A 112,398-nucleotide genomic window follows, 5' to 3' on the forward strand; every position below is an offset into this window, starting at 1 on the left:
CCTGGCCTACTTCGACACCGGCCGGGCCAGCAACGGCGGCACCGAAGCCGTAAACGGCCTCATCGAGCTCCACCGCCGCATCGCCCGCGGCTTCCGCAACCGCGACAACTACCGCCTACGCATGCTCCTGATCGCCGGCGGACTGACCAGCCCCCACCTCAAGTAAGAAGAGCCATCATTCCTTCGGACACCATACTGGAGTCGTCGAGTTGTAGGCCTTGTGAAACTGGGTATCTGCCCATCTGGCGCAGATGAAGACGGCTGACGCCGTAGTCGGCGGCAAGTTGCGCGGTCATGGCGGCACTCCAAAGCCGCGCGTAAGCGACATCTTCTACCGTCCAGCGCTCGGTCGAATCCTTCAATCGCGCCCGGAACTCCTTCAGGACGGCGTCGTTCAGCCCGTAGCTCGCGGTCTGCTCTCGCCACCAGGCGACGGGATTGTCAATTGACGAAAGTAGATCAGAACGGTCTGTAACGTGGGCGGAGATGTCGGCCGTCGAGAAGACGATCCAACTGGCCGCGGCTTGTAGTGCAAGCGTCGTAACGTCCGGCTCGAGGCCAGCCAGGTTCCGAAGGACGCCAAGCGCAGCGTCTCTTGCATCGTCAGTTCCACCTACTTCAACGAGTAAGCCTGCCAAGTGGGAGGAGATCCACGCGCTATCAGCGGGAGCTAATTGATCTCCGTCCAATGCTGCCATGGCGATGGCTATGGCTTCATCCCACTGCTCGTCGGCGGCGAACTGGCAGATTAGTAGCGCCGTGGCGGCTGCGTGGTCCGCACTCCCGATCGAACAGTCGCTCAGAAGTGATCGAGTCATTTCAAGCGCATCATCGGCCTCTTCAGCGATCGCCCAAAGGCAGGCTAGGAACCGCCAACGTAATTCCTGATGGTGTCGGGCTGCGGTAGTGTCCGGTGTCATCTCGTCCGCGGTGGCGAGCTGTTGGAAGTCGCTGAAGCGCCCGAGCGCGACCATGGCGATAGCCTCTTCGGGCTCCAGTGTTCCTTGAGGCCTGGCATTCCGATGCGGTGCCACCAAGCGCGGTGCCAGGAGCGCGTGTCGCAGTCGCTTCCCTGGGCCAAGCTCGCTTACGCCAGCCCGCCAGGACGAGCCGGCAAGTTCGAAGCCTTTTCGTTGGGTTGCAGCAACCTGAATAAGCGCTGGAAGGTTCGCCAAGTCGATCTTCTGCTCCGACGGGATAGCGATCTTGAAGCCCTGGCCGGTGTTCTTCAAGCGGTCTGGCGTGACGTGCGCCCAATAGCTTATGCGAGTTGCCTCGTCGTTCAATACGACAAAGTGGGGCAGGGTGTGACTGGTCCAGTATTCGAAGTGTCTTGGCTCACTCTCGTAGTACCACCATCCCGTGACATTGCCAGCCTCATCCCTGATCTTGTCATCAAACCAACTGTCGCCCGACTTGACCTGAATGCCAACAAACAAGCCGAGATCAAAGCGTCGCTCATCGCGCACCTGGCAGAAGATGTCCGTGCCAAGGTCGTGCCTTGTGTTCTCCACTGGCCCCCAGTTGATGCGTTGAAGGTTGCTCATTACATCGCTGGCCCCAGAGGTCCCTATGCGTTCCTGATGACTGGCACGCATCTGGGCACTTAGAGCCCTTTTGGGCTTCGTGGGCTTCAATGTTCCTCGCTAGCCTTCCGCGCGGAGATTCAGCCCTAATCCACCGGTGATCTTGTTCGCTGAGCGGGTCGAGAGATGAGAAGTGCCCCTCTGGGCAGGCAGGATGTCGATTGCGACGTCTCCAGCCGGCCGTCCCGAGAGGGGCACTTCGTAAGTGAAAGCCTGCCACAGGGTCCGCCCTGTTTTCGATGACCCGAATCTGGTGTCGACCGCGGGGCTGGTGCCGGTGTTGCGGCTGGCCGAGACCGCGGGTCTGCACGAGGAGCTGGCGGGCCTGACGGTGCCTAGTCCCAACGCAGCTGCCAAGACCGTCTGCGTGATCGGCGGGATGCTGGCCGGCGCGGACTCCATCGACGGCCTGGACGTGCTCCGTCACGGCGGGATGCCTCGGTTGTTCTCCGGGGTGCGCGCTCCCTCGACGCTGGGCACGCACCTGCGCGCGTTCACCCACGGACACGTTCAGCAACTCGACCGCGCCGCCTCGGTGACCCTGGCCGGGTTGGCGGGCCGGGTGCCGGGGCTACTGGCCGGCGGCGGCGCAGGCGGGATGGTGTTGCTCGACATCGACGACACCGTGCGCGAGGTGCACGGCTACGCCAAGCAGGCCGCTGCGTTCGGCTACACCGGAGTCCGCGGGCTGAACGCGATCGTGGCCACCACCTCGACTCCGATTGCGGCGCCGGTGATCACCGCCGCACGGCTGCGGCGTGGTAACAGCGCCTCGGCGGCCGGAGTGGGCCAGTTGGCCGCCCGGGCGATCGGCGCCACCCGCCGAGCCGGCGCGCTCGGGCAACTGCTGGTTCGGGCGGACTCGGCGTTCTACGGCCACGCCCTGATCGGCGCCGTGCTGGCGGCCAGGAGCTGGTTTTCGGTGACCGCCCGGATGGACCCCAAGGTTCGGGCGGCGATCAGCGGCATCGCCGCCGACGCCTGGACACCGATCCGTTACCGGCAGGCGGTCTTCGACGAGCAGACCGGGCAGTGGATCTCTGATGCCGAGGTCGCCGAGGTCGACTTCGTCGCCTTCACCGGCCGGCGCAAGGCCGACCACGTGCCCTGCCGGCTGGTGGTGCGCCGGGTCGCCCGGCTCAACCCCGCCTCGGTGCCCGCCGGGCAAGGCGAGCTGTTCACCGCCTGGCGGTATCACGCCTTCATCACCAACTCGACGCTGAGCACCATCGACGCCGATGTGACCCACCGCGGGCACGCGATCGTCGAGCAGGTCATCGCCGAGCTCAAGGCCGGCCCGCTGGCGCACCTGCCCTCGGGCTCCTACGCCGCGAACGCCGCCTGGCTGGCCTGCGCGGTGCTCGCGTTCAACCTCGCCCGCGCCGCCGCGGTGGCCGCCGGGATAACCACCGCCCGCTGGGCCACCCTGCGCACCAAGATCATCGCGGTGGCCGCGCGGATCGCCGCTACCGGCCGCCGACTGGTGATCCACCTACCCCGGGACTGGCCCTGGGCCCAGGCATGGCGACTGCTGTTCGACACCGCGACCAGCCCACCAGCCGCGACGACCCCGTGACCACCGCCGCACCCGCCGGCACGACCGGAGACCTGCAGTGGAGAAGCCGGAGAACGAACCGGCCGACCACCCACGCCCATCTCCGATCGAACATCAACAAACACCAGAAACCGGGGACCCACAGCTGGACCGGTGGATCAGGGTTCAGCTGGAGGCGATGCGGTCCAGGATCGCGACGGCCAGCTGCTCCGGCGCCTGCTCCGGGATCCAATGCGTGATGCCCGGCAGGGTGACGAACCGGTAGTCGCCGCTGACGAACTGCTCGCACGCCTCGGCGGCGGTCCGGCCGATGGCGACGTCGGCATCGCTCCACACGAACGTCGTCGGCACCTCGACCTTGTCCACGCGGGTGTCGGAGCTCATCGCCCGGTACCAGTTGAGTGCGGCGGTGAGCGCACCCGGCGCCGACAGCACCGCCACGTACTCGTCGACCGTCTCGGGGGAGATGCCGCTGGTCTCGACGTCGTACATCCGGCGCAGGCGGCGCGCGTCGTCGGCGAGCAGCACCTCCTCGGCCTTGCCCTGCTGCCAGAACAGCCGGATGTAGGCCGAGCGCTCCTTCTGCTCCGGGTCGACGCGGAAGGCAGCGGTGTAGGCGGCCGGGTGCGGCACCGACACCGCGGTCAGCGAGCGCACGCGGTCGGAGTGCCAGCCGGCCAGCGCCCAGGCGACGTTGGCGCCCCAGTCGTGGCCGACGACGTCGGCGACCGGGATCTCCAGCGCGGTCATCAGGTCCGCGGTGACCTGCGCCAGGTTCTGCAGCGCGTAGGAGTCCACGCCGTCGGGCCGCGCACCGGGGGAGTAGCCCAGCTGGTCGGGGGCGTAGGTGCGCAGTCCCGCCTCGGTGAGCAGCGGGGTGACCGCCGCCCAGCACGCGGAGGTCTCCGGGAAGCCGTGCAGCAGCAGCACCGGCCGCCCGTCCTCCGGTCCGTCGACGCGCACGTCGAAGGTGAGGTCGCCGACGTCGGTGCGCAGCAGTTCTCCGGCCATGCCCCGGACGCTAGCCGGGAGCTCGCCCCGGTGCGCGCGGCGCTACCGTCGGCAGCCGTGACCAGCAGCCCGGAGCGCGAGTTCGTCTCCGCCCACATCGACGACCTGCACGCCGACCTCGACGCGTGGCTGCGCATCCCGTCGATCTCGGCGGACCCGGCGCACGCCGCCGACGTCGCGGCCAGCGCCGAGTGGCTGGCCGACGCGCTGCGCCGCACCGGCCTCCCGACGGTGGAGATCTGGCCGACGCCGGGCGCGCCCGCCGTCTACGCGGAGTGGCCCAGCGCCGACCCCGACGCCCCGGTGGCGCTGGTCTACGGGCACCACGACGTCCAGCCGGTGGACCCGCCGGAGCTGTGGGAGCACCCCCCGTTCGAGCCCACCCGCGTCGACGGTCCGGACGGCCCCGAGCTGCACGCCCGCGGTGCCAGCGACGACAAGGGCGTGTTCGTCGTCCACCTGCTCGGGCTGCGGGCCCACCTCGCGGCCACCGGCCGCGACACCCCCGCCGTCACCGTCAAGGTGCTCGTCGAGGGCGAGGAGGAGTCCGGCTCGCCGCACTTCGCCGCGCTGCTGCGCGAGCGCCGCGACCGGCTCGACTGCGACGTCGTCGTGGTCAGCGACACCGGCATGGCCGCCCCCGACGTGCCCAGCGCGGTCACCGCCATGCGCGGGCTGGCCGACGCCGAGATCACGCTTCGCGGGCCGGCGGTCGACCTGCACTCCGGCTCGTTCGGCGGCGCGGTGCCCAACCCGCTGCACGCGCTGGCCGGTCTGCTCGCGACGCTGCACGACGACCAGGGCCGGGTCACCCTGCCCGGCTTCTACGACGCGGTCCGCCCGCTGTCCGACCGCGAGCGGGACCTCCTGGGCCGGGTGCCCTTCGACGAGCAGGCCTGGCTCGCCGGCCCCGCGGCCTCCCGCGCCACCGCCGGCGAGGCCGGCTACAGCACCCTGGAGCGCACCGGTGCCCGGCCCACCGCCGAGGTCAACGGCATGTGGGGCGGCTACACCGGCCCCGGGCACAAGACGATCATCCCGGCCGAGGCGCACGCCAAGATCACCTTCCGGCTGGTGTCCGACCAGCGTCCGGAGCAGATCGGCGCCATGGTGCAGGCCTGGGTCGACGCGCACCTCCCCGAGGGCATCGTCGCCGAGGTGCACACCCCGCCCGGCGGCGTCGCCCCATGCGCCAGCGACCTGGACTCCCCGGCGATGGAGGCGCTGCTGCGCGCCATCGGCCAGGCGTTCGACACCGCGCCCGACGACGTGCTGCTGACCCGCGAGGGCGGCAGCGGCCCCGAGGCGGACCTCGCCGGCGAGCTGGGCGCGCCCCTGGTGTTCCTCGGCAGCGGCCTCCCGACCGACCGCATCCACTCGCCCAACGAGCGGGTGCTGCTGCGCATGCTCGAGCGCGGCGCCGAGGCCGCCGCGCACCTGTGGCGGGAACTCGCGACGCTGCCGCGCGGCTAGCGCCGGCCGCTGACGACGGTCGCTCCGCGCTCGTCGTCGGTGTCCACCGCCGGAACCAGCCCGGCGGCGGCGACCGCGGCGACGGCGGCCGGCACCTGCGCCGCGCTCGCCTCGAACAGCACCGTGCCGCCGGGGGCGAGCCAGGCCGGTGCGCCGGCCACCACCCGCCGGGCCACGGCCAGCCCGTCGTGCCCGCCGTCGAGTGCCAGCCGGGGTTCGTGGTCGCGCGCCTCCGACGGCATCAGCGCGATCGCCGACGTCGGGACGTAGGGCACGTTCGACACGAGGACGTCGACGCGCCCGCGCAGCGCCGTCGGCAGGGCATCGAACAGGTCGCCCTCGTGCACGCCGGCGGCGGGCAGGTTCTGCCGCGCGCAGGCCACCGCGGCGGGGTCCAGGTCGGCGGCGTGCAGCTCGATCCCCGGCACCCGGGCCGCCACGGCCGCGCCCAGCGCGCCCGAGCCGCAGCACAGGTCGAGCACGACCGACCCCGGCCGGGCAGCCGCCGCGGCCCGCTCGGCCAGGTACTCCGAGCGCACGCGGGGCACGAACACCCCGGGGAGCAGCGCGATCCGCAGCCCGTCGAACGCCGCCCACCCCAGCAGCTGCTCCAGCGGCTCGCCGGCGACGCGGCGGGCGACCAGGGCCGCCAGGTCGCCGTCGTCCGCCGCGGCTGCCACCAGCAGCGCGGCCTCGTCCTCGGCGAAGACGCAGCCGGCCGCGCGCAGCCGGTCGACCACGGCGGGCGCGACGTCCACGGTGTGCCTCCCTCGACGGCTCCCGGCACGGTACGCGCGCGGCTTAGGCTGGGGCCGTGACCTCGTCCGGGCAGCCCGCGCCGCCGCCGGGCTGGTACCCCGACCCCGACGGCACGCCGCGCATGGTGCGCTGGTGGAGCGGGTCGGCGTGGTCCGACGTCGCCACGCCGGCCGGTCCGGGCGTCGCCGTCCAGCAGTCCCCGGTGCTGGCCCCCCAGCGGCCGGCCGAGCCCCGGCCGGCGCCGTGGGCCGACGAGCCCGCACCCCGCCCGGCCCGCCGCGGGCGCGCCGCCTGGATCGTCGCCGGGGTGCTCGGCGTGGTCATCGCCGTGGTGCTGGCGCTCGTCGTCGGCAACCGGGGTGGCGACGACGCCGTCGCCACGGTGGAGCGGCCCACCGCGAGTCAGCCGCCGTCGAGCTCCGCGTTCCCACCCGGCACCGTGCGGATCATCGACCAGTCGGCGGGGATCGCCTACCCCTACCTGGGCACCGGCTGGTCGGAGTTCGACTCCTTCGGCATGGTCGAGACCGCCACCGTCGCCGGGCAGTACTTCACCACCCAGGAGGTCACCCCGGACGGCACCCGCTTCATCGCCCAGGTGACCTCCGGCCCCGTGGTCGAGGGCTTCGGGTGGAGCGGCCCGGGCAGCTTGCAGGCGACGACGACGGCGCTGGCCGACAGCGTGCGGCTCAACTACTACCCGGAGCCCAACGAGCGCCGGATCATGCGGGACGAGGCGCTGACCGTTGACGGCCGCGCGGCCCACCTCCTCGAGTTCCAGCTCTCCTGGGACGTCGAGGGCTACGACGCCTCCGGCGAGCGGGCCGCCCTGCTGCTCGTCGACGTCGGCCGCCCCAACCCGGCGCTGCTGTACATCTCCATCCCGAACACCCACGCCGAGCTCTACGGGGTCATCGACCAGCTCATCGAGGCCGTCGACGTGCTGTGACATCGGTCGGCTCCGGCCGACACCGCGGCCACGTGCCGTTCCCCGGGTGCGCTGAGCGCGTCCTCGCGTGCCGGTCGGGAGCCCTCCGGGCCCCGCGACCGGTCCGCACGGCCGCACCGTCGTAGGGTCGGGCCCGTGACAGCAGCCGGAACCGCACTGACCCTGAGGCACCCGGTCGAGCGGTTCACGCTGGACAACGGGCTGCGCGTCGTCCTCGCCCCGGACCGCAGCGTGCCCGTCGTGGCGGTGAGCGTCTTCTACGACGTCGGGATGCGCAACGAGCCGGAGGGCCGCACCGGCTTCGCCCACCTCTTCGAGCACATGATGTTCCAGGGGTCGGCGCACGTGCCGAAGATGGAGCACGCCCGTCTCGTGCAGGCCGCGGGCGGCACGTTTAACGGCTCGACCCACCAGGACTACACGAACTACTTCGAGGCGCTGCCGGCCGAGGCGCTCGAGCGCGCCCTCTTCCTCGAGGCCGACCGCATGGCGGCGCCGGCCATCACCGAGGAGAACCTCCGCAACCAGATCGACGTGGTCAAGGAGGAGATCCGGGTCAACGTGCTCAACCGGCCCTACGGCGCCTTCCCGTGGCTGCAGCTGCCGCCCGTCGCCTTCGCGAGCTTCGCCAACACCCACGACGGCTACGGCTCCTTCGTCGACCTCGAGTCCTCGACCGTCGACGACGCCACCGACTTCTTCTCGCGCTACTACGCCCCGGGGAACGCCGTCCTGTGCATCGGCGGTGACCTCGACGTCGCCGAGACCGAGCGGCTCGTGCAGCGCTGGTTCGGGCCCGTCGCCGCCCGGGAGGTGCCGCCCACCCCGCGCACCGGCGAGCCCCTGCCGACGTCGGTGCGCTCGGCGGTCGTCGAGGATCGGCTGGCCACCGCACCGGCCGTGGCCCTCGGCTGGCGGATGCCCGACCCGGTCGCGCAGTTCGACGAGTACCTGGGCACGGTGCTGCTGGCCGAGCTGCTCAGCGAGGGCGACGCGTCCCGCCTGGAGCGCCGGCTGATCCACGACGACCGCACCGCCATCGCGCAGAGCAGCTACGTCGGGCTGTTCGGCGACCCCTTCGACGTCCGGGACGCCACCCTGCTCACCACCCAGGTGCACCATCCCGCCGGCGTCCCGGTCGAGCGGGTCACCGCCGCCGTGCACGAGGAGATCGCCCGCATCGGCACCGACGGCGTCCCCGCCGACGAGCTGCGCCGGGTGCAGGCGCGCACCGAGGCCCAGCTGCTGCGCCAGGCCGACTCGGTCCTGGGCCGCACGCTCGCCTTCGCCGCCGCCGAGCTGGTGCACGGGCGGGCCGAGCTGGCCGGCGAGCTCGCCGCCCGGCTGGCCGCGGTCACCCCCGAGCAGGTGCAGGCCGCGGCCCGGGCGCTGGATCCGGGCACCGTCGCCCAGCTCGAGCTGCGCCCGGCGGGAGGCCGGGCATGAGCGCCGCGCTGGACCTCTCCCTGATCCCGCCGCTGGGCGAGCCCCGCCCGCAGCCGGTCCCGGCCGCCTCGGAGACCACCCTCGACAACGGGCTGCGCGTCGTGGTCGTGCCGCGGCCGGGCGTGCCGCTGATCGAGCTGCGGTTGCGCGTGCCGTTCGCCGCCCCGAGCGCGGCCGCCGCCGAGGCGCACAGCGCCGCGGCGTCGGTCCTCGCCGGCGCGGTGCTGCTCGGCACCGCCTCCCACGACCAGACCGGCATCGCGCAGCTGCTCCAGGGCCACGGCGCGGAGCTGTCCGTGTCGTCGGACAGCGACCGGCTGCTGTTCGGCACGACGCTGCTGCCCGGCGGCCTGCGCCCGGTGCTCGGCGTGCTGGCCGAGCTGCTCACCTCCGCCACGTACCCGGCCGACGGCGTCGAGGGCGAGCGGGACCGGCTGGCGGAGCGGATCACCATCGCGCTGTCGCAGCCGTCGGTCCTGGCCCGAGCGGCGCTCAGCGCCCGCCGCTTCGCCGGGCACCCGTACGCGGTCTCGCTCCCGGACCCCGCGCTGGTCACGGCGATCGGCGCGGACGACCTGCGCCGGCTGCACGCCGAACGGGTGCTGCCCGCCGGCAGCACGCTGGTCCTGGTCGGCGAGCTGGACCCGGCCGCCGCCACCGACGCCGTCGCCGAGGCGCTGGCCGGCTGGACCGGGACCGGCACCGCCCAGGAGTCCGCCCCGGCGACCACGCTGCACTCCTCGGTCCCCGAGCTGGTCGACCGTCCCGGCGCCGTGCAGTCCAACATCCGGCTCGGCGGCCCCGCGCCCACCCGCACCGATCCCGACCTGGCCGCGGTCCGGCTGGCCGCGATGGTCTTCGGTGGCTACTTCTCCTCCCGCCTGGTCGAGAACATCCGGGAGCGGCGCGGCTACAGCTACAGCCCGCGCAGCTCCGTGGAGCACCAGACCGGCGCGGCGTCGTTCCTCGTCGAGGCCGACGTCGCCACCGAGGTGACCGGCCCGGCGCTCATGGAGACGGTCTACGAGCTCGGCCGGATGGCGCTGACCCCGGTCACCGAGGCGGAGCTGGACGCCGCCCGCCGCTACGTGCTGGGCAGCATGGCGCTGTCGACGGCGACCCACGCCGGGCTGGCGAGCACGCTGTCCGCCCTGGTCGGAGCGGGCCTCCCGGTCAGGTGGCTGGCCGAGCACCAGCAGGCGCTGGAGGCGGTGACCGTCGACCAGGTCCAGGAGGTCTCCCGCCGCCACCTCGCCCCGGGCGCCCTCACCGCCGTCGTGGTCGGCGACGCCGAGGTGGCCGAGGCGCAGCTGGCCGCGCTCGGGCCGCTCACCGTCCGACGGGCCGGCGGCGCGTGACCGTCCCCGCCGCCGGCGGCAGCACCCCCGCGGACAACCCGGACCGCATGACGGCACCGGCGTCGTCGTGGCCGGACGGCACGACGCCGTCGTCCGGGGGCGTGCCCGTCCTGTCCCGCGTCGCCCACGACCGGGCACACCTCGCCCGCGCGCTGCCCGACCCGACCCGCGGCCGCCCGGTCCGGGTGCTCACCGTCGACGTCCAGCGCACCGTGCCGGTCCGCGAGACCCCCGACGGTCCGGAGCTGCTGTGGGAGGAACGGCCCGAGCTGCCCGCGGGCGCGATCTTCCTGGGCGAGGCCGACGGCGTCCCCTACGCGGCGGTCCGCGGCGAGCGGGCGCTCACCGTGGGCGGGCAGCCGGTGGACGCCTGGTCCGGGCTGCGCGACCTGGGCACCGTGCTGGGCGACCGCGACGCCGGGCTGCTCGTGCAGGCCATCGGCATCATCGAGTGGCACGAGCGCAACCGCTTCAGCCCGCTGACCGGAGCGCCGACCACCGTCGAGCGGGCCGGCTGGGTGCAGCGGGACAGCTCGACGGGGATGGACATCTTCCCCCGCACCGACCCCGCCGTGATCATGCTCGTCCACGACGGGGCGGGGCGCCTGGTGCTGGGCCGGCAGGCGATCTGGCCGCCCGGGCGGTACTCGATCCTCGCCGGCTTCGTGGAGCCCGGGGAGTCCGCGGAAGCCGCCGTCGTCCGCGAGGTCGAGGAGGAGGTGGGGCTGCGCGTCACCGACGTCCGCTACGTGGGCAGCCAGCCCTGGCCGTTCCCGCAGTCGCTGATGCTGGGGTTCGTGGCCCGCGCGGAGTCCGCGGGTGAGCTCGTCCTCGACCCGGACGAGATCGAGGAGGCGCACTGGTTCTCCCGCGAGCAGCTGCTCGCCGGAGAGGGGCTGTCGGCCCTGCCCCCGGCGGTCTCGATCGCCCGGAACATCATCGACCGCTGGCTGGCCGGCGAGTTCGACAGCTAGGCGAACCGGCCGCCGAGCACGAGGGCCGGGCGGTCGGCGTGGTCGGCCAGCACCACGGCGTCGGCGAGGGCCACGGGGTCCACCTCGTCGTCGTAGCGGTCGAAGGCCGGCAGCGCCCACGCCTGGTCCGCCGGCGTGCGACGGCGGCGCGCGGCCGGAGCCACCCGCAGGTGGACCACGACGTCGAAGGGCAGCCCGATGCCCTGCAGCAGCGCTCCGGCGACCAGCAGGACACCGCCGGCCGGCCCGGGCTGCCGGGGAGCGCGGACGGCGCGGTCGCGGTCCAGGTCCCACAGCTGCGGCAGGTAGTGGCCCGACCCGCCCGGCCCGAGCGGAGCGAGCACCTCGCGGGTGAGGGCGCCGGCGTCCAGCCAGTCGGTGTAGCGGGCGTCGGGATCGGTCCGGCCGTGCTCCAGCCGCAGCGACGCCGGGCGGTAGAAGCCGTCGGCGCGGACGACCGCGGCGCTGCGCCCGCGGGCGGGCAGGCGCTCGGCGACCTCCTCGGCCAGCCTCTCCGGCGCGGCGAGCTCGGGGCCGTCGACGGCGACGCGCAGCGCAGTGGCGCCCGGTTCCGGGGGCAGGTCGGCCAGCAGCGCGGCGAGACGATCGGCCAGCGCAGCGGGGGAGAGCGGAACGGGAGAGGTCAGGACCGGCCGTCCGCCACGACCACCGGGCAGGGGGGATCGGCGGCCGGCGGGGCGTCTGCCGCCAGGCCGTCCAGGACCTCCCGGGCCAGCTCCGCGACGGGCCGGCCCTGCGAGCGCGCGTTCCGGCGCAGCTCCTCGAAGGCGGCGCGGGCGCTGAGCGCGTGCCGCTCGGCCAGCACCCCGATGGCACGCTCGGTGGCCACCCGCGCGGCCAGGGCGTGCTCCAGCTGGGACACCGTGCGCTCCAGCGCGGCGATCCGCAGCGCCGCCTCGTCCACCACGGCGGCGCCGGCCGAAACCGCCGTCCCGCGGGCGGACCGGCGGGCGGAGCGGTCGGGCTCGGGCAGCGCGCCGAACTCCTCGGCGACCAGGTCGGCCAGCGACATCCCCTCGACGAGGTCCCCGACGGGCTCGCTGCCGTCCGCCGACCGGACGGCCCAGCCCCCGGGCGTACGGGTCAGCGCCACCGGCGCGTGGACGGTGTCGGTGTCCGGGTCCTCCGGGTCACCCGCCGCGACCGAGCGTGACTGCCCGTTCCAGGGGCGGGGACCGGGGATCACGGGAGCGTCATGCCTCCGCGGCCGCGGCGAGCTGCGCCTTGACCTGGTCGATGCTCGGATTGGTCAGTGCGGTGCCGTCGGCGAAGATCAGCGTCGGCACAGTGCGGTTGCCACCGTTGGCGTTCATCACCAGGTCGGCGGCCTTCTCGTCGGCCTCGATGTCGACCTCGGCGAAGTCGATGCCCTCGATCTGCATGAGCTTCTTCAGCCGGACGCAGTAGCCGCACCACGTGGTGGTGTACATCGTCACGCCGGTGGCGGGGGTGGTGGTCATCGAGGTGGAGTCTCCCTGCTGGTTCGTCATGGGTCCACCCCCCCGGGAGGGCGTACCGCACGGTGTTCCCAGGTGAACGCGGCCGTCCTGGGGATGCTTCCCCATGACGTCGGTGCCGGCTGGGAGGATCGCTACGTGACACGGACGAGGACCCGATGAGTGCGGCCATCCGATCGGGGTCCCGCGCGGAGGACGTCCTCGCCGGGCTCGACGAGGAGCAGCGCGCAGCGGCGCAGGCCGTCACCGGACCGGTCTGCATCCTGGCCGGCGCGGGCACCGGCAAGACGCGCACGATCACCCACCGCATCGCCTACGGCGTGCACACCGGCGTCTTCGTCCCCGAGCAGGTCCTCGCGGTCACCTTCACCGCCCGCGCCGCCGGCGAGCTCCGCACCCGTCTCCAGGCCCTCGACGTCGGCGGGGTGCAGGCGCGCACCTTCCACGCCGCCGCCATGCGGCAGCTGCGCTACTTCGCGCCGCGCGTGCTCGGCGGGCCGATGCCGCCGCTGATCGAGAACAAGCTCCGCGTCGTGGCGACGGCGGCCGCGCGCCACCGGCTCACCACCGACCGCACGAGCCTGCGCGACCTGGCCAGCGAGATCGAGTGGGCCAAGACCACGCTGGCCACGCCGGAGGACTACCCGGCCCGCGCGAAGACCGCCGGCCGCGAGCCCCCGTTCGAGGCCGCCGCGGTCGCCGCCGTCTACGCCAGCTACGAGCAGGCCAAGGAGCGCGACGGCGCCCTGGACTTCGAGGACCTGCTGCTGGTCACCGCCTACGCGCTCGAGGGGCACCCCGACGTCGCCCGGGCGGTCCGTGACCAGTACAAGCACTTCGTCGTCGACGAGTACCAGGACGTCAACCCGCTGCAGCAGCGGCTGCTCGACGCGTGGCTGGGCGGCCGGGCCGAGGTCTGCGTCGTGGGCGACCCGAACCAGACCATCTACTCCTTCACCGGCGCCGACCCCGACTACCTGCTGGGCTTCGCCGACCGCTATCCCGACGCCGAGGTGGTCAAGCTCGAGCGGGACTACCGCTCCACGCCGCAGGTGGTCGGCCTGGCCAACCGGCTGATCGGCATGGCTCCGCGGCGCAAGGGCCTGCCGGGGCTGCGCCTGCTCGGCCAGCGGGCCGACGCGGTGGAACCCTCGTTCGTCGAGCACCCCGACGAGCCGGCCGAGGCCGACGCCGTCGCCGCCCGCTGCAAGGCGCTGATCGACGAGGGCATGCCGGCGTCGGAGATCGCCGTGCTGTTCCGCATCAACGCCCAGTCCCAGGTCTACGAGAACGCGCTGGCCGCCGTCGGCGTCCCGTACGTGCTCAAGGGCGGCGAGCGGTTCTTCGAGCGGCCGGAGGTGCGCGAGGCCGTGCTGCTCCTGCGCGGAGCGGCCGCCGGAGGCAGCGAGCCGGGCATGCTCGTGCCCGCGGTGCGCGACGTCCTGGCCTCCACCGGCTGGGTCGAGCACCGTCCTCCGGCCGGGGGAGCGGCGCGTGACCGCTGGCAGTCGCTGGCGGCGCTGGTCGACCTCGCCGTCGACCTGGTCGCGGAGAACCCGTCGCTGGACCTGCCCGGCTTCGTCACCCACCTGGCCCAGCGCGCCGACGCCCAGCACGCGCCCACCGTGCAGGGGGTCACCCTGGCCTCGATGCACGCGGCCAAGGGCCTGGAGTGGGACGCCGTCTTCGTCGTCGGACTGGTCGACGGTGTCGTGCCCATCGCCCAGTCGCTGGCGCGCCCCGACGCGGTGGAGGAGGAGCGGCGGCTGCTCTACGTGGCGGTGACCCGCGCCCGGGAGCAGCTGGTCCTGTCCTGGTCGCTGTCCCGCAACCCCGGAGGCAAGCGGGCGCGACCGCGCAGCCGGTTCCTCACCGGCCTGGCGCCGGACTCCGGGCCCACCGCGCCGCCGGCCCGCAAGGCCGGCAAGCGGCCCAAGGTGGTGCTCGAGGGGCAGGCCGGGGAGCTGTTCGAGCGGCTGAGGGCGTGGCGCAGCCAGGCCGCGCAGGCGCAGTCCGTCCCCGCCTACGTCGTGTTCACCGACGCCACCCTGCAGGCCATCGCCGAGACCCGGCCGGCCACCCTGCGGGAGCTTTCGGGGCTGCCGGGCATCGGCGCCCGCAAGCTCGAGCTCTACGGCGAGGACGTCCTCGCCGCCGTCACCGGTTGAGGCCCCCAACGCCTCGCCGGGGTGGGCCGACCGGCGCCGTCACACGGTTCGGGACGTCGTCGTTAATTCGTTTGACCGCGTCCGAACCGCCCGCCTAGTGTCCTGAACCACACGAGCTGCACCCAGCCCGAGCACGGCTGTCCGGCCGAGTTCGCGACCCGGAAGGAGGGGTGGACGTGATCAGCACGACGTGGACCGATGCCCCCGCCGGGTTCTCCGGCCCGGGCCGCACCGGCATGTCCCCGTACGCCTGCTCCTCCGTCGTCGACGGCGGCGTCGCCCGGACCGTCATGGCGCCCGCCGCGGCTCCGCTCTGGGGGACGGGTGTGCCCGTGGCAGCTCGCCTGCGCCCGATCGAGAAGCGCGGCATCGCCCACGAGTCCTTCCTCCAGGCACTCGTCGTCGCCACCCCGCTGATCGCCAGCACCGACACGACCGACATCCACCCCAACGCCACCACCCTCGGGATCCACCCCCCGGGGAGACCGCAGAGCTAACCGCTCGCCGGTCCTCCTCGAGGCCGCGGAACCCGAACCGGGATCCGCGGCCTCTTCGTTTCTCCGCGGCACCCGGCCCCGACTTCGGTCGGCGGGCCACCGCCGGCCGTCAGACGACGAGCACGAGGAGGAGCGGCCGTGCCGCACACGATCGAGCGCGCGACGACCCACTGCCGCACCGGCCAGCCCGGGGCCGGTGGCGGAACGCCGCCGTACGGGCCCCATCCGCCCCGCAGGTGGCCGCAGCCAGCACTGCCCCCGGCACCTGTCCGGCGCCCCGTGCCCTGCCGCGAGGAGGACCCCGAGCTCTGGTTCGCCGAGAGCCCGACCGTCCTCGAGCAGGCCAAGGCGCTGTGCACCACCTGCCCGCTCCGGGACGCCTGCCTGGCCGGTGCCCTGGACCGCGGCGAGCCGTGGGGCGTCTGGGGAGGGGAGATCTTCGACCGCGGGGTGGTCATTGCCCGCAAGCGCCCCCGTGGCCGTCCCCGGAAGGTGACCGCCGCGTGAGCACCGCAGAGCAGTCCGCCCTCGCCCGCCCGGCGGGGGCGTCCACACCAGCCACGAGAACCGAGGGAACGATCATGTACGCGTACGAGCACGCACTGGCGCACAGCCGGATGCGCGAGCTGCAGGAGGAGGCGCAGGCGGCCTCCCGCGCCCACCGGCTCTACCGGGCACGCAAGGCGGCCCGACGCGCGGAGCGGGCGGTGCGTCGCGCCGCGCGCCTCAGCGCGTCGGTCTACTGAAAGAGGACCCCGTCCTCCTCACCCCTCGCTCCGCTCGGGGCGAGCCTCTGGACGGGGCCGGTCGGGCCGGGTCGGACGCTCACGATGCGTCCGGCTCGGCTCAGCCCTTGAAGCCCGGGAGCCACTCCTCCAGGACGCCGCGGAAGCCGCCTTCGGCGTCGAGCTGGCACAGCACCCCGATGGACCCGATCGTCACCCGGTGGATGAGCAGGTAGGCCGGCGGGAGGTTGAGCTGCCGACCCAGCCGGCTGGCCTCCAGGCGCGGGTCGGCGATGCGGGCGGCCTGCTCCTGCATCCAGGCGCGGGTGAAGTGGAACTGCGGCTCCGCGATCGGGTCGAGCATCGGCCGCAGGAAGTCGTGCACGCCCTGGGCGTCGATCTGGGCGGTCGGCAGCACGAAGCCCTCGCTGCGCAGGTCGGCCAGCACCTCCTCGGCCCTGCCTTCCAGGGCCCAGCGCAGCAGCCGGCCGATCGGCTCGGGGTGGCCGTCGGGCAGCCGCGCCGTCGCCCCGAAGTCGATGACCCCGAGGCGGCCGTCGGCCATTAGCCGGAAGTTGCCCGGGTGCGGATCGGCGTGCAGCAGCCCGGCCCGCTCGGGCGCGGAGAAGTGCAGCACCGCCATGAGCAGGCCCGCGCGGTCGCGCTGCTCGCGCGTGCCGCTGGCGATGATCCGCGACAGCGGGGTGCCCTCGAGCCACTCCGAGACGATGACCTTGGGTGCGCTGGCGACCACCCGGGGGACGACGATCTGCGGGTCGTCGGCGAATGCGGCCGAGAAGCCGCGCTGCGCGTCGGCCTCGAGGCTGTAGTCGAGCTCCTCGACCACCCGCGCCTTGAGCTCGGCGATCAGCGGCTTGACGTCCATCCCCGGGAAGAGGACGGCGAACAGGCGCGCGAAGCGGCTGAGCTGGTTCAGGTCGGCCATGAGCGCGGTGGCCGCACCCGGGTACTGGATCTTCACCGCGACGTCCCGGCCGTCCCGCCACGTCGCGCGGTGCACCTGGCCGATGCTGGCCGCGGCCGCCGGCTGGTCGTCGAACTCCGCGAACCGCTGCCGCCACGTGCCACCGAGCTGCTGGGCGAGCACCGCGTGGACGGTGCGCACCGGCATCGGCGGCGCCTCCTCCTGGAGCTTCACCAGCGCCTGGCGGTAGGGGGCGCTCATCTCCTCGGGCACCGCGGCCTCGAAGACCGAGAGCGTCTGCCCGAGCTTCATCGCGCCGCCCTTGAGCTGCCCGAGGACGGCGAACAGCTGCTCGGCGGTGCGCTGCTGCAGCTCCGCGGACACCGCGTCCGCGGACTGACCGGACAACCGCTTGCCCAACCCCAGCGTGGCGCGGCCCGCGGCCCCCAGGGGAAGGGAGGCCAGCCGCGCGGTGCGGGACACCGAGCCCCGCGGCATCACCGGTCGGTCGTCGCCCACGTGTCCTCCTCGTCAGCGCCGTGCCCGGCCCCGCGGTAGCGGAGGCGGCTCGGGCGAACCCGCGAGCGCGCTCACGGGCCATTGTCCCCTGCCGCACGCTGCTTTCGCTGGGCGCAGCCGCACTCGGGGTGCGGAGACCAGTGGCGTACCCGGGGGAGCAGGTCGGGCGGGGACAGCTCCAGGGTCGCATCCAGCGTGACCGGGGCGGCGTTCCCGTCCAGGTAGGCGAGCACCTGCACGGCGGCGGTCACGGCGGTGAGCAGGCAGGTCACCGTCGCGCCGCTGGGCGGTGGCTCGCCGGCCGTGAGCTGCGCGGCCAGCCGCGGCCAGCGTGGATCCGCGTCGCGCCGGTGCAGGTCGGCGCAGCGCAGGCAGCTGGTGACGCCCGGCACCACGAGCGGCCCCACCACACCGGTGGCACCCCGCACGGTGGCGACCAGGTGCGGCACCCCCGCGCGCGACCAGCCGGCCACCGTGGGGTCCGACGCCGCCCACGGGCGGGCGAGCACGACCAGGTCGGGCAGCGCGCCCCCGGTCACCGGGCGCAGGTCGGTGAGCGGGCTGGCCCGCCGGACCGCGTCGGCCGCGGCCACCGACCGCGGCCGTCCCTCGTCCGCGGCGGTCGCCCCGCCGACGACGGCGTCGCCCGCGGCCACCAGCCCGCTGTCCCGGACGCTCACCCGGCCGACGCCGCTGGCCGCGAGGACCGCCGCGAGCGGGGTGCCGACGCGCGTGGCGCCGTCGACCACGACGACGGCGGCCCGCCGGGCGCGCCAGCCCTCGGCCGACGGGCTCTCCGCGGCCTGGCGAGCGGCGGCGGCCGGGCCGGCGTCGGTGGCCAGCAGGTCGGCGGCGTCGACGTCGACCAGGAGGTGGGCGGCGCGCAGGCCGTCGAGGACGGCGGTCACCGCACCGGCGTCCAGACCTTCGCGGACGGCGTCGGCGACCACGGCCCGCTGCACCCGGCGCCCGTCCAGGCCGCGCAGCAGGGCGGCCAGCCCGTGCGGGAGCGGGCTCACCAGCAGGCCGTCACCGGTGTCCACGCCGCCGATCTGCAGGGTGTCCGCGTCCCCGCGCAGCAGCGGGACCGCGGCGGGCAGCAGGGGACGGGCCGAGTCGCTCACCGGAGGAGCGTGACAGCGCCGGCGGGTGCGGCGGGCCTCCGTCCACAGGCCCGGGGACGACGACGGCGGCGCCCCGAACGGGGTCGCCGCCGTCGACGCGACTGGGAGGCCGGTGGTTCAGGCCTTGCCGAGGATCCGGTTCATCTTGGTGCCGCAGACCGGGCAGGTGCCTTGCGCCATGCGACGTCCGGACTCGCTGACCTTGACCTCGCCGTCGAAGTCGCGCTTCTCCTTGCACTTCACGCAGTAGCCGTTGTAGCTCTCAGCCACGGGATCTCCTCGTCTCGGGGGCGCTCCGGCATGCAGGCCGGGCGTCGTTGCGCGGGAACGCTACCCGCGCCGGTGCGCCCCGATACGGCCGATGGCGGTTCGGTCAGCGGCTGGTTCCCACAGCCTGTGGACAACCCTGTGGAGCACGTGGGGACCCGTCGGCGTGTCCCTGTGCGCGGACGGGGGGTGGAGCCGGGGACAACGCTCGCGGACCTGCCCGCGCACCCCGTCCCACCTGCACGGACGGCTCGCGGCGGGTTGTGGAACCTAGCGGTCGGTGGTGGGGAACGCCGGGCGGGGCGGCCTCGTGTCCACCGTCCGTGCGACCTGTACCCGAGAGGGTGTCTCCGGGCGGGCGCGGCCACGGGGGAGTGGCTTACGGTTCCCCCGTGCACGGACCGCCCCCCGACGCCTCCGCACGCCCCGAGCCCTCCGGCGTCCCGCCGGAATCTCTGGGTGCGGGTCGTGCCGTGCCCATGGCGCGGCGCAGGTCCGGTGGGGACGACGCCGCGCAGCCGCTGCCCGGGGACGCCGAGTCGCTCGTCGAGGTCCGCCGCAGCGCCCGGCGCCGGCGCACTGTCACCGCCTACCGCGAGAGCGGCCGCACCGTGGTGCTGATCCCGGCGGCGTTCAGCCCCGCCGAGGAGCGCCGCTGGGTCGAGCAGATGGTCGCCAAGCTGCAGACCCGCGAGGAGCGGCGCCGTCGGTCCCTGGGTGGTGACGACGAGCTGATGATCCGGGCGCGGGCCCTGTCCGCCGCGCACCTGGACGGCCTGGCCGAGCCGGCGTCCGTGCGGTGGGTGGACAACCAGCAGCGCCGGTGGGGCTCCTGCACGCCGGCCGACCGCAGCATCCGGTTGTCCAGCCGGCTGCGCTCGATGCCCGACTACGTCGTCGACTACGTGCTGGTCCACGAGCTGGTGCACCTGCTCGAGCCCGGCCACGACGAGCGGTTCTGGGCGCTCGTGGCGCGCTACCCGCGCGCGGAGCGGGCCCGCGGCTTCCTCGAGGGCGTGGAGCTGGCCAACACCGCCGGAGCGGCCGGCGCCGCGGCCGGGCCCGACGCCGACCTCGTCGACTGAAGGCCCCGTCCGGAGGCTCGCCACGAGCCTGCGAGTGGTGAGAGGGACGGGGTCCTTCTTCAGCCTTGGTCGGGCCCGTCGTCCCCGGGCTTCTCGGCGTCGCCGTCGGTGAGGGCCTGGAGCTCGTCGTCGAGGCCCTGGCGGGTGACGAAGTCCATCGGCTCGTCCAGGTCGTCCGACGTCGGCAGCAGGTCCGGGTGGTTCCACAGCCGGTCGCGGTCCGCGCCGCCGTGCTGCTGCGTCATCGCCGCCCACACCGTGGCGGCGTCCCGGAGCCGGCGCGGCCGCAGCTGCAGGCCCACGAGGGTGGCGAAGGTCTGCTCGGCCGGGCCACCGGAGGCGCGGCGACGGCGCATCGTCTCGGCCAGCGCGGAGTGGCCGGGCAGCCGGTCCTTCGCGGCCGCGGCGACGACGGTGTCGATCCATCCCTCGACCAGCGCGAGCAGGGTCTCCAGGCGGCGCAGCGCCATCGCCTGCTCGGGGGTCTCCTCCGGTTCGAGCACCCCGCTGCCCAGCAGCCGCTGGATGCTCTCCGGGTCGCTGGGGTTTAGCCCCTCCATGCCGCCGCCGGACATGGCCTCGGAGATGCCGCGCTCGATGGCGTCGCGGTCGATGGTGATGCCGCGGGCGTAGGCGTGGACGGCGTCCTGCAGCTGCTGGCGCAGCCACGGGACGTGCGCGAACAGCCGCTGGGCGGCGGCCTCGCGCAGCGCGAGGAACAGGCGCACCTCGTCGGCGGGCCGGTCGAGCCCGTCGGCGAAGGCGGCGACGTTCTGCGGCACCAGCACACCGGTGCCGGCGGGGGCCAGCGGCAGGCCGACGTCGGTGCTGGTGACGACCTCGTCGGCGAGCTTGCCCAGCGCCGACCCGACCTGGGCGCCGAACATGACGCCGCCCATGCGGCCCATGATCCCGGCGATCGGGCCGAAGCCCATCGCAGCCTCCTGCGGCAGCGCGCTGGTCATCGCGGCGACGACCTTCTCCGCGAGGGGGTCGATCAGCGCGCCCCAGGCCGGCAGGGTCTGCTCCACCCACTCGACCCGCGACCAGGCGGCGGTGCGCTCGATGCCCGAGGGCAGCTCGGTCACCTGGTCGAGCCACAGGTCGGCCAGCCGCAGCGCCTCGGCCACCGCGGTGCGCTCGGCGTCGGACACCGGCTGGTGACCCGCGGCGAGCTGGCTGATGGCGCTCTGCTTGGCGAGGTCCCAGTTGACCGGCCCGCCGGACCAGTTCATCAGCCGCTGCAGCTCGGCGAACAGCGGCATCTTGCCCAGGACGTCCTCGGGTGAGCCGCCGCCGGCCATGCCGCCGAACAGCGCACCCAGGCCGAACGGGTCACCGCCGCCCGGGGTGCCACCGCCGCCCTCGCGGCGTTCGGGATCGCGGTCGCCGGGGAGGCCGAAGCCGAACGGGACGTCACTCATGCGTCCACGGTAGACGCCCCCGTCAGCGCTGGTAGGCGCGTTCGCCGGGAGCTCAAGGCCTGCTGCAGGGGCCTGCCGCGAGCATGCGAGCGGTGGGGGGCGACAGGTCCTTCGCCTACTCTCGCCGGTCGTGACCCGTCGCATCGCCGTCCTGACCACCGGTGGCGTCCTGCTGGTGCTGTTCGGCGTGCTCGGCACGACGCTGCCGGTGCCCTACGTCGCCCAGGTGCCCGGACCCACCTACAACACGCTGGGCGACATCGACGGCGAGCCGATCATCTCCGTCGAGGGCCGCGAGCCCAACGAGGTCGAGGGCAACCTCAACCTGACCACCGTGGGTGTGAGCCGCGACCGGCTGAGCCTGGTGCAGGCCGTGCGCGGCTGGTTCGACGACGAGGTGGCGGTCGTCCCCGAGGAGTCGGTGTACCCGGCCGACCGGACCGTCGAGGAGACCCGCCAGGCCAACCGCCGCGCGTTCGTCACCTCCGAGCAGGCCGCGGAGAGCGTCGCGCTGGGACACCTGGGCTACCCGGAGAAGGTCGTGGTGCGCGGGCTCCCCGAGGACTCGCCGTCCGAGGGCCGGCTCCAGGAGGGCGACGCCCTCGAGTCGGTCGACGGGCGGCCGACGCCGGACCTCGCCGCGCTCGAGTCGGTGCTCGGCTCGATCCCGCCCGGCACGGACGTGCCCGTCGCCTACACGCGACTGGGCGACCCCGGCAGCACGACGGTGACCACGGGACCCGCCGAGGAGGGCGACGGGTCCGTCCTCGGCGTCAGCGTGCTGCAGCAGCCGGCCGCACCCTTCGACGTCGACATCCAGGTGGAGGACGTCGGCGGCCCGTCGGCCGGTCTGATGCTGACGCTCGGCATCCTCGACCTGGTGGGCGCGGACGACCTCACCGGCGGTGCGCTGGTCGCGGGCACCGGGACCATCGACGTCGACGGCGAGGTCGGCCCCATCGGCGGCATCCCGCTGAAGATGGTCGCCGCCCGCGAGATCGGTGCCGACCTGTTCCTCGTGCCCGAGGACAACTGCGAGGAGGCGCTGGCCGCCGAGGACCCGGGCTTCCCGCTGGCCAAGGTCGCGACCCTGGACGACGCCCTCGAGGCCCTCGCCGACCTGCGGGCGGGGCGCACGCCGGCCGCCTGCTGAGGCCCGGCCGCGCCGACCGGAACACCCGGGAACCCCGCCGCCGCTGGCGCGTTGTGCTGGGATGAGCGGAGGACCGCGCCCAGGGTCGGGCGCTCCTCCTCGTCGGTGGTGCGGCCGTGGCCGAGCTACCGGATCCGCACCTACGACCCGTCAATGTGAGGAGACCGCTCGTGGCCATGCGGCCCCCCGTGCCGGTGCCGACGCTGTCGCGCCGCGCGAAGCTGGTCCTCGGCGCCATCGCCGTGCTGCTCGTGCTGTTCACCGTGGTCGGCTCGCTGACCAACGTCTACGTCGACTACCTGTGGTTCGCCGAGACCGACTACACCGAGGTCTTCTGGACCGAGCTGCAGAGCCGCGCCCTGCTGTTCGCCGTGGCTGGGGTCGCGACCGGTGGCCTGACCGCCCTGGCGATCTACCTGGCCTACCGGTTCCGCCCCACGTTCCGGCCGATGTCGCTGGAGCAGCAGAACCTGGAGCGCTACCGGCAGTCGCTGGAGCCGCGGGCGGGCCTGGTGCTCACCGCCGTCGCCGTCGTCCTGGGGCTGTTCGCGGGCTTCGCCGCGCAGGGCAGCTGGGAGACCTGGCTGACCTTCCGCAACGGCACCGACTTCGGCCAGACCGACCCGCAGTTCGGGCTGGACCTCTCCTTCTTCGTCTTCGACTACCCCTTCTACCGGCTGGTCCTGGGCTTCGGGTTCGCCATCGCGGTCCTGGCGCTGATCGGCTCGCTGGTCACCCACTACGTGTTCGGCGGGCTGCGGCTGCAGACGCCGGGCCAGAAGCTCACCGCCGCGGCGCGCGTGCAGGTCTCGGTGCTGCTGGGCGTCTTCGTCGCGCTGAAGGCGGTCGCCTACTGGCTGGACCGCTACGGGCTGGTCTACTCCGACCGCGGTGACGTGTTCACCGGCGCCAGCTACACCGACATCAACGCGCTGCTGGTGCCCAAGACGATCCTGGTGTTCGTGGCGGCGGTCTGCGCCATCGCGTTCTTCGCCAACATCGTCGTCCGCAACTTCCTGCTCCCGGCCGCCGCGCTGGTGCTGCTGCTGGCCTCCAGCCTGGTCATCGGCGTGGCCTACCCGGCGATCGTGCAGCAGTTCGTGGTCAAGCCCAGCGCCAACGAGCGCGAGGCGCCCTACATCGAGCGGGCCATCGAGATGACCCGCCAGGCCTACGGCCTCGACCAGGTCGAGTACGTGGACTACGCGCAGGAGACCGAGGCCACCGACGGCGAGGGCGACGTCGTCGACCCGGAGGTGGCGCTGGCCGAGCTCCGCAACGACACCGAGACCATCCCCAACGCCCGGCTGCTGGACCCGAACGTGCTGACCGAGACGTTCACGGCGCGCCAGCAGATCCGCAACTGGTACGGCTTCCCGGAGAAGCTCGACGTCGACCGCTACACCGTGGACGGCGAGGAGCGCGACTACGTCGTGGCGGTGCGCGAGCTGGACAGCACCGGGCTGTCGGAGAACCAGAGCACCTGGATCAACCGGCACACCGTCTACACCCACGGGCACGGTTTCGTCGCCGCGCCGGCGAACGAGGTCGTGGCCGGCTCCGACGGCGGCGAGCCCAACTTCACCACCGGGGATCTGCCCGTCCGCGGCGACATCCCGGTCGACCAGAGCCGCATCTACTACGGCGAGCTCATCGACGACTACTCCGTCGTCGGTGCTCCCGACGGGGCCACCCCGCGCGAGTCCGACCTGCCCGAGGGCGGGTCGGACGACCGGCAGATCAACAACACCTACGACGGCGAGGGCGGGGTGTCGGTCGGCAGCTTCTTCCGTCAGCTGACCTTCGCCGTGTACTTCCGGGAGCGGAACTTCCTGCTCTCCAGCGCGGTCAACGACGAGTCGAAGGTCCTCTACGTGCGCGACCCCCGCGACCGGGTGGAGAAGGCGGCGCCCTTCCTCGAGGTCGACGGCGACCCGTACCCCGCGGTGATCGACGGCCGGGTCACCTGGATCCTCGACGGCTACACGACGTCGGACTCCTACCCCTACTCCGAGCAGATGGAGCTGGGCGAGGCCGCCGCGGACTCGCTGACCGGCACCGGCACCACGGCGCTGCCGGACGAGACCTTCAACTACATCCGCAACTCGGTGAAGGCGACCGTCGACGCCTACGACGGCACGGTCACCCTCTACGCGTGGGACGAGGAGGACCCGGTCCTCCAGACCTACATGAAGGCCTTCCCTGGCGTCATCCAGCCCAAGAGCGAGGTGTCCGACGAGCTGGAGGGCCACCTCCGGTACCCCGAGGACCTGTTCAAGGTGCAGCGGGACATCTTGACGCGGTACCACGTTGAGGACCCGATCGCGTTCTACGAGGGCAGCGACCGCTGGCAGGTGCCGGACGACCCGACCGTGGGGGGCAACGTCCAGGAGGACCAGCCGCCGTACTACATCCTCGCCCAGCGGCCGGGTGACGACGAGGCCAGCTTCCAGCTGACCAGCGCGCTCAACGCCTTCCAGCGGGAGAACCTGTCGGCGTTCATCTCGGCGTCCAGCGATCCGGACACCTACGGCGCCATCCAGGTGCTCCAGCTGCCCGGCAACACGCCGTTCCGCGGGCCGGGGCAGGTGCAGAACGCGTTCACCGCGAACGAGGACATCCGGCCCGACCTTACGCTGTTCGACAGCGAGAGCTCGAACGCCGTGTTCGGCAACCTGCTCACCCTGCCGATCGGGGACGCCGGCCTGCTGTACGTCGAACCCCTCTACGTCGAGGGGACCGGTCAGGGCGGCTTCCCGCTGCTGCAGCGCGTGCTGGTCAACTTCGGTGGCCGGATCGGCTACTCGAACACCCTCGCCGGTGCGCTGGACGAGGTGTTCGGGTCCGGCGCCGGCGAGGTCGCCACCGACAGCGGTGAGGAGACGACGCCGAGCCCGAGCCCCAGCCCGTCGCCGTCGCCGTCCCCGTCGCCGGACGGGGACGCCGGTACCGATCCCGACGTGGACGCGGCGCTCGCCGACGTCGACGCCGCCCTCGACGCGTTCGCCGACGCCCAGCAGAGCCGCGACTTTGCGGCCCAGGGCCAGGCGTTGGCCGACCTCGACGCCGCGGTCCAGGCCTACCGGGACGCGCAGGCGGCCGCGGACGGCGCAGCGACGCCCGGCGGCTGAGCGGCCGGAGGAGGGGACGGCGCACCCGCGTCGCCCCCTCCTCCCCGCCTGGGGTACGGTGGTCGTACCGACGCGGGGTGGAGCAGCTCGGTAGCTCGCTGGGCTCATAACCCAGAGGTCGCAGGTTCGAATCCTGCCCCCGCTACTCACGCACAGGGCCCGGTCACCTCGGTGACCGGGCCCTGTGCCGTTCGCGGCCAGGCGCGGTCACGGGCATTGTCCCGCCGGACCACGTGCCGCAGTCTGTGCGGCGTGGACGGGGACCAGCTGCCCTGGCAGATCAACCGGCCGGGCGCGATCACGGTGCAGGACGCCGACGACGGGCACGTGCTGCACATGAGCGGCGACGTGGTGGACGTGGTCGTCGAGCACCTCATGGCCACCCGCCCGGTGGACCTCTCGCGCGTCGTGGCCGTCGACGTCGGCGACGTGACCTACATCGACTCCACGGGACTGTCGTTGCTAGCCCGCTGGGCGCAGGCAGCCGCCGCCGGGGGACGACCGGCCGAGATCCGCCGCCACACCACCCGGTTCGGCCGCGTCCTCGAGGTGGCCGGACTCACCACCCTGTTCGTGTACGCGTGAGCACGGCAGGGGGCCCGGCCACCTCGGTGACCGGGCCCCGTGCCGTGCTCCCGGCTCACGGGCCGGCGAAGACCCCGTCGCCGTTGGACTGCGAGCGACCCGGGGCCGGCTCGCTGTACTGACCGGCCTCGTGGCGGGCGACGACGAAGTGGTGCACCTCGTCCGGCCCGTCGGCCAGGCGGAGCGTGCGCTGGCTGGCGTACATGCCGGCCAGGGGCGTCCACTGCGAGACGCCGGTGGCGCCGTGGATCTGGATGGCCTGGTCGATGATCTGGCAGACCTTCTCCGGCACCATCGCCTTGACCGCGGAGACGTAGACGCGGGCCTGGGCGTTGCCGAGCACGTCCATCGCCTTGGCGGCCTTGAGCACCATGAGCTTGCAGGCGTCGAGCTCGATGCGGGCCCGCGAGACGGTCTCCATGTTCTTGCCGAGGTTCAGGATCGGCTTGCCGAACGCCTCGCGGAACTTGCCGCGGCGGACCATCAGCTCCAGCGCCTTCTCGCCCTGGCCGATCGCGCGCATGCAGTGGTGGATGCGGCCCGGACCCAGCCGCACCTGGCTGATCTCGAAGCCCCGGCCCTCGCCGAGCAGCATGTTCGAGGCCGGCACGCGCACGTCGGTGAAGCGGATGCGCATGTGGCCGTGCGGGGCGTCGTCGCGGCCGAAGACCTCCATCGGCTCCATCACCTGGACGCCCGGGGTGTCCATCGGCACCAGGATCTGCGACTGCTGCTGGTGCACCGGCGCGTCCGGGTTGGTCTGGCACATGACGATCATGATCTTGCAGCGCGGGTCGCCGGCCCCGGAGATGTAGTACTTCTCGCCGTTGAGGACGTAGTCGTCGCCGTCGCGCAGGGCCTGGAGTCGGACGTTCTTGGCGTCCGAGCTGGCGACGTCGGGCTCGGTCATGGCGAAGGCGGAGCGGATCTCGCCGTTGAGCAGGGGCTCCAGCCACTGCGCCTTCTGCTCCGGGGTGCCGACGCGCTCGAGCACCTCCATGTTGCCGGTGTCCGGGGCCGAGCAGTTGAGCGACTCCGAGCCGAGCGGGTACTTGCCGAGCTCGACGGCGATGTAGGCGTAGTCGAGGTTGCTCAGCCCACCGACCTCGGAGTTGGGCAGGAAGAAGTTCCACAGGCCGGCCGCCTTGGCCTTGTCCTTGGCTCCCTCCAGCGCCTCGAGCTGGCCCGGCGCGTAGGACCACCGGTCCGCGCGGCCCTCGCCGAGCCGGAAGAACTCCTCCTGCATCGGCGCGACCACGTCCTCGAGGAACCGGACCACCCGGTCGTAGAGCGGCCGGGCCTCCTCGCTCATGCGCAGGTCGAACAGTTCCGTTGGCTCGGCGGTCCGCATCGGTGTCCCTCTCAGATGGATCGTTCGGCACCCCGAGCGTGGCACAGCGAGCGGTCGGGCGGGTGACCCGGGCCACGATCCCGGCGTCGGGCGGCTGCGGTCTCCGGCCGGGACCGAGGTCAGGGCCCTGCTACGTTCCGCTGGCCGGCCCGCGCGGACGTCGTCCGCGTGCGACCGGACGACCCGGGAGGCGCAGTGGTGCTGACGCGTGAGGCAACGGTTGAGGAGGCCTGCGCGGCCGTCGACCGCGACGGCTACGTCATCATCGAACGGCTCATGGACCCGGAGTGGGTCGCGGCTGCCAAGGCCGACCTGCAGCGGGTGCTCGCCGACACGTCCACGGGGCGCAACGCCTTCGAGGGCTTCTCCACCCAGCGCGTCTACGCGCTGTTCGCCAAGACGCGGTACTTCGACGGGCCGGGCACCCACCCGCTCATGCTCGGCGTCCTCGACCACGTGCTCGGCCACTACCAGTTCAGCGCGCCGGTGGGGATCCAGATCGGGCCGGGGGAGAAGGCCCAGGTGCTGCACCGCGACGACGACGTGTACCCGCTGCCGCGCACCGGCACGGACGTCGTCGTCAACACGATGTGGCCGCTCGACGACTTCACCGTCGAGAACGGCGCGACCCGGTTCGTGCCCGGGAGCCACCGCTGGGAGGCCGGGCGCACCGCCACGGAGGAGGAGACGACGGCCGCCGTCATGCCGGCCGGGTCGGTGCTGATCTACGTCGGCAACCTCGTCCACGGGGGCGGGGCGAACACGACCGACCGGCCGCGCCTCGGCGTCATCCTCGAGTACGCCGCGTCCTGGCTCCGGCCCCAGGAGAACCACGTGCTCGCCGTGCCGCAGGAGATCGTCCGGACACTGCCGGAGCGGCTGCAGGAGCTGCTGGGCTACAACATCCACCCGCCGTTCCTCGGCTACGTCGACGGCCGTCACCCCCGGAGGGTTCTGCGGTGACCGGGATCAGCGAGACACGGATCGAGGCCGGTGGGCTCTCCTTCGGAGCGCTCGTCGCCGGGCCGGAGGACGGCCCCCTGGCGTTGTGCCTGCACGGCTTCCCGGACACCGCGCACACCTACCGCCACCTGCTGCCGGAGCTCGCGGCCGCGGGTTTCCGGGCGGTGGCCCCGTTCTCGCGCGGCTACGCGCCGACCGACGTCCCCGCCGACGGCCGGTACCAGACCGGCGCGCTGGTCCGGGACGCGAACGCCCTCCACGACGCCCTGGGCGGCGACGAGCGCGCGGTGGTCGTCGGGCACGACTGGGGTGCGCAGGCGACCTACGGCGCCGCGGTCGGTGCGCCGGACCGCTGGCGGAAGGTGGTGGCCATGGCGGTGCCGGTGGGTCCGGCGCTGGCCGGCTCGTTCTTCACCTACGACCAGATCAAGCGGTCGTTCTACATGTACTTCTTCCAGAACCTGCTGGCCGACGTGCTCGTCGCGGCCAACGACCAGGCCTTTCTCGCCCGGCTGTGGGCCGACTGGTCACCCGGCTACGACGCGACCGAGGACCTCGCCCTCGTCCGTGCCGCCCTCGGGACGCCGGAGAACCTGGCCGCGGCGCTGGGCTACTACCGCGCGCTGTTCGACCCGGCCCGGCAGTCGCCGGAGCTGGCCGCCGAGCAGCTGGCCGTCAGCGGGGTGCCGCCGCAGCCGACGCTCTACCTGCACGGCGCCCAGGACGGCTGCATGGGTGCCGACGTCGTCGGTGCGGTGCGGGACGCCCTCGTCCCCGGCTCGGAGGCCGTCGTCGTCGAGGGCGCGGGGCACTTCCTGCACCTCGAGCGGCCGGCCGAGGTGAACGCCCGCATCGTGGGCTTCCTGACCTCGTAGGCCCGGGCTCAGACGCGAGTGAGCTCGTCGCTCCGGCGACGCCGGTTGGGATTCGCCACCGGGGCGGTGCGGCCGACCGTCGCCCGCGGCACGACGGGCTCCCGCCGCTCGTGCACCACCGGTGGGGTGTGCGCGTGCTCCGGCTTCTGCGGGCGCGAGCGGGACCCCGCCAGCAGGGCGTGCGGGCGGGTCGCGTCGTCGTCGTCCTGCCCGGGATCCCCGACGAGGCCCAGCTGACGGGCCGCGGGGGCCGACGGGAACGTCTCGCACCGGGGCGGGCGCTTCGGGTCGGGCAGGCGGAGCTCGGCGAGGTCCTTCCAGGTGGAGTGCCGCAGGCCGTCGACGACGCAGCGGACCCGGGCCAGGACGCGACCCTCCTGGGTCGTCCAGCCCAGCAGCTCACCGGAGAACCAGATGCCACGGTGGTGGATCTCCACGGGCTGCGGGTCGCCCGCGAAGAGGCTCACCACCGGATTCCCGCTCACCCGGCGGACTGTAGGTCCGGGGGACGATCCGGTACGGAAGGCGCGCGTGCTTGTCGCGCGCCACGGAACAGGTCCGTCCCACCACTCACTCCGGTGCCTGCCGCAACCCCCGGCGGACGGCCGGTCCACACCGGTGTACAGTGGGTTCTACCGACGCGGGGTGGAGCAGCTCGGTAGCTCGCTGGGCTCATAACCCAGAGGTCACAGGTTCGAATCCTGTCCCCGCTACCACGTGGAACGGCCCTCACAGTCGCACTGTGAGGGCCGTTTCTCATCCGCCGACGTCGGCACCGCTCCGGCGACTGCGCCCGCTCCGGGCGCCGCGCCGAGGCGAGCGTGCCCGGCAGCTCGAGGAGGAGCAGTGGCTCGACGAGGCCAGCCCCAGACGGGGGCTCGCCGTACCGCCCCGCGGAACCAGCGCCGTGCCCGCGGGCCGGAGGACGTGATCTCCGTCCTCGCCCGCGCCGTGCGCGAGGTCGAGGGCGCCGTCCAGCGCGGCTCGGTCACCGCCTCGGTGCGCACGAAGTTCCAGGCCATCGCCCTGGTTGCGCGGGAGGAGCGCGCCCGGGTGCGGGCCGACGAGGAGAGCAGCCAGAGCCACAAGGCCGAGCAGCTCAAGCGCCTGGACGGCATCGCGACCATCCTGGCCAGGACGGCGGTCCGCGACTCCGGCCTGCTGGCCCTGCTCGGTGAGGACGCCGTCGTCTCCGGGTCGGCCCGCGCGCTCAGTGCCGAGATGCTGCGCGCCGCCGGCATCGAGCCGACTCCGGTCGAGCCCGCGCCGGTCGAGGTCGCGGAGGCGCCCGCGAGCGAGCGCCGCGTCGTCCCGCAGTCGGTGGTCTCGCGGCAGCTGGCCAACCCCTTCCTGGCCCCGGACTTCGAGGCGGCGCGCCAGGTCACCAGCCGGCCGCGCCGGCTGGCCGGCTGGGAGCTGCTCCAGCCGCTGTTCAACTCCTTCGAGCGGGCCGGCGGCGGCGCCCCGGCGTGCATGCCGCTGCCGTTCCCCACGGACCGGTTCACCCCGCCGGGCCTCCAGCTCATGCCGCACCAGGGGCAGCTCGTCGCCGCGGCCGCGGCGGGGCACCGCACCTTCCTGCTGGCCGACGAGCCCGGTCTGGGCAAGACCGCGCAGGCGCTGCTCGCGGCGGAGGCGTCGGACGCCTACCCCCTGCTGGTCGTGGTGCCGAACGTGGTGAAGACCAACTGGGCCCGCGAGGCCGGCCGCTGGACGCCGCACCGCAAGGCCACCGTCGTCCAGGGCGACGGCGAGACGGTCGACGGCTTCGCCGACATCGTCGTCGTCAACTACGAGGTGCTCGACCGCCACGTCGGCTGGCTCGGCGAGTTCGGCTTCCGCGGCATGGTCGTGGACGAGGCGCACTTCATCAAGAACAAGACCTCGCAGCGGTCGCAGAACGTGCTGCAGCTGTCCGAGCGCATCCGGCTGCGCACCGCGCGCCCGCTCCTGATGGCGCTGACCGGCACCCCGCTGATCAACGACATCGACGACTTCCGCGCCATCTGGCAGTTCCTCGGCTGGATCGACGACAGCAAGCCGCTCGGCGAGCTGATGGACTGTCTCGAGGCGACCGGCCTGACGCCCGCGGACCCCGGCTTCTACCCCGCGGCCCGGAAGTGCGTGATCGACCTCGGCATCGTCCGCCGGCGCAAGGTCGACGTCGCCGCGGACATCCCCGCGCGCCGCATCGCCGACCTGCCCGTCGAGCTCGACGACAAGGCCGGCCGCTCCATCCGCGCCGCCGAGCGCGAGCTCGCCCGCCGGCTGGTCAAGCGCTACGAGAGCGCGCTGGCCGCGCGCGAGTCGGCCACCGTCGTCGAGGGCATCGACGCCGACCTGGTGCGCAAGGTCGCCGGGTGGGAGCTCAAGGACGCCGGCTCGTCGACCACCGGCGAGAACGTGTTCGGCATGATGCGGCGCATCGGTCAGGCGAAGGCCCCGTTGGCTGCCGACTACGCGGCCCAGCTCGCCCGCAGCGCCGGCAAGGTGGTGTTCTTCGCCAAGCACGTCGACGTCATGGACGTGGCCGAGGAGTCCTTCGAGCGGCAGGGGATCGCCTACGCCTCGATCCGCGGTGACCAGACGCCGTCGGCGCGGCAGCGCAACATCGACGCCTTCGTCAACGACCCCGAGGTCGCCGTGGCGGTCTGCTCCCTGACGGCGGCGGGGGTGGGGCTCAACCTGCAGGTGGCCTCGAACATCGTGCTGGCCGAGCTGTCCTGGACCGACGCCGAGCAGACGCAGGCGATCGACCGCAGCCACCGCATCGGCCAGACCATGCCCGTCACCGCCTGGCGGATCATCGCCGCGCAGACCATCGACGCCCGCATCGCCGAGCTCATCGACAGCAAGGCGGGCCTGGCCGCGCGGGCGCTGGACGGGTCGGACGAGGTGTTCTCCTCCACCGACGTGCAGCTCGAGGCGCTCGTCGCGCTGCTCACCGCCGAGCTGTCGGCGTAGCCGGACACCTCCACAGGTTCCGGCGGGGCGCAAAGACGTCCGCGCGTAGTCGGACTCTGCCCCGCGGGTGTGGGCAGAGCCCGACTGTGTGGGGGAGCGGTCGCCGGCGGGGCCCTCCCTGCGTCTCCTGACGGGCGGGAGCTCATCGCTCTCGACTTCGACGCCGTCGGCGCACGGCGACGTGCCGTCGAGTGTTGTGCGCCACCCTTCCGCTCTCTACCGTCAGCGCTGACCGTTTGTCTTCCGACAGTGAGGCGCGCCCGTGTCCGTGAACACCCCCGTCGATCCCGCGCAGTTCGACATCGAGGCGATCGATCTGTCCGACCGCGACTTCTGGGCGGAGCCGCCGGCGGTACGGCACGCGGTCTTCGACAAGCTGCGGGCCGAGCGTCCGTTCGCCTTCTTCGACGAGCCGACCATGGAGGGCATGGAGCCGGGCCCCGGGTACTGGGCCGTCACCCGGCTCGCCGACCTCGACGCGATCAGCGCCCAGCCGGCCGTCTTCTGCTCGGGCCAGGGCGCGGTCTCGATCCAGGACATCCCGGCCGACCTCAGCGAGTTCTACGGCTCCATGATCAGCATGGACGACCCCCGGCACGCCCGGATCCGGCGGATCGTCGCCAAGACGTTCACCCCGCGGATGCTCGAGCAGGTCGTCGACTCCGTGGTCGGCATCGTGGACGACGTGCTGGCCGAGGCGCGGGCCAAGGCGGAGGCGGGGGACGGGTCCCTGGACGTCGTCGCCGACATCGCCGCGCCCATCCCGCTGCGGATCATCTGCGACATGATGGGCGTCCCCGAGCAGGACCGGGAGCTGGTCCTGAACGCCTCGAACACCATCCTCTCCGGCGGCGACCCCGAGCTCACCGACGAGGCGGACCCGCTCACCGCGCTGATCGAGGCCGGCATGAACATGGCCGCGTTGATGGAGCGGCTCGCCGCGGAGCGGATCGAGAACCCCACCGACGATCTGACGACGGCGCTGGTGAACAGCGAGGTCGACGGCGAGAAGCTCACCCACCAGGAGATCGCCTCGTTCTTCATCCTGCTGCTCGTCGCCGGCAACGAGACCACCCGGACGGCCATCGCGCAGGGCCTGCTCGCGCTGTCGGAGAACCCGGAGCAGCGGGCCCGCTGGATGGCCGACCCGTCGATGGACAAGGCCGCGGTCGAGGAGGTCGTCCGCTACGTCAGCCCCGTGACCTGGATGCGCCGCACCGCGACCCAGGACGGCGAGCTCAACGGGCACTCGTTCAAGGAAGGCGACAAGTTCCTGCTGTTCTACGCCGCGGCGAACCGCGACCCGGAGTCGTTCGAGAACCCGCACGCCCTGGACCTGGGCCGCAGTCCGAACAACCACGTCGGCTTCGGCGGGCACGGGCCGCACTTCTGCCTGGGCGCCCACCTGGCGCGGCGCGAGCTCGCGGTGACCTTCCGCCGGCTGTTCGAGGTCTGCCCCGACCTGGAGATCACCGGCGAGCCCGCCCGGCTGCGCTCCTCGTTCGTCAACGGCCTCAAGCGGCTGCCGGCGCGCCTCACGGGGCAGCGATGAGCCGGGTGCAGGTCGACCGGGAGCGCTGCGTCGGCTCGGGCGTGTGCGAGTCGATCGTCCCGGAGGTCTTCGAGATCGACGACGACGGCGTCCTCCAGGTGCTCCGCCAGGAGCCTCCCGCCGACGACCTGGACGGGGTCCGGGACGCCGTCCAGTCCTGCCCCGCGCGGGCGCTCGTGCTGGCGGAATGATCGAAGCGGCCGCTCGCGGGTAGGAGCCGACCATGGAACCCACGGTCACGAACGCCCCGGACGCCGGCCGCTACGAGATCCGCGACGGCGACCGGCTGCTGGGCCACGCCGACTACCGCCGGGAGGGGTCCACCTTCGTGTTCACGCACACGGAGGTGGACCCCGACGCCGGGCACTCCGGCCTCGGCAGCACCCTCGTCCGCGCCGCGCTCGACGACGTCCGGGCCCAGGGCGGGTCGGTCGTCCCGCAGTGCTCGTTCGTGCGCGGCTGGATCGGCAAGCATCAGGACTACGCCGACCTGGTGGCCGGGTCGGAGAGCTGACGCCTCCGTCGGGCGGGAACGGGGCCGGGCCGCGCACTCCGTAGGCTCGGGCCGTGACCTTGGAGCGACCGTGATCGAGCTGCGCACCCCCGGCGAGCTGGATGCGATGCGCGCGGCCGGAGCGGTGGTCGCCGACATGCACGCCGCCGTCCGGGCCCTGGCCGCACCCGGGGTCCGGCTGACCCAGCTGGACGCCGTCGCCCGGGACGTCCTCTCCGACGCCGGTGCGACTTCGCCGTTCCTCGGGTACGCGCCGCTGTCGACCACCCCGCCGTTCCCGGGCGTCGTCTGCCTGTCGGTCAACGACGTCGCCCTGCACGGCATCCCCACGCCCGAGGTCCTCGACGACGGCGACCTGCTCAGCGTCGACGCCGGCGCGGTGCTCGACGGCTGGGTGGGCGATGCCGCGATCACCTTCCCGATCGGCACCCCGCGGCCCGAGGACCTGACGCTGATCGAGACCACCGAGCGGGCGCTGGCGGCCGGCATCGCCGCGGCCGTCGTCGGCAACCGGATCGGCGACATCTCCGCCGCGATCGGTGCGGTCGGCCGGGCCGGCGGGTGTGGCATCAACACCGACCAGGGCGGCCACGGGGTCGGGCGGCAGATGCACGAGCCGCCGTCGGTGCCGAACGAGGGCCGGCCCGGCCGTGGGGTGAAGCTCCGGGCGGGGCTGGTCATCGCCATCGAGCCGTGGTTCCTGGCCGGCGGCAGCGACGACTACACCGTGGACGCCGACGGGTGGACGCTGCGCAGCGCCGACGGGAGCCGTGCCGCCCACGTCGAGCACACCGTCGCCGTCACCGACGACGGGCCCCGCATCCTCACGCTGCCCCGATGACGGGACCGGGCCGGTGCGCGAGGCGCTGATCATCGACCTGGACGGCGTCCTCCGCAGCTGGGCCGGGCAGCGGACCGCCGCCATCGAACGGCGGTACGGCCTGCCCGCCGGGTCGCTCACCGCCGTCGCCTTCGCCCCCGACCGACTGGTTCCTGCGGTCACGGGCCGGACCACCGATGCCGCCTGGCGTGCCGGTGTCGCGGAGGAGCTGACCAGGCGGCACGGTGCCCGAGGCGAGGACGCGGTGCGCGAGTGGTCCGCGCCGGTGGGTGAGGTGGACGACGACGTGCTCGCGGTCGTGCGGGCGCAGCGCACCGTGCGCACGGTCGCGCTGCTGAGCAACGCCACCGATCGGTTGCGGTCCGACCTGCGGGCGCTGTCCCTGGTCGAGGAGTTCGACGCCGTCTTCAGCAGCGCCGAGCTCGGGGTCGCGAAACCCGACCCGGAGGTGTTCGTACGGGTCTGTGCGGCGCTCGGCCGCGCGCCGGAGCAGTGCCTGTTCGTGGATGACTCCGCCGAGCACGTGGCCGCCGCCGCGGCGCTGGGTCTGCGTGCGCACCACTACCGCTCCGTCGCGGGCCTCAGCGACTTCCTCGATCGCTGGAGCTGAGCGGGCGGGCCAGCTCGACCTCCGGCCCGATGCTGCCCGTGAACCGGACACCGGTGTCCCGGAAGCCGGCCTTCTCGTAGAAGCGCCGGGCGCGGGCGTTGTCCGCGTGCACGTTCAGCCGCACGCGGGGGAGCTGCTGGGCGCCCAGCCAGTCCGTGACCGCCTCGAACAGCCGGTCCATCACCTGCCGGCCGCGGTGGTCGGGGTGCAGGTAGACCCCCACGACGTGCCCACCCGACTCCTCGACGACCGATCCGCCGACGTCCACGGCGCCGGCCCGCTCGACCAGCGCGACGGCGGTGCCGACCCAGGTGCCGTCGTCGGCGATCGCGACGAACTGGCGGGCGACCGCGTCCGGGCCGGCGTCGACGGCCGACCCGCGGGCCCGGTCGCGCCAGAACTCCTCGGGTCGGGCGGCGGCCTGCTCGTAGGTCTCCAGGAACGCCTGGGGCGCGGCGGGGTCGCACAGCGCCTCCAGCCGCAGCGCCCGGATCTCGCGCCACTCGTGCGCCCGCACCGGCCGGACGGTGTACGGCGCGGTCATGAGCCCAGTGCCTGCTCGAGGTCTCCGATCAGGTCGTCGACGTCCTCGATGCCGACCGACAGGCGGACCAGGTCGGCGGGCACCTCCAGCGGCGAGCCGGCGGCGCTGGCGTGGGTCATGCGGCCGGGGTGCTCGATCAGCGACTCGACGCCGCCGAGCGATTCGGCCAGCGTGAACAGCTGCGTCCGCTCGCACACGCGGAGCGCGGCCTCCTCGCCGTCCCGGAGCCGGAAGGAGACCATCCCGCCGAAGCCGGACATCTGCCTGGCGGCGGTGGCGTGGCCAGGGTGGTCGGGCAGGCCGGGGTAGAGCACCGCCGACACGTCGGACCGGGCGGCCAGGAACTCGGCGACCCGGGCGGCGTTGGTGCAGTGCCGGTCCATCCGCACCCCGAGGGTCTTGAGGCTGCGCAGCACCATCCACGCGTCGAACGGGCCGGCCACCGCGCCCATCGCGTTGTGGTTGTAGGCCAGCTGCGCGCCCAGCTCGGCGTCGCGGGTCACCAGCGCACCGCCGACGACGTCGGAGTGGCCGCCCAGGTACTTCGTCGTCGAGTGCACGACGACGTCGGCGCCCAGCGTCAGCGGCCGCTGCAGGTAGGGCGAGGCGAAGGTGTTGTCGACGACGAGCAGCGCCCCGGCCTCGTGCGCGACGGCCGCCGTCGCCTCGATGTCGGTGATGTTCAGCAGCGGGTTGCTGGGGGTCTCGCACCAGACGACGCGGGTGGTGGGCCGGATCGCGGCGCGGAGCGCGTCGGGGTCGTCCAGGTGGACCGGCGTGTGCTCCAGCCCCCACTCCGACAGCACGCGGGAGATCAGCCGGAAGGTGCCGCCGTAGGCGTCCCCGCCCAGGACGACGTGGTCACCGGCCCGGCAGACGGTGCGCAGCAGGGTGTCCTCGGCGGCGAGGCCCGAGGCGAACGCCAGCGCGGTCGTGCCCTCCTCGAGGGCGGCCAGCGCGGCGTGCAGGGTGTCGCGGGTCGGGTTGCCGCTGCGGCTGTACTCGTAGCCGCCGCGCAGCCCGCCGACGCCGTCCTGCTTGTAGGTCGTCGTGAGGTGCAGCGGCGGGATGACCGCACCGGTCGCCGGGTCGGGGTCCTGGCCCGCGTGGATCGCGCGGGTGTTGAAGCCGGTCATGAGCCGACCGTAGGCGCGAGCCCGGCGATGTGTCCGAGCACGTCCTGGCGGGTGACGACGCCGGCCGGCTTGCCGTCGACGTGCACCAGCAGGGCGTCCGCGCCGCCGAGCTGGGCCACCGCCGCGCTGACCGCCTCACCCGAGCCGACGATCGGCAGGGGCGGCGACATGTGCTTCTCGACGCGGTCGGCCAGCGTCGCCTTCCCGGCGAACAGCGCGTCGAGCAGCGTCTTCTCGTCGATGGACCCGACCACCTCGCCGGCGGTGACCGGCGGCTCGGCGCGCACGACGGGCAGCTGGCTGACGCCGTACTCGCGGAGGATGTCGATGGCGTCGCGGACGGTCTCGTTCGGGTGCGTGTGCACCAGCGTCGGGGTGCTGCCGCCCTTGGCCTCGAGCAGCTCGCCGATGGTCTCGCCGCCGGCGGCCTCGAGGAAGCCGTAGTCGGCCATCCAGGTGTCGTTGAAGATCTTGTTCAGGTAGCCGCGGCCGCCGTCGGGCAGGAGCACCACGAGGACGTCGTCCTTGGTCAGCCGCTCGGCCACCCGGAGCGCGGCGACGACGGCCATGCCGCACGAGCCGCCGACGAGCAGCCCCTCCTCGCGGGCCAGCCGGCGCGTCATCGCGAAGGAGTCGCCGTCGGAGACGGCGATGATCTCGTCGGCGACGTCCTGGTCGTAGGTGCTCGGCCAGAAGTCCTCGCCGACGCCCTCCACGAGGTACGGACGGCCGGTGCCGCCGGAGTAGACCGAGCCCTCCGGATCGGCGCCGATGACCTGCACCCGTCCGCCGGAGGACTCCTTGAGGTAGCGGCCGACGCCGCTGATGGTGCCGCCGGTGCCCGCCCCCGTGACGAAGTAGGTGATCCGGCCGTCGGTCTGCGCCCACAGCTCGGGGCCGGTCGTCTCGTAGTGCGAGCGCGGGTTGTTCGGGTTGGAGTACTGGTCGGGCTTCCAGGCGCCGGGCGTCTCGCGGCTGAGCCGGTCGGAGACCGAGTAGTACGACCGCGGGTCGGCCGGGTCGACGGCGGTGGGGCAGACGACCACCTCGGCGCCGTAGGCCTTGAGCACGTTGATCTTCTCCTGCCCGACCTTGTCGGGGCAGACGAAGATGCAGCGGTAGCCGCGCTGCTGGGCGACCAGGGCCAGGCCGATGCCGGTGTTGCCGCTGGTCGGCTCTACGATCGTGCCGCCGGGCTTCAGCTCGCCGCTGGCCTCGGCGGCGTCGACCATGCGGACCGCGATCCGGTCCTTCACCGAGCCGCCGGGGTTGAGGTACTCGACCTTGGCCAGCACCAGCGGGGCGTCGGGACCCAGGTCGCGGGTGACCGAGGACAGCCGCACCAGCGGGGTGTTGCCGACCAGGTGGACGACGGACTCGGCGTACTGCACGGTGGGCCTCCTCGGGGGTCCCGGCCACCGGAACCCGATCGTCACCATCCCACCAGAGGTGCCCATACCGGTCACCTGGGACCAGGATGCGGGCATGACGCTTCCAGTACCCACCCGCACCCTCGGCGGCCTCACTGTCTCCGCACTCGGTCTCGGCTGCATGGGCATGAGCCAGAGCTACGGCGCGGCCGACCGCTCCGAGTCCCTCGCGACGATCCACCGGGCGCTCGACCTCGGCATCACCTTCCTCGACACCTCCGACGTCTACGGCGACGGGCACAACGAGGAGCTCGTCGGCGAGGCGATCGCCGGCCGCCGCGACGAGGTGCAGCTGGCCACGAAGTTCTCCATCTCCCGGGACGAGCGCGGCCGGATGCGCATCGACGGCCGGCCGGAGAACGTGCGGGCCTGCGCCGAGGCCAGCCTGCGGCGGCTCGGCGTCGACGTCATCGACCTCTACTACCAGCACCGGGTCGACTCGAAGGTCCCGATCGAGGACACCGTCGGCGCCATGGCCGAGCTCGTGCAGGAGGGCAAGGTCCGCCACCTCGGGCTGTCGGAGGCCAGCGCCGCCTCCATCCGCCGCGCCGTCGCCGTGCACCCCATCGCGGCGCTGCAGAGCGAGTGGTCGCTGTGGACCCGTGACCTGGAGGCGGAGGTCCTGGGCGTCGCCCGCGAGCACGGCATCGGCATCGTCCCGTTCAGCCCGCTGGGGCGCGGCTTCCTCACCGGCGCGATCACCAGCCCGGACGACTTCGGCGACGACGACTTCCGCAAGAACCAGCCCCGCTTCCAGGGCGAGGCGTTCCAGGCCAACCTGCGCCTGGTCGACGCCGTCCGCGAGATGGCCGCCGAGAAGGGCGTCTCGGCCGGGCAGCTGGCCCTGGCCTGGGTGCTGGCCCAGGGCGACGACGTCGTGCCCATCCCCGGCACGAAGCGGCGCAGCTACCTGGAGGAGAACGCCGGCGCCCTGGCCGTGCAGCTCTCCGCCGAGGACCTGGCGCGCCTCGAGGCGATCGCGCCGCCCGGTGCGGCGTCGGGCACCCGGTACCCCGACAGCGGCTACGCCTACGGCGACAGCCCGGAGCGCGCCGCGTGACGGCTGCGGTGCCCGCACCGGTGACCACCCGCGTGCGCGGCCGGGACGGGGTCGAGGTGGCGGTGCACCGCTGGGGTGGCCCGGGGGAGCGTCCGCTGGTCGTCCTGCAGCACGGGTTCGCCGCGGACAGCGTCCGCAACTGGGGAACGAGCGGCATCGTCGCGGCGCTGCTGGCCGACGGCCGGGAGGTGGCGGCCGTCGACGCCCGGGGGCACGGCGCCTCGGACAAGCCGCACGACCCCGAGCGCTACGGGGAGCGCACGATGGCGGCGGACCTGTCGGAGGTCGCCGACGCCCTGGACCTGGACGTGTTCGACGTCGCCGGCTACTCGATGGGCGGCATCGTCGCCCTGGTGCTGGCCGGGACCGACCAGCGGGTGCGCCGGCTGGTGGTCGGCGGCATCGGGGCCGGCGTGGTGGAGCGGGGTGGCCTGGACACTCGGGCCGTCCGCACCACCGCGCTGGCGGCCGCGCTCGAGACCGACGACCCGGACTCGATCGCCGACCCGATGGCGGCCGCCTTCCGCACCTTCGCCGACAGCACCGGCGCGGACCGGCTGGCGCTCGCCGCGCACGTCCGGGCAGTGAACGCGGACCCGTTGCCGCTGGAGGAGATCGCGGCGCCGACGCTCGTGGTCGCCGGTGAGACCGATCCGCTCGCCGCCCGGCCGCAGGTGCTCGCCGACGCGATCTCCGGGGCGCGGCTGGTCATGGTGCCCGGCGACCACCTCGGCGCGGTGTGGGCTCCGGAGTTCGCCGCCGCGCTGGTCGGCTTCCTGGGGGACGACGGCGGCTCGTGACCGACGGGGTGTTCCTCGGCGCCGACCTCGGCACCAGCGGGCTGAAGCTGGTCGCCCTGGACGGCGCCGGCGCCGTCGTGGCCGAGGCGGAACGGGGCTACGCCTACGACCGTCCGGCGCCTGGGCGGGCGGAGATCGACGTGCGCGTGTGGCGGACGGCGTTCGATGACGCGGCCGGTGAGCTGCACGCGGCGCTGGCCGGCCGGCAGGTGCGGGCGCTGGGCCTGGCGGGTCAGATGCACGGCGCCGTGCTGGTCGACGCGGCGGGCCGGCCGGTGCGGCCGGCGCTGCTGTGGCCCGACGCCCGGGCCGCAGGCGAGCTGGCCCGCTGGCGGCAGCTGGGGCATGCCGACCGCGCGGCGTTGGCCAATCCGCTGGTCGCCGGCATGACCGGGCCGATGCTGGCCTGGCTGGCCGTCCACGAGCCGGCGGCCGTGGCCGGGGCGGCGGCGGTGCTCCTGCCCAAGGACGCCCTGCGGGCCGCGCTCGTCCCGGGGGCCGACGCGGCGGTCACCGACCGCAGCGACGCCTCGGCGACGCTGCTGTGGGACGTCGTCGGCGACGGCTGGTCGTCCGCGGCCACCGCGGCGGCCGGCGTGCCGGCGGAGCTGCTGCCGGCCGTGCGGGGGAGCGCGGAGGTGGTCGGGACGACGTCGCTCGTCGGCGCCGACGTGCCGGTGGTGGTCGGCGGTGCGGACACGCCGCTGGCCCTGCTCGCGGCCGGCACCGCGGACGGCCTGCAGGTCAACCTGGGCACCGGCGCGCAGGTCCTGCGACCGGGCTGGACCCCGCCGCCGGCCGACGACCCGGCCACCCACGGCTACGCCGACGTGTCCGGGGGCTGGTACGCGATGGCGGCCCTGCAGAACGGCGGCTCGGCCTGGGACTGGGTGGGCGAGGTGCTCGGCATGGGGTGGGCGGAGCTGGTGGCCGCCGTGCGGAACGCCGTCCCGGGTGCCGGTGGCGCGCTGTTCCGGCCCTTCCTCGCAGGTGAGCGCGGCGGGGTCGCGGGGCCGGACGACCGGGGCGGCTGGACCGGGTTGTCCGCGGCCACGACGCGCGCGGACCTCGCGCGCGCGGCGGTCGAGGGGGTGGCGTTCGCGATCGCGGAGGCGGCGCGGTCGCTCGGCGGAGCGGATGCGGCCCCCGTCGTCCTCACCGGGGGAGCCGCACGGGCGCCGGAGGTCCAGCAGGTGCTAGCCGACGTCCTCGACCGGCCGGTCCGGCACCTGCGTCTGCGCAGCGCCTCGGCGATCGGTGCTGCGGTACTCGCCGCCCGAGGCGTGGGGGTGGAGCTGGAGCCGCAGCGCCGTCCCGGGCCGCTGGTGGAGCCGCGGCCGGATCCGCGGCTGGCCGACGCCGCCCGGCGGTGGGCGATGGGGCGCTGACCGGCGGAACGGAGCCCGTGCTGCGACCGTTGGTGCAGGAGACGGGGCCGACCGGTCCCGCGCGGACGGAAGGGAGGCGTGCCGACATGGCATCGCTGTTCAACAAGGTCGTCCAGCTGGCCAACAGCCCCAAGGGCAAGCAGGCGATCCGCCAGGCCACGGAGAAGGCCCAGCAGCTGGCGAAGGACCCGAAGACCAAGGCGAAGATCGAGGACGCCCGCCGTCGGTTCCAGGGCGGCGGCAAGGGGGGCACGGGCACCGGGTCCGGCCACTGACCACGTCCGACCGCCTGCCCTGCGGCCCCCGGCCTAGGGGGTCGCGGGGCGCAGGTGCCGCAGGGCGGCGTCGTGCAGGGCACCGTTGGTGGCCAGCGCGCTGCCCCCGGCCGGCCCCGGGGTGCCGTTCAGGTCGGTGAACCGGCCGCCCGCCTCGCGGACGATGACGTCGAGCGCGGCCAGGTCCCACAGCGACACCTCCGGCTCGCAGGCGATGTCGACGGCGCCCTCGGCCAGCAGCACGTAGTTCCAGAAGTCGCCGTACCCGCGGGTCCGCCACACCGCTCGGGTGAGGTCCAGGAAGCCGTCGAGGACGCCCCGCTCCTCCCAGCCGGACAGGCTGGAGTAGGACAGGCTCGCGTCGCCGAGGTCGTGCACCTTGGAGACGGTGCAGCGGACGGCGTTCTCCAGCCGGCGGCCGGTCCAGGCGCCGACGTCCTTGGCCGCCCACCAGCGGCGGTTCAGCGCGGGCGCCGACACCAAGCCGACGACGGCCTCGTCGCCGTCCATGAGGGCGATCAGCGTCGCCCAGACCGGTACGCCGCGGACGAAGTTCTTCGTCCCGTCGATCGGGTCCAGCACCCACTTGCGGGAGCCGTGCCCGGTCGTGCCGAACTCCTCGCCCATGACCGCGTCGCGGGTGCGGGCGCGGCTCAGGGTGAAGCGCAGCTGCTCCTCGACCGCGCGGTCGGCGTCGGTCACCGGCGTGAGGTCGGGCTTGGTCTCGACGGTCAGGTCCTGCGCCTTGAAGCGCTCCATGCTGATCGAGTCGGCCTGGTCGGCCAGCACGTGTGCCAGCCGCATGTCCTCTGAGAAGCCCCGACCCGATGTCATGGGCACCGAACCTAGTCGGGGCTCAGTCGAAGACCGCTGAACTGACCCCGCTCGGCCCTTCGTAGGTTCGGTCCTCGATGCCGCGGAGAGCGTTGAGGACGTCGTCCCCGGCCTTGTTCCGTTCCGCGTGGGACACGATGTCGTCCTTCCCCGCCGGGTAGTCCATCCCCGACAGGGCCTTCTGGATGTCGATGGGGCTGACCATGCCGGCCCGGTACCCACGACGGCGCCCGGGATGCCTCGTTACGGTCGGGACGTGGACGCAGCGACGATCACCGGGCTGCTGGCCGACCCCGTCCGGCTCAAGGTCGTGGCCGCCCTGGCGCTGGGCGCCGGCACGATCGAGGAGGTCGCCGAGGCCTCCGGGCTGTCGCTCAAGGAGGTCGCCCTGGCGGCCCGCCGGCTCGGACGCGCGGGTCTGGTGGTCCGCGACCGGCACGACCTGTCGCTGCGCACCGAGCTCTTCGGCGCGGCGGCGCGGGCGGCGGCCGAGGCGGCGCCACCCCCGGAGCCGCTGTCGGAAGACCCCGCGCAGGACGCCGTCCTGTCGGCGTTCGTGCGCGACGGGCGGCTGACGTCGATCCCGGCGCACCGGAGCAAGCGGCTGGTGGTGCTCGACCACCTGGTCCGCGTCTTCGAGCCCGGCGTCCGGTATCCCGAGCGCGAGGTCAACGTGCTGCTGGCCGTCTGGCATCCCGACGTCGCCGCGCTGCGCCGCTACCTGGTGGACGAGGGCCTGCTCACCCGTGAGGCGGGCGTCTACTGGCGCAGCGGCGGCTACGTCGAGGTGTGAGGCCGCGCGAAATCCCCGCGCTGTCGTGCTCGCGAGCGGCCAGACTGCCGTCGTGCCCACGCCGTCGCCCGACTCCTTCGCCGCCCTCGCGCGCTCCTCGCCGTGGCGGTGGTCGACGCTGCGCTTCACGGTGCGCTGGCCGGGCGACCCGTGGACGAACGGGGCCGTGCGCGCCTGGCTCCGCCGGCCCGACTCGCTGCGCGTGGAGTCCCTCGACGGTGCGCTGCTGCGCGCCGAGCGGACGCCACCGCCGACCGTCGGGATCCTCGGTCTCGGCGGGGGGACGACGCGGCAGGCGCGGTGGGCCTCGCAGGCGGTTCGTCCACCGCTGCGGCCGGACGGGCTGGTCGCCGAGCGGCCGTCCGACCCGCTCCTCACCTACGACGACCCGATGCACGACAGCTACCACTGGGTCGCGATGCTGGATCCGGCCGAACTGGCCGACGGCGTCGACCGGCGCGACCGGTCATGGGCGCCGGCGCTGCGGACGGGGACGGTGACGGCGGTCGAGCACGCCGGCCGGGCCGCCTGGGAGGCCGTGGTGGTCCCCGAGGACACCTACGAGCCGCGCTGCGGGTGCTGCCCGCTGCTGCGGACCCGGGCGGTGGACCTCCTCGAGTTCGAGGGCCGGCCGGAGGCGCTCCTCGAGGCGTACCCCGACGCCTTCCGGGTGCGGCTGGACGTGCAGACCGGCGTCTGCGTGCTCACCCAGGAGATCGGCGGGCTCCGTCCCGGGAAGGGGCACGACCTGCGCATCGAGGCCGTCGACGAGCCGATGGACGACGCGCTCTTCACGCAGCGCCGCCGGACCTGACGCCTTGCGGTCAGTCGAACGGGTTGGTGAGGACGGGGCGGGCCTGGAGGACGTCGAAGGTGACCGGTGGTCCGTCGGTGGTGGTGCTGCCGGGGACGGGGACGGTGAGGCCGCCGTCGATGGTGAAGGTGGCGGTCCAGGTGGTGGTGAGGGAGGCGGTGTAGCTGCCGCTGGCGTAGTCGTGGGTGATGGTGTGGTCGGGGTAGGGGGCGCCGGGGTCGGTGGTGGTGAGGTCGGTGCCGTCGCCGGTGTGCCAGGTGAAGGTGGTGGCGGTGGCGGTGATGTCGACGGTGAAGCCGCGGATGTCGAGGGTGAAGGTCTGGGTGGTGGGTCCGTCGGTGAAGAAGATGACGGGGAGTCCGACGAGTCCGTCGCCGGGTGGTTGCTGTTTGGTGGGTAGCTGGGGGAGCGGGAGGGTCTGGAAGTAGCGGAACACCTCGGCCGGAGACGGCGGCGGGTTCAACGCGGTGATGTCGATGCAGGCTCGATCGCCCTGCTCCCACGGCCCGACGGGGGAGCCGACCGGTACGTCGTCCGCCGGGAAGCCGTCGATGGTTCGGGGCCTCGCCACTTCGCCCGGGGGCTCGCCCGGGAGGACCAAGCGGCGGCGCTCGGGGATCAGGTCCTCCACGACGCGACCCGGCGCAGCGGGGCACTCCTGGTAGTCGCTCGCCCGACAAGCACCGCTCTCTCGATCGTCGACGACGCACGGATGCGACAACTGGTAGATGTACGGGTGGTTCTCCGGGGCAGAGTTCGATGCGATCCACCCGCCTCCGGGCGTCCGCTCCATGTACCTCGCGGTCAGCGATCCATCGCCTGTCCCGACATCGGGACATTCCCCGCGACGGCATCCAGCTCCCGGAGCGGCCGAGGCGGCTTCGAGCGCCCACGTGCCCAGGATCGCGGCCACTAACAGCGCCAGGGCAAGGAGCCGCGGGGCCTTCGTCACCCGAGCGTCAGTTCCGTGAGAGTCCAGGACTGCAGGGACGCGTCCCAGACCGTGATCGTCCCGGACGAGAGGGCGTTCTCCCCATCGAAGACCAGTCCAGGAACCGGGTTCCCGCCACGGTCGAGAACCGTCATCGGCGCCTGTACCGCGGTGAAGGCGGACTGAGCCTCGCTTGCTCCAGTGACGATCACCGACATCTCGCCCGAGACGGTCAGTTCGCCGCCGCGGTACCTGTATCCCTGCGCCGCATCATCTTCGGTCTTCCGAGCGACTCGCTCGCAGACGTCGCATCCGTCCTCCGCGAACTGCCGCAGATACTGCACATCCATGTCCGTCAGCGACCGGTTCAGCAGCTGGAAGTAGTAGCGGACGAAGGCCTCGGCGCCGGCGGCGTCCTGGGTGCGCGCCTCGTCGGGCAGCGGCAGGTCTTCGGGCCCCAGCGGCGGCAGGGCCTCCTCGGTGGGCTCGGCGCTGCTCGTCGTCGGCAGGCTCTCGCTGGCCTCCTGCTTCTCCGAGCAACCCGTCAGCACGGCGCCGCCGGCCAGGAAGCAGGCCGTCAGGCGCAGCGCCCAGCCTCGCGTCACGTCGTCCTCCGCGTGTGATCACCGGTCGCCGGAGACTACGCAGGCCGGCGACCGGCCCGCACCTCCCGCTGTGGACAACCACCCGATCGCTCTGCGGGTCGATCTCGCGCTCGTGCGGTCCTGCAGCACCCCAGGAGCGCGAAGAACACCCGACGACCGGTCAGTAGCCGGGGCCGACCTGGCCGACCGCGGCCAGCAGCACGCGCAGCGCCGCCAGCTGGTCCCGGCGCTCCGGGGGACCGGCGTCGGCCCACGCGTCCAGCGCGCAGTCCGGGTCGGCGGCGGTGTGCCCGCAGCCGGGCGGGCAGTCCGCGGCGACCTCCGCCATCTCGGGGAATGCGGCCAGCACGTCGTCGGCGCTGACGTGCGCCAGCCCGAAAGAGCGGATGCCGGGGGTGTCGATGACCGTCCCGCCGCCCGGCAGCTCGAAGAGCACCGCCGAGGACGACGTGTGCCGGCCCTTCCCGATCTTGCTGACGTCGCCGGTGGCCCGCAGCGCATCGGGCACCAGCCGGTTCACCAGGGTGGACTTGCCGACCCCCGACTGGCCGACGAAGACGCTCGTCCGGTCGCGGAGGTGGCCCAGCAGTTCGTCGAGCGGCTGCTCCCGCGACATCGGCACGGCGTCCAGACGCAGGCCGGCGTACCGGTCGAGCAGCGGCTGCGCGGACGCCAGGTCGGTCTTGGTCAGGCACAGCAGCGGTTCCAGCCCGCCGGCGTAGGCGGCCACCAGGCACCGGTCGAGGAACCCCAGCGCGGGCTCGGGGTCGGTCACCGACGTGACGATCACCAGCAGGTCGGCGTTGGCGACGACGACCCGCTCCGTGGGGTCGGTGTCGTCGGCGGTGCGGCGCAGCGACGTCGTCCGCTCCTGGATGGTCACGATCCGCGCCAGGCTGTCGATGCGGCCGCTGGTGTCGCCGACTACCCGCACGCGGTCGCCGACGACGACGCCGTGCTTGCCGAGCTCCCGCGCGCGCATGGTGGTCACGTCGACGGGGCCCTCGGGGCCCTCCACCCGCACGGTCATCCGGCCGCGGTCGACGGCGATGACCAGCCCGTGGACGGCGTCCTCGTGCGCGGGCCGGATGCGGGTGCGGGGTCGGGAACCCCGGCGGCCGGGCCGGACGCGGACGTCGTCCTCGTCCATGCGCCGCGCATCGCGGTGGTGGGCGCTCAGCGGGGCGCTCCGACCGGCTCGCCGAGCAAGCGCGCCCACCGCTCGCGGAAGTCGGGAAGGGTCTTGGTGACCGCGCCGGGGTCGCGCACCTCGACACCGTCGATGGCCAGCCCGAGGACGGCGGCGGCCATGACCATGCGGTGGTCGGCGTAGGAGTCCAGCTGAGCGGGCCGGCGCGGTCCGGGCTCGATCTCCAGCCCGTCGGGGAGCTGCCGAACGCGAGCACCCACGGCGGTGAGCACCTCGTCCAGCGCCTGCAGCCGATCGGTCTCGTGCCCGCGCATGTGGGTGATGCCGGTGAAGCGCGACGGACCGTCGGCGAATGCGGCGAGGGCAGCGAGCACAGGCACGAGCTCGGTCACCTCCCCGAGGTCGGCAACCAGGGCGCGGATCTCCCCGGTGCCGGTCACCTGCAAGCCCTCGGTAGAGCGCGTGACCTCGCCGCCCATGGCTGTGAGGAGCTCGACCAGCTGGGCGCCGGCCTGGGTGGTGGTCTCGGGCCAGTCGGGGACCGTGACGCGCCCGGCAGTCACCAGCGCGGACGCCAGGAAGGGGGCCGCGTTGGACAGATCCGGTTCGACGACGACGTCGCGGGCGGCGATCGCGCCTGGGCTGACCTGCCACCCCCGGTCGGTGGCGGTCACCTGCACGCCGTGCTCGCGCAGAGCTGTCACGGTCATGTCGACGTGCGGCATCGACGGCACGCCGCCGATCAGGGAGAGCTCGATGCCTTCGTCGAAGCGGGCGGCGGCCAGCAGCAACCCGGAGACGATCTGCGACGAGGCGCTGGCGTCCACCTCGACCGAGCCACCACGCACCCGGCCGTGGCCGTGCACCGTGAACGGCGCCCGCCCACGGCCGCCGTCGTCGATGTCTGCGCCGGCCGCGCGCAGGCCGGTCAGCAGGCCGGCGTTGGGTCGGTCGCGAAGGCGCGCGTCGCCATCGAGCCGCACCGGCCCGACGGCGAGGGCAGCGACTGGAGGCAGGAACCGCAGCACCGTGCCGGAGAGCCCGGCGTCGACATCTGCCGGGCCGCGGAGTGGCCGCGGCACCACCAGCCAGTCGGCACCGTCGTCGTCGATCTGGGCACCCATGGCGCGGAGGCCGGCCGCCATCAGGTCGGTGTCGCGGGCCCGGAGCGGCCGTACCAGCCGGCTCGGACCGTCGGCGATCGCGGCAAGGATCAACTCACGAGCCGTGATCGACTTGGACCCCGGCAGGGCGGCGACGGCGTCGACCGGAGCAGGGTGGTGCGGCGCGGACCAGACGTCTCTCACGAGTTCAGTCTGCCCGCCCGCACCGCACCACCGCGCACCTCGTCAGCCTGCCTGCGGCTTCTCGGCCTTCTTGACCGGGACCGTACGCAGCAGACGCCGGTTGGCGAACTCGAACATCGCCAGCTCGGACAGCTCGCGGCCGTAGCCCGACCGCTTGATGCCACCGAAGGGCAGCTCGGGGGAGGAGCCGGTGGGCTGGTTGATCCAGACCATGCCGGCCTCCAGCTGGTCGGCCACCTCACGTGCCCGGTCGACGTCGCTGCTCATGACGGTGGCGCCGAGGCCGAAGTCGCTGTCGTTGGCCAGGGCGACCGCCGCGGCGGCGTCCTTGACCTTGTAGACGACGGCCGCGGGACCGAAGAGCTCCTCGCGGTAGGCGCGCATCTCGGGGGTGACGTCGGTGAGGATCGTCGCCTCCACGAACGCGCCGGCGTGCTCGGGGCGCTTGCCGCCGGCGACGACGGTGGCGCCCTTGTCGATCGCGTCCTGGATCTGCGCGTGCAGGTCCGAGGCCGCCCGCTCGCTGGACAGCGGGGCCAGCGACGTCGTCGGGTCGGACGGGTCGCCGGGGGCGAAGGTGCCGAAGGCCTGCTTGAGGCCCTGGACGAACGGCTCGTAGACGTCCTCGGTGACGATCAGCCGCTTGGAGGCCGTGCAGGCCTGGCCGGTGTTCTGCATGCGGCCCGCGGTGGCCGCCTTGACGGTGGCCTCCATGTCCTCGGCGTCGAGCACGATGAACGGGTCGCTGCCGCCGAGCTCGAGCACGGACTTCTTGAGGTGCTTGCCGGCGAGCGCGGCGACCGAGGAGCCGGCCCGCTCGCTGCCGGTCAGCGTCACGCCCTGGATGCGGGGGTCGGCGATGACCTGCTCGACGTCGGAGATGCGCAGGAACACGTTGGTGTAGACCCCGGCCGGAGCGCCGGCGTCGGCGAACAGCTGCTCGATGGCCTCCGCGCACTGCGGGGTGATCTCCGAGTGCTTGATGATCACGGTGTTGCCGAGGACCAGGTTCGGGCCGGCGACGCGGACCACCTGGTAGAAGGGGTAGTTCCAGGGCTCGATGCCCAGCAGCGCGCCGACCGGGCGGGTCTCGATGACCGCCTCGCCGCCGCCCATCATCGGCTCGATCGACGTGGGCTCGAGGAACTTCGGGCCGTTGGCGGCGTAGTACTTCAGGATCATCGAGCAGAGGAAGAGCTCGCCGACGGCCTCGTCACGGCGCTTGCCCATCTCCTTGGTGATGAGGGCGGCGTAGTCCATGATCCGCTCGTCGAGCAGCTCGGCGGCCTTCTGGACGACGGCCGCGCGCTCCTCGACCGAGCGCTCGCGCCACTCGAGGTAGGCGGAGTGGGCCCGGCCGATGATGCCGTCGATCTCGGAGGTCTCGGTGAACGGGTACTCCTTCTCCGTCTCGCCGGTGAAGGGGTTGACGGTCGCGTAGCGCTTCTCGGCGCTCGCGGTGGTGGGTGCGTTCTGCGTAGCGGTCACGCGGGTGATCCTCGTCTCTGGTCGGCTGTCGGACTAGGCCTACCCCACCGGCGGCCGGGTGTCACGGGCGGCCCCGCTGTCAGTGGGCGCACCTAGAGTGCGAACGGTCAGCCGAACACGTGCCAGGAGGCGCCCATGTGCGGTCGCTACGCCGCCAGCCGCAAGCCGGAGGATCTGGCGCTGGAGTTCGAGGCCGTGCCGGTCGCCGGCCAGGAGCCGGTGGCGGCCGACTACAACGTCGCCCCGACGAAGGACGTGCAGGTCGTCCGCTGGAAGAAGGAGCGCGACGCCGAGGGTGCGCTGACCGGCGGCGGGCACCGCGAGCTCCGTGCGGTGCGCTGGGGCCTGGTGCCCTCCTGGGCCAAGGACGTCTCCATCGGCAACCGCATGATCAACGCCCGGGTCGAGTCCCTGACCGACAAGCCGGCATTCCGGACGGCGGCGCGCACTCGCCGCTGCCTCGTCCCGGCCGACGGTTGGTACGAGTGGGCCAAGCGGCTGGACGGCCCGACCAAGCAGCCGTACTTCATCACCCCGCAGGACGGGTCGGTGCTGGCGCTCGCCGGGCTCTGGGAGGTGTGGGGCCGAGGCGAGGACCGCCTCTACACCTGCACCGTCGTCACCTCCCCGGCCGTCGGGGCGCTGCAGGAGATCCACGACCGGATGCCGCTGGTCCTCCCGCGCGAGCGCTGGGCCGACTGGCTGGACCCCGCCCGAGAGGACGTCGAGCAGCTGACCGAGCCGACGTCGCCGGAGGTCGTGGAGACCCTCGAACTGCGGCCGGTGAGCACCGCGGTGAACAACGTCGCCAACAACGGGCGGCAGCTGACCGAGCGTGCCGAAACCGTGGCGGAGCCGGCCGACCAGCCGGCGCTCTTCTGACGTGGCCGGAGCCGCCGCCACGTCCGAGCCCGCCGCCGACGCGGGCATCCCGGGCGCCCCGCTGCCCGGCTGGGTCGCCGCCGTCGTCACCTTCCTGAGCTCGGGCGCGGTCCTGGTGATGGAGATCGTGGGGCTGCGGCTGATCGCGCCCTACGTCGGCGTCACCCTGCAGACCAGCACCTCCGTCATCGGCTTCGCCCTGGCGGCCATCGCGCTCGGGGCGTGGACCGGCGGCGCGATGGCCGACCGCGTCGACCCCCGGCGGCTCCTCGCCCCGCTGATGGTCGCCGGGGGCGCGCTGGTCATCGCCGTTCTCCCGCTCGTGCGCTTCACCGGTGACCTGGTGAGCGGTGCTGACGCCGGTGCGGTGCTGCTGCTGGCCGCCGTCGCCGTCGTGGTGCCCGCCGCGCTGCTCTCCGCCGTTCCGCCGATGGTCGTGAAGCTGCAGCTGTCCAGCCTGGCCGAGACCGGCGCCGTCGTCGGCAAGCTCTCCGGCATCGGCACCCTCGGCGCGATCGCGGCCACTTTTGTCACCGGGTTCCTGCTGATCGCGGTGCTCCCGAGCAGCGTGATCCTGGTCGGCACCGGCGTGGTCACCGTCCTCGTGGGGCTTGCCCTGGGCGTGCTGCTGCAGCGCGGGTCCGGCGTCCGCCGGCGGGTGCCGGTGGCCCTGGTGCTGCTCGCGGTGGCCGGGTCGCTGCTCGCGGTGGTCGCACCCACGCCCTGCGAGGAGGAGACCGCCTACCACTGCGCCCGCGTCGTGGCCGACCCCGAGCGCGAGTCCGGCCGGGTGCTGATGCTGGACACGCTCCGGCACTCCTACGTCGACGTCGACGACCCCACGCACCTGGAGTTCGAGTACGTGCGGGCGATTGCCTCGGTCGCGGACGCGTCGTTCCCGGCGGAGCGGCCGCTGACCGCGCTGCACATCGGCGGCGGGGGCCTGACGCTGCCGCGGTACCTGGCCGAGGTGCGCCCCGGCACCGCGAGCCGCGTGGTCGAGGTCGATCCCGGGGTGGTCGACATCGACCGCGAGCAGCTGGGCCTGGAGACCTCCGACGCGCTGCGCGTCGACGTGGCCGACGGCCGCGTGGGGCTGGCGGAGGAGCCGGCGGGGGAGCGGGACCTCGTCGTGGGGGATGCCTTCGGCGGGCTGTCCGTGCCGTGGCAGCTGACCACCCGCGAGGCGCTGGAGCTGGTGGACCGGGCGCTCGCGGACGACGGCGTCTACGCGGTCAACCTCATCGACAACCCGCCCCTGGGCTTCGTGCGGGCGGAGCTCGCCACGCTGCGCGACGTGTTCGACCACGTGGCCCTGCTCGCCCGCGTGCCCGTGCTCACCGGTGAGGACGGCGGCAACGTCATCGCGGTCGCCTCGCAGCAGCCGCTGGACGCCGACGGGATCGCTGCCGCCATGACCGACAAGGACCTCGCCTGGCGGGTGGCAGAGGGCGCCGACCTGGAGGCGTTCGTGGGGAACGCCGAGGTGCTCACCGACGACCACGCCCCCGTCGACCAGCTGCTCACCCCGTACGGACGCCCCTGACCCGGGGCACGAGGTCGTTCAGCCGCGGCCGATCGGGGCGGTGCGGGCGCGGGTCAGTCGGACGAGGTCGGCCGGTGGCAATTCGACCTGGAGACCGCGCTTCCCGGCGCTCACCAGGACCGTCGGGAACTCCAGCGCGGACTCGTCGACGACGGTCGGCAGCGCCTTCTTCTGCCCGAGCGGACTGATCCCGCCCAGTACGTAGCCCGTGGCCCGTTCCGCGTCGACGGGATCGGCCATGACCGCCTTCCGGCCCCCCGCAGCGGCCGCGAGCCCCTTCAGGTCGAGCGTGCCGCTCACGGGGACGACGGCCACGGTGAGGGCACCGTCGACCCGGGTGAGCAGCGTCTTGAACACCTGGCGGGGATCGGCGCCGAGCGCGGCGACCGCTGCCTCCCCGTGGCCCAGGTCCGACGGGTGCTCGGGGTCGTAGGGGTGGAGGGTGTGGGCGACCTCCGCCCGCTCGAGTACCCGCACCGCCGGTGTCGCCGCCACGGCGCGGGAGCGTAGCCACGGGCGCCGTCCGGGGAATGCGGCAGGGAGCCGGCACCGTTGGACCGGCCGTGAGCAGCACCCTCTCCAGCACCCGCCCGCGGGTCGCCCCCAAGCGGCCGCCCGGCCGTCCCGATGCCGCGCGACTAGCATCGACCGATGTGGTGCCCCGTGTCAGGGGCGCGCAGAGAGGACGGTCGGTGCCCGAGGAGCCCACGATCGACAACCCCGGTCAGACGCCCGTCGGAGCGCCGGTCGAGGTTCCCGAGGCGCGCGAGGGCGGCAGCCGCACGGAGATCGCCGAGACCCGCGCCGAGCGGGACGCCCGCTTCGAGCGTGACGCCCTGCCTTTTCTCGACCAGCTCTACCCGGCGGCGCTGCGGATGACCCGCAACCCCGCCGACGCCGAGGACCTGGTCCAGGAGACGTTCGTGAAGGCCTACTCGGCCTTCCACCAGTTCGCCGAAGGCACGAACCTCAAGGCCTGGCTGTACCGGATCCTGACCAACACCTACATCAACAGCTACCGCAAGAAGCAGCGGCAGCCGCAGCAGTACCCCACCGAGGAGATCCAGGACTGGCAGCTCTACGCCGCCGAGGAGCACAGCTCCAGCGGTCTGCGCTCCGCCGAGATCGAGGCCTTGGACCACCTGCCGGACTCCGACATCAAGGAGGCCCTGCAGCAGCTGCCCGAGGACTTCCGGCTGGCCGTCTACCTGGCCGACGTCGAGGGCTTCGCCTACAAGGAGATCGCCGAGATCATGGGCACGCCCATCGGCACGGTGATGTCCCGTCTGCACCGCGGTCGCCGCGGCCTGCAGAAGCTGCTGGCCGACTATGCCCGCGAGCGCGGTTTCGTCCGCGCCGGAGCCGGTGAGGAGGCGAGCTCCTGATGGCCGACGACGCCCCTCAGGGTGACGAGCCGATCGAGATCCACTCCTGCGACGACGTGCTCACCCACGTCTTCGAGTTCCTCGACCACGAGACGAGCGACGCCCGCCGGGGCGTGATCGCCGAGCACCTCGAGGACTGTGCCTCGTGCCTGCGCGAGTTCGGCATCGAGCAGGAGTTCAAGGCGCTGGTCCGCCGCCGCTGCGGTGGGGACGTACCCCCGCCGTCGCTGCGCGAGCGGATCAAGATGCAGCTGACCAGCGTCTCCTTCGAGGAGGACGGCACGCAGGTCACCGTGGAGCGGATCTCGGTCGAGCGCTCCGGCGATTGAAGAAGGACCCGAACGGCGAAGGCCCCGTTCCCGCAGCAGCGGGGACGGGGCCTTCGTGCGCCTGAGCGCAGCGCTCAGGCGTTGGGGCGCTTGCCGTGGTTGGCGCCGCTCTTCTTGCGAGCGCGACGCTTGCGTCCACGCTTGGACATCGCTGCCCTCCTCTCACTGCCGGTGGGCCGCGGGACCCGGTGGTTCGCGGACCCGGACGACGACGCACGTAATGTGCGCGACGACGCCTGACCCGCCGAGCTGACGACGCCAGCTTCTCACGGGGCGGCGGCCGGCATGCGCCGGGCGGGGGAACGCAGGAGGTGCCGTGGCACAGGTGGGGATCGAGAGCGTGCTCGTGGCAGGGCGTGGGCCCGCCGCGTGCGGCGTCATCGCCTCGTGCGCCCGTCTGGACGTGAAGTCCGTGGCCGTGCACTCCGAGGCCGAGCGCTCGGCGCGGCACGTGCGCATGGCCGACCAGGCGGTCCTGCTGGGGCCGGCGCCGGCCGCCGAGTCCTACCTCGCCGTCGACCGCATCGTCGAGGCCGCCCAGCGCAGCGGCGTCTCCGCCGTGCTGCCCGTGCCCCCCGCCCTGGCCGGCAACGCCCGGTTGGCGGCCGCGGTCCGCGATGCCGGCCTGCTGTGGGTCGGTCCCGACCCGGACGTGCTGGAGCGGCTCGGCGGGGACGGCGTGGAGCCCGCCAGCGAGCGCGGCCTGCTGGCCTGGGTGACCCGCGACGGTCTGCAGTTCCCCACACCTGTCCTGCGCGACCGCGCGGCCGGGATCGCGCGGGTCTCGTGGACCCCGGACGACGCCGTGCCCGTGCCGGCGGCCGCCCGCCGGCTCGCCGAGGTGGGCTGGCGCGGCCTGGTGACGGTCGGCATCTCACCCGACGGCGAGTTCGCCGAGGTGGCGGCCGGCTTCTCCCTCGACATCGCCGTCCTCGAGCGCGCCCACGGGGTCGACGCCGTGGAGCTGGCCCTGCGCAGCGCTGCCCCGCCGCGCAGCGACGTCCCGGCTCCGGCCTCGACGCCGTGGCGGTCGGCGGTGGCCGTGCAGCTGCGTGCCACGCTCCCGCCGGGTGAGGCCGGGCTGATCTCCGGGCGGCTGCCCGGGACCGGGCGCCGCGACCCGATCAGGCGGGTCGGCGTCGAGCTGGTGGCCGTGGGCGGGTACGAGCCGGGCGACCGGCTGGACGGCTGGTACGACGCGCTGCTGGCCACGGTCAGCGCCGCGGCCCCGACCACGGCCGCCGCCGCGCGGGCCGTGAGCGACGCCCTGTCGGCCGTGCCGGAGGTGGGCGTGCCCCACGACGGTCCGGAGGTCTGCGAGGTCCTCCAGCGGCTCGCCGACCGCCACGCCGTGCCGGGCGCCTGAGCCGGTCCGCGTGCCAGGATGAGGCCTGGCCCGCGGCGACCGCGGGCCGCTGACGGCGAGGAGGTCCGGTGGCGGTCGAGGAGATCCACGCCGAGATGGTCTCCAGCGTATGGAAGGTCCTGGTCAGCCCCGGGGTCCAGGTCGCTGCCGGTGACACGCTGGTCATCCTCGAGTCGATGAAGATGGAGATCCCGGTCCTCACCGAGCTCTCCGGCACCGTGCAGGCGCTGCACGTCGTCGAGGGCGAGGTCCTCCAGGAGGGCGACCTCATCGCCACCGTCGCCAGCCAGTAGAGGGTTTCCCGCTCGCCGGCTCGGGGCGGGTGCCTCAGTCGAGGTCGAGGGCGTAGACGAGCAGGTCGACGCCGGGAGCCGGTGACCAGTCGCGCTCGGGCAGCCGGGTGAAGCCCAGCCGCTCGTAGAGCCGGTGCGCCGCGGTCATCACCGTGCTGGTGGAGAGCACCATCCGCCGCTTGCCGGCCGCCCGCGCCCGCCGCAGGCACTCGGTCATGAGCAGCGCGCCGATGCCCCGGCCCTGCGCCGTGGGGTCGACGACGAGCATGCGCACCGCGGCCTCGTCCTCGGACTCGGTGACCTCGCCGAAGTCGCCGTCGAGCACCAGCGCCACGCTGCCGACCAGCCGGTCGGCGTCGTCGCGGACGACGAGCAGCTCGGCCAGCTCCGCCCGGCGCGCCACGTCGGCCAGCTCCACCCCGTACTCGGGGCCGGCCAGCCCGCCGCCGACGTAGACCGACACGGTCAGCTCCGCGATCGCGGCGTGGTCCTCCGGCGTGGCGCGCTCGATGCGGACGGCGGGGAGTGCGGGGACGTCGACCACCTGACGAGCGTAAGCCGCCCCGTTCCGGGCTCTGCCCGAGCGGCCGACGGCCGGGGAGAACGGGGCCATAGGCTCGGTGCACCATGAACAGCCTCTCCGAGCGGCTCACCCGCGGATCGGCCTCCAGCCCCGCCCAGATCGACCACTCCCGCCGCCTGGTCGCCGACTGGCAGCTGCTGGCCGACCTCTCCTTCGCCGACCTCACGCTGTGGGTGCCCCTGGCCGAGGGACCGTGGTGGTGCGTCGCGCAGGTGCGGCCGCTCACCGCACCCACCAGCCGCCCCGACGACGTGGTCGGGGCCGAGGTCTCGGGGGAGGAGGCGCATCCGTTCCTGATCGCCTACCGGGAGGGCCGGCCGGTGACCGAGGGCGCCCCCGACTGGTCCGGGCCCGCACCCCGCCGTCGGGAGGTGATCCCGGTGCGTCACGACGGCGTCGTGGTGGCCGTGCTGGCCCGGGACACCAACCTGGCCGTGACCCGGGCGCCGTCGACCCTGGAGCTCACCTACCTCGACATCGCCGCCGACCTCTGCCTCATGGTGTCGGCGGGGACCTTCCCGCCGGAGAAGCTCCAGGACGCCGAGATGAGCCCGCGGGTGGGTGACGGGCTGCTGCGCCTGGACGGCCAGGGCAGGGCGGTCTACGCCAGCCCGAACGCGCTGTCGGCCTACCGGCGCATGGGTGTCGCCGGTGACGTCGTCGGCCGCGACCTGGCCGAGGTGACCCGGTCGGCCGCGCGGGAACGGGTCGCCGGCGAGGAGGTGGCGGCCGGGATCAGCGCCGCCGTCGCCGGGCGGTTCCCCGACCCGATGGACGTCGAGGCGGCCGGGGCCACGATGCTGGTGCGCGCCCTGCCGCTGCAGCCGCCCGGCGCCGAGGCCGGTGCGCTCGTGCTGGTCCGCGACGTGACCGACGTCCGCCACCGCGACCGGGCGCTGCTGAGCAAGGACGCGACCATCCGGGAGATCCACCACCGGGTGAAGAACAACCTGCAGACGGTCGCCGCGCTGCTGCGCCTGCAGGCGCGGCGCATGACCGAGCCGGCGGCGCGGGCGGCGCTGGAGGAGTCCGTGCGCCGCGTCGACTCCATCGCCGTGGTGCACGAGACGCTGGCCGGGAGCCGGGAGGACGTCGTCGACGTCGACCAGGTCCTGGACCAGGTGCTGCCGATGCTGGGCGACCTCACCTCGATCGGGCCGGCCGCGCGCACCCGGCGCACCGGCTCCTTCGGCGAGCTGCCCGCGGCCACCGCGACGCCGCTCGTCCTCGCCGTCACCGAGCTGCTGCACAACGCCGCCGAGCACGCCTTCCCGGAGGGGGAGCCCGGCGCCATCGAGCTGGTCGCCGAGCGGACCGGCGACGACCTGGTCGTGCGCGTCCGGGATGACGGCCGGGGCCTCCCGGCGGAGTTCGATCCCGTGGCCGGTCAGGGGCTGGGTCTGCAGATCGTCCGGACGCTGGTGGTGAGCGAGCTGGGCGGCAGCCTGGCGATGGGCGTGCCGCCGGGGGAGCGGGGGACCGAGGTCGTGCTCACGCTCCCCGGCGCCGGCCTGCCCCGGCGCTGAGGCCGGAACGGCGAGCGCCCGCCCCCTGTGGTGGGAGCGGGCGCTGTGCGGTGAGGCCGTCCTGCGTCAGGCGGTGCGGACCCGGGTACGAGCCTGGCGGCGCTTGAGCGCCCGCCGCTCGTCCTCGGAGAGGCCGCCCCAGACGCCCGAGTCCTGGCCCGAGCTCAGGGCCCAGTCCAGGCACGACTGCACCACGGGGCAGCGCTGGCAGACGGCCTTGGCCTGCTCGATCTGGACGACTGCCGGGCCGGCCGTCCCGATCGGGAAGAACAGCTCGGGGTCTTCGTCCCGGCAGAGCGCGCGGTGGCGCCAGTCCATGGCTGTGTTCTCCTCGGTGTCGTCGACGGGTGCTGCATCAGTCGCTGAACCCGGGCCGGCCAGAGGCCGGTCCGACGCGGCCGGAACGACACCGGGGGGTTCCAGCGCCTGGACGGCAGCGACTGCCTGCCTTGTTACCGGCAGGTTGCGTTCTTGCTAGCGATGTTTTCACGGGACGGTCGCCTGTCAAGCGAAACCGGCTCGGCGCCGACCCCCGCGTGAGCAAGCTCACCACGCCCGTGATAGGCCCGCCACTCGGCGGGGCGAGCCCCCTTGCGCGGGCCGCCGATTCCTGACAGGGGAGGCGTCAGGAGACGACGCGCAGGGCGTGCGGGACCGAGCGCAGCCGCAGGCCCGTCGCGGTGCCCAGGTGGTCGCCGTCGACCTGCCAGCCCTGCGGGCGGACGGCGGTCAGCGACAGCTCTTCGACGTCGTGCCGGCGGTGCAGGCCGCGTCCGCGGAAACGGGGCGACGGGGCCAGCGCCTGCCGCAGCGTGCGGAGCATGCGCACCGGGTTCGTGCGGCCCAGGGCGAAGACGTCGAGGGCGGTGTCGAAGGACGCCTCCGGCGACGGGTTGACCGGTCGGGGCCCCAGGTAGGTCCACGGGCTGACGTTCGAGACCAGGCAGAGGAAGAGGTCGCGGACGTCGGGTTCCCCGGGCACCTGCAGCGTCATCGCCGGGCGGCGCCGCTCCCGGCCGGCGAGGAAGGCGGTGGTGGCCTCCCGGACGTACAGCGCCCCGGTGGAGCGCCGGCCGCGTGCCCGCTGCGCCTCGACCCGCGCGATGACCTCGGCGTCGAACCCGAGCCCGGCGGCGAACACGAACCACCGCGGCGGCGTCCACTCCGGCCCGGAGGCGGCCGCGTCGGCCGCGGCGTCCCGCGCGGCGGTGCCCGGGTCGGCCTCGGTGAGCGGCGCGGTGCTGGTGCCCGTGGCGCTGGCGGTGCCGAGGGACACCGACCGGGTCCGGCCGGCCCGGATGGAGTCGAGGATCTCGGCGGTCGCCTCGACCGGGTCGCGCGAGCGGCCCAGCGCACGGGAGAAGACGTTGGTGGAGCCACCCGGTACGACCGCCAGCGTGGGCAGGTGCGGGCCCGGCCCCTTCTCGAGCAGGCCGTTGACCACCTCGTTGACCGTGCCGTCGCCACCGAGGGTCACCACGAAGTCCAGGCCGTCCGCGGCCGCGCGCGCACCGAGCTCCCTGCCGTGGCCGCGGTGCGCGGTCTCGGCGACGTCGACCTTGAGCTCGCTGGCCAGCGCGCCGACGAGCACGTCGCGCATCTTGGCCGTGGTGCTGGTCGCCGCAGGGTTCACCACCACGAGCGCACGCATGAACTCCAGGCTAACGGCGCGCGCCGAGGGGGCGTGGGAGGTGCGCCCTGCGACGGGGCGGCCCGGAGGAGGCGTGCCGCGTAATCTCGCGGGCGTGCCCGAGCAGACGCCGCAGCCGCGCCGGCTGGCCGACCGCCTCTTCGGCGCGGTCACCCCGGCCCCGGCGGCCCGGCCGCAGCAGCCCCGCCCCGAGGCGCCGCGGACGGTCCGCCAGGCCGCCGTCGTCGTCGCCGCGGAGGCCGTCGTCTTCGCCGTCCTCGCCGTCGTCCTGCTGTGGCTGACCCTCACCGGCGACCCCGAGAGCGTGCCGCGGGCACTGGCCGAGGTCGTCCTCGTCGGCGGGGTGGCCGCCCTGCTGGGCGCGGCGGCGGCCGGCCTGCGCCGTCTCGCGGGCTGGGCCAGGGGACCGGTGATCGCCCTGCAGATCCTCTTCGCCGCCTCGGGCCTGGTCGCCGTCCAGGCCGGCCGCCCGGAGATCGGGGTGCCCGCCCTGCTGCTGGCCGCGGCCACGGTCTACCTGCTCATGACCCCCGAGGCCCGGCTGGCCTACCTCGACCGCTAGACCAAGTCGATGACGTCGGCGATCGAGTCGAGGACGCGGCCGGGGCGGAACGGGAACCGGGCCACGTCGGCCGCCGCGGTCGAGCCCGAGAGCACGAGGATGGTGTCGAGCCCCGCCTCGATGCCGGCGACGACGTCGGTGTCCATGCGGTCGCCGATCATGACCGTCGACTCCGAGTGCGCCTCGATCCGGTTCATCGCGCTGCGGAACATCATCGGGTTCGGCTTGCCGACGAAGTACGGCTCGGCACCCGTCGCCCGGGTGATCATCGCCGCGACCGAGCCGGTCGCGGGCAGCGGGCCCTCCGGCGAGGGGCCGGTGACGTCCGGATTGGTGGCGATGAAGCGGGCGCCCCGTCCCACGAGGCGGATCGCCCGCGTGATCGCCTCGAAGGAGTAGGTGCGCGTCTCGCCGAGGACGACGTAGTCCGGGTCGGTGTCGGTCATGACGTAGCCGACCTCGTGCAGCGCGGTGGTCAGCCCGGCCTCGCCGATCACGTACGCCGAGCCGCCCGGCAGCTGGGTGTTCAGGAAGTCCGCGGTGGCCAGTGCGGAGGTCCAGAGCGCCTCCTCGGGCACGTGCAGCCCGGTGCGCGCCAGGCGGGCGGCGAGGTCGCGCGGGGTGAAGATCGAGTTGTTGGTCAGGACCAGGAAGCGGCGGCCGCGGTCGACCAGCCGCTCGAGGAACTCCGCGGCCCCCGGCAGGGCCTGCTCCTCGTGGACGAGGACGCCGTCCATGTCGGTCAGCCAGCACTCGGCGGGCAGGCGCTCGGTGGTCACGGCCGCCACGCTAGTGGGCCCGCCACGGGACGGCCCGTCTCACGCCCGGGGGCCGGCGAAGGTGGTCAGGGCGTCGTCGGTGAGCCGGAAGACGGTCCACTCGTCCATCGGGACGGCGCCGGCCGCCTTGTAGAAGTCGATCGACGGGGCGTTCCAGTCCAGCACCGACCACTCCAGGCGCGAGTAGCCCCGCTCGACGCACACCGCGGCCAGCGTCCGCAGCAGCTCCCGGCCCAGGCCGCGCCCCCGGTGCGCCGGCTGCACGTAGAGGTCCTCGAGGTAGATCCCGTGGGTGCCGCGCCAGGTGGAGAAGTTCAGGAACCACAGGGCGACGCCGACGACGGTCCCGTCGTCGTCCTGGGCGACGTGGCCGAACAGTGCGGGGGAGTCGCCGAACAGCGACGTCCATAGCTGCTCCTCGGTCAGGTGCACCTCGGACAGGGCCCGCTCGTAGTCGGCCAGCTCGCGCACCAGCCCCACCACCGCCGGGACGTCGTCGGGGCGGATCGGTCGCACCGTCATGACAGGGCCTCCTTGAGCGAGGCCGGCACCAGCCGGCCCAGCGGGCTGAACACCGGTACCAGGACCGGCGCGAACAGGTAGCCGTAGGCCAGCACGATGGCGGTGACCACCGGCGCCAGCGCGAGGGCGGCGACGAGCGCCACCGCCACCGCCAGCGGGCCGTAGGGCCGGCCGCTGCGCGGGCTGACCAGCGAGCGGAACGAGCGGTAGCGGACGTTGCTGACCATCAGCAGCGCCGGGACCGCCATGACCAGCAGCACCCACAGCCGGTCCCGGCCCTGCATCTGGGCGTCGAACGCGAACACCGAGGCCAGGACCACGGCGGCCGCACCGGGGCTGGGCAGGCCGGTGAAGTACCGCTTGTCGGCGGTCGGGTCGATGGTCACGTTGAAGCGAGCGAGCCGGATGGCCGCGCACGCCACCCAGAGGAAGCAGGCCAGCCAGGCCAGCACGTCCCACCTCTCGCGGCCCTCGGAGAACAGCGTGAAGGCGACGAGCGAGGGGGCCAGGCCGAAGGACACCAGGTCGGCGAGCGAGTCGAACTGGAGCCCGAACGGGGTGACGGCGCCGACCTTGCGGGCCACGGCGCCGTCGACGATGTCGAAGAGCACCGACAGCCCGATGAGGACGGCGGCCAGCCCGTGCTCGCCGCGGATGGACACCAGGATCGCGCCGAAGCCGCACCCCATGTTGGCCAGCGTGAACAGGCTGGGCAGGGTCGCCAGGGCGCGTCGCCGGGAGCCGCGGACGGACCCGCGGACGAACTCGACGGTGGCCGTGCGACGGGTCGGCACCGGGGACCTCAGCGGGTCGCGGGCCAGCGGGCGATGACGGTCTCGCCGCCCCGCACGCGCTGCCCCTTGGTGACGGTGAGCTCGCACGCCGGCGGCAGGAAGACGTCCATCCGGGAGCCGAACTTCATCAGGCCCATCCGCTCGCCGGTGGCCAGGTGTCGGCCGACGGCCGTACGGGTGACGATCCGGCGGGCCAGCACACCGACGATCTGCCGGAAGACGACGGTGCGGTCGCCGTCGCGGAGCCACAGCTCGCTGCGCTCGTTGCGGTGGGCGGACTCCCGCCGGTACGCGGCCAGGAAGCTGCCCGGGCGGTAGGTGCTCTCCACGACCTCGCCGCGGTAGGGCGACCGGTTGACGTGCACGTCGACGACGGAGAGGAAGACGCTGACCTGCTGCCAGGCGCCCTCGGGGGCCACGCCCTCCTGCGGCTCCCCGGCGACCATCACGACGCCGTCCGCGGGGGAGAGGACCTCGTCGTCGCCGGGCGGGGTCCGGTCGCAGCGCCGGTCCGGGTCGCGGAAGAACAGCGCCATGTACGCGGACAGCGCCAGGAACGGCCACGCGGCCCGGCGGAGCCCGGGGCGCCCCGCCGCCCGGCCCGCGCCGGCCAGGACAGCCGCTGGGACGAGGGGTCCGGTGAGGAAAGGCCACCCGGCCCGGTCGATGCGCATCGTGGCTGAACCGTACCGGCCCGCCCTCGGCTCGGTCGTCCGCTGACGGGGCGGGCCGCCGTCGCAACCACCTCTACGGTGCGGGGGGCTGGACAGCCGACTGCCGGGCCACCCGTGAGGGCGACCCGGCAGTCGGAGGGGTGGTGCTCAGGAGGCCTTGGTCTCCCAGAAGATCTTGTCGATCTGCGCGATGTAGTCGAGCAGCTTCTGCCCCTCGGCGGGGTCCATGCTGCCCTTGCCACCCGCGGCACCGGCCTGCTTGGTGGCCTTGTTGACGAGCTCGTGCAGCTCCGGGTACTTCTCGAAGTGCGGGGGCTTGAAGTAGTCGGTCCAGAGCACCCACAGGTGGTGCTTGACGAGCTCGGCGCGCTGCTCCTTGATGAGCACGCAGCGCATCTTGAAGACCTCGTCGTCGCTGGCCTGGTACTTCTCCTGGATGGCCTTGACCGACTCGGCCTCGATGCGGGCCTGGGCGGGGTCGTACACGCCGCAGGGGAGGTCGCAGTGCGCGGTGGCCTCCACGGCGGAGAACAGGCGGGTGAGACGCATGGAGATGCCTCCGGTTGTCGTGGAATGACGTTCGTCTGCGACCCTACTCGCGGTGAGCGACGGCGACAGCGCGGGTGACCTGGGGGTTCCTCCCCTGGACAGCGTCTGGGCGCTGGCCCGGGTGAGCGGCCCCTCCATGGCACCGACCGTCGCCTCCGGTGACCGGTTGCTGGTGCGCCGGGTCCGCCCCGGCGCCGTCCGGGACGGCGACGTCGTCCTCGCCCGGTTCCCGTCCCGCCCGGAGCTGCTCGTGGTCAAGCGCGTGCACCACGCCGTCGACGGGGGGCACTGGGTGCAGGGCGACAACCCGTTCGTGACCGACGACAGCCGGGCGTTCGGTCCCGCCGTCGTCGTGGGCCGCGTGGTGGCCCGGTTGTGGCCGCGGCCCGGGCGCCTGCCCCTGCCGCCGGGCTCTTAGGCCGGCCGGGTCAGCGGCCGCGCAGCTCGGCGTAGCGGGCGGTGCTCTCGGCGTAGGCGGGCAGCAGGCCCTGCTCCTGCGCCTGCGCGAGGGTGGGGGCCTCCCGGTCCTTCGCGGACAGCTCGAACTGCAGGTCGGCCGGCCAGGGCAGGTCCAGAGCCGGGTCGAGGGGGTGGATGCCGAACTCCCGCGCCGGGTCGTAGCCGCTGGAGACGAGGTAGGTGAGCGAGCTGCCGTCCGCCAGCGACACGAAGGCGTGGCCCAGCCCCTCGGCGAGGTACACCGCGCGCGGCTGCTCGCTGTCCAGCACGACGGCGTCGTGCACGCCGAAGGTCGGCGAACCGACGCGGACGTCGAGGACGACGTCGAGGACCCGCCCGGCGGGGCAGTAGACGTACTTCGCCTGGCCCGGCGGCACCAGCGCGAAGTGGATGCCGCGCAGCACACCCCGCGCCGAGACGCTGTGGTTGGCCTGCGCGAGCGGCAGGGCGTGTCCCACGGTCTGGGACAGGAGGTCCGCCCGGTACCACTCCGTGAAACGGCCACGCGTGTCGCCGTGCGGGACGAGGTCGAAGGCGTAGCTGTCGGGCACGGCCAGTTCGCGGATCTGCACGGGGGCACGGTAGCGGTTGGGGACCCCGCGGCCCCGGTTACGCTCTTGCATCCATGAGCGGCATCCGGGGTGCGCAGGACGAGGAACAGACCGACCGCTTCGCCGACGATCCGGCGTTCGCGGTGCACGAGGGCGGCAAGCTCCGGGTGACCCCCACCCGGACGATCGAGTCGATCGCCGACCTCTCGCTGACCTACACCCCGGGCGTCGCGCGGGTCAGCAGCGCCATCGCCGCCGAGCCCGCGCTGGCCCGCCGGTTCACCTGGGCCCCGCGGGTGGTCGCCGTCGTCTCCGACGGCACCGCCGTGCTCGGGCTGGGGGACATCGGGCCCGCCGCCGCCCTCCCGGTCATGGAGGGCAAGGCCTGCCTGTTCTCCGACTTCGCCGGCCTGGACGCGGTGCCCATCGTGCTTGCGACCACCGACGTCGACGAGATCGTCGAGACGGTGGTGGCCATGGCGCCGTCCTTCGGCGGGGTGAACCTGGAGGACATCAGCGCGCCCCGGTGCTTCGAGATCGAGGCCCGGCTGCGGGAGCGGCTGTCCATCCCGGTCATGCACGACGACCAGCACGGGACGGCGATCGTGGTGCTGGCCGCGCTGCGCAACGCGGCCCGCGTGACCGGCCGGACGCTCGGCGACCTGCGCGTGGTCGTGTCCGGGGCCGGCGCGGCCGGGGTGGCGTGCACCAAGATCCTGCTCGAGGCCGGCGTGGGTGACCTGGCGGTGGCGGACTCCCGTGGGCTCCTGCACCCCGGCCGCGGCGATCTGACGGCGAGCAAGCAGTGGCTGGTCGAGAACACCAACCGCGAGGGGCACGCCGGCACGATGGCCGACGCGCTCGCCGGCGCCGACGTCTACCTCGGGCTGTCGGGTGGCTCGGTCCCGGAGTCGGCGATCGCGGCGATGGCGGAGAACGCGATCGTGTTCTCGCTGGCCAACCCGATCCCCGAGGTCGACCCGCAGATGGCCGCCCGGCACGCCGCCGTCGTCGCCACCGGGCGCAGCGACCTGCCCAACCAGATCAACAACGTGCTCGCCTTCCCGGGGGTGTTCCGGGGAGCGATCGACGCCGGCGCCACCAGCATCACCGAGGAGATGAAGCTGGCGGCCGCCGAGGCGATCGCCGGTGTCGTCGGGGACGACCTGCGGCCGGACTACATCGTGCCGAGCCCCCTGGACCGCCGGGTGGCCGCGGCGGTCGCGGACGCCGTCGCCGCGTGCGCCCGGGAGCAGCACGTCACGGTCTGAGCGACGCCGCCTCGAGCGCGGCGAGCAGCGACCGGTAGGCCTCCTCGATCGCGCCGGCCCGGGTGGGCACCGTGATGCCCCGTGGTCGCCGGCGGCGCACCGCCTCGATGCGGTCGACCATCGCGGCCAGCTCGGCGGGACCCCCGAGGGTCCGGACCGCTTCGGCGTGGTGCTGCGCGGCCGCCTCGTCGCCTGCCCGGGCCGCGAACCGCTCCAGGGCGGCCTCCCGGGCATCGGTCAGGTACACCTCGACGAAGCGCGCACCGCCGGCGTCGGCCGCGGCTGCGAGGGCGTCGAGGAACTCGGTGCGCGCCACGTACTGCGGGACGACGACGTCGTGGCCCGCGGCGAGGTGCGTCCGGATCATGGCCAGCGCCAGCGCCCGGGCGAGCTGCCCCGCTGCCTCCTGGTGCTCCTCCCACCGGCCCAGGCCGCGGCGCAACGTGTCGATGTCGAGAGCCAGCGCGAGCGGTCGGTCCAGCACGTAGCGCCGGGCCAGGGTGGTCTTGCCGATGCCCGGTGGCCCGTTCAGCAGCACCACCCGCGGTGGCTCGCGGTCGGTCACCCGGCGCTGAGGAACCGGTCGACGATCGGGTCGAACGCGTTCCGGACGTCGGTGTTGATCCAGAGGAACGCGACCGTGGCGACCAGGAACAGCGGCACCAGGACCGCCTTCTCGACGACGGTGCCGGTGCGCAGGGGGGAGAGGGCCAGCCGCTTCCGCCGGAGCAGCCAGAGCACCGGCAGCGGGATCCCGGCCGTGGTGAGGGAGTCCCCGGCGATGTGGGTGAGCACGCCCAGCGCCACCGCCCAGGGCAGCCAGGTCGGTTGCGGGCTGTGGTCCAGCAGCCACCAGGCGCCCGCCCACGACAGGGCGATGTTGCCGACGATGGTCGTCTCGGTGGTGCCCGGGATGACGAAGTGCAGCGCGTGCAGCGCCAGGCCGATGGCCAGCGCCATGAGCAGCAGGCTCGACCAGTAGGTGTCCGCCGCCAGGACGGCCAGCCCGCCGAGGGCCAGCGGCGCCAGGACGGCGTCGTGGGTGCCCCAGCGGTGGCCGCCGGTGAGCGTGCCGACGATCCCCGAGGGGACGTCGGTCACCGGGCCCCACATGTCCGACACCGTCGATCCGCGGTGGTCGAGGTCGGGCAGCATGGCGAAGCCGCCGGCGGCCGCGACCCACGACATCTGCGCGACGGGGCCGTGGACCGGGGCACACGGCAGGGTCGCCGCCCCCGCCGCCAGACCGGAGAGCGCATGCGAGTGACCGAGCATGCACCCAGCGTGCGCCCCGGTCAGCGGGCCGCAGGGGAGGCGCGCGGGGCGTCAGTCGTCCAGGAGGTGGTGCAGCAGACGGGCGGGGTCGTCGAAGAAGGCCTGCCAGTCCTGCACGAGGTCCAGCTCCGCCCACGGCCGCCGGGAGAAGCCGTCGCCGTCCAGCTCGTAGACGACGGCGCGCGGGAACGCGGCCAGCAGCGGGGAGTGCGTCGCGAGCAGCACCTGCGACCCAGCGGCCACCGCGCCGTCGATGAGCGCCAGGAGCCGCAGCGAGGACCGGAACGACAGCGCGGACTCCGGCTCGTCGAGCACCCACAGCCCGCGCTCGTCGGTGCGTGACTCGAGGAAGGCGAGGAAGCCCTCGCCGTGCGAGCGGGCGTGGAGCGCGCGTCCGCCGAACGCCCGCAGGCCGTCGACACCGGCGTCGACCCCCGCGAAGTGGCTGTGCATGGCCTCGGCGCGCAGCCACACCCCGCCCTGGGGGCGCGGCCGCTCGCCCTCGAGCTCCAGGTCCCAGGAGAGAGTGGCTGCGTCCGGACCGGGCACCAGTGGCCCCCAGTGCTTCACCGCCGCGGTCAGGGAGCTGCCCCACCTCTGGGCCACGGCCTCCACCAGGGTGGACTTGCCGCTCCCGTTCTCGCCGACGAGCACCGTGACCGGGCCCAGCTGCATGCCCTCGGCGCGCAGCTGCGCGACCGCGGGGACCTGCCAGTACCAGGCACCGGGATCACCGATGTCCGGACGCACCCCGACCCGCGCCAGCGGCAGCCGGGCCGGCGTGGATCGGGGTGCGGTCACTCCTCGTCGGGATCGTCGCCGGTGCCGCCGCGGGCCAGCCAGGTGGCCAGCCGCTCGACGGGCACCTCGAAGTCGGGGTTCTGGTCCACGAAGACCTGGAGCTCGTCGGCCAGCCAGGCGAGGGTCACCTGCTCCTCGCCCCGCCGTGTCGCCAGCTCCTCCAGCCCCCGGTCGGTGAAGTACACGGTCGCGTCCCGGGTCGGTCAGTCCGCGAAGGCCTCGGCGACGAGCTGACGCTGCTCGACGTCGTGGACCTTGGCCGAGCCGACGGCCGGGCTGGCCGACGCGCGCCGGCTGACCCGCCGCAGCGTGCGGCCCCAGGGCAGGTGCTCGGGGAGGTTGACGGCCATGAACTGCCAGGCGCCCATGTTGGCCGGCTCCTCCTGCACCCACACCACGTCGGTGGCGTTCGGGTACTGCTCGAGCGCCTCGACGATCTGCTGGGCGGGCAGCGGGTAGAGCTGCTCGACCCGGACGACGGCGACGTCGGAGGTGCCCTCGGACTCCCGCTGGGCCATCAGGTCGTAGGCCACCTTGCCGCTGCACAGCAGCACCCGGCGCACCGCCGAGCCGTCCAGCGGCTGCCCGTTCAGGCCCGGGTCGCGCAGGACGGGACGGAAGACCTCGTCGGTGAAGTCCGAGACCGGGCTGACCGCCACCTTGGCCCGCAGCAGCGACTTCGGCGTGAACACGACCAGCGGCCGGTGCACGTCCGAGAGCGCCTGACGGCGGAGCAGGTGGAAGTAGTTGCCGGGGGTGGTGCAGTTGGCGACGGTCATGTTGTTCTCCGCCGACAGCTGCAGGAACCGCTCGATGCGGCCGCTGGAGTGGTCGGGGCCCTGGCCCTCGAGGCCGTGCGGCAGGAGCATGACGACGCCGGAGCGCTGGCCCCACTTCGCCTCACCGGAGCTGATGAACTCGTCGATGACCATCTGGGCGCCGTCGACGAAGTCGCCGAACTGGGCCTCCCAGAGCACCAGGGCCTTGGGGTTGGCCACCGAGTAGCCGTACTCGAAGCCGAGCGCGGCGTACTCGCTCAGCAGCGAGTCGTAGACGAAGAACTTCGCCTGGTCGTCGGTCAGGTTGGCCAGCGGGGTGTACTCCGCGCCGTTCTCCCGGTCGATGAGCACCGAGTGGCGCTGCACGAAGGTGCCGCGCCGGGAATCCTGCCCGGCCAGCCGGACGGGCACGCCCTGCATGAGCAGCGACCCGAAGGCCAGCAGCTCGCCCATGGCCCAGTCGATGCCGCCCTCGGTGACCATCGCCGCGCGCCGCTCGAGCATCTTCTTGAGCTTGGGGTGCGGGGTGAAGTCGGTCGGGAAGGACACGTGCGCGTCACCGATGGTCTTGAGGACCTCGGGGGTGATAGCGGTGGCGACCTGCGACTCCTGCGCCGTGCGCGGGTCCATGACCGGCTCGGGGCCCGAGGAGTCCTTCGAGTCGTGGGTCTCGGCGAAGGCCCGCTCGAGCTGCTCGCGGTAGTCCTTGAGCGCCTCCTCGGCGTCCTCGAGGGTGATGTCCCCGCGGCCGACCAGCGCCTCGGTGTAGAGCTTCCGGACCGAGCGCTTGCGGTCGATGATGTCGTACATCAGCGGCTGGGTCATCGACGGGTCGTCGCCCTCGTTGTGCCCGCGACGGCGGTAGCACACCAGGTCGATGACGACGTCCTTCTTGAACGCCTGCCGGTACTCGACCGCCAGCCGCGCCACCCGCACGCACGCCTCGGGGTCGTCGCCGTTCACGTGGAAGATCGGCGCGTTGACCATCCGGGCGACATCGGTCGAGTACAGGCTCGACCGGGCGGCCGCGGGCGACGTGGTGAAGCCGACCTGGTTGTTGACGACGACGTGCACGGTGCCGCCGGTGCGGTAGCCGCGCAGCTGCGAGAGGTTCAGCGTCTCCTGGACCACGCCCTGGCCGGCGAACGCGGAGTCCCCGTGCAGCAGGACGGGCAGGACGGTGAAGCCGTCGTCGCCCTTGTCGATCATGTCCTGCTTGGCGCGCACGACGCCCTCGAGCACGGGGTTGACCGTCTCCAGGTGCGAGGGGTTGCTCGCCAGCGAGACGGCGATCCGGGCCCCGGCCTTGAAGGGGTTCTCGAACGTGCCCTCGGCGCCGAGGTGGTACTTCACGTCGCCGGAGCCCTGCACGGTGCCGGGGTCGATGTTGCCCTCGAACTCGCCGAAGATCTTCGCGTAGCTCTTGCCGAGGACGTTGGCCAGCACGTTGAGCCGGCCACGGTGCGGCATGCCGATCGCGACCTCGTCCAGGCCGTGGTCGGTGCCGGCGATCAGGACCTCGTCGAGGACCGGGATCAGCGACTCACCGCCTTCGAGGCTGAACCGCTTCTGGCCGACGTACTTGGTCTGCAGGAAGGTCTCGAACGCCTCGGCGGCGTTGAGCCGGCCGAGCACGTGCTTCTGCTTGTCGCGGTCGGGCTGCTCGTGCGCGACCTCGACCCGCTCCTGGAGCCACTCGCGCTCCTCGGGGTCGGTGATGTGCATGTACTCGATGCCGACGGTGCGGCAGTAGGAGTTGCGCAGGACGCCGAGGATGTCCCGCAGCGCCATCATCCGCTCCCCGGCGAAGCCGCCGACCGGGAACTTGCGGTCGAGGTCCCACAGGGTGAGCCCGTGCTCGCGGATGTCCAGGTCGGGGTGCTTGCGGACCCGGTACTCGAGCGGGTCGGTGTCGGCCATGAGGTGGCCGTTGCGCCGGTAGGCCTCGATGACCTCGATGACCCGGGCTTCCTTGTCGATCTGCCCCTCGTGGCTGACCCGCACGTCGGGCAGCCAGCGCACCGGCTCGTAGGGGATGCGCAGCGAGCGGAAGACCTCGTCGTAGAAGCCGTCCTCGCCGAGCAGCAGCGCGTGCAGGCGGCGCAGGAAGTCGCCGGACTCCGCGCCCTGGATGACCCGGTGGTCGTAGGTCGAGGTGAGCGTGATGATCTTGGAGATGCCCATCTCGGTGAGCGCCTCGGTGCTCATCCCCTGGAACTCGGCGGGGTACTCCATGGCGCCGACGCCGATGATCGCGCCCTGGCCGGCGGTCAGCCGCGGCACCGAGTGGACGGTGCCGATCGTGCCCGGGTTGGTCAGGCTGATCGTGGTGCCGGAGAAGTCCTCCATCGTCAGCTTGTTGTTCCGCGCCCGGCGGATGATGTCCTCGTAGGCGGCCCAGAACTGGGCGAAGTCCATCTGCTCGGCGGCCTTGATCGAGGCGACCACCAGCGACCGCGAACCGTCGGGCTTGGGCAGGTCGATGGCCAGCCCGAAGTTCACGTGCTCGGGCTGGACGTGCACCGGCTTGCCGTCGACCTCGGCGTAGGCGCTGTTCATGTTCGGGAAGGCGTCCAGCGCACGCACCAGGGCGTAGCCGATGAGGTGCGTGAAGGAGATCTTCCCGCCGCGCGCCCGCTTGAGGTGGTTGTTGATGACGATGCGGTTGTCGGCCAGCAGCTTCGCCGGCACCGCGCGCACGCTCGTCGCCGTCGGAACGGTGAGCGAGGCGTTCATGTTCTTCACGACGGCGGCGGCGGCACCGCGCAGCGGCGACTGCGTGCCCCCGGCGGGGGGAGCGGGCGCGGCCGGCTTCGGCGCGGGGGCGGCGGGCTGCTGCTGGTCGGCGCGGTCCGCGGCGCGGGCGACGACGGTCGCCTCGGTCCGGGTCTCGCTGCGCGCCGGCTGCGCGGGGGCGGGCTTCGGGGCGGTGGCCTTCGGAGCCGGCTCCTGCGCAGCAGGTGCGGGCGCCGGGGCGCTCTCGCGGACGCCGCCGTCGAGCGGGCTGCCCGGCCGGTAGTCGGCGAAGAACTCGTGCCAGGCCTGGTCCACCGTGGAGGGGTCCGCCTGGTACTGCTGGTACATCTCCTCGACCAGCCACTCGTTGGTGCCGAACCCCGTCACCGGGGAGTGGGCAGGGGTCCGGGATGAGTTCTCGCTTGACACGGGGTCGAGTGCCTTCTTCGTCTCTGGGCTGTGTCTTCAGGGCATCGCTGGCTGAGGGGGGAGTCTACGCCCGTCCGGGTGAGGCGACCGGGCATGTCGACGGGGCGTACCAGGGCGCCTGCCGGGGCGGGAGCGGCGCCCGCCCGGGAGCAGCACGTGGCCGCCCCCGGGCGTGTCGGCGCGCTCAGACGACGTCGCGCCGGACCGCGAGCAGGGTGCCGAGGAACGCCGCGAGCAGCCCGTAGGCGAGGAGCACCAGGCCGCCCTGCCAGGCCTCCAGGAGCTCGGGCCCCTCGAAGGTCGCGGTGAGCGCCTCCAGCGCGCCGCCGGGCATCCACTTGTAGGCGCCCGCCGTGGCCGGCACCGACCGGATGATCGGCTCGATGACGAACAGGTAGACCAGCCCGCCGACGATGGCGCCGACCTGGTTGCGCAGCAGCGCTCCGAGCCCCACGCCGATGACCGCGTAGATGACCAGGGCGACCAGCGAGGCGGCCATGGTGGCGAGGTTGTCGCCGTCGAGGGACGGCGCCGCGCCGCGGGCACCGGCGTGGATCGCGACCACCACGTAGTTGACGGCCACGACGACGAGCGCGAACGCGGCGGCGGCCAGCGCGTAGGCGACGAGCTTGGCGACGACCACGCGACCGCGCCGCGGGGAGGTCAGAAAGGTCGGCGTCGCGGTGCGGTGCCGGTACTCCTGGGTCATCCCGATGATCCCGAGGATGAGGAACAGGATGTTGGCGTTGGCCGCCGTGGAGAGGATGAGCTCCTCGTACAGCGGCGTCCCGACCGCGGGCAGTCCGGACTCCGGGTCGCCGGCGAAGGAGGTGAAGAAGATCGCGAAGGCGGCCACCATCACGACCGAGCCCAGCAGCAGGCCGAGCCACACCTTGGTCGTGAAGAGCTTGGTCCACTCGGCGCGGACGAGGCGGGTCATCGGGCTGCTCCCTCGGCGGCCGGGACGCCGGGCGTCGGAGCGGCGAACTGCTCCTGGCCGGCGGTGAGCTGGAAGTAGATCTCCTCGAGCCCGCTGGTGTGCGGCCGCAGCTCGTGCAGCTCCACACCCGCCGCGAAGGCGCGGGAACCGATCTCGGCGGCCGTGCGGCCGGTGACGGTGAGGGCGCCGTCGCCGTCGGCAACCACCTGGCTGCCCTCGGCGCGCAGCACCTCGGCCAGCCGTGCCGCCTCCGGGCTCCGGACGAGCACGGTGCCGCCGTTCGCGGCACCCGCCCGCAGCTCGGCGATCGAGCCCTCGCGGACCAGCCGGCCGGCGCCCACGATCACGACGCGGTCGACGGTCTGCTCCACCTCCGACAGCAGGTGGCTGGACACCAGGACGGTGCGGCCCTGGTCGTGGGCCAGGTGCCGCAGGAAGCCCCGCAGCCACTGGATGCCCTCGGGGTCCAGGCCGTTGGCCGGCTCGTCGAGCACCAGGACGCCGGGGTCGCCGAGCAGCGCGGCGGCCAGGGCCAGCCGCTGCCGCATGCCCAGGGAGTAGCTGCCCGCGCGGCGGCTGCCGGCGTCGGACAGACCCACCTGGTGCAGCACCTCGTCCGCGCGCCGGAGCGGCAGCCCCGCCGCGCGGCAGTACACCCGCAGGTGGTTGCGCCCGGAGCGGGCCGGGTGGAAAGCCGTCTCCAGGACCGCGCCGACGGTGCGGGTCGGGTCGGGCAGGTCGGGATAGGGCACGCCGTCGAAGGTGGCGGTGCCGGCGTCGGGCCGGATCAGCCCGAGCACCATGCGCAGCGTCGTCGTCTTGCCGGCGCCGTTCGGGCCGAGGAAGCCGGTGACCTGGCCGGGCTCCACGGTGAAGCCCAGGTCGCTCACCGCCCGCACGGCCCCGAAGGACTTGGTCAGGCCGCGTACCTCGACCCGCACGGGGGCGGTCGGCGCGGTCGGTGCGCTGGAAATGTCGTACTCCTCGTCTGTGCCGGTATCCGGCCATCCAATCGCACCGGCCCGGCGGCGGGATGCCTCTTCGCGATCGGCGCGTCCCGGGTGGCGATCACCGGCGACGTCGGTGCTGGTGGGGGGCCCGGCCTCCCCGGAGCTCCGGGTGTCCGTGGGCGACGGTTCCCCTAGAGTTCGCCGGGTGAGCCAGAGCACGCACGCCTACCGCACGGTCGTCGTCGGCACCGACGGGTCGGAGTCGTCCCTCCGGGCGGTCGCCCGCGCCGGGGCCATCGCCGGCGCGACCGGGGCCACCCTGGTCATCGCCTGCGCCTACCTGCCCACCGAGGCCGACGACCGCGAGCTGTCCCGCGCCCAGGACGCCCTGGGCGACGAGGCCTACCAGGTCGTGGGCTCGCACCCGGCCGAGGACACCGTGCGCACCGCCGCGGAGCGGGCCGGCGCGGCCGGGGCGGCGAACGTGCGCACCCTCGCCGTGCAGGGCTCGCCCGTGGAGACGCTGCTCGACGTCGTCCGGCGCGAGGACGCCGACCTGCTCGTCGTCGGCAACCGCGGCCTGAACGGCATCAAGGGCCGCCTGCTCGGCTCGGTGCCGGCGGACGCCACCCGCCGCTCCACGTGCGACGTGCTCGTCGTCCACACCACCGGCTGACCCCTCCGGCATGGACCACCCCGGCACCGACCCGGGCTCCGACGCCCGCGACGCGCTGGAGCGGCTGCTGCTCGACGGGCCGCGCCGGTACACCCGGCTGCAGGTGGCGGAGCTGTCCGGGATCCCGGCGGAGCGCACCCAGCGGCTCTGGCGGGCGCTGGGTTTCCCCGATGCCGCCGACGACGACCCGGTCTTCACCGACGCCGACGTCGAGGCGCTGGGGGTGCTGTCGACCCTGATCGACTCCGGCTTCGTCGACCCCTCCACGGAGGCCACGATCGCCCGCGCGATGGGGCAGTCGCTGTCCCGGCTGGCCGACTGGCAGACCGACATGCTGGCCGACTCCCTCGCCCGCGCCGCGGGGCCGGGCCGCCGGGTGGTCTCCCCGGACGACGCGGTCGAGGCCGCGCGGGCGCTCCTGCCGCGGCTGCGCCAGGTGCACGACTACGTGTGGCGGCGGCACCTCGCGGCCAACGCCGGCCGGCTGGTCACCGCCGGGCAAGGCGACCGCCGCGAGCTCACCGTCGGGTTCGCCGACCTGGTCGGGTACACCTCGCGGAGCCGGGGGATGGGCGGCCGCGAGCTCGGCGCGATGGTCGAGGACTTCGAGAGCATCGCCGCCGAGGTGATCGCCCGGCACCACGGCCGGGTGGTCAAGACCGTGGGCGACGGGGTGCTGTTCACCGCGGACGCCCCCGCCGACGCCGCCGCCATCGGACTGGCGCTGCCGGATGCCTGGACCTCGCCCGAGCGCCCCCTGCTGCGGGTGGGCGCGGCCTTCGGGGCGGTGCTCACCCGGCTCGGCGACGTCTACTCACCGGTCGTGAACCTGGCCAGCCGGCTCACCTCGATCGCCCGCCCCGGCACCTTCCTGGTCGACCGCGAGCTGGCGCACCGCATCCGGGACCTGCAGGAGTACCGGGTGCGCCCGCTGCGCCGGGTCTCGGTGCGCGGCTACGACCACCTCCAGCCCTGGCTCGTGCGGCGGCGCCGGGCCGACGACGCCCCGGACGACAGCGGCTACGACGAGGACTCGTTCGACCAGGAGTGATCGGGCCCGCGACGGCGATGGCACCCTCGACCCCGTGAGTGCCACCCTCGTCGCGCGCGGCCTGGCCGCCGGTCACGGCGCCCGCGTGCTGTTCGCCGACCTGGACCTCGTCGTCGCCCCCGGTGACGTCGTCGGCCTGGTCGGGGTGAACGGCGCGGGCAAGTCCACGCTGCTCCGGACGCTCGCCGGTGAGCTGCCCGCCGAGGCCGGGAGCATCGCGCTCAGCCCGCCGACGGCGACCCTGGGCTACCTGCCGCAGGAGCACGAGCGGCACCCGGGGGAGTCGGTGCTCGGCGCGCTCGCCCGGCGGACCGGCGTGGCGGCCGCGCAGGCGGCGCTCGACGACGCGACCGAGCGGCTGACCGCGGGAGAGGACGGCGCCGACGACGCCTACGGCGAGGCGCTGGAGCGGTGGCTGGCCCTCGGCGGCGCCGATCTGGAGGAGCGCGCGGCCGAGGTCGTCGCCGAGGTCGCGCCGGGGGTCGCCCTCGACGCCGAGATGACGGGGCTCTCCGGTGGCCAGGCCGCCCGCGTCGGGCTGGCCTCGCTGCTCCTCTCGCGCTACGACCAGCTGCTGCTCGACGAGCCCACCAACGACCTCGACCTGGCCGGCCTGGACCAGCTGGAGCGCTTCGTGGCCGGCTCGCGCGCCGGCATCGTGCTGGTCAGCCACGACCGCGAGTTCCTCTCCCGGACCGTCACCCGCGTCGTGGAGCTCGACCTGGCCCAGCAGCTGGTGCGCGTGGTCGACGGCGGCTACGAGGCGTACCTGACCGAGCGGGAGGTCGCCCGCCGGCACGCGCGCGAGGAGTACGAGGAGTTCGCCGACACGAAGGCGGGCCTGGAGGCGCGGGCCCGGATGCAGAAGAACTGGATGGCCAAGGGCGTCCGCGACTCGATCAAGAAGTCCAAGGACGGCGACAAGCACATCAAGGCGCACAACCGGGCGTCGTCGGAGAAGCAGGCCGCCAAGGCCAAGCAGACGCTGCGGATGATCGAGCGGCTCGACGTCGTGGAGGAGCCCCGCAAGGAGTGGGAGCTGCGGATGGAGATCGCCGCCGCACCGCGCGCCGGGGCCGTGGTCTCCACCCTGCGCGGCGCCGTCGTCCGCCGCGGCGACTTCGTGCTCGGGCCGCTGGACCTGCAGGTCGACTGGGGCGACCGGGTGGCGATCACCGGCGCCAACGGGTCGGGCAAGTCCACGCTGCTGGCGGCGCTACTGGAGCGGGTCCCGCTCGACGAGGGGACGGCGGCGCTGGGGCCGGCCGTGCGCATCGGGGAGATCGACCAGGCCCGCGGGCTGTTCTTCGGGGCGGAGCAGCTGCTCGACGCGTTCGGCGCCGAGGTCCCCGACTGGCCGACGTCGGAGGTGCGCACCCTGCTGGCCAAGTTCGGGCTCACCGCCGAGCACGTGCTGCGCCCGGCCGAGACGCTGTCGCCGGGGGAGCGCACCCGGGCGGCGCTGGCACTGCTGCAGGCCCGCGGGGTGAACGTGCTCGTGCTCGACGAGCCGACCAACCACCTCGACCTGCCGGCCATCGAGCAGCTGGAGCAGGCGCTGGCCGGCTACGGGGGGACGCTGCTGCTCGTGACGCACGACCGCCGGATGCTCGACGCGGTGCACACGACGAGGCGGCTGCACGTCTCCGGTGGGCAGGTCGTCGAAGGCTGAGCCCTCCGCTAGGTTCGGGCGGTGACCGAGCGCACGATCCTGGACCTGTTCCGCCTCGACGGCCGCGTCGCCGTCGTCACGGGGGCCTCCTCCGGGCTCGGGGCGGTGTTCGCGCGCGCCCTGGCCGAGGCCGGCGCCGACGTCGTCCTCGGGGCCCGGCGGGTGGACCGGCTGGCCGACACCCAGCGCGCGGTGGAGGAGACCAGTCGGCGGGCGCTCGCCGTCCGCACCGACGTCGCCGTGCCGGAGGACTGCACGGCGCTGGTCGAGGCTGCCATGGCCGAGTTCGGCCGGGTCGACATCCTGGTCAACAACGCCGGGGTCGGCACCGCGTACCCGGCGACCCGGGAGACGCCCGAACAGTTCCGCCAGGTCATCGACGTCAACCTCAACGGCTGCTACTGGATGGCGCAGGCGTGCGGCCGCGTCATGCAGCCGGGCAGCTCGATCGTCAACATCTCCAGCATGCTCGGCCTGACCACGGCCGGGCTGCCGCAGGCCGCCTACTCCGCGAGCAAGGCGGGGCTCATCGGTCTGACCCGCGACCTCGCCCAGCAGTGGACCGGGCGCAAGGGCATCCGGGTCAACGCCCTCGCTCCCGGCTTCTTCACCTCGGAGATGACCGACGCCTACCCCGAGCAGTACATTGACTCGCAGCTGCCCCGCATCCTGGTGGGTCGCAAGGGGCACCCCGAGGAGCTCGCGGCGGCGCTCATCTTCCTGGTGAGCGACGCCGGCGGCTACGTCACCGGCACGACCCTGCCCGTCGAGGGCGGGATGCTCACCAGCTGACGGAGCCGCCGGCCGGGCGGGTCAGCCCTCGGCGCGCTTGACGTGCGCGGCGATCCGCTCGGTCAGCTCCGGCCAGAGCGGACGGGGCAGGTCGTGCCCCATGCCGTCGATGACGACCAGCTCGGCGCCCGGGACCGCCGCCGCGGTGGCGCGGCCGCCCGACACGTTCACCAGGGCGTCGTCCGACCCGTGGATCACCAGGGTGGGCATCGACAGCCGGCCGAGGTCCGCGGTCCGGTCGGGGCTGGCGACGATGGCGGCCAGCTGGCGGGCCACCCCGGCCGGGTCGTGCCCGCGGTCGAAGGCCAGGCCGGCCCGCGCGCGGACGGCGTCCTCGTCGAGCGGGAAGCTGGGAGAGCCGATGACCCGCGAGGTCTGGAGCTGGCGCTCGATCGCGCCGTCCCGGTCCTGGGCCGGCGGCGCGTAGAGCACCGCCTGAGCCGCCTCGGACGCTCCGCCCACCGTGCGGTCCCCGGTGGTGGACATGATCGAGGTGAGGCTGCGCACCCGCTCGGGGTACGTGATGGCGAGCCGCTGGGCGATCATCCCGCCCATCGACACCCCGACGACGTGCACCGAGTCCAGGCCGAGCGCCTCGATCAGCCCCGCGGCGTCGGCCGCCATGTCGGCCAGCTCGTACCGGATCGACGAGCGGTCCCCGCGGCGGACGTCGCCGAGGCGGGGCGTGCCGGCGGCGTGCAGATGGGTGGACAGCCCGACGTCGCGGTTGTCGAAGCGGATGACGAACAGGCCCTGCGCCGCGAGGCCCTCGCACAGCTCGTCGGGGTAGCTGATCATCTGCGAGCCCAGGCCGCTGATCAGCAGCAGCGGCGTGCTGCCGCGGTCGCCGAAGGTCTCGTGGGCCAGTTCGATGTCGCCGACGCCTGTCTTCGTGATGCCGCTGCTCTGCATGTCCGCGCAACCTAGTGCAGCCGGACGAGACGCCGATCACTGCCCCGGACCGGGCCGGCGCGGAAGGAGAGAAGAGTGCCCCCGGCAGGATTCGAACCTGCGCACCCGCCTCCGGAGGGCGGTGCTCTATCCCCTGAGCTACGGGGGCTCGTCTCGTTCGCGGACGAACCTATCAGCCTCCGCCGGGGCGCAGGGCGGAGGGCCTCAGGGAGCCGGCAGCGGCGTCCCGCCCCGCGCGGTGAGCAGGGTCGCCATCGTCCGGGTCTCGGCGGACTGGGCGCCGGCGATCGCCTGCGCCAGGTCGCGCACCGCCGGCACCTCCGCGTGCTCGGCGGCGTACTCGGCCATGTCGAACCCGCCCTGGTGGTGCCGGATCATCAGCCGGAGGAACTCGACGTCGAACGCCGTCCCGCGGAGCTCCCGCAGGTTCGCCAGCTCCTCCTCGGTCGCCATCCCGGGCATCAGCCCGCCGTCCGCGGTCATGTCGTGGCCGTGGTCGCCCTCGGTCATCCAGGCCATGGTGTCGCCGCCGCTCTGCGGCACCTCCCACAGCGCCAGCCAGCCCTGCATGCGGCCGGCCTGGTTCGTCTGGGTGGCCGAGATGTCGAAGGCGAGCTGGCGGACCTCCGCGTCCTCGCTGCGGTCGGCCACCAGGTTGGCCATCTCGACGCCCTGGAGGTGGTGGCGGCTCATGTCCCGGGCGAAACCGGCCGCCACCGAGTCGGCGTCCGGGGTCTCGGTGCGGCCGATGCCCAGCGCGACCGCCAGCCCGCCGCCGAGCAGCACCAGCCCGACGGCGATGACCGCCATGAGCGCCACGCGCAGCGGACGGCCGCTCCGGCCGGTATCGGTGTCCAGGTCGTCCACCACCTCGGGTGCGTCGGGGCGCTCGGTCGTCGTCATGCGCGGGTCAGCCCTGCTCCTCCGACGACGGTGCGTCGCTCGGGCCGACCGGGCTGCTCTGGTCGCCCTCGACCAGCGGCTCGGCGGCGAAGGCCGGGTTCTCGCAGGAGGCGCCGGGCTCGGGGAAGGCCAGCGCCTCGTTCTTGTCGGAGTCGTCGCCGTACGGCGAGCGGTTGAAGGTCATGAAGTCGGCGAATTGCTCGACCCGCTCGTCGTCGACGCTGTCCACCTTGAGCTGGTGGTTCCACGACTGGAGGCTGATCGGGGAGTCCAGGCCGACGTAGGGCGAGAGCATCCGGCCGGACTCGCCGTCGACCAGCTCGGCGAGGGTGTCGACGTCGGCGTCGGAGACCTCGTCGGGGTTGTAGGTGATCCACACGGCGCCGTGCTCGAGGCTGTGCACGGCGTTCTCGTGCCGGATGTCGACGTCGTAGACCGTGCCGGTGCAGTCGGCCCAGTTGCCGTCGTGCGGGCCGCCGACGGGCGGCGACTCGTTGTAGTCCACCTCGGTCGTGACGTGGTCCTGACCGGGGGAGTAGTCGGCGGCCTCGACGCCGCTGATCTCCTCGATCGACTCGAGCCGGTTGGCGTTGGCCGCGTTCACCTGCACCACGGCGTAGGAGATGACCGCGGCGGCGAACACCACGACGGCGACCGCACCGGCGATGAGGCCCCACGGGCGCCGGTGGGCGTTGGCCACGACCTGCGTCGGCGGGCGGGTCCGGCCGTTCCTGCCGCCCGTTCGGGCCCGGTTCGGGTTGCCGCCTCCGGACCGGGTAGCGCCGCCGCGGGGGCGGGCGTCGTCGGGCTTGCGGTCCTTGGCCAAGGAGACTCCTCGATGCGGGGTGCACGATGCGCTGGGGAGTCTAGGTCGCGCAGCTGGGCGTTCCCTGGATCCGCCGGGCGGGGGCACCGAGGCGGCCCGGGCCGGTCAGTACGCTCGTGCGGTGACACCGGAGCAGTTGCAGGACGTCGTCTCCTCCGCCGTGCGGGCGGTCGTCGACCGCGGCGCGCTGCCCGTCGAGGTGCCGGCCGAGGTCCTCGTCGAGCGACCCAAGAACCCCGAGCACGGCGACTACGCCACCAACGTCGCGCTCCGGCTGGCCAAGCCCGCCGGCCGGCCGCCCCGCGAGGTCGCCGAGCTGCTGGCCGCGGAGCTGCAGGAGCACGAGGGCATCGCGCGGGTCGACGTCGCCGGTCCCGGGTTCCTCAACATCACGCTGGCCTCCGGGGCGCTCGGCACCATCGCGGTGCAGGCGGTGACCGCGGGCCCGGCGTACGGCCGCACCGACACCCTGGCCGGGCAGAAGCTGAACCTGGAGTTCGTCTCGGCCAACCCCACCGGCCCGGTCCACATCGGTGGCACCCGCTGGGCGGCGGTGGGCGACGCACTGGGCCGGCTGCTCGAGGCCAGCGGCGCCACGGTCACGCGGGAGTACTACTTCAACGACGCCGGGGCGCAGATCGACCGGTTCGCCCTCAGCCTCATGGCCGCCGCCCACGGCCGTCCCGTGCCCGACGACGGCTACGCGGGCGACTACATCGCCGAGATCGCCCAGCAGGTGGTCGCCGCCGAGCCGGGGCTGCTCGAGCTGCCCGAGGACGAGCAGCGGGAGCGCTTCCGCGTGCGCGGCGTCGAGCTGATGTTCGCCGAGATCAAGCGGACGCTGGCCGAGTTCGGCGTGGTCTTCGACGTCTACTTCAGCGAGCGGACGCTGCACGAGAGCGGAGCGCTGGACAAGGCGATCGCGAGGCTGCGGGAGAACGGCCACGTCTACGAGGCCGACGGCGCGGTCTGGCTGCGGACCACCGACTTCGGTGACGACAAGGACCGGCCGCTGATCAAGAGCGACGGTTCCCCCACGTACTTCGCGGCCGACTGCGCGTACTACCTGGACAAGCGCGACCGCGGCTTCGACAAGGTCGTGATCATGCTCGGCGCCGACCACGCCGGCTACGTCGGCCGGTACAAGGCGCTGTCGGCGGCGGTGGGGGACGACCCCGAGCGCAACCTCGAGATCCTCCTCGGCCAGCTGGTGAACCTGGTCCGGGACGGCGAGCCGGTGCGGATGAGCAAGCGCGCCGGCACCGTCGTCCTCCTCGAGGACCTGGTGGAGGCCGTCGGCGCCGACGCCGCCCGCTACGCGCTCGCCCGCGCCTCGGTCGACCAGCAGATCGACCTCGACCTGGACCTGTGGAGCCGCAGGACCAACGACAACCCGGTCTTCTACGTGCAGTACGCGCACGCCCGGATCGCCTCGCTGCTGCGCAACGCGGCCGACCTCGGCATCTCGCTCGGCGAGGCCGGCGACGTCGACGTCGCCGCGCTGGTCCACGAGCGGGAGAACGACCTGCTGCGCGCGATCGGCGAGTTCCCGCGGGTCCTCACCGCCGCCGCCGAGCTGCGCGCGCCGCACCGCGTCGCCCGGTACCTCGAGGAGCTGGCCGGCACCTACCACCGCTTCTACGACTCGTGCCGCGTGCTGCCCCGCGGCGACGAGGAGGTCACGTCGCTCACCACCGCCCGGCTGTGGGTGTGCGCGGCGACCGCCACCGTCCTGCGCAACGGACTGGCCGTCCTCGGCGTGAGCGCACCGGAGCGGATGTGAGAGCGCATCCCGCCGGTCCGCTGCACGGCACCATCCAGCAGCCCAGCCCGGCCGGCGCGCCGCCGGCGGAGCTGGGTGCCCTCGACCCGCAGGTGTGGCCGCGGTCGGCCACCCGGGTCGACGGCGAGCTGCACATCGCCGGGCGCGCCGTCACCGACCTCGCCCGCGAGCACGGCACCCCGCTGTTCGTCCTCGACGAGGCCGACTTCCGCGGCCGGGCGGCGGACTTCGCGTCGGCCTTCGCCGACGCCGACGTCCACTACGCCTCCAAGGCGTTCCTCTGCGGTCAGGTGGCCCGGTGGATCGCCGAGGACGGGCTGCACCTGGACGCGTGCAGCGGCAACGAGCTGTCGCTGGCGCTGGCCGCCGGCTTCCCGGCCGAGCGGATCGCCCTGCACGGCAACAACAAGTCGCTGGTCGAGCTGCGGCTGGCGGTCGACTCGGAGATCGGGCACATCGTGCTCGACTCCTTCGACGAGATCGACCGGCTCGTCCCGCTGGCCGAGGCCCGGGTGGCCGCCGGCGGGACGCCGGTCCCCGTGCTGATCCGCTCGACGGTCGGCATCGAGGCGCACACCCACGAGTTCATCGCCACCGCCCACGAGGACCAGAAGTTCGGCTTCTCCCTGGCCACCGGCGACGCGCTGACGGCGGCGGTGCGGGTCATCCGCGAGCCGGCGCTGCGGCTGGCCGGGCTGCACAGCCACATCGGCTCGCAGATCTTCGACACCGCCGGCTTCGAGGCGGCCGCGCACCGGGTGGTCGGGCTGCTCGGCCAGATCCACCAGGCCACCGGCGAGCTGCTGGGCGAGCTGAACCTCGGCGGCGGCTTCGGCATCGCCTACCTGGCCGAGGACGACCCGGTCGCTGCCGACGACGTCGCCACCCGGCTCCGGTCGGTCGTCGCGGCGGAGTGCGCGGCCCTCGGCCTGCCGGTGCCGCGGCTGGCCGTCGAGCCGGGCCGCGCGATCGCCGGTCCCGGCACGGTGACGCTGTACGAGATCGGCACCATCAAGCCGGTGCGGCTCGGGTCCGGTGGCGGTCCGGGGGCCCCGGCGGTGCGCAACTACGTGTCGGTCGACGGCGGGATGAGCGACAACATCCGCACGGCGCTGTACGACGCCGACTACACCTGCGTGCTGGCCAACCGCGTCTCCGACGCCCCGCCGGCGCTGTGCCGCGTGGTCGGGAAGCACTGCGAGAGCGGCGACATCCTGGTCCGCGACCTCTGGCTGCCCTCCGACGTCGCGCCCGGCGACCTGCTGGCGGTGGCCGCGACCGGCGCCTACTGCTGGTCGATGGCGAGCAACTACAACTACCTGCTCAAGCCGCCGGTGGTGGCCGTGCGGGACGCCGTCGCCACCGAGATCGTCCGCCGTCAGACACTGTCCGACGTGTTCGCCCTCGACGCCGTCCTCGCCGACGTGCCCGCACCGTCCGTCCCGCCGTCCCAGCCGGCCGTCGGAGCCCGGTCGTGACGGCGCCGTTGCGGGTGGCGCTGCTGGGCTGCGGCACCGTCGGCAGCGCGGTCCTGCGGCTGGTCGAGGAGCAGGCGGACGACCTCGCCGCCCGCATCGGCCGGCCGATCGAGGTCGCCGGCATCGCCGTGCGCCGCCCCGCGCACCACCCCGACGTCCCGCAGCACCTGCTGACCACCGACTCCGCCGCGCTGGTGCGCCGGGACGACGTCGACCTGGTGGTCGAGGTCATCGGCGGGATCGAGCCGGCCCGCAGCCTGATGTACGCGGCGTTCGAGGCGGGCAAGTCGGTGGTCAGCGCGAACAAGGCGCTGCTGGCCGAGGACGGCCCGGCCCTGCACGCCGCCGCGGCCAAGGCCGGGGTCGACCTGTACTACGAGGCCGCCGTCGCCGGGGCGATCCCGCTGCTGCGGCCGCTCCGCGAGTCACTGGCCGGTGACCAGCTGCGCCGGGTCGTGGGCATCGTCAACGGCACGACGAACTACATCCTCTCGCGCATGGCCGAGACCGGTGCCGGCTTCGCCGAGGCGCTGGCCGAGGCGACCGAGCTCGGGTACGCCGAGGCCGACCCGACCGCCGACGTCGACGGTTTCGACGCCGCGGCCAAGGCGGCCATCCTCGCCTCGCTGGCCTTCCACACCCCGGTGTCGTCGGCCGACGTGCACCGCGAGGGCATCTCCGCGGTCTCGGCCACCGACGTCGCCCGTGCCGCCGAGATCGGCTGCACCGTGAAGCTGCTGGCCATCTGCGAGCGCGTGCCGAACGGCACCGGGGACTCCGTGGCGGTCCGCGTGCACCCGGCGATGATCCCGACGGCCCACCCCTTGGCCTCGGTCGGCGGCGCGTTCAACGCCGTCTTCGTCGAGGCCGAGGCCGCCGGGCAGCTGATGTTCTACGGCCAGGGCGCCGGCGGGGAGCCCACCGCCAGCGCCGTCCTCGGCGACCTCGTGGCCGTGGCGCGCAACCGGGTGGCCGGCGCCTCGGGCCAGGGCCCCACCGGCTACGCCGACCTCGCCGTCCGGCCCATGGCCGAGACCCCGACCCGCTACCACGTCAGCCTCGACGTGGCGGACAAGCCGGGCGTCCTGGCCGGCGTCGCGCAGGAGTTCGCGCGGCAGCACGTGAGCATCTCCACCGTCCGCCAGACCGGCCACGGCGACGCCGCCACGCTGGTCATCGTCACGCACAGCGCGCCCGATGCAGCGCTGTCCGCCACCATCGCCGCCCTGCGGGACATGCCCGTGGTCCGCGGCGTCACCAGCGTCCTGCGCGTGGAGGGTCTGTCATGAGCGTCTCGCCGACCAAGGTGTCCCCGGGGTGGCCGGGGCTGATCGAGGCCTACCGGTCGCGGCTGCCGGTCACCGACGCCACGCCGGTGGTCACGCTGCACGAGGGCGCGACGCCGCTGGTGCACGCCCGCGAGCTCTCCAGCCGCACCGGCTGCGAGGTCTACCTCAAGGTCGAGGGCGCCAACCCGACGGGCTCCTTCAAGGACCGCGGGATGACGATGGCCATCACCAAGGCCGTCGAGGAGGGCGCCAAGGCGGTCATCTGCGCCTCCACGGGCAACACCAGCGCCAGCGCCGCCGCCTACGCCGCGCGCGCCGGCCTCACCTGCGCCGTGCTGGTGCCCCAGGGCAAGATCGCGATGGGCAAGCTCGCCCAGGCGCTGGTGCACGGCGCGCAGCTGCTGCAGGTCGAGGGCAACTTCGACGACTGCCTCGCGCTGGCGAGCAAGCTGGCCATCGACTACCCGGTGAGCCTGGTCAACAGCGTCAACCAGTTCCGCATCGAGGGGCAGAAGACCGCCTCGTTCGAGATCGTCGACGTGCTCGGCGACGCCCCTGACATCCACTGCCTTCCGGTCGGCAACGCCGGCAACATCACCGCCTACTGGCAGGGCTACCGCGAGTACGCCGCCGACGGCACCGCCACGCGCACGCCGAAGATGTGGGGCTTCCAGGCCGCGGGTGCCGCACCGATCGTGAACGGTGCCGTGGTGGAGAACCCGAGCACCATCGCCACCGCGATCCGGATCGGTAACCCGGCCTCCTGGACCAAGGCGCTGGCCGCGCGCGACGACTCCGGCGGGCGGATCGACGCCGTCACCGACCGCGCCATCCTGTCGGCCTACCGGCTGCTGGCCCGCAGCGAGGCGGTGTTCGTCGAGCCCGCGTCCGCGGCCTCGGTCGCGGGTCTGCTGCAGGTCGCGGCCGCCGGCGAGCTCGAGCCGGGGCAGCGGATCGTCTGCACCGTCACGGGCAACGGCCTCAAGGACCCGGAGTGGGCGATCTCCGGTGCGCCGGCGCCGACCACCATCCCGGTCGACGCGGCGGCGGCCGCCACCCGGCTCGGCCTGTGAGCGGGCCGGACGCCGGGCGGGTCACCGTGCGCGTGCCGGCCACCAGCGCCAACCTCGGGCCGGCGTTCGACTGCGCCGGGCTCGCGCTCACCCACCACGATGTCCTCGACTTCGCCCTCGTGCCCGACGGCCTCACCGTCGAGATCGACGGCGCCGGCGCCGGTGAGCTGCCCACCGACGAATCGCACCTCGTGGTCCGGGCCTTCCGGGCCGCGAGCGCCGAGCTCGGCTGGACGCCGTCCGGCCTGCACCTGTCGGCGCGCAACGCGATCCCGCAGGGCCGTGGCATGGGGTCCTCGGCGGCCGCCGTCGTGGCCGGGGTGCTCGCCGCCTGGTCGCTCTGCCCGGACGTCGACACCGTCGACGGGGACGCCGTCCTGCGGCTGACCACCGAGCTGGAGGGACACCCGGACAACGTCGCGGCCTGCCTGCTCGGCGGGCTGACGTTGTCCTGGACGGGGGAGCGGGGCGTGGGCGCGGACAGCCTGCCCGTGCACGACGACGTCCAGCCGATCGTCCTGGTGCCCGATGCGACGCTGTCCACCGAGGTGGCCCGCGGTCTGCTGCCCGACGTCGTGCCGCACGCCGACGCCGCCTTCAACGCCGGCCGGTCCGCGCTGCTCGTGCACGCCCTGACCTCCGGGACGCGGCTGCTCGAGGCCACCGAGGACCGGCTGCACCAGCGCCAGCGCACCGCCGCGATGCCGGCCTCGCTGGCCCTCGTCGACCGGCTGCGGGCAGCCGGGCACGCCGCCGTGATCTCCGGCGCCGGTCCGTCGGTGCTGGTCCTCGCCCGCCGCGGGGCCGACGAGCTCGGCGAGGTGCAGGCCGTCACGAGGGCGGCTATCGAGGGCTGGACGGTGCTGCCGCTCGACGTCGACCCCACCGGGGCCCGTGTGGACCGGCCCGTCGGAGAGGTATCTTCTCGGTAACGAGGAACACGCTGGAACACACCGGTGTTGTCCTGTCCGTGAGCCGCGTCTAGGCTCACGGCGTAGCCGCCCACTTCGGGCGAGCCTCGCGTGGGGCCGACGCCGGCGATTGCACCGCTGATCCGCTCCACATTCTCCACCCGCTCCTCATCAGGGCCCCCGCCTCATGCCCGGGTCCGCACGGAGCGGTGCACCCCCTGCGCTGGAACGCGCAGGTCACCGCAGGGAAGGACCTGTACGTGAGCGAAAGCACCGACCTCGCCGTGACGGGCGCGCAGGACGCCGCCGGCACGAGCGAGGCACCCGCCGCTCCTGAGACGGCGGGCCGAGCCCGGCGCCGCGGCACCGGCCTGGCCGGCATGCTGCTGCCCGAGCTGCAGCGCCTGGCCTCCGAGCTGGGCATCCCCGGTACCGGGCGGATGCGCAAGGGCGACCTCGTCGCCGCCATCTCCGCCCGCCAGGTGGGCGACACCGGCGCCCCGGCCCCCCGGACCGAGAGCCAGGACGACGCCGGCGCCGACCGTGCGCGCGGCGTGGCCGCCACGGCGGCGCCGCTCGAGGCGCCGATCAGCGGGGGCGCCAACGGCGGCCCCCTCACCGGTGGCGACACCGAGGCGCGCCCGACCCGGACCCGTCGCGGCGCCAGCCGCCCGGCCGGCTCCCCGTCGGCGGCGACGACCACCGCGCCGGCCGCCGACACCGGCGCCGAGAGCCGTGCCGACGTCGACATCACCCCGGCCGACACCGCGCCTGCCGACAGCGGCCCGCGGGACGGCGAGCAGTCCGACACCGACCAGCGCGACGGCGACCGTCCGCAGCGCAACCGGGACCGCAACCGCAACCGCGGCGACCGGGACGGCAACCGCGAGGGCGGCCGCGACGGGAGCCCCCGCGAGGGCGGCGACCGGGGCGAGCGCGCCGAGCGGGGTGACCGTCCCGACCGCGGCAACCGCGACAACGGCAACCGCGACGGCGGCAACCGGGACGGCAACGACCGGGGTGACCGGGCCGGCCGCGACGGCAACCGCGGACCCGACCGTGGCGAGCGCACCGACCGCGACGGCCGGCCGGGCAACCGGCCCGACAACCGCACCGACGGCCGGAACCCCGACGAGGACGACGACGACTTCGAGGGCGGCCGCGGCCGCCGGGGCCGCCGCTACCGCGACCGGAACAAGCGCGGCTCCGGCATGGGCGGCCGCGACCGCTTCGACCAGGGCGAGCCGACGATCAGCGAGGACGACGTCCTGCTGCCCGTCGCCGGCATCCTCGACGTGCTGGACAACTACGCGTTCGTCCGGACGTCGGGCTACCTCACCGGCCCCAACGACGTCTACGTGTCGCTGTCGCAGGTGCGCCGCTACGGCCTGCGCCGTGGTGACGCCATCACCGGCGCCGTCCGCCAGCCCCGCGAGGGCGAGCGCAAGGACAAGTACAACGCGCTGGTGCGGCTGGACACGGTCAACGGGCTGGACCCGGAGCAGGCGAAGAACCGCCCCGAGTTCACCAAGCTGACCCCGCTCTACCCGCAGGAGCGCCTGCGGCTGGAGACCGATCCGCACCTGCTGACCACCCGGGTCATCGACCTGGTGATGCCGATCGGCAAGGGGCAGCGCGCCCTGATCGTCTCGCCCCCGAAGGCGGGCAAGACGATGGTGCTGCAGTCGCTGGCCAACGCCATCACCACGAACAACCCGGAGTGCCACCTCATGGTGGTGCTGGTCGACGAGCGGCCCGAAGAGGTCACCGACATGCAGCGCTCGGTGAAGGGCGAGGTCATCGCCTCGACCTTCGACCGGCCGCCGTCGGACCACACCACGGTCGCCGAGCTCTCCATCGAGCGGGCCAAGCGCCTGGTCGAGATGGGCCACGACGTCGTCGTCCTGCTGGACTCGATCACCCGGCTGGGCCGCGCCTACAACCTGGCGGCACCCGCCAGCGGGCGCATCCTCTCCGGTGGTGTCGACTCCACGGCGCTCTACCCGCCCAAGCGCTTCCTGGGTGCTGCCCGCAACATCGAGAACGGCGGCTCGCTCACGATCATCGCCTCGGCGCTGGTCGAGACCGGCTCCACGATGGACACGGTCATCTTCGAGGAGTTCAAGGGCACCGGTAACGCGGAGATCAAGCTGGACCGCCGGCTGGCGGACAAGCGGATCTTCCCGGCCGTCGACGTCAACGCGTCGGGCACGCGCAAGGAGGAGATCCTCATGTCGCCCGATGAGCTGGCCATCGTCATCAAGCTGCGCCGGGTGCTCGCCGCGCTCGAGCCGCAGCAGGCCCTCGAGCTGCTCCTGGACAAGCTGAAGAAGACGCGCAACAACGTCGAGTTCCTCATGCAGATCCAGAAGACGACGCTGGGTCCGGAGAAGGACTGAGCACGGGCCCCCCTGCTCCGGCAGGGGGGCCTGCCCGTCCGGTGTCCCGATCTGGGAGACTGGTCGGCCGAGGCCGCCCCGGAATTTCTGCCGGCGGACGGCGTTCCACCACATGCACGGCACAGACTTCCGCAGAAGAGGCGATATGAAGCCCGACATCCACCCGGCCTACAACGTCACCACCGTGACCTGCGGCTGCGGCAACACCTTCACCACCCGTAGCACCTCGCCGACGGGCACCCTCACCGTCGAGACCTGCTCGGCCTGCCACCCCTTCTACACCGGCAAGCAGCGCATCCTCGACACCGGTGGCCGCGTCGCCCGCTTCGAGAAGCGGTTCGGCAAGCGCAACGCCGCCGAGGCCTCGGCCGACAAGTAGCACCTCCGACGGCGCCCGTCCCACCTCGCGGTGGGGCGGGCGCCGTCGTCGTGTCCGGACCCGACACACCCCAGGAGTGACCCCGTGAGCAGCCCCGCACCCGACCGGCTGGCGAGCCTGCTCGCCGAGCACGCGTCGCTGGAGCAGGAGCTCGCCGACCCCGCCGTGCACGGCGACCAGGCCCGCGCCCGCCGGCTGAGCCGCCGCTACGCCCGGCTGGCCCCGCTCGTCGAGACCGCGCGCGCCCTCGACGAGGCCCGCGGCGACCTGGGTACGGCCCGGGAGCTCGCCGCCGAGGACGCCTCCTTCGCCGCCGAGGCCACCGCGCTCGAGCGCCGGATCGAGGAGCTCACCGACCGGCTGACCGAGGAGCTGCTGCCTAAGGATCCCGACGACGACAAGGACGTCATCCTCGAGATCAAGGCGGGGGAGGGCGGCGCGGAATCGGCTCTCTTCGCCGGCGACCTGCTGCGCATGTACCTGCGGTACGCCGAGCGCCGCGGCTGGGCCACCGAGGTGCTCGACGCCCAGGACGCCGAGCTCGGGGGCTACAAGGACGTCGCGGTGGCGATCAAGTCGCGCACCGACGAGGGCATCTGGTCGCGCCTGAAGTTCGAGGGGGGCGTGCACCGCGTGCAGCGGGTGCCGGCCACCGAGAGCCAGGGCCGCATCCACACCTCCGCGGCCGGCGTCCTCGTGCTGCCCGAGGCCGAGGAGGTCGACGTCACCGTCGACCCGAACGACCTGCGCATCGACGTCTTCCGCTCGTCGGGCCCCGGCGGGCAGAGCGTGAACACCACCGACTCCGCCGTCCGCATCACCCACGTGCCGACCGGCATCGTGGTGAGCTCGCAGAACGAGAAGAGCCAGCTCCAGAACAAGGATTCGGCGCTGCGCGTGCTGCGCTCCCGGCTGCTCGCCGCCGCCCGCGAGGAGGCCGCCGCCACCGCCAGCGACCAGCGCCGCAGCCAGGTCCGCACCGTCGACCGCAGCGAGCGGGTGCGCACCTACAACTTCCCGGAGAACCGCATCTCCGACCACCGGGTCGGCTACAAGTCGCACAACCTCGACCAGGTGCTCGACGGCGACCTGGACGCCGTGATCGACGCGCTGAGCAGCGCGCACACCGCAGAGCTGCTGGCGGCCGGGTCCTAGGGCGGCCGGGATGAACCCCAGGACGCTCCTGGCCGACGCGGCACGGCGCCTCTCCGAGGCCGGCGTCGAGTCACCCCGGGTGGACGCCGAGCTGCTGCTGGCGCACGTCGTCGGGCGCTCCCGCGCCGGCCTGCTGACGCTGGACGACGTCGCCGACGCCGACGCCGGCCGGTTCGACGCGCTGGTCGAGCAGCGGGCGGACCGCGTGCCGCTGCAGCACCTCACCGGCCGCGCCCCGTTCCGGCTGCTGGAGCTCGCGGTGGGCCCGGGCGTGTTCGTGCCGCGGCCGGAGACCGAGCAGCTCGTCGAGTGGGCGCTCGCCCGGTTGTCCGGGATCGACGGACCGCTCGTGGTGGACCTGGGCAGCGGATCCGGCGCCATCGCGCTGTCCATCGCGCACGAGCACCCCGGCGCACGGGTCACCGCCGTCGAGCGGGACCCCGGCGCGCTGGCCTGGACCCGGCACAACGCGCTGGCGCGGGCCGGCGCCCGGGACACCCCCGTGGGCGTCGTCGCCGGCGACATGACCGACCCGCAGCTGCTGACCGAGCTCGACGGCCGCGTCGACCTCGTCGTCTCCAACCCGCCCTACGTGCCCGACGGGGCGCGCGTGCCGCGCGAGGTGGCCGAGCACGACCCGCCGCTGGCGCTGTGGGGCGGCTCCGACGGTCTGGACGTGGTGCGCGGCATGCTCGGGGTGGCCGCCCGCCTGCTCCGCCCGGGAGGCTGGCTCGGTATCGAGCACGCCGATCAGCAGGGGACGGCGCTCCCGGCCGTGATCCGGTCGCACGGGGGCTTCACCGCCGTCGAGGACCATCCCGATCTGGCCGGTCGCCCCCGGTTCACCACCGCCCGCCGCGCCTGACAGGAGGAGGACCAGTGACGGAATCGCAGGGCACCCTGCTGGCCGGCCGGTACCGGCTCGGGTCGCTGATCGCCGGTGGTGGCATGGGCCAGGTCTGGCGCGGGCGCGACACCATGCTCGACCGCCCGGTGGCGGTCAAGGTGCTCCGCGACCAGTTCGCCGGGGACCCGACCTTCCGCGCCCGCTTCCGGGCCGAGGCGCAGCACGCCGCCACCCTCGTGCATCCGCACATCGCCGCGGTCTTCGACTACGGCGAGGTGCAGGGAGCCCCCGGCACACCGCCGGTCGCCTACCTCGTGATGGAGCTCGTGGAGGGTGAGTCGCTGGCCGACGTGCTCCGCCGCGAGGGGCGGCTCGACGCCGCCCGCACTCTCGCCGTCCTCGGCCAGGCCGCCGAGGGTCTCGGTGCCGCGCACGCCGCCGGGGTGGTGCACCGCGACATCAAGCCCGCCAACCTCCTGGTGACCCCGGACGGGCGGGTCAAGCTCACCGACTTCGGCATCGCCCGGTCCGCGGCCAGCGTCGCGATGACGGCCACGGGACAGGTGCTCGGCACCGCGCACTACCTCTCCCCGGAGCAGGCGTCCGGGCAGCCCGCGAGCCCGGCCAGCGACGTCTACGCCCTCGGCACGGTGGGCTACGAGTGCCTGGCCGGACGGCGAGCGTTCGAGGGGGAGAGCGCCGTCCAGATCGCGGTCATGCAGATCCGCGACCGGCCCGACCCGCTGCCGGCCGAGGTCCCGCCCGACGTCCGTGCGCTGATCGAGCGGGCGATGGCCAAGGACCCGGCCACCCGCTATCCGGACGGTGCCGCGCTGCGCGACGCGATCGACGCCGTCCGCACCGGGGGCGCGGCACCGCTGACCGCGACCTCCGTCCTTCCGGTGGCGCCGGCTCGGGCCGCGGCGCCCGCCCCGACCGCCGTCCTGCCGGTCGTGACCGACGGAGCCGCTACCGCAGCCCGCTCCCACCGCAGGAGGTGGCCGCTGGCCGCGCTGCTGGCGGTGCTGCTCCTGGCCGGGGGAGGCGGCGTCCTCGCCCTCGCGTCCCGGGACGACCCGGCAGCGGCCGACGCCGGCACGGTGACCCAGCCGGAGGCCGCCCCGACCACGCCCGCCGGCGTCGACGTCGTGGCCGTGGACCTCGTCGGCCGGCCGGCCCAGGAGGTCGAGGACGAGCTGGTGGGGAAGGGGCTCCGGGTCGAGCTCGTCGCCGTGGAGACGGGCGAGGTGGCCGAGGGCCTGGTCACCGCCGTCGCCCCGGCCGGCACGCTCCCCCCGGACACGGTGGTCCGGCTCAGCTACGCCACGGCGCCGCCGCCGGCCCCCGCTCCTGCGCCCGCGCCCGCGCCCGCTCCTGCGGACGAGGACGAAGCCGACGAGGACGAGGCCGGCGACGACGGCGCGGCCCGGGGCAAGGGGAACGCCGACCGCGAGGAGCGCGGGAACGGCCGGGGCAAGGGTCGGAACGAGGGCGACTGAGACCGGCCGCTGCGGGCGTCCCCGTCGGTGACAGACTTCGTCCCCGTGGCCGAGATCTACGACTGCACCGACCCGGAAGGCCGCACCGCCGGCCTGGACGCCGCCGCCGAGGCGATCGCTGCCGGCCGGCTGGTGCTGCTGCCCACCGACACCGTCTACGGGGTGGCCGCCGACGCGTTCAGCCCTAACGCGGTCACCCGGCTGCTGGCCGCCAAGAACCGTGGCCGAGGCATGCCCGTCCCCGTGCTGATCGGCGAGGCCTCGACGCTGGCCGGCCTGGTGCTGCAGACCCCGCCGGCTGCGACCGCCCTCGCCCAGGCGTTCTGGCCCGGCGGCCTCACGCTGGTGGTCGAGCACGCGCCGTCACTGGCCTGGGACCTCGGGGACGCCGAGGGCACGGTGGCGGTGCGGCTGCCCGACGACGAGCTGACCCGCGACCTGCTCCGGCGCACCGGCCCCCTGGCGGTGTCCAGCGCCAACCGCTCGGGCCGCCCGGCCGCCACCACCGCGCAGGAGGCCGCCGAGCAGCTCGGCGAGCACGCCGCCGTGGTGCTCGACGGCGGACCGCGCGCCGACTCCGCGGCCAGCACGATCGTCGACTGCACCGGCCCCGTGCCGCGGGTCCTGCGCGTGGGCGCCATCCCGGTCGACCGGCTCCGCGACGCGGTCCCCGAGCTGACGGACTGACGAAGGACCCCGTCCTCCCCACCCTTCGCACGCTCAGGGCGGGACCCGGGACGGGGCCGAGAACCGCCGGAGGGTGCGGACTTCACGGCCGTCGTCGCGGTGGCCGGCCTCGTGCGGCGGGCGCTGGGGGACACGGGCCTCACCGGGGGCGGTGAAGACCAGTGGAGGACCGGGCGGGGCGGGTGTTCGTCGACTCCACGCGGTCGGGGCAGGGCACCGTCGTCGCCGCCTACAGCCCGCGCATCCGGCCCGGGCTGCCGGTGTACTTCCCGGTGCCGTGGGACCGGCTCGGCGACGTCCGGCCCGCCGACCTCACCGTCACGACAGCACCGGGGCTGCTGGGCGGGGACGACCCGTGGGCGGCGGCGCTGCCCGGCCCGCAGGCGCTGCCCGCCGACCTGGTGGCCCAGGGGCACAGCATCCCGGTCGCCCGCGTCCAGGCGATGCACGAGGGCAAGCGCCGCAAGCGCGCCGCGGAGGCCGCCGGCGAGTGACCGGCGTCGCGCGACCTCGACCTCGCGGTGTGGCAGCCGGCCGCGCGGTCGACGGCGAGGTCGGCCACCACACCGCACGGTCGCGCGCGGGCGGCGGGACGCGCTCGTCGCAGCTGGGGGACGGCTCCTGGCAGCGGTGCGATCCGGAGGCTCCCAATGTCATCGCGCTACCGTGGGACGACCGCCGCGGCACTCAGAGGTGCCGCGGCCCGACGACGTCCGGGAGGCGGCTGGATGAGCACGCCTGCTCGCCGGACCCGTCCCGAGCCGAACCCCGCCGGCTGAGCCGATGCGCGAGTACGCCGTCGTCCTGCTCACCGCCGCGCTGGTCACCTTTCTGACCACCCCGGTGGTGCGGATGCTCGCCGTCCGCTTCCGGATGATGGCCGCTCCCCGCGAGCGGGACGTGCACTCCATCCCCACGCCGCGCGGCGGCGGCGTGGCCATGTACCTGGGCGTGGTCACGGCGGTCTTCGTGGCCAGCCGCCTGCCGGCGCTGCAGCGGACGTTCGAGGACACCCAGACGTACGCGGTCCTCATCGGGGGCGGGCTGATCTGCGCGCTGGGCGTGCTGGACGACAAGTGGGGCCTGGACGCCCTGACGAAACTCACCGGGCAGATCGCCGCCGCTGGCCTGATGGGGCTGCTGGGCGTGCAGCTGTCCATCCTGTTCCTGCCGGTGGCCGACATCGGCACCATCTCGCTGGGCCCCGACGTCGGCCTCCCGCTGACCATCCTGCTCACCGTCATGGTGGTCAACGCGCTGAACTTCATCGACGGCCTGGACGGCCTCGCGGCCGGGGTATCGGCCATCGCGGCCCTGGCGTTCTTCGCGTACAGCTACCACCTGGGCCTGGTCGGCTACGACGACGTCGCGAGCGCCCCGGCGCTGATCACGGCAGTGCTGGCCGGCGCCTGCCTGGGCTTCCTCCCGCACAACTTCAGCCCGGCGCGCATCTTCATGGGCGACTCGGGCTCGATGCTCGTCGGCCTGATGCTCTCGGCGGCGGCGGTCACCGCGACCGGGGGAGTGGACCCGCAGTCGTTCGACTCGGCCGCGACCCTGCTGCCGCTGACCCTGCCGCTGCTGGTGCCGGTGGCGGTGCTCTTCATCCCGTTCATCGACCTGCTCATGGCGGTGGTGCGTCGCACCCGCAAGGGCCGCTCGCCGTTCGCGCCGGACAAGATGCACCTGCACCACCGGCTGCTGTCCATCGGCCACTCGCACCGGCGCGCGGTCCTCGTCATGTACTTCTGGGCCTCCCTGCTCTCCTTCGGCGCGGTCGCCCTGTCGATCACCGGGGGGACGGCGGAGCTGCTGGTGGCCATCGCCGTGCTCCTGGTCGTGGGCACGGTCGTCGTCCTCGGCCCGCGGGCCCGCCGCGCCGCCCGCGAGGCCCGGGCCGCCGAGCTCGCCGCGCAGCGGGAGCGCAGCCGCGCCGACCACCCCTCCTCCCGCGCCGCCCGGTCCGGATCGTCGCCCCGGCAGACGGGCCGGTCCGGCCGCACGCCACCGCCCGTCGCGCCCGACACCAAGGAGTTCGTCCGATGACCCCGCAGGGCCGCGCCCCGTCCGAGGACCCCGGCTGGGACCTGTCGTTCCTGCGCGTCGGGGCCGCCGTCACCGCGGGCGTCGCCGGCGTCGGAGCGCTGGTCACCGGCCTGGTGGCGGGCTGGCCCGATGCGGTGGGGGTCCTGGTCGGGGCGGCGGTCGTCACCGCGTTCTTCGTCGTCTCCGGCGTGGTCATCGCCTGGGCGGGGCGGATCGACGACACCTTCACGCTGCCGGCGGCCCTCGGGATGTTCTTCGTCAAGGCGCTCGTCCTGTTCGCCGTCCTGAACGCGCTGCCCGAGGAGGGCTGGCTGGACCGCCTGACGATGGCCTGGACGGTCATCGTCGGAGCGCTGCTGTGGAGCGCCGTCCAGCTCCGCTGGGTCTGGACCCGGCCGCTCTACTACGTGACGCCGCCGCCCAGCGCTCCGAAGGAGTTCTCTGGCAATCGACGTGGCGCCGAGGGCGAAGCCACGACTGCCGGGCGCGTGGCGCCCAACAGCCGTGGCCCGGGGTGCGGGACCTAGCAGGCGACGAGACCTCGCACGTCACCACGCTGGAGGCCGACGTACCAGGTGTGGCTACCGTTGCGGACGATCGTCTCGCAACTGGTGTCAGCTGCCCACGCGATGTCAGCGCGGAATACGTCGGTGGCGCAGTAGTTCCGTCCGACGATCTTGTAACCGTTGTGAGCACCCGTGCCGGAGTACGTGTTCGTCACACTGACACTCGTGCAGGCCGCCTGCGCCGCGGCCGTTCCGATCACTGCTCCTCCTCCGATCATGGTGCCCGCGAGTGCGACCGTCAGCAGGTAGTTGCGAAAGCGGTTCATCAGTTCTCCTTACATCGAGCGGGGCAGGGGTGACTCAATGTGGCCTAGGTCACTAGTCGTCGTCAACTGGTCGCGTTACGTGAAGTGATACGACAACATGAACATCCGGGCTTGCCTGGCCAATGCGGTCGCAGTCCGGACGCCGCGCAGAGTCGACAAAGGCGGCTGATAGGGTCCGAATGATGGCCGAGGACAGCCCTGAACCCAGGGGTGCTCGACCGCGCTCCACAGATGCCGTGCGTCAGCCCTCCGGGGCGGATGTCGGCTGGGGCATCACCGGGACCATGCTCTCGGGGATGATCGTGTGGGGCGGGGTCGGTTGGTTGCTCGACCGCTGGCTGGAGACCCGCGTCTTCACCCTGGTGGGCGTGCTGCTCGGTCTCGGGGTGGCCATCTACCTGGTGGTCGTCAAGTACGGGGCCGTCGAACCGCCTGCGGGGGGTCGGCCCACCAGCACGACCCGGGGCGGGCAGCGGAGCCGGCCACCGGAGTACCGCAAGACGCAGAAGGGACGACGGTGACCTCCAGCGCCTCAGCGCTCGCCAGCGTGCTCGCGGCCGAAGGATCGGGCGGGGACGACGGCTTCCAGGCCCCGACCGTTCAGGAGTTCTACCCGGAGCCGATCGCGGAGTTCGACCTCTTCGGCATCGCCTTCGAGATCACCCGCATCACGCTGATCCTGTGGGTCGCGACCGCGGTGATGATCGCCCTGATGGTGGCCGCCGTCCGGAAGCCCTCCATCGTGCCGGGCAAGATGCAGTTCATCGGTGAGAGCGGCTACTCCTTGATCCGCGACGGGATGGCCCGCGACGTCATCGGCCCCAAGGGCCTGCCGTTCGCGCCGTTCCTCGCCTCGCTCTTCTTCTTCATCCTCGCGAACAACGCGATGTCGATCGTGCCCTTCGCGCAGATCTCCCCGATGTCGAAGTTCGCGTTCCCGCTGGTCCTCGCCGTCATCGTCTGGATCGTCTACAACTGGGTGGGCATCCGCGAGCAGGGCGCGGCGCGCTACTTCAAGGACGCCGCCGTGCCGCCGGGCGTGCCGATCGGGGCGCTCATCCTGGTGACCCCGATCGAGCTGCTGCAGGTCTTCATCATCCGGCCGTTCACCCTGGCCGTGCGACTCTTCGCCAACATGTTCGCCGGCCACATGCTGCTGGCGGTGTTCGCGCTCGGGACCGTCTACCTGCTCAACGTGGGCAACTTCTCCATCATCTTCGCCCCGTTCTCGTTCCTCATGGCCCTGACCATGACGTTCTTCGAGCTGCTGGTGATCGTCCTGCAGGCCTACGTCTTCACCGTTCTGACGGCCACCTACCTCAACGGCGCTGTCGAACCCGCGCACTGACCGCTCCACCCCGCCAGCCACCCGGGAACGACCCCGGGTGACCGACACAGGAGGAATACCCCCCAATGATCGAGGTTCTCGCAGAGCTCGAGGGCAACATCGGCGCTGTCGGCTACGGCCTTGCCGCCATCGGCCCCGGCATCGGTGTCGGCATCGTGTGGGCCGCCTACATCCAGGCGACCGCCCGTCAGCCCGAGTCGGCCGGCCTCACCCGCACCTACGCCTTCCTCGGTGCCGCCCTCTCCGAGGCGCTGGCGCTCATCGGCCTGGTCGCGCCCTTCATCTACGGCTGAGCCGGCCGGTCCTGTCCAGCTGACTTAGGGACGTGCAGAGCATGAACATCCTCGCTGCGGAGAGTTCCAACCCGCTGATCCCACCCGTGGGCGAGATCATCGTCGGCACCATCACGTTCGCGATCCTCTGCTTCGTGATGATCAAGTACGTGGTGCCCCGCTTCGAGCAGGTCTTCGTCGCGCGTCGCGAGGCCATCGAGGGTGGCATCGAGCGGGCCGAGGCCATGCAGGCCGAGGCGAAGGCTGCGCTCGAGCAGTACCGCGCCCAGCTGGCCGAGGCCCGCGGCGAGGCCGCGCAGATCCGGGACGCCGCCCGCGCCGAGGGGCAGCAGATCCTCGAGGAGCTGCGCGCCCAGGCGCAGGAGGAGTCGGCCCGCATCGTCGCCCGCGGCGAGGAACAGCTGGCCGCCCAGCGTCAGCAGATCGTCCACGAGCTCCGTGGTCAGATCGGCACGCTCGCCGTCGACCTGGCCGGGCGCGTGGTGGGCGAGTCGCTCGCCGACGACGCGCGTCGCAGCGGCACGGTCGACCGCTTCCTCGCCGAGCTCGACGGCATGGCCGCCTCCGGTGCCGGGCGCGGGGCCACCGTGGCGGAGAGCAACCGCTGATGGAGGCCTCAACCCGCGCGGCGACCGTCGAGGTGCGCGAGCGCCTCGCCGAGCTGACGCGCCCCGCCTCCGGGTTCGTGGAGCGGGCGAAGGACCGGCTGACCGGTGCGCCCGCGCGTGCCGCCACCGGCCCGGAGCTGCTCTCCCTGGCGGACGAGCTGTTCGCGGTGTCGCGGGTGCTGGACAGCCAGCTCACCCTGCGACGGGCGATGGCCGACCCGGCCGTGAAGCCGGAGGACCGCGCCGCCCTGGTGCGCCGCCTCTTCGGCTCGCAGCTGTCGTCGACCGCGCTGGACCTCGTCGAGACCATCGCCCGGCAGCGCTGGTCGCGGCCGATCGACCTGGTCGAGGCGACCGTCACGGTGGCCACCGAGGCGGCGCTGGACGCGGCCGACGTGGACGGCCGGCTCGACGGCGTCGAGGACGAGCTCTTCCGGTTCGGGCGGATCGTCGCCGGTGACCGCGAGCTCAACCGGATCCTCAGCGACCGCAAGGCCCCCGCGGAGGGCCGCCGGGCGCTCCTGGACCGGCTGCTGTCCGGTCGGGTTAACCCGGTCACCGAGCTGCTGCTGCGCAACGTCCTGACCGGTGCGCACGTCGGCACCGCCGAGATCGCCATCGAGCGGCTCTCGGACGTGGCCAGCCGCCGCCGCGGGCAGTCGGTCGCGCGGGTGACCACCGCCGTCCCGCTGACCGCGGCCCAGGAGCAGCAGCTCACCAGCGTGCTGGGCCGCCTCTACGGCCGTCCGGTCGGGCTCCAGGTCACCGTCGAGCCCGACGTGCTCGGTGGCCTGGTCATCCAGGTCGGCGACGAGGTCATCGACGGCAGCATCGCCCACCGGCTGGAAGCCGCCCGTCGGCGGCTGGCCGGCTGACCGCCCCTCCGCACCCCACAACGACACGACCCCCGCAGGGAAGAGGACCAGAGCCATGGCCGAGCTGACGATCTCCGCAGGCGAGATCCGCAGTGCCATCCAGAACTACGTCACCGAGTACCGGCCCGACGTCTCCCGCGAGGAGGTCGGGACGGTCACCGAGGCCGGCGACGGCATCGCCCGCGTCGAGGGCCTGCCCTCGGTCATGACCAACGAGCTGCTCGAGTTCGAGAGCGGCGTCCGCGGCCTGGCCCTGAACCTCGACGTGCGCGAGGTCGGTGTCGTCGTCCTGGGTGACTTCGCCGGCATCGAGGAGGGCCAGCAGGTCCGCCGCACCGGCGAGGTCCTCTCGGTCCCGGTCGGCGACGGCTACCTCGGTCGCGTCGTCGACCCGCTGGGCAACCCAATCGACGGTGGCGGCCCCATCGCCACGACCGGTCGCCGCGCCCTCGAGCTGCAGGCGCCCACCGTGGTGCAGCGCCAGTCGGTGCACGAGCCGATGCAGACCGGGATCAAGGCCATCGACGCCATGACCCCCGTCGGCCGCGGCCAGCGCCAGCTGATCATCGGTGACCGCCAGACCGGCAAGACGGCGGTCGCGGTCGACACGATCATCAACCAGAAGGAAGCCTGGGCCACCGGCGACCCGGCCCAGCAGGTGCGCTGCATCTACGTGGCCGTGGGGCAGAAGGGCTCGACGATCGCGGCCCTGCGCACCGCCCTCGAGGAGGCCGGCGCGATGGAGTACACGACCATCGTCGCCGCCCCCGCGTCCGAGGCGGCCGGCTTCAAGTACATCGCGCCCTACACCGGCTCGGCCATCGGCCAGCAGTGGATGTACGAGGGCAAGCACGTCCTCATCGTGTTCGACGACCTGTCCAAGCAGGCCGAGGCCTACCGCGCGGTCTCGCTGCTGCTGCGCCGTCCGCCGGGCCGCGAGGCCTACCCCGGCGACGTCTTCTACCTCCACTCCCGCCTGCTGGAGCGCTGCGCCAAGCTCTCCGACGAGCTGGGCGCCGGGTCGATGACCGGTCTGCCCCTGGTGGAGACCAAGGGCAACGACGTGTCGGCGTACATCCCGACCAACGTCATCTCGATCACCGACGGCCAGATCTTCCTCGAGACGGGTCTGTTCAACTCCGGTGTACGCCCCGCCATCAACGTCGGCATCTCGGTGTCCCGCGTCGGCGGCTCGGCGCAGGTGAAGGCGATGAAGTCCGTCGCCGGCCGCCTGCGCCTGGACCTGGCGCAGTTCCGCGAGCTGGAGGCCTTCGCCTCCTTCTCCTCCGACCTCGACGCCTCGAGCCGGGCCACCCTGGAGCGCGGTCAGCGCCTGGTCGAGCTGCTCAAGCAGGGCCAGTACTCGCCGTACCCGGTGGAGAAGCAGGTCGTCTCGCTGTGGCTGGGCACGACCGGCAAGCTCGACGTCGTGCCGGTCTCGGACGTGCGCCGCTTCGAGTCGGAGTTCCTCGACTACATCGGTCGCGGTGACAACGGGATCTTCGACGCCATCCGCAGCACCAAGAAGCTGGAGGACGACACCGTCGCCAGCCTTGAGCGTGCGGTGGAGACCTTCTACGGGCAGTTCACCACCGGCGACGGCGAGTCGCTGCGGGTGAACGAGCCCGAGGCCGAGGCCATGGACGCCTCGGAGCGGGGTCAGGAGCGCGTCCAGGTCAAGCGGAGCAGCTGACCCATGGCCGCCTCTCTGCGCGCCCTGCGGCGCCGCATCCGCTCCACGCAGTCGACGAAGAAGATCTTCTCGGCTCAGGAGCTGATCGCCGGTGCCCGCATCGTGCGCGCCCAGGCCCGGGTGGAGGCGTCCAAGCCCTACGCCCGGGAGATCACGCGAGTGCTCTCCGCCCTGGCGTCGTCGGCGTCGCTGGACCACCCGCTGCTCACCGAGCGGGAGAACCCCCAGCGCGCGGCGGTCCTGGTCATCACCTCCGACCGCGGCTTCGCCGGCTCGTACAACGTGAACGTGCTGCGCCGCACGGAGGAGCTGCTCGCGCTGCTCCGCCAGGAGGGCAAGCAGCCGGTGCTCTACGTCGTCGGCCGCAAGGGGGAGACCTACTACTCCTTCCGCGACCGCGAGATGGCGCAGACCTTCACCGGGTTCTCCGAGCAGCCCGCGTACGAGGACGCGCAGGAGGTCGGCTCCGCGCTCATCGACGTCTTCACGGCCGGTGAGGACGACGACGAGCAGGGTGGCGCCGGCGACGACGGCATCCTCGGCGTGGACGAGCTGCACATCGTCTACACCGAGTTCCGCTCGCTGCTCTCCCAGGTGCCCGTCGCCAAGCGGATGGCACCGCTGGAGGTCGAGGAGGTCGAGGAGTTCGACTACGAGCGGGAGGACCGCGAGAGCGGTGCTGCCGGCGAGTCGGGCGTCCCGACGTCCTATGAGTTCGAGCCGTCGGCCGAGGGCCTGCTGGACGCCCTGCTGCCGAAGTACATCACCACCCGCATCTACGCGGCGATGCTCGAGGCGGCCGCCTCGGAGTCGGCGTCGCGGCGGCGGGCGATGAAGTCGGCCTCGGACAACGCCGAGGAGCTGGCGAAGAATCTGTCCCGGCAGGCGAACCAGGCCCGTCAGGCGGAGATCACCCAGGAGATCAGCGAGATCGTCGGCGGCGCCGACGCGCTGGTCTCGGCCAACGCGGGCGACTGACCCGCCCACCACCGTTCCCCCACGAAGCACGAGCCCGAGGGCAGGAGAGCAGTACAGATGACCGTCACCGAGGACCGTCCGACCAGCTCGCAGACGCAGGCCAGCACCGGCCGCGTCGTGCGGGTCACCGGGCCGGTCGTCGACGTCGAGTTCCCGCGCGACGCGATGCCCGACCTGTTCAACGCTTTGAAGGTCGACGTCACGCTCGCCGACCTGAGCAAGACCCTGACCCTCGAGGTCGCCCAGCACCTGGGCGAGAACGTGGTCCGGACCATCTCGATGGCCCCGACCGACGGCCTCGTCCGCGGCTCCGAGGTTCTCGACACCGGCAGCGCGATCAGCGTGCCCGTCGGCGACGTCACCACCGGGCACGTGTGGAACGCCCTGGGCGAGTGCCTCGACCAGCCCGGTTACGGCTCGGACGCGCCGCGGTGGACCATCCACCGCCACGCGCCCCGGTTCGACCAGCTCGAGGGCCGCACCGAGATGCTGGAGACCGGCATCAAGGTCATCGACCTGCTCACGCCCTACGTGGCCGGCGGGAAGATCGGCCTGTTCGGTGGTGCCGGCGTCGGCAAGACGGTCCTCATCCAGGAGATGATCCGCCGCGTCGCCCAGGAGTTCGGTGGTGTGTCGGTGTTCGCCGGCGTCGGCGAGCGCACCCGCGAGGGCAACGACCTCATCACCGAGATGACCGAGTCCGGCGTCATCAACTCCACCGCGCTGGTCTTCGGCCAGATGGACGAGCCGCCGGGCACCCGCCTGCGGGTCGCGCTCTCGGCGCTGACGATGGCGGAGTACTTCCGCGACGAGATGAGCCAGGACGTGCTCCTCTTCATCGACAACATCTTCCGGTTCACCCAGGCCGGGTCCGAGGTCTCCACGCTGCTGGGCCGCATGCCCTCCGCCGTGGGGTACCAGCCGACCCTCGCCGACGAGATGGGCGAGCTGCAGGAGCGCATCACCTCGACCCGTGGCCGCTCGATCACCTCGATGCAGGCCATCTACGTGCCCGCGGACGACATCACCGACCCCGCCCCGCACACCACCTTCGCCCACCTCGACGCGACGACCGTGCTCTCGCGGCCGATCTCGGAGAAGGGCATCTACCCGGCCGTGGACCCGCTGGACTCCACCAGCCGGATCCTCGACCCGCAGTACGTCGGCGACGAGCACTACGCCATCGCCCAGCGGGTGAAGCAGGTGCTGCAGCGCTACCAGGAGCTGCAGGACATCATCGCCATCCTCGGCATCGACGAGCTCGGCGAAGAGGACAAGGTCACCGTGAACCGCGCCCGTCGCGTCGAGCGGTTCCTCTCGCAGAACATGTTCGTGGCCGAGGCCTTCACCGGTCAGCCCGGCTCGTTCGTGCCGCTGTCGGAGACGCTGCAGGCGTTCAAGGCAATCACCGAGGGCGAGTACGACAACGTCCCGGAGCAGGCGTTCTTCATGTGCGGTGGCCTCGAGGACCTCGAGCGCAACGCGGACAAGCTGAAGCGCTAAAGGACGCCCGCTGCCCCCCGCGCTTCGCACGCTCAGCGCGGGGCCCTGCAGCGGGGCCGGTTCCAGCACGTTCCGACGACGGCCGGGTCTCCCTGACGGGAGGCCCGGCCGTCGTCGTCCCGTCACCCGTCCGGGTATTTCTCCGCCGCCGGCCCTCCAGATCCCGGCCCCGCGTGCCGACCATCAGCGGTGGAGCGCCCGAGCGGCGGGCGCCGTCGCAGGGGTTCGACGTGGATCTGTACAGCGCAGCGCAGGGCGGCGCCGAGGAGTCCGGGTGGTCCTGGGCGCCCTACGCGCCCGAGGAACCGGTGGACATGGCCCGCTACCGGCTCGAGGAGTGGGCGCCCGCGTCCACCGTGCGCCACCCATGGGTCCGCGTCGGTCGCTTCACCCTGCTCTACCGCCGCGCTGCCTGAACGGGGCCAGGAGCAGGCCGGTGGGCGCCGGACGTTAGGCTGGAGGCCCGTCCGTGCAACCGAGGAGTGTCGTGGCGACCCTGCAGGTCGAGTTGGTGGCCGTCGAGCGCAAGATCTGGTCCGGTGAGGCCACGATGGTCATCGCCCGCACGACCGAGGGCGAGCTGGGCGTGCTGCCCGGTCACGCTCCGCTGCTGGGCCAGCTGGCCCCCGGCGGTGTGGTCACGATCCGCACCGAGTCCGGCGACGACCTCACCGTCGCCGCCCACGGTGGCTTCCTCTCGGTGACCGAGCGGGGGGTCTCCATCCTCGCCGAGACCGCGGAGATCTCGACCGAGATCGACGTGGCTCGCGCCCGCGAGGCCCTCAGCCGCGCCGAGGCCGCCGGTGACGAGCCCGGGGCGCTGGAGGCGGCCCGCCGGGCCGAGTCGCGGCTGCGCGCGGCCGGCGAGACCGTCTGAGCTCCTCGGCTTCTCCCGCCCCGCTTCCGGCTCTCCCGTGACCACGGCCCTGCTGGTCCTGCTCGGGCTGCTGGTCGTGGTCCTCGCGGTGGCGTTCCTGATCCGCCGCCGGTTCCTGCTCTCCGGGCTCGGCGCGGTCACGATGTGGCTGCGCACCCCGGACTCGTCGCGCTGGTCGGTGGGCGTCGCCTGGTACGGCGGCGACGCCCTGCTCTGGTACCGCGCCCTGTCGCTGTCGGTGCGTCCACGGCACCGGCTCTGCCGGTCGCAGTTCACCGTCGAGTCCCAGCGGCCGGCCGGCCGGGGCGACCTGGCACTGCCCGAGGACGTCGTGGTCCTGTCCTGCTCGACCGCCGAGGGTCACCGCGACCTGGCGATGGACCGTCCTACGGTCACCGGCTTCCTGTCCTGGGTGGAGTCGGCCCCGCCGGCGTCCTGAAGAAGGGCGGGTGGCCGGTCCATCGGCTCACGTGCGGTCCGCGCCGCCGGGCTGCCACAGGATGTCCCCGCCGGGGTTGGCGACGCGGGACAGGATGAACAGCAGGTCCGACAGCCGGTTCAGGTAGCGGGCCGTCTCGGCGTTCGTGACGCCGGTCCGCCCGGCTGCCTCGTCGGCGTCGAGCAGCGCCCACACGCTGCGCTCCGCCCGCCGGGCCACCACGCGGGCCTGGTGCAGCAGGGCGGCGAGCGGGGTGCCGCCGGGCAGGATGAAGCTGTCGAGCTTGGGCAGCGTCTCGTTGTAGCGGTCGCACGCGCCCTCGAGGCGCTCGGTGTAGGCGGCCGTGATGCGCAGCGGCGGGTACTCGGGGTCCGGCGTGATCGGCGTGCAGAGGTCGGCGCCGACGTCGAACAGGTCGTTCTGGATGCTGCGCAGCAGGTCGGCCAGCTCGGGCTCGGGGGAGCCGAGCGCCAGCGCCGTCCCGAGGACGCTGTTGGTCTCGTCGACGTCGGCGTAGGCGACCAGCCGCGGGTCGGTCTTGGACACCCGGCTCATGTCGCCGAGGTGCGTCTGGCCGGCGTCGCCGGTCTTCGTGTAGATGCGGGTCAGCCGGACCGTCATGGGGGCAGCCTAGTGAAAGGACCTCACTGCCCCCCGCCCGCTCGCGAGCTCGCGGCGGGCCCCTGCACCGGAGCCGTGGACGGAGAGTCCACGGTCGCCGCCGTAGGGTGGTCGGGTGGAGTGCTTCGAGGTGTCCGGCGGGACGTCCCTGTCCGGCCGGGTACGGGTCACCGGCGCGAAGAACAGCGCGCTCAAGCTCATGGCCGTGGCCCTGCTGGCTCCGGGCCGCACCACGATCGACGAGGTGCCCGACATCCTCGACGTCTCGATCATGAGCGAGGTGCTGCGCCGGCTCGGCTGCGGGGTCACGTACACGCCGACCCCCGGCAGCGGGGGCGGGGGCCGCGTCGTCGTCGACGTGCCCGAGCGGCCGTCGACGGAGACCGACTACGACCTGGTCCGCCGGATGCGCGCGTCGATCAACGTGCTGGGGCCGCTGGTCGCCCGGTGCGGCAGCGCGCGGGTCGCCCTGCCCGGTGGCGACGCGATCGGCTCGCGCGGTCTGGACATGCACATCTCCGGCCTGGAGCGGCTCGGCGCGACCATCGTCAGCGAGCACGGCTTCCTGGTGGCCACCGCGCCGCGGCTGACCGGCACGTCGATCTGGCTGGACTTCCCCTCCGTCGGGGCCACGGAGAACCTGGTCACCGCGGCGGTGCTGGCTGCGGGGACGACGGTCATCGACAACGCCGCCCGCGAGCCGGAGATCGTCGACATCTGCGCCATGCTCGTCGCGATGGGTGCGCGGATCGACGGCGCCGGCACCTCGACCATCACCGTCGAGGGGGTGGAGACGCTCTCGCCGGTCAGCTACTCGACCGTGCCCGACCGCATCGTCGCCGGCACGTGGGCGATCGGTGCCGTCATGACCCGCGGCGACGTGGTCATCGAGCGGGCCGTCGCCGCGCACCTCACCGTGGCGCTGGACAAGCTGGTCGACGCCGGCGCGACCGTCGAGGTGCTCCCGGAGGGGCTCCGCGTCGCGATGGCCGACCGGCCGCGCTGCATCGACGTCGTCACCCTGCCGTTCCCCGGCTTCCCGACCGATCTGCAGCCGATGGCCGTCGCGCTGGCCGCGGTCTCCACGGGCACCGCGCTGATCACCGAGAACGTCTACGACGGCCGGTTCATGTTCGTGAACGAGCTGGTGCGCCTGGGCGCCGACATCCGCATCGACGGCCACCACGCCGTCATCCGCGGGCGTGAGCGGCTCTCCAGCGCTCCGGTGGTGGCCACCGACATCCGGGCAGGGGCGGGCCTCGTGCTGGCCGGGCTGGTCTCCGACGGCGTCACCGAGGTGCAGGACGCCCACCACGTCGACCGCGGCTACCCGGACTTCGTCGAGCAGCTGCGCTCCCTGGGTGCGGAGGTCGAGCGGACGCAGCGCCCGGGCTAACCGGAGATCGCCGCGAGGGCGCGGGCACGGTCCGCCGCAGCGCCAGGGTCAACCAGAGAAGGACGCCGCCAGGCTGCGGGCGCGGGCCGCGTCGTCGGGGAAGACCAGCACGTCGGTCCGGTGCGGTGCCGGTGTGCGCTGGGTCGAGCGGATGCCGGCGTCGGAGAGGACCGCCCGCAGCGCGCGGGCCGTGCCCGGCGCCGAGACGGTCGCGACCAGGACCAGCAGCCCGTCGTCGGACCGGGCGGGGCGCGCCGCCGAACGGCCGTAGCCGGAGCCGAAGGCCCACCGGGTCACCAGCGCCAGCAGACCCACGACGAGGACGATCACCGCGATCGATCCCATCGCGCCCTCCCGAGCCGTGCCGTCCGCGCACCGCACCCGTCCGCCGGGCGGCGGAGGGTCCGTACGCCGATCGAGTGTGCCACCGGTCATCCCCACCTGGGCGGGGCTGCCCGCGCGGGACGACCGCCCTACACTCCGCCGGTATGCCGTTCCCGTCATCACCGGAGGAGCGTGACCGTCCCTGGGTCATGCGCACCTACGCCGGTCACTCCTCGCCGGCCGAGTCCAACGCGCTGTACCGGCGCAACCTGGCCAAGGGCCAGACCGGCCTCTCGGTGGCCTTCGACCTGCCGACGCAGACCGGGTACGACCCCGACGACGAGCTCGCCGTCGGTGAGGTCGGCAAGGTGGGCGTGCCGGTCACGCACCTCGGCGACATGCGGGCGCTCTTCGACGGGATCCCGCTCGACGAGATGAACACGTCGATGACGATCAACGCCACCGCGATGTGGCTGCTGGCGCTCTACCAGGCCGTCGCCGAGGAGCACGGGCACGACGTCAGCAAGCTGGCCGGCACGACGCAGAACGACATCATCAAGGAGTACCTGTCCCGCGGGACCTACGTGTTCCCGCCGGCTCCCTCGATGCGGCTGATCACCGACATGGTCGCCTACACGGTGACGACCATGCCGAAGTGGAACCCGATCAACATCTGCAGCTACCACCTGCAGGAGGCCGGGGCGACGCCGGAGCAGGAGATCGCCTACGCGATCAGCACCGCCATCGCCGTCCTCGACTCGGTGCGCGACTCCGGCCAGGTGCCGCAGGAGAAGTTCGGCGAGGTCGTCGCGCGCATCTCCTTCTTCGTGAACGCGGGCGTCCGCTTCGTCGAGGAGATGTGCAAGATGCGCGCCTTCACCCAGCTCTGGGACGAGCTGACGCAGGAGCGCTACGGCGTGCAGGACCCCAAGCACCGCCGCTTCCGCTACGGCGTGCAGGTCAATTCCCTCGGCCTCACCGAGGCGCAGCCGGAGAACAACGTCCAGCGCATCGTGCTGGAGATGCTCGCGGTGACCCTGTCGAAGGACGCCCGCGCCCGCGCGGTGCAGCTGCCGGCGTGGAACGAGGCGCTGGGGCTGCCCCGACCGTGGGACCAGCAGTGGTCGCTGCGGCTGCAGCAGGTGCTCGCCTACGAGACCGACCTGCTCGAGTACGAGGACCTGTTCACCGGCTCGGTCGTCGTCGAGCAGAAGGTCGCCGACATCCTCGAGGGCGCCCGCGCGGAGATCGCCCGGGTGCAGGAGATGGGCGGCGCCGTCGCGGCCGTCGAGTCCGGGTACATGAAGGGCCAGCTGGTCGGCTCGCTCGCCGAGCGCCGTCGCCGGATGGAGAGCGGTGAGGACGTCGTCGTCGGCGTCAACAAGTTCGAGACCACCGAGCCCAACCCGCTGCTGGCCGACCTCGACGCCGCGATCATGGTCGTCGACCCGGCCGTGGAGAGCGCCGCCCAGGAGGCGGTGAAGAAGTGGCGGGCCGAGCGCGACCAGGCCGCCGCCGACAAGGCGCTGGACGCCCTGCGCGAGGCCGCCTCCTCCGACGTGAACCTGATGGCCGCCACCCTCGAGTGCGCCCGCGCCGGCGTGACGACGGGGGAGTGGGCCGGCGTCCTCCGCGAGGTGTTCGGGGAGTACCGGGCGCCCACCGGCGTCGCCGCGGCGACCGGCGGTGGTGAGGCCGACGAGACGCTCACCGACGTGCGCGAGCGCGTCCGGGCCACCGGCGAGGAGCTCGGCGGGCGGCTGCGGTTCCTGGTCGGCAAGCCGGGCCTGGACGGGCACTCCAACGGCGCCGAGCAGATCGCCGTCCGCGCCCGCGACGCCGGGTTCGAGGTCATCTACCAGGGCATCCGGCTCACGCCGTCGCAGATCGTCTCTGCGGCGGTCGAGGAGGACGTGCACGTCGTCGGCCTGTCGGTGCTGTCCGGCTCGCACCTGCAGGTGGTGCCGGCGGTCCTGCAGGGGCTCAAGGACGCCGGCCTGGACGACGTCCCGGTCGTGGTCGGCGGGATCATCCCCGACAGCGACGCACGGCGGCTGCGCGAGCAGGGCGTGGCTCGCGTCTTCACGCCGAAGGACTTCGGGCTGACCGAGATCATGGGCTCGGTGGTCGACGTCATCCGCGAGGCCCACGGCCTCGACGACAAGGTGCCGGCCGGCGTCAGCCCTCGGCCGCCTGCGCCGCGGCGTAGCGCGCGTCGACGGCGTCGATGCTCGCCCGGCTGCTGAGGTCCACCCCGGCGCGGGCCGCGGCCGCCCGGATCGCCGGGCTGCCCAGGTCGGGCACCCGGAACTCGGCCGGGCGGACGGCCTTGTCGCGAGCCGCGTGGCCGCGCTGCTGCGCGGTCAGCTCGGGCGCGGAGGCCTCGGCTGCCTGCAGGACCGCGGCCGTCGCCGTGACCGTGGAGCCGGTGAGCCGGGTCCCGACCAGCGGCGCGTAGCCGGCGGAGTGCCCGGGCCGGTTGGCGTGGTAGGACTCGGACACCGGGCTGGACAGGCCGTTGACCCACTCCACGTCGTCGCACACGGCGTGGCCGACGAAGGCCGTCGTCGGGTTCGCGAAGCGGAAGCCGGCGTTCGAGGCAGCGGTGGAGATGCGAGCGTTGAGCAGGTCGGCCATGGCGTTGAGCCGGGTCTCCTCGTCGGGGGAGAACCAGGTCAGCGCGTTGCAGTCCTCGCCGTTGAAGATCCGCGGGTAGCCGGCCACCACGACCGTGGCCTGCGGCGCCCGGCTGCGGATCGCGGCGTAGAGCGTGGCCAGCCGGCCCGGGAGCTGGCCGGTGATGATGCTCTGCGCGGTGGCGACGGCCCCGTTGCAGTCACTCGCCCAGGCCGGCTGCGCGCAGGTGGTCATGACGTCGGCGAACCCGGCGTCGTTGCCGCCCACGCTGATCGTGACGTAGGCCGTGCTCGCCGAGAGGGCGCTCAGCTGCAGCGACGTCACGTCGGCGACCTTCGCGCCCGAGCAGGCGCGGAAGTTCAGGCTGTACCCCTTGCTCGCCGCGACGAGCGACGGATACGCGTACACGGAGCGCTGGCACGAGGTGCCGTCGGCCAGGTAGGTGCGCGTTCCCGTCCCGGACGAGTAGGAGTCGCCGAGGGCGACGTAGGCGGGACCTGCGGCCTGGGCCGGCACGGCGATCCCCGTCGTGCAGAGGGCCAGCGCGCCGAGTCCGACGGCGATGCGACGCCACGAGGGCATGGGCATTCCCTTCACTGAGAGTGCTGCTGATGTGACGGAGGTCACATGCTGGCAGGTCAGGGGCTCGCGCGGTTCCGCTTTCGCCGTGACACGCCTGGTCGGGGCATTTGTGGTCCCAGCGCAGGGAGCGGACGTTCCCGCGCAGGCCGGGTCGGGGCTAGCGTCGGTCCATGGCCGACGGTGCGCCCCGGGTCGAACGCGACGGCGACGTCGTCCGCATCACGATGGTGCGGGGGGCCCGGCGGAACGCCCTGTCCCGGGAGCACCTGACCCAGTTGCTCGCTGCCGTCACCGAGGCGGGCGGGAGCGATGCCACCGGCATCGTGCTGGGCGCCGAGGGGCCGGTGTTCAGCGCCGGCCACGACTTCGCCGACGTGGCCGACGCCGCGCTGCCCGAGGTGCGCAGCCTCCTGCTGCTGTGCACCGAGCTGATGCAGACGCTCCAGGACGTGCCCCAGGTTGTGGTGGCGCGGGTGCACGCGCTGGCCACCGCGGCCGGCTGCCAGCTGGTGGCCTCCTGCGACCTGGCGGTCGCCGCGGAGTCGGCCGGCTTCGCCGCGCCGGGCGGCAAGGGTGGCTGGTTCTGCCACACGCCGATGGTGGCGATCGCGCGGAACGTGGGGCGCAAGCGGGCGATGGAGCTCGCGCTCACCGGGGACGTCATCGACGCGCGGACGGCCCTCGACTGGGGCCTGGTCAACCGGGTCGTGCCGGACGCGGAGCTGGACGCCGCCGTCGACGAGCTGCTCGCCCGCGACCCGCGGCTCGCGGGCGAGCAAGGCGTGGGGCAAGCAGACGATGTACGCCCAGCTGGACCGGCCCGAGCGGGACGCGTACACGACGGTGATCGAGGTCATGGCCGCGGCCAGCCAGATCCCCGGCGCCCGGGAGGGGATGGCCTCCTTCCTGGAGAAGCGCCCGCCGCGGTGGCCGGACTGACCAGCTGACCGCTGTCCCGGAGACCG

117 protein-coding genes and 3 tRNA genes are annotated in these 112,398 nt (G+C 73.5%); 73 read left to right on the plus strand and 47 right to left on the minus strand.

Annotated features, from left to right (window positions below):
* Positions 1–166, plus strand: a 166-nt coding sequence (locus tag DQ239_RS10285) for a transposase (protein WP_147252075.1), incomplete at its 5' end; no start/stop codon positions are given.
* On the opposite strand, the gene DQ239_RS10290 is transcribed toward DQ239_RS10285, so the two are convergent.
* Complete coding sequence (locus DQ239_RS10290) at positions 159–1,598, minus strand: DUF4365 domain-containing protein (protein WP_113834342.1); 1,440 nt, start codon at positions 1,596–1,598, stop codon at positions 159–161. The two genes, DQ239_RS10285 and DQ239_RS10290, sit on opposite strands and share 8 nt — an antisense overlap.
* A gap of 193 nt (positions 1,599–1,791) precedes the next feature.
* Here DQ239_RS10290 and DQ239_RS10295 point away from each other — a divergent pair, with 193 nt between their 5' ends.
* Entirely contained in the window at positions 1,792–3,162 is a 1,371-nt protein-coding gene (locus DQ239_RS10295) for an IS1380 family transposase (RefSeq protein ID WP_113834343.1), read from the plus strand.
* 144 nt (positions 3,163–3,306) lie between these two features.
* Here DQ239_RS10295 and DQ239_RS10300 read toward each other — a convergent pair whose 3' ends face one another.
* Positions 3,307–4,152 (minus strand): alpha/beta hydrolase, encoded by an 846-nt coding sequence (locus DQ239_RS10300; protein WP_113834344.1) that lies wholly within the window; start codon positions 4,150–4,152, stop codon positions 3,307–3,309.
* A 57-nt stretch (positions 4,153–4,209) separates the two neighbouring features.
* Between DQ239_RS10300 and DQ239_RS10305 the strand changes: the two genes are divergently transcribed.
* Positions 4,210–5,625, plus strand: a complete 1,416-nt coding sequence (locus DQ239_RS10305) for a M20/M25/M40 family metallo-hydrolase (RefSeq protein WP_113834581.1) — start codon at positions 4,210–4,212, stop codon at positions 5,623–5,625.
* On the opposite strand, the gene DQ239_RS10310 is transcribed toward DQ239_RS10305, so the two are convergent.
* Entirely contained in the window at positions 5,622–6,383 is a 762-nt protein-coding gene (locus DQ239_RS10310; protein ID WP_113834345.1) for a putative protein N(5)-glutamine methyltransferase, read from the minus strand. The genes DQ239_RS10305 and DQ239_RS10310 overlap by 4 nt on opposite strands.
* A gap of 56 nt (positions 6,384–6,439) precedes the next feature.
* Here DQ239_RS10310 and DQ239_RS10315 point away from each other — a divergent pair, with 56 nt between their 5' ends.
* The 4 genes from DQ239_RS10315 (at position 6,440) to nudC (ending at position 11,111) form a co-directional block, all read left to right on the plus strand.
* Complete coding sequence (locus DQ239_RS10315) at positions 6,440–7,333, plus strand: DUF2510 domain-containing protein (RefSeq protein WP_113834346.1); 894 nt, start codon at positions 6,440–6,442, stop codon at positions 7,331–7,333.
* A 135-nt stretch (positions 7,334–7,468) separates the two neighbouring features.
* Positions 7,469–8,779 (plus strand): pitrilysin family protein, encoded by a 1,311-nt coding sequence (locus DQ239_RS10320; RefSeq protein ID WP_113834347.1) that lies wholly within the window; start codon positions 7,469–7,471, stop codon positions 8,777–8,779.
* Positions 8,776–10,137 (plus strand): pitrilysin family protein, encoded by a 1,362-nt coding sequence (locus tag DQ239_RS10325; protein ID WP_113834348.1) that lies wholly within the window; start codon positions 8,776–8,778, stop codon positions 10,135–10,137. Before DQ239_RS10320 ends, DQ239_RS10325 begins: the two co-directional genes overlap by 4 nt.
* Complete coding sequence (nudC, locus tag DQ239_RS10330; protein WP_113834349.1) at positions 10,134–11,111, plus strand: NAD(+) diphosphatase; 978 nt, start codon at positions 10,134–10,136, stop codon at positions 11,109–11,111. The genes DQ239_RS10325 and nudC overlap by 4 nt, the downstream gene beginning before the upstream one ends.
* Here nudC and DQ239_RS20905 read toward each other — a convergent pair.
* From DQ239_RS20905 to DQ239_RS10345, 3 genes are all read right to left on the minus strand, one after another.
* Complete coding sequence (locus DQ239_RS20905; RefSeq protein WP_233489054.1) at positions 11,108–11,455, minus strand: hypothetical protein; 348 nt, start codon at positions 11,453–11,455, stop codon at positions 11,108–11,110. The genes nudC and DQ239_RS20905 overlap by 4 nt on opposite strands.
* Before the next feature lie 299 nt (positions 11,456–11,754).
* Positions 11,755–12,318, minus strand: coding sequence for an ANTAR domain-containing protein (locus tag DQ239_RS10340; RefSeq protein WP_233489055.1), 564 nt, complete (start codon positions 12,316–12,318; stop codon positions 11,755–11,757).
* A gap of 7 nt (positions 12,319–12,325) precedes the next feature.
* Positions 12,326–12,622, minus strand: a complete 297-nt coding sequence (locus DQ239_RS10345; RefSeq protein ID WP_304542678.1) for a mycoredoxin — start codon at positions 12,620–12,622, stop codon at positions 12,326–12,328.
* 125 nt (positions 12,623–12,747) lie between these two features.
* Between DQ239_RS10345 and DQ239_RS10350 the strand changes: the two genes are divergently transcribed.
* The 4 genes from DQ239_RS10350 (at position 12,748) to DQ239_RS20130 (ending at position 16,000) form a co-directional block, all read left to right on the plus strand.
* The gene (locus DQ239_RS10350; protein WP_113834351.1) at positions 12,748–14,757 is read left to right on the plus strand and encodes an ATP-dependent DNA helicase UvrD2; all 2,010 of its coding nucleotides are present in this window, start codon (positions 12,748–12,750) and stop codon (positions 14,755–14,757) included.
* A 176-nt stretch (positions 14,758–14,933) separates the two neighbouring features.
* Positions 14,934–15,254, plus strand: coding sequence for a hypothetical protein (locus DQ239_RS10355; RefSeq protein ID WP_147252077.1), 321 nt, complete (start codon positions 14,934–14,936; stop codon positions 15,252–15,254).
* 138 nt (positions 15,255–15,392) lie between these two features.
* Complete coding sequence (locus DQ239_RS21290; protein WP_304542680.1) at positions 15,393–15,761, plus strand: WhiB family transcriptional regulator; 369 nt, start codon at positions 15,393–15,395, stop codon at positions 15,759–15,761.
* The gene (locus DQ239_RS20130) at positions 15,758–16,000 is read left to right on the plus strand and encodes a hypothetical protein (protein ID WP_147252079.1); all 243 of its coding nucleotides are present in this window, start codon (positions 15,758–15,760) and stop codon (positions 15,998–16,000) included. The genes DQ239_RS21290 and DQ239_RS20130 overlap by 4 nt, the downstream gene beginning before the upstream one ends.
* A gap of 100 nt (positions 16,001–16,100) precedes the next feature.
* On the opposite strand, the gene DQ239_RS10365 is transcribed toward DQ239_RS20130, so the two are convergent.
* The 3 genes from DQ239_RS10365 to DQ239_RS20615 all read right to left on the minus strand — a co-directional run bounded on the left by DQ239_RS10365 (position 16,101) and on the right by DQ239_RS20615 (position 18,817).
* Positions 16,101–17,423 (minus strand): AarF/ABC1/UbiB kinase family protein, encoded by a 1,323-nt coding sequence (locus DQ239_RS10365; RefSeq protein WP_233489056.1) that lies wholly within the window; start codon positions 17,421–17,423, stop codon positions 16,101–16,103.
* A 71-nt stretch (positions 17,424–17,494) separates the two neighbouring features.
* On the minus strand, positions 17,495–18,547 hold the full coding sequence (locus DQ239_RS10370) for a ThiF family adenylyltransferase (RefSeq protein ID WP_113834353.1): 1,053 nt from the start codon (positions 18,545–18,547) through the stop codon (positions 17,495–17,497).
* 117 nt (positions 18,548–18,664) lie between these two features.
* Positions 18,665–18,817 carry a DUF5679 domain-containing protein gene (locus tag DQ239_RS20615; RefSeq protein ID WP_012950213.1) on the minus strand — a complete coding sequence of 51 codons (153 nt, stop codon included), beginning with the start codon at positions 18,815–18,817 and terminating at the stop codon, positions 18,665–18,667.
* A 389-nt stretch (positions 18,818–19,206) separates the two neighbouring features.
* Between DQ239_RS20615 and DQ239_RS10375 the strand changes: the two genes are divergently transcribed.
* Positions 19,207–19,899 (plus strand): M48 family metallopeptidase, encoded by a 693-nt coding sequence (locus tag DQ239_RS10375; protein ID WP_233489057.1) that lies wholly within the window; start codon positions 19,207–19,209, stop codon positions 19,897–19,899.
* A 59-nt stretch (positions 19,900–19,958) separates the two neighbouring features.
* Here DQ239_RS10375 and DQ239_RS10380 read toward each other — a convergent pair whose 3' ends face one another.
* On the minus strand, positions 19,959–21,323 hold the full coding sequence (locus DQ239_RS10380) for a zinc-dependent metalloprotease (protein WP_113834355.1): 1,365 nt from the start codon (positions 21,321–21,323) through the stop codon (positions 19,959–19,961).
* 130 nt (positions 21,324–21,453) lie between these two features.
* Between DQ239_RS10380 and DQ239_RS10385 the strand changes: the two genes are divergently transcribed.
* The 4 genes from DQ239_RS10385 to DQ239_RS10400 all read left to right on the plus strand — a co-directional run bounded on the left by DQ239_RS10385 (position 21,454) and on the right by DQ239_RS10400 (position 26,192).
* Entirely contained in the window at positions 21,454–22,476 is a 1,023-nt protein-coding gene (locus DQ239_RS10385) for a PDZ domain-containing protein (protein WP_113834356.1), read from the plus strand.
* 176 nt (positions 22,477–22,652) lie between these two features.
* Positions 22,653–25,607 (plus strand): UPF0182 family protein, encoded by a 2,955-nt coding sequence (locus tag DQ239_RS10390; protein ID WP_233489112.1) that lies wholly within the window; start codon positions 22,653–22,655, stop codon positions 25,605–25,607.
* A gap of 71 nt (positions 25,608–25,678) precedes the next feature.
* Positions 25,679–25,752 (plus strand) — tRNA-Met (locus tag DQ239_RS10395).
* Between the two features lie 107 nt (positions 25,753–25,859).
* Positions 25,860–26,192 carry an STAS domain-containing protein gene (locus DQ239_RS10400; protein WP_113834358.1) on the plus strand — a complete coding sequence of 111 codons (333 nt, stop codon included), beginning with the start codon at positions 25,860–25,862 and terminating at the stop codon, positions 26,190–26,192.
* 55 nt (positions 26,193–26,247) lie between these two features.
* On the opposite strand, the gene DQ239_RS10405 is transcribed toward DQ239_RS10400, so the two are convergent.
* Positions 26,248–27,543 carry an acyl-CoA dehydrogenase family protein gene (locus DQ239_RS10405; RefSeq protein ID WP_113834359.1) on the minus strand — a complete coding sequence of 432 codons (1,296 nt, stop codon included), beginning with the start codon at positions 27,541–27,543 and terminating at the stop codon, positions 26,248–26,250.
* A 195-nt stretch (positions 27,544–27,738) separates the two neighbouring features.
* Here DQ239_RS10405 and DQ239_RS10410 point away from each other — a divergent pair, with 195 nt between their 5' ends.
* Positions 27,739–28,506, plus strand: coding sequence for a phytanoyl-CoA dioxygenase family protein (locus DQ239_RS10410; RefSeq protein WP_113834360.1), 768 nt, complete (start codon positions 27,739–27,741; stop codon positions 28,504–28,506).
* Complete coding sequence (locus DQ239_RS10415; protein ID WP_199582861.1) at positions 28,503–29,381, plus strand: alpha/beta hydrolase; 879 nt, start codon at positions 28,503–28,505, stop codon at positions 29,379–29,381. The genes DQ239_RS10410 and DQ239_RS10415 overlap by 4 nt, the downstream gene beginning before the upstream one ends.
* A gap of 8 nt (positions 29,382–29,389) precedes the next feature.
* Here the strand turns inward: DQ239_RS10415 and DQ239_RS10420 are convergent, their stop codons facing one another.
* Positions 29,390–29,866, minus strand: coding sequence for a hypothetical protein (locus tag DQ239_RS10420; RefSeq protein ID WP_147252081.1), 477 nt, complete (start codon positions 29,864–29,866; stop codon positions 29,390–29,392).
* Positions 29,867–30,020: 154 nt separating this feature from the next.
* Between DQ239_RS10420 and DQ239_RS10425 the strand changes: the two genes are divergently transcribed.
* The 7 genes from DQ239_RS10425 to DQ239_RS10455 all read left to right on the plus strand — a co-directional run bounded on the left by DQ239_RS10425 (position 30,021) and on the right by DQ239_RS10455 (position 35,862).
* A tRNA-Met gene (locus DQ239_RS10425) sits at positions 30,021–30,097 on the plus strand.
* 211 nt (positions 30,098–30,308) lie between these two features.
* Positions 30,309–32,345, plus strand: coding sequence for a DEAD/DEAH box helicase (locus tag DQ239_RS10430; RefSeq protein ID WP_233489058.1), 2,037 nt, complete (start codon positions 30,309–30,311; stop codon positions 32,343–32,345).
* Positions 32,346–32,607: 262 nt separating this feature from the next.
* A complete protein-coding gene (locus DQ239_RS10435; protein WP_199582863.1) occupies positions 32,608–33,897 on the plus strand; it encodes a cytochrome P450 in 1,290 nt (429 codons plus the stop codon).
* Positions 33,894–34,088 (plus strand): ferredoxin, encoded by a 195-nt coding sequence (locus DQ239_RS10440; RefSeq protein WP_113834363.1) that lies wholly within the window; start codon positions 33,894–33,896, stop codon positions 34,086–34,088. Before DQ239_RS10435 ends, DQ239_RS10440 begins: the two co-directional genes overlap by 4 nt.
* Positions 34,089–34,120: 32 nt before the next feature.
* Positions 34,121–34,411 (plus strand): GNAT family N-acetyltransferase, encoded by a 291-nt coding sequence (locus DQ239_RS10445; RefSeq protein ID WP_113834364.1) that lies wholly within the window; start codon positions 34,121–34,123, stop codon positions 34,409–34,411.
* 70 nt (positions 34,412–34,481) lie between these two features.
* The gene (map, locus tag DQ239_RS10450) at positions 34,482–35,252 is read left to right on the plus strand and encodes a type I methionyl aminopeptidase (RefSeq protein WP_113834365.1); all 771 of its coding nucleotides are present in this window, start codon (positions 34,482–34,484) and stop codon (positions 35,250–35,252) included.
* A 13-nt stretch (positions 35,253–35,265) separates the two neighbouring features.
* A complete protein-coding gene (locus DQ239_RS10455; RefSeq protein ID WP_158544820.1) occupies positions 35,266–35,862 on the plus strand; it encodes an HAD-IA family hydrolase in 597 nt (198 codons plus the stop codon).
* Here DQ239_RS10455 and DQ239_RS10460 read toward each other — a convergent pair.
* Genes DQ239_RS10460 through DQ239_RS10470 form a run of 3 tightly spaced genes read right to left on the minus strand, consistent with a single transcriptional unit; the run spans position 35,834 to position 38,933 of the window.
* Complete coding sequence (locus tag DQ239_RS10460; RefSeq protein ID WP_113834367.1) at positions 35,834–36,406, minus strand: GNAT family N-acetyltransferase; 573 nt, start codon at positions 36,404–36,406, stop codon at positions 35,834–35,836. The two genes, DQ239_RS10455 and DQ239_RS10460, sit on opposite strands and share 29 nt — an antisense overlap.
* Complete coding sequence (locus tag DQ239_RS10465; RefSeq protein WP_113834368.1) at positions 36,403–37,542, minus strand: cystathionine gamma-synthase; 1,140 nt, start codon at positions 37,540–37,542, stop codon at positions 36,403–36,405. Before DQ239_RS10465 ends, DQ239_RS10460 begins: the two co-directional genes overlap by 4 nt.
* Entirely contained in the window at positions 37,539–38,933 is a 1,395-nt protein-coding gene (locus tag DQ239_RS10470; RefSeq protein WP_113834369.1) for a cystathionine beta-synthase, read from the minus strand. Before DQ239_RS10470 ends, DQ239_RS10465 begins: the two co-directional genes overlap by 4 nt.
* Before the next feature lie 94 nt (positions 38,934–39,027).
* Here DQ239_RS10470 and DQ239_RS10475 point away from each other — a divergent pair, with 94 nt between their 5' ends.
* The 4 genes from DQ239_RS10475 (at position 39,028) to DQ239_RS10490 (ending at position 42,495) form a co-directional block, all read left to right on the plus strand.
* Positions 39,028–40,032: an aldo/keto reductase gene (locus tag DQ239_RS10475; RefSeq protein ID WP_113834370.1), complete on the plus strand. Its 1,005-nt coding sequence runs from the start codon at positions 39,028–39,030 to the stop codon at positions 40,030–40,032.
* A complete protein-coding gene (locus tag DQ239_RS10480) occupies positions 40,029–40,832 on the plus strand; it encodes an alpha/beta fold hydrolase (protein ID WP_233489059.1) in 804 nt (267 codons plus the stop codon). The genes DQ239_RS10475 and DQ239_RS10480 overlap by 4 nt, the downstream gene beginning before the upstream one ends.
* A complete protein-coding gene (locus DQ239_RS10485; RefSeq protein ID WP_113834371.1) occupies positions 40,829–42,220 on the plus strand; it encodes an FGGY family carbohydrate kinase in 1,392 nt (463 codons plus the stop codon). The genes DQ239_RS10480 and DQ239_RS10485 overlap by 4 nt, the downstream gene beginning before the upstream one ends.
* Before the next feature lie 86 nt (positions 42,221–42,306).
* Complete coding sequence (locus DQ239_RS10490; RefSeq protein WP_113834372.1) at positions 42,307–42,495, plus strand: hypothetical protein; 189 nt, start codon at positions 42,307–42,309, stop codon at positions 42,493–42,495.
* A gap of 33 nt (positions 42,496–42,528) precedes the next feature.
* Here the strand turns inward: DQ239_RS10490 and hisN are convergent, their stop codons facing one another.
* Positions 42,529–43,329 carry a histidinol-phosphatase gene (gene hisN / locus DQ239_RS10495; RefSeq protein WP_113834373.1) on the minus strand — a complete coding sequence of 267 codons (801 nt, stop codon included), beginning with the start codon at positions 43,327–43,329 and terminating at the stop codon, positions 42,529–42,531.
* Positions 43,330–43,351: 22 nt separating this feature from the next.
* Complete coding sequence (locus tag DQ239_RS10500) at positions 43,352–43,534, minus strand: DUF2795 domain-containing protein (RefSeq protein ID WP_113834374.1); 183 nt, start codon at positions 43,532–43,534, stop codon at positions 43,352–43,354.
* Between the two features lie 51 nt (positions 43,535–43,585).
* Here DQ239_RS10500 and DQ239_RS10505 point away from each other — a divergent pair, with 51 nt between their 5' ends.
* Entirely contained in the window at positions 43,586–44,122 is a 537-nt protein-coding gene (locus DQ239_RS10505; RefSeq protein WP_113834375.1) for a DUF2087 domain-containing protein, read from the plus strand.
* 52 nt (positions 44,123–44,174) lie between these two features.
* A complete protein-coding gene (locus DQ239_RS10510) occupies positions 44,175–44,936 on the plus strand; it encodes a hypothetical protein (protein WP_113834589.1) in 762 nt (253 codons plus the stop codon).
* Positions 44,937–44,946: 10 nt separating this feature from the next.
* Here DQ239_RS10510 and DQ239_RS10515 read toward each other — a convergent pair whose 3' ends face one another.
* From DQ239_RS10515 to DQ239_RS10535, 5 genes are all read right to left on the minus strand, one after another.
* Positions 44,947–45,567, minus strand: coding sequence for a hypothetical protein (locus DQ239_RS10515; protein WP_233489060.1), 621 nt, complete (start codon positions 45,565–45,567; stop codon positions 44,947–44,949).
* Positions 45,568–45,884: 317 nt separating this feature from the next.
* Positions 45,885–46,472: a DUF6318 family protein gene (locus DQ239_RS10520; RefSeq protein ID WP_113834376.1), complete on the minus strand. Its 588-nt coding sequence runs from the start codon at positions 46,470–46,472 to the stop codon at positions 45,885–45,887.
* A gap of 160 nt (positions 46,473–46,632) precedes the next feature.
* Positions 46,633–47,622: a ribosome small subunit-dependent GTPase A gene (rsgA, locus tag DQ239_RS10525; RefSeq protein ID WP_113834377.1), complete on the minus strand. Its 990-nt coding sequence runs from the start codon at positions 47,620–47,622 to the stop codon at positions 46,633–46,635.
* 26 nt (positions 47,623–47,648) lie between these two features.
* Positions 47,649–48,929 (minus strand): 3-phosphoshikimate 1-carboxyvinyltransferase, encoded by a 1,281-nt coding sequence (gene aroA / locus DQ239_RS10530; RefSeq protein ID WP_113834378.1) that lies wholly within the window; start codon positions 48,927–48,929, stop codon positions 47,649–47,651.
* A 42-nt stretch (positions 48,930–48,971) separates the two neighbouring features.
* Positions 48,972–50,417 (minus strand): NAD-dependent succinate-semialdehyde dehydrogenase, encoded by a 1,446-nt coding sequence (locus DQ239_RS10535; protein WP_113834379.1) that lies wholly within the window; start codon positions 50,415–50,417, stop codon positions 48,972–48,974.
* A gap of 135 nt (positions 50,418–50,552) precedes the next feature.
* On the opposite strand from DQ239_RS10535, the gene DQ239_RS10540 reads away from it, so the two are divergent.
* Together DQ239_RS10540 and DQ239_RS10545 are read left to right on the plus strand one after the other, a co-directional pair.
* Positions 50,553–51,299: an SOS response-associated peptidase gene (locus DQ239_RS10540; RefSeq protein WP_113834380.1), complete on the plus strand. Its 747-nt coding sequence runs from the start codon at positions 50,553–50,555 to the stop codon at positions 51,297–51,299.
* Between the two features lies 1 nt (position 51,300).
* A complete protein-coding gene (locus DQ239_RS10545) occupies positions 51,301–52,845 on the plus strand; it encodes a fused MFS/spermidine synthase (protein WP_233489061.1) in 1,545 nt (514 codons plus the stop codon).
* Between the two features lie 18 nt (positions 52,846–52,863).
* On the opposite strand, the gene ybaK is transcribed toward DQ239_RS10545, so the two are convergent.
* Positions 52,864–53,340, minus strand: a complete 477-nt coding sequence (gene ybaK / locus DQ239_RS10550) for a Cys-tRNA(Pro) deacylase (protein WP_199582872.1) — start codon at positions 53,338–53,340, stop codon at positions 52,864–52,866.
* Positions 53,341–53,537: 197 nt separating this feature from the next.
* Between ybaK and DQ239_RS10555 the strand changes: the two genes are divergently transcribed.
* From DQ239_RS10555 to DQ239_RS10570, 4 genes are all read left to right on the plus strand, one after another.
* Complete coding sequence (locus DQ239_RS10555; RefSeq protein ID WP_113834382.1) at positions 53,538–54,230, plus strand: sigma-70 family RNA polymerase sigma factor; 693 nt, start codon at positions 53,538–53,540, stop codon at positions 54,228–54,230.
* The gene (gene rsrA / locus DQ239_RS10560; protein ID WP_113834383.1) at positions 54,230–54,559 is read left to right on the plus strand and encodes a mycothiol system anti-sigma-R factor; all 330 of its coding nucleotides are present in this window, start codon (positions 54,230–54,232) and stop codon (positions 54,557–54,559) included. Before DQ239_RS10555 ends, rsrA begins: the two co-directional genes overlap by 1 nt.
* Positions 54,560–54,875: 316 nt before the next feature.
* Positions 54,876–55,925: a biotin carboxylase N-terminal domain-containing protein gene (locus DQ239_RS10565; protein ID WP_113834384.1), complete on the plus strand. Its 1,050-nt coding sequence runs from the start codon at positions 54,876–54,878 to the stop codon at positions 55,923–55,925.
* Between the two features lie 68 nt (positions 55,926–55,993).
* Positions 55,994–56,218 (plus strand): biotin/lipoyl-binding carrier protein, encoded by a 225-nt coding sequence (locus tag DQ239_RS10570; RefSeq protein WP_113834385.1) that lies wholly within the window; start codon positions 55,994–55,996, stop codon positions 56,216–56,218.
* A 34-nt stretch (positions 56,219–56,252) separates the two neighbouring features.
* Here DQ239_RS10570 and DQ239_RS10575 read toward each other — a convergent pair whose 3' ends face one another.
* The gene (locus DQ239_RS10575) at positions 56,253–56,762 is read right to left on the minus strand and encodes a GNAT family N-acetyltransferase (protein ID WP_233489062.1); all 510 of its coding nucleotides are present in this window, start codon (positions 56,760–56,762) and stop codon (positions 56,253–56,255) included.
* Between the two features lie 83 nt (positions 56,763–56,845).
* Here DQ239_RS10575 and DQ239_RS10580 point away from each other — a divergent pair, with 83 nt between their 5' ends.
* Positions 56,846–58,327: a PAS domain-containing sensor histidine kinase gene (locus DQ239_RS10580; RefSeq protein WP_113834387.1), complete on the plus strand. Its 1,482-nt coding sequence runs from the start codon at positions 56,846–56,848 to the stop codon at positions 58,325–58,327.
* A 66-nt stretch (positions 58,328–58,393) separates the two neighbouring features.
* Here DQ239_RS10580 and DQ239_RS10585 read toward each other — a convergent pair whose 3' ends face one another.
* Both DQ239_RS10585 and DQ239_RS10590 read right to left on the minus strand, forming a co-directional pair.
* Positions 58,394–58,645: a WhiB family transcriptional regulator gene (locus tag DQ239_RS10585; protein WP_091765497.1), complete on the minus strand. Its 252-nt coding sequence runs from the start codon at positions 58,643–58,645 to the stop codon at positions 58,394–58,396.
* A 307-nt stretch (positions 58,646–58,952) separates the two neighbouring features.
* The gene (locus DQ239_RS10590; RefSeq protein WP_113834388.1) at positions 58,953–59,978 is read right to left on the minus strand and encodes a diacylglycerol kinase family protein; all 1,026 of its coding nucleotides are present in this window, start codon (positions 59,976–59,978) and stop codon (positions 58,953–58,955) included.
* Positions 59,979–60,051: 73 nt separating this feature from the next.
* Between DQ239_RS10590 and DQ239_RS10595 the strand changes: the two genes are divergently transcribed.
* Positions 60,052–60,540: a hypothetical protein gene (locus tag DQ239_RS10595; RefSeq protein ID WP_233489064.1), complete on the plus strand. Its 489-nt coding sequence runs from the start codon at positions 60,052–60,054 to the stop codon at positions 60,538–60,540.
* Here the strand turns inward: DQ239_RS10595 and DQ239_RS10600 are convergent.
* The 5 genes from DQ239_RS10600 to sodN form a co-directional block, all read right to left on the minus strand.
* Entirely contained in the window at positions 60,537–61,319 is a 783-nt protein-coding gene (locus DQ239_RS10600; protein WP_233489065.1) for an HAD-IIA family hydrolase, read from the minus strand. The two genes, DQ239_RS10595 and DQ239_RS10600, sit on opposite strands and share 4 nt — an antisense overlap.
* Positions 61,320–61,358: 39 nt before the next feature.
* A complete protein-coding gene (locus DQ239_RS10605; protein ID WP_113834390.1) occupies positions 61,359–61,841 on the minus strand; it encodes a GNAT family N-acetyltransferase in 483 nt (160 codons plus the stop codon).
* Positions 61,838–62,635, minus strand: a complete 798-nt coding sequence (gene pssA / locus DQ239_RS10610; RefSeq protein ID WP_113834391.1) for a CDP-diacylglycerol--serine O-phosphatidyltransferase — start codon at positions 62,633–62,635, stop codon at positions 61,838–61,840. Before pssA ends, DQ239_RS10605 begins: the two co-directional genes overlap by 4 nt.
* An 8-nt stretch (positions 62,636–62,643) precedes the next feature.
* Complete coding sequence (locus DQ239_RS10615) at positions 62,644–63,309, minus strand: phosphatidylserine decarboxylase (RefSeq protein ID WP_113834392.1); 666 nt, start codon at positions 63,307–63,309, stop codon at positions 62,644–62,646.
* Positions 63,310–63,456: 147 nt separating this feature from the next.
* On the minus strand, positions 63,457–63,858 hold the full coding sequence (gene sodN / locus DQ239_RS10620; protein ID WP_113834393.1) for a superoxide dismutase, Ni: 402 nt from the start codon (positions 63,856–63,858) through the stop codon (positions 63,457–63,459).
* Between the two features lie 52 nt (positions 63,859–63,910).
* Here sodN and DQ239_RS10625 point away from each other — a divergent pair, with 52 nt between their 5' ends.
* On the plus strand, positions 63,911–64,276 hold the full coding sequence (locus DQ239_RS10625) for a S26 family signal peptidase (RefSeq protein WP_113834394.1): 366 nt from the start codon (positions 63,911–63,913) through the stop codon (positions 64,274–64,276).
* Between the two features lie 10 nt (positions 64,277–64,286).
* Here the strand turns inward: DQ239_RS10625 and rfbC are convergent, their stop codons facing one another.
* Positions 64,287–64,889: a dTDP-4-dehydrorhamnose 3,5-epimerase gene (rfbC, locus tag DQ239_RS10630; protein ID WP_113834395.1), complete on the minus strand. Its 603-nt coding sequence runs from the start codon at positions 64,887–64,889 to the stop codon at positions 64,287–64,289.
* A 53-nt stretch (positions 64,890–64,942) separates the two neighbouring features.
* On the opposite strand from rfbC, the gene DQ239_RS10635 reads away from it, so the two are divergent.
* Entirely contained in the window at positions 64,943–66,139 is a 1,197-nt protein-coding gene (locus DQ239_RS10635; RefSeq protein ID WP_113834396.1) for an NADP-dependent malic enzyme, read from the plus strand.
* Here DQ239_RS10635 and DQ239_RS10640 read toward each other — a convergent pair.
* The 7 genes from DQ239_RS10640 to DQ239_RS10670 form a co-directional block, all read right to left on the minus strand.
* Complete coding sequence (locus DQ239_RS10640) at positions 66,129–66,704, minus strand: AAA family ATPase (RefSeq protein WP_113834397.1); 576 nt, start codon at positions 66,702–66,704, stop codon at positions 66,129–66,131. The genes DQ239_RS10635 and DQ239_RS10640 overlap by 11 nt on opposite strands.
* Complete coding sequence (locus DQ239_RS10645) at positions 66,701–67,414, minus strand: metal-dependent hydrolase (RefSeq protein ID WP_113834398.1); 714 nt, start codon at positions 67,412–67,414, stop codon at positions 66,701–66,703. The genes DQ239_RS10640 and DQ239_RS10645 overlap by 4 nt, the downstream gene beginning before the upstream one ends.
* Positions 67,415–67,465: 51 nt before the next feature.
* Entirely contained in the window at positions 67,466–68,215 is a 750-nt protein-coding gene (locus DQ239_RS10650) for an ABC transporter (protein ID WP_199582874.1), read from the minus strand.
* Positions 68,212–68,400: a DUF6104 family protein gene (locus tag DQ239_RS10655; protein WP_113834399.1), complete on the minus strand. Its 189-nt coding sequence runs from the start codon at positions 68,398–68,400 to the stop codon at positions 68,212–68,214. Before DQ239_RS10655 ends, DQ239_RS10650 begins: the two co-directional genes overlap by 4 nt.
* A gap of 18 nt (positions 68,401–68,418) precedes the next feature.
* Positions 68,419–72,159 (minus strand): multifunctional oxoglutarate decarboxylase/oxoglutarate dehydrogenase thiamine pyrophosphate-binding subunit/dihydrolipoyllysine-residue succinyltransferase subunit, encoded by a 3,741-nt coding sequence (locus DQ239_RS10660; protein WP_113834400.1) that lies wholly within the window; start codon positions 72,157–72,159, stop codon positions 68,419–68,421.
* A gap of 184 nt (positions 72,160–72,343) precedes the next feature.
* Positions 72,344–73,099 carry an ABC transporter permease gene (locus DQ239_RS10665; protein ID WP_113834401.1) on the minus strand — a complete coding sequence of 252 codons (756 nt, stop codon included), beginning with the start codon at positions 73,097–73,099 and terminating at the stop codon, positions 72,344–72,346.
* Positions 73,096–74,040 carry an ATP-binding cassette domain-containing protein gene (locus tag DQ239_RS10670; protein WP_233489068.1) on the minus strand — a complete coding sequence of 315 codons (945 nt, stop codon included), beginning with the start codon at positions 74,038–74,040 and terminating at the stop codon, positions 73,096–73,098. The genes DQ239_RS10665 and DQ239_RS10670 overlap by 4 nt, the downstream gene beginning before the upstream one ends.
* 214 nt (positions 74,041–74,254) lie before the next feature.
* Between DQ239_RS10670 and DQ239_RS10675 the strand changes: the two genes are divergently transcribed.
* From DQ239_RS10675 to DQ239_RS10690, 4 genes are read left to right on the plus strand one after another with little or no spacing between them, the layout of a single operon-like run.
* Complete coding sequence (locus tag DQ239_RS10675) at positions 74,255–74,725, plus strand: universal stress protein (RefSeq protein WP_113834402.1); 471 nt, start codon at positions 74,255–74,257, stop codon at positions 74,723–74,725.
* 10 nt (positions 74,726–74,735) lie between these two features.
* Entirely contained in the window at positions 74,736–75,776 is a 1,041-nt protein-coding gene (locus tag DQ239_RS10680; protein WP_113834403.1) for an adenylate/guanylate cyclase domain-containing protein, read from the plus strand.
* Positions 75,777–75,810: 34 nt separating this feature from the next.
* Positions 75,811–77,448 (plus strand): ABC-F family ATP-binding cassette domain-containing protein, encoded by a 1,638-nt coding sequence (locus DQ239_RS10685; RefSeq protein ID WP_113834404.1) that lies wholly within the window; start codon positions 75,811–75,813, stop codon positions 77,446–77,448.
* A gap of 21 nt (positions 77,449–77,469) precedes the next feature.
* Complete coding sequence (locus DQ239_RS10690) at positions 77,470–78,240, plus strand: glucose 1-dehydrogenase (protein ID WP_113834405.1); 771 nt, start codon at positions 77,470–77,472, stop codon at positions 78,238–78,240.
* A gap of 21 nt (positions 78,241–78,261) precedes the next feature.
* Here the strand turns inward: DQ239_RS10690 and DQ239_RS10695 are convergent, their stop codons facing one another.
* The 4 genes from DQ239_RS10695 to DQ239_RS10710 all read right to left on the minus strand — a co-directional run bounded on the left by DQ239_RS10695 (position 78,262) and on the right by DQ239_RS10710 (position 80,881).
* Entirely contained in the window at positions 78,262–79,152 is an 891-nt protein-coding gene (locus DQ239_RS10695; protein ID WP_113834406.1) for an alpha/beta hydrolase, read from the minus strand.
* Between the two features lie 76 nt (positions 79,153–79,228).
* Positions 79,229–79,300: transfer RNA gene (locus DQ239_RS10700), tRNA-Arg, on the minus strand.
* Between the two features lie 56 nt (positions 79,301–79,356).
* Positions 79,357–80,055: a DUF305 domain-containing protein gene (locus tag DQ239_RS10705; protein ID WP_113834407.1), complete on the minus strand. Its 699-nt coding sequence runs from the start codon at positions 80,053–80,055 to the stop codon at positions 79,357–79,359.
* 7 nt (positions 80,056–80,062) lie between these two features.
* Positions 80,063–80,881, minus strand: coding sequence for a DUF3105 domain-containing protein (locus tag DQ239_RS10710; RefSeq protein ID WP_113834408.1), 819 nt, complete (start codon positions 80,879–80,881; stop codon positions 80,063–80,065).
* Between the two features lie 121 nt (positions 80,882–81,002).
* On the opposite strand from DQ239_RS10710, the gene argS reads away from it, so the two are divergent.
* The 14 genes from argS (at position 81,003) to DQ239_RS10780 (ending at position 96,954) form a co-directional block, all read left to right on the plus strand.
* Positions 81,003–82,664 (plus strand): arginine--tRNA ligase, encoded by a 1,662-nt coding sequence (gene argS / locus DQ239_RS10715; RefSeq protein ID WP_113834409.1) that lies wholly within the window; start codon positions 81,003–81,005, stop codon positions 82,662–82,664.
* Positions 82,661–84,142, plus strand: a complete 1,482-nt coding sequence (lysA, locus tag DQ239_RS10720; RefSeq protein WP_113834410.1) for a diaminopimelate decarboxylase — start codon at positions 82,661–82,663, stop codon at positions 84,140–84,142. Before argS ends, lysA begins: the two co-directional genes overlap by 4 nt.
* Positions 84,139–85,431 (plus strand): homoserine dehydrogenase, encoded by a 1,293-nt coding sequence (locus DQ239_RS10725; protein ID WP_113834411.1) that lies wholly within the window; start codon positions 84,139–84,141, stop codon positions 85,429–85,431. The genes lysA and DQ239_RS10725 overlap by 4 nt, the downstream gene beginning before the upstream one ends.
* Positions 85,428–86,504, plus strand: coding sequence for a threonine synthase (gene thrC, locus DQ239_RS10730; RefSeq protein ID WP_199582876.1), 1,077 nt, complete (start codon positions 85,428–85,430; stop codon positions 86,502–86,504). Before DQ239_RS10725 ends, thrC begins: the two co-directional genes overlap by 4 nt.
* Positions 86,501–87,436 carry a homoserine kinase gene (gene thrB / locus DQ239_RS10735; RefSeq protein ID WP_113834596.1) on the plus strand — a complete coding sequence of 312 codons (936 nt, stop codon included), beginning with the start codon at positions 86,501–86,503 and terminating at the stop codon, positions 87,434–87,436. Before thrC ends, thrB begins: the two co-directional genes overlap by 4 nt.
* A gap of 359 nt (positions 87,437–87,795) precedes the next feature.
* On the plus strand, positions 87,796–89,814 hold the full coding sequence (gene rho / locus DQ239_RS10740) for a transcription termination factor Rho (RefSeq protein WP_348519328.1): 2,019 nt from the start codon (positions 87,796–87,798) through the stop codon (positions 89,812–89,814).
* Between the two features lie 145 nt (positions 89,815–89,959).
* The gene (gene rpmE / locus DQ239_RS10745) at positions 89,960–90,193 is read left to right on the plus strand and encodes a 50S ribosomal protein L31 (RefSeq protein ID WP_113834412.1); all 234 of its coding nucleotides are present in this window, start codon (positions 89,960–89,962) and stop codon (positions 90,191–90,193) included.
* A gap of 84 nt (positions 90,194–90,277) precedes the next feature.
* Entirely contained in the window at positions 90,278–91,348 is a 1,071-nt protein-coding gene (gene prfA / locus DQ239_RS10750) for a peptide chain release factor 1 (protein ID WP_113834413.1), read from the plus strand.
* A 10-nt stretch (positions 91,349–91,358) separates the two neighbouring features.
* The gene (gene prmC, locus DQ239_RS10755) at positions 91,359–92,213 is read left to right on the plus strand and encodes a peptide chain release factor N(5)-glutamine methyltransferase (RefSeq protein WP_113834414.1); all 855 of its coding nucleotides are present in this window, start codon (positions 91,359–91,361) and stop codon (positions 92,211–92,213) included.
* A gap of 14 nt (positions 92,214–92,227) precedes the next feature.
* Positions 92,228–93,694: a protein kinase gene (locus DQ239_RS10760; protein WP_233489069.1), complete on the plus strand. Its 1,467-nt coding sequence runs from the start codon at positions 92,228–92,230 to the stop codon at positions 93,692–93,694.
* A 45-nt stretch (positions 93,695–93,739) separates the two neighbouring features.
* Complete coding sequence (locus tag DQ239_RS10765) at positions 93,740–94,381, plus strand: L-threonylcarbamoyladenylate synthase (RefSeq protein WP_113834415.1); 642 nt, start codon at positions 93,740–93,742, stop codon at positions 94,379–94,381.
* A 161-nt stretch (positions 94,382–94,542) separates the two neighbouring features.
* Positions 94,543–94,875 carry a hypothetical protein gene (locus DQ239_RS10770; protein WP_199582878.1) on the plus strand — a complete coding sequence of 111 codons (333 nt, stop codon included), beginning with the start codon at positions 94,543–94,545 and terminating at the stop codon, positions 94,873–94,875.
* 289 nt (positions 94,876–95,164) lie between these two features.
* Complete coding sequence (locus DQ239_RS10775; protein ID WP_113834416.1) at positions 95,165–96,427, plus strand: MraY family glycosyltransferase; 1,263 nt, start codon at positions 95,165–95,167, stop codon at positions 96,425–96,427.
* On the plus strand, positions 96,424–96,954 hold the full coding sequence (locus DQ239_RS10780; protein WP_233489070.1) for a hypothetical protein: 531 nt from the start codon (positions 96,424–96,426) through the stop codon (positions 96,952–96,954). Before DQ239_RS10775 ends, DQ239_RS10780 begins: the two co-directional genes overlap by 4 nt.
* Here DQ239_RS10780 and DQ239_RS10785 read toward each other — a convergent pair.
* The gene (locus DQ239_RS10785) at positions 96,951–97,259 is read right to left on the minus strand and encodes a hypothetical protein (protein ID WP_113834417.1); all 309 of its coding nucleotides are present in this window, start codon (positions 97,257–97,259) and stop codon (positions 96,951–96,953) included. The genes DQ239_RS10780 and DQ239_RS10785 overlap by 4 nt on opposite strands.
* A 236-nt stretch (positions 97,260–97,495) precedes the next feature.
* On the opposite strand from DQ239_RS10785, the gene DQ239_RS10790 reads away from it, so the two are divergent.
* The 11 genes from DQ239_RS10790 (at position 97,496) to DQ239_RS10840 (ending at position 105,873) form a co-directional block, all read left to right on the plus strand.
* Entirely contained in the window at positions 97,496–97,780 is a 285-nt protein-coding gene (locus DQ239_RS10790) for an AtpZ/AtpI family protein (RefSeq protein ID WP_233489072.1), read from the plus strand.
* Complete coding sequence (gene atpB / locus DQ239_RS10795) at positions 97,777–98,607, plus strand: F0F1 ATP synthase subunit A (RefSeq protein WP_113834418.1); 831 nt, start codon at positions 97,777–97,779, stop codon at positions 98,605–98,607. The genes DQ239_RS10790 and atpB overlap by 4 nt, the downstream gene beginning before the upstream one ends.
* A 65-nt stretch (positions 98,608–98,672) precedes the next feature.
* Positions 98,673–98,900 carry an ATP synthase F0 subunit C gene (gene atpE, locus DQ239_RS10800; protein ID WP_164704633.1) on the plus strand — a complete coding sequence of 76 codons (228 nt, stop codon included), beginning with the start codon at positions 98,673–98,675 and terminating at the stop codon, positions 98,898–98,900.
* Between the two features lie 41 nt (positions 98,901–98,941).
* Positions 98,942–99,508, plus strand: coding sequence for a F0F1 ATP synthase subunit B (locus tag DQ239_RS10805; RefSeq protein ID WP_113834419.1), 567 nt, complete (start codon positions 98,942–98,944; stop codon positions 99,506–99,508).
* Positions 99,508–100,383: a F0F1 ATP synthase subunit delta gene (locus tag DQ239_RS10810; protein WP_113834420.1), complete on the plus strand. Its 876-nt coding sequence runs from the start codon at positions 99,508–99,510 to the stop codon at positions 100,381–100,383. The genes DQ239_RS10805 and DQ239_RS10810 overlap by 1 nt, the downstream gene beginning before the upstream one ends.
* 55 nt (positions 100,384–100,438) lie before the next feature.
* Positions 100,439–102,076 carry a F0F1 ATP synthase subunit alpha gene (atpA, locus tag DQ239_RS10815; RefSeq protein ID WP_113834421.1) on the plus strand — a complete coding sequence of 546 codons (1,638 nt, stop codon included), beginning with the start codon at positions 100,439–100,441 and terminating at the stop codon, positions 102,074–102,076.
* Positions 102,077–102,079: 3 nt separating this feature from the next.
* On the plus strand, positions 102,080–103,054 hold the full coding sequence (locus tag DQ239_RS10820; protein WP_113834422.1) for a F0F1 ATP synthase subunit gamma: 975 nt from the start codon (positions 102,080–102,082) through the stop codon (positions 103,052–103,054).
* 57 nt (positions 103,055–103,111) lie between these two features.
* Positions 103,112–104,557, plus strand: a complete 1,446-nt coding sequence (atpD, locus tag DQ239_RS10825; RefSeq protein WP_113834423.1) for a F0F1 ATP synthase subunit beta — start codon at positions 103,112–103,114, stop codon at positions 104,555–104,557.
* A 173-nt stretch (positions 104,558–104,730) separates the two neighbouring features.
* Positions 104,731–104,973, plus strand: a complete 243-nt coding sequence (locus DQ239_RS10830; protein WP_113834424.1) for a hypothetical protein — start codon at positions 104,731–104,733, stop codon at positions 104,971–104,973.
* Between the two features lie 71 nt (positions 104,974–105,044).
* Positions 105,045–105,434: a F0F1 ATP synthase subunit epsilon gene (locus tag DQ239_RS10835; RefSeq protein WP_113834425.1), complete on the plus strand. Its 390-nt coding sequence runs from the start codon at positions 105,045–105,047 to the stop codon at positions 105,432–105,434.
* 37 nt (positions 105,435–105,471) lie between these two features.
* Positions 105,472–105,873 carry a DUF2550 domain-containing protein gene (locus DQ239_RS10840; protein WP_113834426.1) on the plus strand — a complete coding sequence of 134 codons (402 nt, stop codon included), beginning with the start codon at positions 105,472–105,474 and terminating at the stop codon, positions 105,871–105,873.
* A 27-nt stretch (positions 105,874–105,900) separates the two neighbouring features.
* On the opposite strand, the gene DQ239_RS10845 is transcribed toward DQ239_RS10840, so the two are convergent.
* Positions 105,901–106,494 (minus strand): cob(I)yrinic acid a,c-diamide adenosyltransferase, encoded by a 594-nt coding sequence (locus tag DQ239_RS10845; RefSeq protein WP_113834427.1) that lies wholly within the window; start codon positions 106,492–106,494, stop codon positions 105,901–105,903.
* A gap of 115 nt (positions 106,495–106,609) precedes the next feature.
* On the opposite strand from DQ239_RS10845, the gene murA reads away from it, so the two are divergent.
* On the plus strand, positions 106,610–107,890 hold the full coding sequence (murA, locus tag DQ239_RS10850) for a UDP-N-acetylglucosamine 1-carboxyvinyltransferase (RefSeq protein WP_113834428.1): 1,281 nt from the start codon (positions 106,610–106,612) through the stop codon (positions 107,888–107,890).
* A gap of 48 nt (positions 107,891–107,938) precedes the next feature.
* Here the strand turns inward: murA and DQ239_RS10855 are convergent, their stop codons facing one another.
* Entirely contained in the window at positions 107,939–108,235 is a 297-nt protein-coding gene (locus DQ239_RS10855) for a hypothetical protein (protein WP_113834429.1), read from the minus strand.
* A 143-nt stretch (positions 108,236–108,378) separates the two neighbouring features.
* On the opposite strand from DQ239_RS10855, the gene DQ239_RS10860 reads away from it, so the two are divergent.
* Complete coding sequence (locus tag DQ239_RS10860) at positions 108,379–110,460, plus strand: protein meaA (RefSeq protein WP_255411218.1); 2,082 nt, start codon at positions 108,379–108,381, stop codon at positions 110,458–110,460.
* Here the strand turns inward: DQ239_RS10860 and DQ239_RS10865 are convergent.
* A complete protein-coding gene (locus DQ239_RS10865) occupies positions 110,393–111,433 on the minus strand; it encodes an SGNH/GDSL hydrolase family protein (RefSeq protein WP_113834430.1) in 1,041 nt (346 codons plus the stop codon). The genes DQ239_RS10860 and DQ239_RS10865 overlap by 68 nt on opposite strands.
* A gap of 170 nt (positions 111,434–111,603) precedes the next feature.
* Here DQ239_RS10865 and DQ239_RS10870 point away from each other — a divergent pair, with 170 nt between their 5' ends.
* The gene (locus tag DQ239_RS10870; protein ID WP_233489076.1) at positions 111,604–112,380 is read left to right on the plus strand and encodes an enoyl-CoA hydratase-related protein; all 777 of its coding nucleotides are present in this window, start codon (positions 111,604–111,606) and stop codon (positions 112,378–112,380) included.
* Positions 112,381–112,398: the final 18 nt, after the last annotated feature.

Origin of the sequence: Blastococcus sp. TF02-09 (assembly GCF_003319105.1) — a bacterium.
Classification (GTDB): domain Bacteria; phylum Actinomycetota; class Actinomycetes; order Mycobacteriales; family Geodermatophilaceae; genus Blastococcus.

What these genes read in the sequence shown, in the direction of transcription:
- sodN (WP_113834393.1), bottom strand. Translation starts at nt 63,858, where the DNA reads ATGCGTCTCACCCGCCTGTTCTCCGCCGTGGAGGCCACCGCGCACTGC.
- atpA (WP_113834421.1), top strand. Translation starts at nt 100,439, where the DNA reads ATGGCCGAGCTGACGATCTCCGCAGGCGAGATCCGCAGTGCCATCCAG.
- rsrA (WP_113834383.1), top strand. Translation starts at nt 54,230, where the DNA reads ATGGCCGACGACGCCCCTCAGGGTGACGAGCCGATCGAGATCCACTCC.
- DQ239_RS10805 (WP_113834419.1), top strand. Translation starts at nt 98,942, where the DNA reads ATGAACATCCTCGCTGCGGAGAGTTCCAACCCGCTGATCCCACCCGTG.
- DQ239_RS10590 (WP_113834388.1), bottom strand. Translation starts at nt 59,978, where the DNA reads ATGCGTGCGCTCGTGGTGGTGAACCCTGCGGCGACCAGCACCACGGCC.
- DQ239_RS10445 (WP_113834364.1), top strand. Translation starts at nt 34,121, where the DNA reads ATGGAACCCACGGTCACGAACGCCCCGGACGCCGGCCGCTACGAGATC.
- DQ239_RS10605 (WP_113834390.1), bottom strand. Translation starts at nt 61,841, where the DNA reads ATGACGGTGCGACCGATCCGCCCCGACGACGTCCCGGCGGTGGTGGGG.
- DQ239_RS10855 (WP_113834429.1), bottom strand. Translation starts at nt 108,235, where the DNA reads ATGGGATCGATCGCGGTGATCGTCCTCGTCGTGGGTCTGCTGGCGCTG.
- DQ239_RS10475 (WP_113834370.1), top strand. Translation starts at nt 39,028, where the DNA reads ATGACGCTTCCAGTACCCACCCGCACCCTCGGCGGCCTCACTGTCTCC.
- DQ239_RS10820 (WP_113834422.1), top strand. Translation starts at nt 102,080, where the DNA reads ATGGCCGCCTCTCTGCGCGCCCTGCGGCGCCGCATCCGCTCCACGCAG.
- DQ239_RS10405 (WP_113834359.1), bottom strand. Translation starts at nt 27,543, where the DNA reads ATGCGGACCGCCGAGCCAACGGAACTGTTCGACCTGCGCATGAGCGAG.
- atpE (WP_164704633.1), top strand. Translation starts at nt 98,673, where the DNA reads ATGATCGAGGTTCTCGCAGAGCTCGAGGGCAACATCGGCGCTGTCGGC.
- DQ239_RS10500 (WP_113834374.1), bottom strand. Translation starts at nt 43,534, where the DNA reads ATGGTCAGCCCCATCGACATCCAGAAGGCCCTGTCGGGGATGGACTAC.
- DQ239_RS10870 (WP_233489076.1), top strand. Translation starts at nt 111,604, where the DNA reads ATGGCCGACGGTGCGCCCCGGGTCGAACGCGACGGCGACGTCGTCCGC.
- DQ239_RS10380 (WP_113834355.1), bottom strand. Translation starts at nt 21,323, where the DNA reads ATGAGTGACGTCCCGTTCGGCTTCGGCCTCCCCGGCGACCGCGATCCC.
- DQ239_RS10705 (WP_113834407.1), bottom strand. Translation starts at nt 80,055, where the DNA reads ATGACGACGACCGAGCGCCCCGACGCACCCGAGGTGGTGGACGACCTG.
- DQ239_RS10645 (WP_113834398.1), bottom strand. Translation starts at nt 67,414, where the DNA reads ATGCTCGGTCACTCGCATGCGCTCTCCGGTCTGGCGGCGGGGGCGGCG.
- prmC (WP_113834414.1), top strand. Translation starts at nt 91,359, where the DNA reads ATGAACCCCAGGACGCTCCTGGCCGACGCGGCACGGCGCCTCTCCGAG.
- rpmE (WP_113834412.1), top strand. Translation starts at nt 89,960, where the DNA reads ATGAAGCCCGACATCCACCCGGCCTACAACGTCACCACCGTGACCTGC.
- DQ239_RS10325 (WP_113834348.1), top strand. Translation starts at nt 8,776, where the DNA reads ATGAGCGCCGCGCTGGACCTCTCCCTGATCCCGCCGCTGGGCGAGCCC.
- atpD (WP_113834423.1), top strand. Translation starts at nt 103,112, where the DNA reads ATGACCGTCACCGAGGACCGTCCGACCAGCTCGCAGACGCAGGCCAGC.
- DQ239_RS10465 (WP_113834368.1), bottom strand. Translation starts at nt 37,542, where the DNA reads ATGACCGGCTTCAACACCCGCGCGATCCACGCGGGCCAGGACCCCGAC.
- rho (WP_348519328.1), top strand. Translation starts at nt 87,796, where the DNA reads ATGCTGCTGCCCGAGCTGCAGCGCCTGGCCTCCGAGCTGGGCATCCCC.
- DQ239_RS10680 (WP_113834403.1), top strand. Translation starts at nt 74,736, where the DNA reads ATGGACCACCCCGGCACCGACCCGGGCTCCGACGCCCGCGACGCGCTG.
- DQ239_RS10810 (WP_113834420.1), top strand. Translation starts at nt 99,508, where the DNA reads ATGGAGGCCTCAACCCGCGCGGCGACCGTCGAGGTGCGCGAGCGCCTC.
- DQ239_RS10865 (WP_113834430.1), bottom strand. Translation starts at nt 111,433, where the DNA reads ATGCCCTCGTGGCGTCGCATCGCCGTCGGACTCGGCGCGCTGGCCCTC.
- DQ239_RS10585 (WP_091765497.1), bottom strand. Translation starts at nt 58,645, where the DNA reads ATGGACTGGCGCCACCGCGCGCTCTGCCGGGACGAAGACCCCGAGCTG.
- DQ239_RS10540 (WP_113834380.1), top strand. Translation starts at nt 50,553, where the DNA reads ATGTGCGGTCGCTACGCCGCCAGCCGCAAGCCGGAGGATCTGGCGCTG.
- thrC (WP_199582876.1), top strand. Translation starts at nt 85,428, where the DNA reads ATGAGCGTCTCGCCGACCAAGGTGTCCCCGGGGTGGCCGGGGCTGATC.
- DQ239_RS10345 (WP_304542678.1), bottom strand. Translation starts at nt 12,622, where the DNA reads ATGACGAACCAGCAGGGAGACTCCACCTCGATGACCACCACCCCCGCC.
- DQ239_RS10780 (WP_233489070.1), top strand. Translation starts at nt 96,424, where the DNA reads ATGACCCCGCAGGGCCGCGCCCCGTCCGAGGACCCCGGCTGGGACCTG.
- hisN (WP_113834373.1), bottom strand. Translation starts at nt 43,329, where the DNA reads ATGACATCGGGTCGGGGCTTCTCAGAGGACATGCGGCTGGCACACGTG.
- DQ239_RS10350 (WP_113834351.1), top strand. Translation starts at nt 12,748, where the DNA reads ATGAGTGCGGCCATCCGATCGGGGTCCCGCGCGGAGGACGTCCTCGCC.
- rsgA (WP_113834377.1), bottom strand. Translation starts at nt 47,622, where the DNA reads ATGGACGAGGACGACGTCCGCGTCCGGCCCGGCCGCCGGGGTTCCCGA.
- DQ239_RS10490 (WP_113834372.1), top strand. Translation starts at nt 42,307, where the DNA reads ATGGCATCGCTGTTCAACAAGGTCGTCCAGCTGGCCAACAGCCCCAAG.
- DQ239_RS10785 (WP_113834417.1), bottom strand. Translation starts at nt 97,259, where the DNA reads ATGAACCGCTTTCGCAACTACCTGCTGACGGTCGCACTCGCGGGCACC.
- DQ239_RS10440 (WP_113834363.1), top strand. Translation starts at nt 33,894, where the DNA reads ATGAGCCGGGTGCAGGTCGACCGGGAGCGCTGCGTCGGCTCGGGCGTG.
- DQ239_RS10635 (WP_113834396.1), top strand. Translation starts at nt 64,943, where the DNA reads ATGAGCGGCATCCGGGGTGCGCAGGACGAGGAACAGACCGACCGCTTC.
- DQ239_RS10615 (WP_113834392.1), bottom strand. Translation starts at nt 63,309, where the DNA reads ATGCGCATCGACCGGGCCGGGTGGCCTTTCCTCACCGGACCCCTCGTC.
- DQ239_RS10460 (WP_113834367.1), bottom strand. Translation starts at nt 36,406, where the DNA reads ATGACCGCGCCGTACACCGTCCGGCCGGTGCGGGCGCACGAGTGGCGC.
- DQ239_RS10695 (WP_113834406.1), bottom strand. Translation starts at nt 79,152, where the DNA reads ATGCAGAGCAGCGGCATCACGAAGACAGGCGTCGGCGACATCGAACTG.
- DQ239_RS10290 (WP_113834342.1), bottom strand. Translation starts at nt 1,598, where the DNA reads ATGCGTGCCAGTCATCAGGAACGCATAGGGACCTCTGGGGCCAGCGAT.
- DQ239_RS10300 (WP_113834344.1), bottom strand. Translation starts at nt 4,152, where the DNA reads ATGGCCGGAGAACTGCTGCGCACCGACGTCGGCGACCTCACCTTCGAC.
- DQ239_RS10860 (WP_255411218.1), top strand. Translation starts at nt 108,379, where the DNA reads ATGCCGTTCCCGTCATCACCGGAGGAGCGTGACCGTCCCTGGGTCATG.
- DQ239_RS10845 (WP_113834427.1), bottom strand. Translation starts at nt 106,494, where the DNA reads ATGACGGTCCGGCTGACCCGCATCTACACGAAGACCGGCGACGCCGGC.
- DQ239_RS10775 (WP_113834416.1), top strand. Translation starts at nt 95,165, where the DNA reads ATGCGCGAGTACGCCGTCGTCCTGCTCACCGCCGCGCTGGTCACCTTT.
- DQ239_RS10580 (WP_113834387.1), top strand. Translation starts at nt 56,846, where the DNA reads ATGAACAGCCTCTCCGAGCGGCTCACCCGCGGATCGGCCTCCAGCCCC.
- DQ239_RS10390 (WP_233489112.1), top strand. Translation starts at nt 22,653, where the DNA reads ATGCGGCCCCCCGTGCCGGTGCCGACGCTGTCGCGCCGCGCGAAGCTG.
- DQ239_RS10665 (WP_113834401.1), bottom strand. Translation starts at nt 73,099, where the DNA reads ATGACCCGCCTCGTCCGCGCCGAGTGGACCAAGCTCTTCACGACCAAG.